Raw genomic sequence first — 114,877 nt, 5'->3', positions numbered from 1 at the left:
CCTCAGCCAAGGCCATCCTCGTTCACCAGATCTATCGTGTAGTGATCACTACGGTAATGTAGTGATCGATACGGTAGAGTGTTACGAAAGCCACGTCAACCCCCTGAACGCGAGGAGCGTCACCATGCCAACCGAGAAGCCGCAACGCGCGAACACCCGGCGGCACAGACTCGATGGCGCGGCGTCACGCGCGCGAATCGTCGACGCTGCCGCGGAGATCGCGGCCGTACGCGGTTACGAGGGCACCGGTATCGCCGCGGTCAGCGCGAAATGCGGGCTGCCGGCGAGTTCGATCTACTGGCATTTCAAAGACAAGGACGACCTGATCGCCGCAGTTATCGAGCGGAGCTACGACGAATGGCTTCGAAGCTGGCAGTTGCCCGACGAGGGTTCGCCACTGGACCGACTGGTGGCCATGGTGACGCAGATCGCCAAGGCACTTTCGGATTCGCCGGACTTTCTGCGACTGGGGCTCATGCTGTCACTGGAGCGACGTCCGGTCGAACCGCGAGCGCGGTCGATGTTCCTGGAGGTACGCGCCAATGCGGTTGACAGCGTCTCCCGCGCCATCGTCGATCTCGTACCCGGGCTCACCGCGGACCAAATCCGTCGACTGTCGACCTATGCGGTAGCCGGCGCCGACGGACTGTTCATCGCCAAGGAAATCGATGGCGACGCTCTCGATTTGGTGGCGATGTTCGAACAGCACGCGCTGGCACTGTACGGGCTCGCAGAGCGCATGGCCAGTGAGAACTCGCAGTAATGGCATTGAGCGACAACATGATCAACACCGCCGCGGCGGTGTTGGAGACCGCACAGAGAAGCCGGGTCCCGGCTCCGCCACTCACCGAGTCCTATCCCGGATTCACCCAGGGCGACGCCTACGCGGTTCAGCAGGTCAACCTGGACCGCAGGCTGGCGCAAGGACGCGTCGTCGTTGGCCACAAGGTCGGGTTGACCTCGGCGGCAATGCAACAGCTCCTCGGGGTCGATCAGCCTGATTTCGGCTACATCCTCGATGACATGGTCGTGCCCGACAACGCTGTCGTCGCGGCCGACCAGTTCTGTGCTCCCCGGGTGGAACCCGAGGTGGCATTTCTGCTCCGGGCTCCACTGCGCGGTCCCCATGTCACTGTCGAAGAGGTGTATGAGGCCACAGAGTCGGTGGCCTCAGCACTGGAAATCGTCGACAGCCGCATCGCGGACTGGCGGATCACCCTGCCTGATACCGTCGCCGACAACGCCAGCTGCGGCGCGGTGGTTCTAGGCACTTGGGTGCCCTACCATCACCACCTCCATCTACCCGGGCTCGGCGCATCACTGCTGATCAACGGAGTTGAAACCGATACCGGCATGGGGACGGCGGTGATGGGTGACCCCGCTGCGGCGGTGGCCTGGCTCGCCAACGCACTGGCCGCGTTCTCGGTAGCCATCGAGCCCGGACAGTTCGTGATGTCTGGCTCGTTCACCTCCGCGCGCTTCATCCACGCAGGCGACACCGTTACCACCGATATCACCGGGCTCGGTGCGGTCTCACTCAGGTTCAGCTGAAGGATTGACATGACAACACAACATCAGTGGCCGGTCGCCGTCATCGGCTCGGGCAACATCGGCACCGATCTCATGATCAAGATCATGCGCAGTGACGGGCCGTTGACCATGGCTGCGATGGTCGGCATCGACCCGGAATCAGACGGATTGGCCCGAGCACGACGCCTCGGCGTAGCCACCTCATCCGGTGGGATCGACGGCCTTCTCACGATGCCTGAGTTCGACGGAGTTCGAATCGTCTTCGACGCGACATCGGCGAACGCTCACCGCGTCAACTGGAACATGCTGCAGAACACCGGAGTACGGGTGCTCGACCTCACCCCGGCAGCGCTGGGTCCCTACTGTGTGCCGGCGGTCAACCTTGACGAGCATGTCGACGAATACAACCTGAACATGGTCACCTGCGGCGGGCAGGCCACCGTGCCCATCGTCTCCGCCGTGGGACAGGCCGGGACCGTCTCCTACGCCGAGATCGTATCCGCGATCTCGGCGAGATCAGCGGGCCCCGGAACCCGGGCGAACATCGATGAGTTCACCGAAACAACCTCTGCAGCACTGGAAGTGGTGGGCGGCGCCCGGCGCGGCAAAGCCGTGATGGTGGTCAACCCGGCCGATCCGCCGATCTTGATGCGTAACACTGTCTACTGCCTTGTCGATGGCGACGCAGACCACGCCGCCATCGAGGAGGCGGTAGAGGACATGATCGCCAAGGTCGGCACCTATGTTCCCGGGTATCGACTCAAACAGCGCGTGCAGTTCGAGACGTTCGGCAGCCACAACGCGCTCTATATACCAGAAACCGGCAGTTTCACAGGTACCCGGGTAACGGTGATGCTGGAAGTCGCGGGTGCAGCACATTACCTGCCTGCCTACGCGGGCAACCTCGACATCATGACGTCAGCAGCCAAGTCCACCGCCGAACGGATCGCCGCCATAGACAACGAGATCTCGGGAGACACACCATGATTTATGACCTCTACATCAGTGACGTCACGCTACGCGACGGGATGCACGCCATCCGGCACCAGTACAGCATCAGCCAGGCGGTCACCATCGCGAAAGCACTCGACGCCGCCGGCGTGGACTCCATCGAAGTCGCCCACGGTGACGGGTTGGGCGGATCGAGTTGCATCTACGGATTCGGCGCCCACACCGACATTGAGTGGATCGAGGCAGTGGCCACTGCCGTGCACCGCGCCAAGATCGCCACACTGCTACTTCCCGGTATCGGAAGCGTGCGGAGATTGAAAGATGCCCACCGCGCCGGCGCAAGCGTCGTCCGCGTCGCCACACACTGCACGGAAGCCGACATCGCTGCCCAACACATCGCGGCAGCGCGTGATTTGGATATGGATACGGTCGGCTTTCTGATGATGAGCCATATGACCACACCGCATGCACTCGCCGAGCAAGCCAAGCTCATGGAGGGCTACGGCGCGACCTGCGTCTACATCGTGGACTCAGGTGGCGCCATGACTATGCGTGACATCGCCGAACGTGTCGATGCACTGGCCCAGACCCTGCAGCCCACCACCACAATCGGCATCCACGCCCATCACAACCTCTCGCTGGGCGTCGCGAACTCCGTCGTCGCAGTCGAGCACGGCGCTCGCCGCGTCGACGCCTCGCTGACCGGCATGGGCGCCGGAGCCGGCAACGCACCGCTGGAAGCCTTCGTCGCCACCGCGAACCGGATGGGCTGGCAACATGGTTGTGACCTGCACGCGATGCAGGACGCCGCCGACGATCTCGTCCGTCCGCTGCAAGACCGACCGGTGCGGGTAGACCGCGAAACGCTGAGTCTGGGCTATGCCGGCGTGTACTCCAGCTTCCTTCGCCATGCCGAGGCCGCCGCAGCTCGCTACGGTCTCGACGCTCGTACCCTCATCGAGGAGGCTGGCCGCCGCGGCATGGTGGGCGGCCAAGAGGACATGCTCGTCGACATCGCCCTTGATTTGACCGCACCACGGCACCACCCCGCCCCGCTATGAGGCAAGAACGCTATCCGCGACAACGCACACAAGTCATATCGATGCCCAAAGCCCTGATCCACCGATGCACTGCCTTTTGATCGGTGCAGCCCCGACCAGACCTGATCTCGGCGACCATCCGCACCACCCGCGGTCCCGCCCAACCCCGGGCCGACCGGCGAACGCGCCCAATGGTGGTGGTACCCACCCTTCGAACCACCACCACCGTCCGGCGAAGTCGGCCCCTAGGTGCCGAATCCGTTGAGGATCACCCCGTTACACGTCGCGGCGGTCTGCCGCAATGCGACGGCGGCCTGATAAGCATCCGAGTAGTACCAGTCGGTGGCCGCCTGCACGGATTCGAATTCCAGCAGCACCGTCTGCGTGGTCTCCCAGGTGCCCTCGATGACGGTCGGCTTCCGGTCGACCGCCAGAATGGTGGCACCGGCCATCGCCGGACCGGCCGCCTTCGCGTACTCCCCCATGCCCGCCGGGTCGGTGATCGTCTCGGTCAGCAGGACGTAACCTTTTGCCACGCTTCTAGTCTCCTTCTGTGATGCTGATTGCTTGTTCGGGACACCATTCGACGGCATCCCTGACACCGGAGACATAGTCGTCGGGCACCTCATCGAGAAGCACTTCTGCGTAGCCACCGTCGGCCAGGGTGAACACCTCAGGGCACGCCGTCAGGCACATCCCGTGACCGCGGCACCGGTCCTCGTCGACCGAGACTCTCACGTGTCGAACTCCAGGTGCAGATCGACCAGCCCGCGCAGGATGAACGTCGGGATGTACCTGTACCGGCGGCTGTCGGCAGAACCGTGCTTGTCCTCGGCGATCCGGATATCGGTGGTGCGGTCCAGCAGTCGCTCCAGGGCCACTTTGGTTTCCGCGCGGGCCAGCGGTGCACCCGGGCAGCTGTGGATGCCTCGCCCGAAGGCCAGATGCTGGCGAGCGTTCTTGCGGGCCGGGTCGAAGGTGTCGGGATCGGAGAACCGGCGTGGGTCGCGGTTGGCGGCGCCGTTGAGCACCATGACGGTGGTACCCGAACCGAGCTCGGTCTCGCCGACAGTCACGGGGCAGCGCGACAACCGGAAGTCACCCTTGACCGGGCTCTCGATCCGCAACGCCTCCTCGATGAAATTCGGTATGAGGCTGCGATCTTCGCGTAACGCGGCCTGGACCGCGGGCTGCTCGGCGATGACTTTCAGGGCCGTGCCCAGCAGGCGGACGGTCGTTTCCTGGCCTGCGGAGAAGACATTCGTCGCCACCCGGGCGACATCACCGACGTCGGGGATGGAGCCGTCCGGGAAGGTCGCGGTCGCCATCCCGGTCATCACGTCGTCACGTGGGTTCTCGCGCCGCTCCGAGACGTAGGACGCGAACAGGTCATAGAGGAATTCCAGCGGGCTGTGCGCCAGGGCTTCGTCGCCGGTACCCCCGACCCCGCCGCCCGCGTTGTGGCTGATGCCATCGATGAAGCTGTCCCGATCTTCTTCCGGGATACCCAGCAGATCGGCGATCACCAGCAAGGTGAACGGGCTCGCGAAGCCCTTGATGAACTCACCCCGGCCGCCATCGAGGAAGGTGTCGAGCACCTCGTCGGCGAGCTTCCACATCGCGTCCTCGTTCTCCTTGAGGCGCTTGGGGGTGATCAAACGCATGAGCAGCGCACGGTGATCGGTGTGGGTCGGTGGGTCCAGCGTCGGCAGCTGATCGCTGAACGGAAGCTCGTTGCGGTGCTTCTCGATGAGGGCGTTGACCTCATCCTTGGTCAGGCCTTCCAACGGCACCGGAAACCCCGGGAACGGACCGGTGACCGACGTGACCGAGGAGAACGTGTCGGCGTCGTTGTAGACCTGGACGGCCTCGTCCCAGCCGGTCACCATGGTCACGCCGTGTGGGCCGTTCCGGTGAACCGGGCAGCCACTGCGCAGCGCCTCGAAATACGGGTAGGGATCCTCGACCAGCTGCGGGTCCCGGAAGAAATCCAACTCGGTCAGGCCGTCCGCCATCTGTGCTCCGTTTCGGCAATCTCATTCGACGAGAATGTAATTCTCATCTTTGCGTATCAGGTTTCCACAGTGGCCGAACTCCGTCAACGGGCGCGTACCGTTCTCGTCGGACCGACGCCGAAAGTTGACCCTGGTCAAATATGACCGCCGGAGTTATCGTGCTGATATGCCGGGTTCCCGCGCGGTGTCCGCGCCTGACCGTGGTCAGCGTCGCGCCTCCCTGGCACAGGCCAGGTCCAAGGAGACCAAACGTGCGCTGGTACAGGCGGCGATGGCCCTGTGGCGCACCAGCGGGTACGCGACCACCACCGTGGCCGATATCTGCAGGGCCGCCGGCGTCTCCAAGGCGCTGTTCTACTTCTACTTCCCGCGCAAGGAGGACGTGCTGTTCGAGGTGGGCGTGATGTCCACCCGGTCGGCTCAGCGCGTCGTCGCTGACATGCTCGTCGGTGACTACGACATGCCCGCGGTCATCGCCGCGGCGCTGTCGGATCTGGAGCGGTCCATGGCCCGCAATCCACGCGAGTTGATCATCGAGACGATTCTCGAGGGCTACCGCCACGAACACCGGATCATGGCGGATACCGCCGGCGGACTCGGCCGCGACACCCCCGACCTCGACAGCGGGATGTTCACCGCGCTGTTCGACCGTGCCGTCGCCGACGGAAAACTGCCCACCCACACCGATGTCACACACCTGGCCTATCTGGCCATGACGCTGGTCAGTGAGGGCGCCCGACATTGGGCCGCCGGCGCGTTCGGAAACCGTCCCTTCGCCGACGTGGTCGGCGCAGACATCGTCACCCTCATCGCCGGATATCAAAGGAGCTAGCCATGGCATGGGATTTCGACACCGATCCGCAGTTCCAGGAACTACTGGACTGGGCCGATGACTTCGTGCGGGACGAGGTCGAACCACTCGATCTGATCTGGCCGCATCTGCAGTTCACCCCGCTCGACGACACCCGCCGCGCCGTGGTGGATCCCCTCAAGGAACGGGTACGCCAGAAGGGGCTGTGGGCCACCCATCTCGGACCGGATTTGGGTGGGCAGGGATACGGACAGCTGAAACTCGCTCTGCTGAACGAGATCCTGGGCCGCTCGCAATGGGCGCCGGTCATCTTCGGCTGCCAGGCACCCGATACGGGCAACGCCGAGATCATCGCGCACTACGGCACCCCCGAACAGAAGGAACGCTATCTGCGTCCGCTGCTCGACGGGGAGGTCTTCTCCTGTTACTCGATGACCGAGCCCCAGGGCGGGGCCGACCCCACCCAGTTCAAGACCGCCGCGGTGCGCGATGGGGATGATTGGGTCATCAATGGGTACAAGTTCTTCTCCTCGAACGCCTCCACCTCGTCCTTCCTCATCGTCATGGTGGTGACCAATCCGGATGTCAGCCCCTACCAGGGCATGTCGATGTTCCTGGTGCCCACCGACACCCCCGGGGTGACCATCGAACGCAACTGTGGGCTGTACGGCGAGTCCGACGGTCAGGGCTCCCACGCACTCATCCACTATGACAATGTGCGGGTGCCGGATTCGGCGCTGCTCGGTGGTGAGGGCCAGGCCTTCGTCATCGCCCAGACGCGACTGGGCGGCGGGCGGATCCACCACGCCATGCGCACCATCGGCCTGTCGCAGAAGGCACTCGACATGATGTGCGAGCGGGCGCTCAGCCGCCAGACCGCGGGCAGCCTACTGGCCGACAAGCAGGCCATCCAGGCCTATATCGCCGATTCCTACGCCCAACTCACCCAGTTCCGGCTCCTGGTGCTCTACACCGCGTGGGAGATCGACAAATACAACGACTACAAGAAGGTGCGCAAGGACATCGCCGCGGTCAAGGTGGTGATGCCGACGGTGCTGCACGACATCGCCTGGCGGGCCATGCAGGTGCACGGCGCACTCGGCGTCACCAACGAGATGCCCTTCCTCGGCATGGTCACCGGGGCCGCGGTGATGGGGTTGGCCGACGGACCCACCGAGGTGCACAAGACCACGGTGGCCAAGCAGGTGCTGCGGGGCTATTCGGCGAGCGACGATCTGTGGCCCTCCGAGTGGATTCCGCGCAAACGCGAAGCCGCGCAGGCCAAGTACGCGCAGTTCCTGGAACTGGAGGTCGGCAACCTGTGACGCTGGACATCACCCGGCTGTCGACTTGGCTGGACGAGGCCGACATCCCCGGCAAGGGTGAGCCGACCGATATCCAGTTCCTTTCCGGCGGTACGCAGAACGTCATCTACCGCATCACCCGAGGAGAGCACGAGTGCGTCCTGCGGATGCCTCCGCCGGGCGCACCGGCCGACCGCGACAACGGCATTCTCCGGGAGTGGCGCATCATCGAGGCGCTCGACGGCACCGACGTCCCGCACACCAAAGCGGTCGGGGTCTGTTCGGACCCGAAGGTTCTGGGCCGGCCCTTCTACCTCATGGGGTTCGTCGACGGGTGGTCGCCGATGGACTCGCGGCACTGGCCTGAGCCGTTCAACTCCGATCACTCGCTGCGGCCGGCGCTGGCCTATCAACTGGCCGAGGGAATCGCGCTGCTGTCCCAGGTGGACTGGCAGGCCCGGGGATTGAGCGATCTGGGCCGCCCCGACGGCTATCACGACCGTCAGGTCGCGCGCTGGACCGGCTTCTATGACCGGATCAAAGCCCGTGAGCTGGACGGCCTCGCGGTCGCGACGGAGTGGTTGCGCACGCATCGCCCACTGGATTTCATCCCCGGCCTGATGCATGGCGACTACCAGTTCGCCAACGTGATGTACCGGCACGGCGCGCCGGCCACACTCGCTGCGATCGTGGACTGGGAGATGGGCACCGTCGGCGATCCGAAACTCGATCTGGCATGGATGGTGCAGGGCTGGCCGGTTGACACCGGCGCGCCCGAGGCCGCCGAGTCGGGATATGTCGACATGCAGGGCATGCCCTCACAAGATCAGGTGGTCGCGCACTACGCCGAGGTGTCCGGACGCCAGGTCGACGATGTGGACTACTACCTGGTGCTGGCGAAGTGGAAGCTTGCGATCGTGCTGGAGCAGGGATTTCAACGCGCCGGCGATGACGAGAAGCTGCTGGCGTTCGGGCCGGTGGTCGCCGATCTGATGCGCTCGGCGGCCGAACTCGCCGAGGCCAGCGACTACCGGTGAGAGCGGCCGTCTGCCCGTTCTACGGACCACCCGAGGTGGTGCAGGTCCGTGCCGTCCCGGCCCCCGTCCTGACCCCTGGTCAGGTGCGTGTCGATATCCGGGCGTCGGCGGTGAACTTCCCTGACGTGTTGCTGGTCGCCGGCGAGTACCAGATCAAGGTCCCGCCCCCGTTCGTCCCCGGCAGCGAGTGCGCCGGCGTCGTCAGTGAAATATCTTCCGGGGTGCCGGGTTTCGCGGTCGGCGACCGGGTGACGGCCACCGGTATGTTCGGCATGTTCGCCGAGCAGGTGTGCCTGTCGAGCGCCGCGCTCGCCCACCTCCCCGACACGATCGATGATCACACGGCGGCCGCATCCGGGGTCGCGTATCGCACCGCCCATCACGCGTTGCGCTCGGCGGCACGGATACAGGCCGACGACGAGGTGATCGTGCTGGGCGCCGGCGGTGGCGTCGGGTTGGCGGCCGTGCAACTGGCCACAGCGCTGGGCGCCCGGGTGACCGCGGTCGCTTCCTCGGCGGAGAAGCTCTCCACCGCAAGGCAATACGGTGCGCACGCGGTGGTCAACCACCGCGCCGGCGAGCTGCGAGCCGCTCTGCGGGACGCGGTGCCCGATGGCGCCCACGCCGTGCTGGACCCGGTGGGTGGCCACCTGTCCGAGCCCGCGCTGCGCGCGCTGCGCCGCGGCGGCCGGTTCGTCACCGTCGGCTACGCATCCGGCACCATCCCGCACATCCCGCTGAACCTGGTGCTGGTGAAAGGTGTTGTGCTGCGGGGCTTCCAGTTCCAGGACGTACCACCCGAGGAGTTCGCCCGCAACGAGGCGGAACTGGCCACGTTGCTGGCCACCGGCGCGGTGCAGCCCCACGTCGGCGCGGTCTATCCGCTCGAGGAAGCGGCCGCGGCGCTGCGGCATGTCGCCGACGGGCGGGCGGTCGGGAAGGTGATCGTGCAGGTCGCCGGGACGCCTACTTCTCCATGGTGAACTGGACGACGTCCATCTGGCGATTGCGGAACAGATCGGCGCATCCCGTCAGGTACTTCATGTAACGGTCGTAGACCTCCACGGACTGGATGGCGATCGCCTCGTCTCGATGCGCCTGCAGGTTCTGCGCCCAGATGTCGAGGGTCTTGGCGTAATGCGGTTGCAGCGACTGCTCACGGGTGACCCGAAAGCCGGCGGCATCGGCGTGCTGCTCGACCTTCTCGATCGACGGCAGCCGCCCGCCCGGGAAGATCTCGGTGAGGATGAACTTGGCGAACCGGGCCATCGCCCAGGTCAACGGAATGCCCAGTTCCTTCGCACGGTCGGGATGGAGCGCGGTGATGGTGTGCAGCATCATCACGCCGTCGGAGGGCAGCAGGTGGTAGGCCTTCGCGAAGAAATCGGTGTACCGGTCGAAGCCGAAGTGCTCGAAAGCCCCGATGGATACGATCCGGTCCACCGGCTCGTCGAACTGCTCCCACCCCTGCAGCAGCACCCGCCGGCTGCGGGGCGTGTCGAGTTCGTCGAAGCCGGCGTGGACATGGGCGGCCTGGTTCTTGGACAGCGTCAGCCCGACGACGTTGACGTCGTACATCTGGAGCGCGCGGCGCAGCACCGCGCCCCAGCCGCAGCCCACATCGAGCAGTGTCATACCCGGTTGCAGTCCGAGCTTGCCCAGCGACAGGTCGACCTTTGCCAGTTGAGCCTCGGCGAGCGTCATATCGTCGCGCTCGAAGTAGGCGCAGCTGTAGATCTGCGAAGGGTCCAGGAAAAGCCGGAAGAAGTCGTCGGACAGGTCATAGTGCGCCTGGACGTCTTCGAAGTGCGGTCTCATCGATTCAGTCATGGCCTGCGGCCTTTCGCTACGCGTGCGGCGCGGTTGAGCCATTCGACTTGAGATCGATCGTCACACCGTTGTGGCCATCAAAGTTGGGACCGACACACGGACGCCGTATACGTCCTCGGCGCCGCACTGCTGCCGATCCTCATGGTAGGCGACGGCGGTGATACGCGAGCTGCGGCGAGAGACGAATCCGCGGCCGGCCAATCGGCGCCTCATCACGCGCTGCACTGAGCCCCCGCTCCGCTTGACGGCCCACGGTCAGTAACCCACACTTACAGGCATTTGCAGTCAATAATCCACACAAGGTGGGCGCGCATGCTTCCGGTTGTCCGGCACGACGCCATCGTCGACGCGGTCAATACCGCCTCGACGATCAGTACCGACGAACTCGTCCGCATGCTCGGCGTCTCCGCCGAGACCGTGCGCCGCGACCTGGCCCTGCTCGAGGAACGCGGGGCGCTGCGGCGGGTGCACGGCGGGGCCGCCACCGTAGCCCGTGGCGAGGAACCGTCGTTCACCGAACGCGCCGGCATCCACCACCGGGCCAAGGCCGATATGGCCAGGGTCGCGGCCGGGCTGCTGGAGTCCGGGCAGACCGTCGTCATCGACCTCGGCACCACCGCCGTCGAAGTCGCCCGCGCGATCCCGCACGGCTGGCGCGGCACCGTGGCCACCCCGTCGCTGCTGGTGGCCGTCGAGCTGGCGGGTCGTCCCGGGATCACCGTCCTGGTGTGTGGCGGCCGCGTTCGCGGGGGCGATCTGGCGTGCTCGAATGCACACGCCAAGGCGATGTTCGCCGAGCTGTACGCCGATATCGCCTTCATCGGGTCCGGCGGGGTCGACGCGGCCGCGGGTCTGACCGACTATCACCTCGACGAGGTCGACGTTCGGCGCACCATCATCGCCAACAGCGCCCGCTCGTTCATCCTGGCCGACTCGTCGAAGCTCGGCCAGATCGCACCGCATCGCGTCTGCGGGCTGGATGCGGTCAGCGGGCTGATCACCGATCAGCACAACCCGGCTCTCACCGAAGCCATCCACGAAGCGGGAGGTGCCGTGCTGTCAGCGTGACAGCCTCCGGAAATGGGTGCGGGCGGCGTTGCAGCGCCGCCCGCGGGACCGAACATTCAAAACCAGTCAGAAAGCACGATCCATGACACATGATTCCACATCGTCGGGCGGCCAAGAGCCGTCCGGCGTCGCCCGCTTCGGCTACCGCGAGTCCTTCGAGCGCACCACCGGCCGGTTCGCTTCCTTCGCCGTGGCCTTCGCCTTCGTCTCCATCGCCACCGGCATCTTCACCACATACGGAAGTGTCCTGAATTCCTCAGGGCCACTGGGTATCTGGACCTGGCCCATCGTGGTGGTCGGCCAGCTCGCCGTCGCACTGCTCATCGGTGCACTGGCCGCCCGCATCCCGGTCACCGGATACGCCTACCAATGGGTGTCCCGGCTGGCCAATCCCGTGCTCGGCTGGATCACCGGCTGGATCTCGTTCACCTTCCTGGCCATCGTCGTCATCGCCGTCGATTACACCGTCGCCGCCACCGTGCTGCCGGCCCTGTTCGGGTTCCAGGGCACACCCGCCACCGCATTTCTCATCACGGCGACCGTGCTCGTGCTGCAGGCTGTGCTGGTGGGTCTGTCGACGACATGGACCGAACGGGTCAACAACTTCGCGGTGACCGCCGAACTCGTCGGAATGGTCGCGCTGGTCGCGCTGCTGCTCATCGTCGGCGTCATCGCGCACAAGCTCGACGTCGGCAACCTGTTCTCCACCGGCGAGGTGTCCCCCGAGCAGTACTGGAGCTTCGGCACCGCGACCTCGGCCGGCCCGTGGATGCTCGGGTTCCTGTTGGGCGCCTTCACCATCGTCGGCTTCGAATCCGCCGCGAACCTTGCCGAAGAGACGAAGCGGCCGGAGGTGGTGGTCCCCCGCGCCATGTGGCAGGCCGTGCTGGCGTCGGGCGTGCTCGGTTTCCTGTTCCTGCTCGTGGTGACGGCCGCGGTCGGCAACCCGGGCGAACTCGCCCAATCCGGGACACCGATCGCCGACGTCATCCAGGACATCCTCGGGTCCTTCGTGGGCACCGCCCTGCTGGTGCTGGTGGCCATCGCGATCTTCGCCTGCGGTCTGGTGATCCTGATGACCGGCGTTCGACTGGTCTGGGCCATGTCGCGGGACGAGCGGTTCCCCGGCTGGCAGGTGCTGGGCACCGTGTCACCCCGGTTCAAGACACCGCTGAACGCCACGGTGTTCATGACCGTCGTCGCGGCGGCGATCCTCGGCCTGTTCTCGACCAGTACCGACGCCCTGTTCAAACTCTTCTCCGCCGCCACGCTGCTGCCGGCGATCATCTACACGATCACGGTGGCGCTGTACATCGCCAAACGTCGGCAGTTACCCACCAGTGCCGGGTTCAGCCTGGGCCGCTTCGAACTGCCGATCATCATCGTCGCGGTGGTGTGGCTGCTGTTCGAGCTCTCGCTGTTCCGGGACGCCTCCTTCCGCGATCCCTGGCTGTATGTCCTGGTGATGGTCGCAGTCGGCGCCGTCTACCTGGCGTTCCTGCTGATCACCCGCGGCACGCGCGGATTGCGCATGCCCGAGATGCGGTCCATCGACGCAGAACTCGACGGGGTGGCCACGCCGTGACGGTGCTCGCCATCGATCAGGGCACCTCGGGAACCAAGGCCATCGTGGTGGACCCCGCCGACGGGGTGTGCGGGGTCGCGGAAATCCCGGTGCATCCGCGGTATCTCGACGGCGGCGGGGTGGAACAGGATCCGGCCGAGCTGCTGGCGTCGGTGCTGACCGCCGGCCGGGCGGCCGTCGCCGATGCCGGCCGGCCGATCGACGCGGTGTCCCTGGCCAATCAGGGCGAGACCGTACTGGCCTGGGATCCTGACACCGGGCGCCCGCTGACGCCGGCGATCGTGTGGCAGGACCGGCGTGCCGAGGCACTGTGCGCCGGCCTGTCCGAGCACCGCGAAACACTGGCCGCGCGTACGGGTCTGGTGCTCGACCCGTACTTCTCCGCGCCCAAGATGGCGTGGCTGCGCCGCACCATGGAGGCCGCCGGGGTGGTGACCACCTCGGACACCTGGCTGCTGCACCAACTGACCGGCGAATTCGTCACCGATGCCACCACCGCCAGCCGGTCGCTGCTCACCGACCTGGGTGGCGACGGCTGGAGCCCCGACCTCCTGGAGATCTTCGGGCTGTCCGGGGAGGCGATGCCACGGATCGCCGGCAACGACGAGATCATCGGTATGACTTCGACTTTCGGGGCCGAGATGCCGGTCGGCGGTATCGTCGTCGACCAACAGGCGGCCCTGCTGGCCGAAGAGTGCCTGGAGGCCGGCACCGCCAAGTGCACGTTCGGCACCGGTGCGTTCCTGCTCGCCAACACCGGAACCGTCCCGGTGTTCTCCAGTACCGGGCTGACGTCCTCGGTGGCCTGGCGGGTGGCCGGACAGGACACCTTCTGCGTGGACGGGCAGGTCTACACCGCGGCCTCCGCGGTGCGGTGGCTGGCCTCGCTGGGGATCATCTCCGGTGCCGCCGATCTGGATCCGGTGGCCGCCGCCGACAACGGCGGTGTGCTCTGTGTGCCCGCGCTGGCGGGGCTGGCCGCACCGTGGTGGCAATCGAGCGCCACCGCAACGTTTTCCGGGATGACACTGGCCACCGAACGTGGCCATCTGGTGCTGGCGCTGCTCCAGGGCATCGCCGCGCAGATCGGGGAACTGGTGTCGGCCATCGGACCGCAGACCACGCTGACCCGCCTGCGCGCCGACGGCGGACTGACCCAATCGACGGTGCTCATGCAGGCATGCGCCGACATCCTGCAGGTACCCGTCGACGTCTACCCGTCCCCGCACGCCACCGCACTGGGCGCCGCTGCGCTGGCCGAACTGAGCCTGCACCCCGACCGCGGTGTGCGCGGCGTGATCCCCCGGTGGTCGGCGTCGGCGACCTTCGAGCCCGCCTGGGGCCCCGACCGCGCCACCGAATTCCGTTCGAGGTGGCGAACACTGGCCGCCACCACCTATTCGCATCACGAGGAACCCTGAGTGAACACCACCTATGACATCGTCGTCATCGGCGCCGGTATCGTCGGCGCCGCGATCGCCCGGGAGTTGTCCGGACACCAGCTCGCGGTGGCGCTGCTCGACGCCCGCGATGACGTCGGCGACGGCACCAGCAAGGCCAACACCGCCATCCTGCACACCGGTTTCGACGCCAAGCCCGGCACTCTCGAATCGGCCATGGTCAGCCGCGGCTACACCCTGCTGTCCGAATACGCCCGCCACACCGGCATACCCGTCGAGCACACCGGCGCGATCCTGGTGGCGTGGGACGACGAACAGCTCGACGCGTTACCCGGCCTGCGCGACAAGGCCGAGGCCAACGGGTACCGCCATTGCGAGATCATCGGCGCGGCCGAGGTCTACCAGCAGATCCCGCACCTCGGTGACGGCGCGCTGGGCGGCCTGACGGTGCCCGACGAGTCCATCATCTGCACGTGGACCGTGAACCTCGCCCTGGCGACCGATGCGGTCAACAGGGGCACCACCCTGCTGCGCGGATATCGGGTCGAAACCGTGGACATCGGAACCGAATTCACCACACTGCACACCAGTGCGGGCCCGGTCACGACCCGCTGGGTGGTCAACGCCGCCGGGCTGGGCGCGGACGTGATCGACGCCCGGTTCGGCTTCGACCGGTTCACCGTGACACCGCGGCGCGGTGAACTGATCGTGTACGACAAACTGGCCCGCGCCCTGGTGGACAAGATCGTGCTGCCCGTCCCCACCGCACGCGGTAAGGGTGTGCTGGTCAGCCCGACCATCTACGGCAACGTCATGCTCGGACCGACCTCGGAGGATCTGCAGGACCGCACCGCGACGGCCACCTCGGAGGCCGGCTTCGAGTTCCTGCTCGACAAGGGCCGCAGGCTCATGCCGGAACTGCTCGACGAAGAGGTGACCGCCACCTACTCCGGCCTACGCGCCGCCATCGACCACGGCGATTACCTGATCGCCGCCGATGCCCCCAAGCGCTACCTACTGCTGGGCGGTATCAGATCGACGGGTCTGACCGCCGGGATGGCGATCGCCGAGTACACCCTCGGCGAGTTGCGTTCGGCGGGGCTCGAACTCGTCCCCGGCGGCGAGCTGCCCGATCCACCGCGAATGCCGAACCTGGGTGAGGCGTTCACCCGTCCCTATCAGGATGCCGAGCGGATCGCCGCCGACCCCGCGTACGGCAAGATCGTCTGCTTCTGCGAGCGGGTCACCGCGGGCGAACTGCGCGACGCGTGCCGGTCGACCATCCCCCCGGCCGACCTCGACGGGTTGCGCCGGCGCACCCGCGTCATGAACGGACGCTGTCAGGGCTTCTTCTGCGGAGCAGAGGTGCAGGCCGTGGTCGACACCCTGTCCCCGGTGCCCGTCACCGTCCAGCCCGAGAGGATCCGCCAGTGACCAGCCCCCAGACCGCCGACGTCGTCATCGTCGGCGCCGGACCGGCCGGCCTGACCGCGGCCGCCGAACTCGCCCCCGGTCTCGATGTCGTTGTGCTCGAACGGGAATCGGCGGCCGGCGGTATCCCCCGGCACAGTGACCACCCGGGCTACGGGGTCCGGGACCTCACACGCTTCCTCAGCGGACCGGAGTATGCCCGCCGACTGGTCCGGCGGGCGACCGGCGCCGGGGCCGTCCTCCGCACCGACACCATGGTGACCGGATGGGCGGGCGAACGCTCCCTGGACGTGACGTCACCACAGGGCCGCTACCGCCTCGACGCCCGCGCCGTCATCCTCGCCACCGGCGCCAGGGAACGCCCGAGGCCGGCCCGGATGATCCCCGGCGACCGCCCGTCCGGCATCTACACCACCGGGCTGCTGCAGAACGTCGTGCATCTCAAGCACCGCGGCGTCGGCCGGCGCGCCGTCGTGGTCGGCGCCGAACTGGTCAGCTACTCGGCGGTCCTCACACTCACACACGCCGGCTGCGACACCGCGCTGATGACCACCACCCACCCGTCCCCGGAGTCCTACGCGGTGTTCAACATCGCCGGCCGGTCGCCGTTCCTGGGGCTGGACATCGCGACGCGCACCAGGGTGTCACGGATCATCGGCAAGCCCGCATTGGAAGCGGTCGAGGTCGAGAACCTCGATACCGGCCACCGTCGGATCATCGAGTGCGACACCTTGGTGCTCACCGGGGACTGGATTCCCGATCACGAGCTGGCCCGCGCCGCGGGACTGGACATGGACCCGAACACCCTTGGGCCGCTGACGGATACCGCGTTGCGTACCAGCCGTCCGGGCGTCTTCGCCGTCGGCAACCTGCTGCACCCGGTGGACACCGCCGATATCGCCGCACTCGACGGCAGGCACGTCGGCGAACCGGTGCGGGCCTTCCTTCGGGGCGCCACCGCGGCCGAGGACGGGCTGCGGCTGCGGGCCGAAGCGCCGCTGCGGTGGATCACGCCGGGCATCGTGCGCGCCGGCGATACCGCCCCGGCACGGCGAAGGCTGTTGTTGTGGACCGACGAACTGATCCGTATCCCCAGAGTGACGGTCAGACAGGACGGTCGAGTGATCGCCCGCAAGACACTGCCGTGGCCCGCGTCGCCGGGCCGGGTGTTCCGGGTGCCGTCCGATGTGCTCGACGGCGCCGACCCGCGGGGCGGACCGGTGACCGTGTCGGTACGTGGCTGAGGGCGGTCAGCTGGCGGGAACCAGATCGGCGGCCACGGCGGGACAGGACATCACCCCGCAGCGGAAGACCTCGACCCGCTCGACCGGCGCGGTCTCACCGAGGGCGGCCAACGCCTGCGCCTTGAACGCGCGGGCGGCGGCGCTGAGCTCGTGCAGCATCGAGTCGACGGTGCTGTCCAGCTCCCGCGGCCAGCGCTGGCCCCACAGGGTCACCTCGGTGTGGCCCTGTTCGAGGGCACCCAGCACGCCTTCACGCACGCGCGCATCCGTCACGAACAGATCGGCGGCCACCGCCACCGTCTGTGGGTGCGGACGCTCCTCCCACTCCCGCATGGCGGTATCCAGATCACCCGTCTCGACCCCGAGGATGCGCAGCGGGCGCAGGTCGTCATCCCCGGAGATCAGCACGGTGACATCCCAGCCGGCCATCACCCGGTCCACCAGCCAACCTCCCGCGGACCGCACCACGTCGGCCACACTGGGCGCCACCACATCGAGTCGGTACCTCATCGCGAACTCCTGCTCGGTTCCCGGACCCCGAAGTCGCGGGCCAGCGCTTCGGCGTATCCCTTGAACACCTCGGCTAGGGGAATTGAAGGATCGAGTAGCCATGCGGTCTCCATTCCGTTGACGAAGGCGAGAATCTCCACGGCCTTGATGGCCGCGTCGAGGTCTGAGCGGTAGCGGCCTTCGCGCTGACCACGGCGGATACCGTCGGCGACGATATTGACCGCGGCCTGCTGACGCGCCACCAGGCGGTCGTGCAGCGGAGCGTCGGGCTGGATGTTCTCCACCAGCAGCACGGTGAAGGTTCCCACCAGCGCGGGAGCCCGGTCGAAGCGCTCTGCGACGCGGGTGATCTGCGCGAGCAGATCCCCGGTGCGGTCGGCGTGGGTGTCATCGTCGAAGTCCCGGGCGTCGAGTACGGCGTGCAGCAGCGCTTCCTTGGACGCGAAGTGGTGCAACAGTCCGGCCGCACTGACGCCGGCCTCCCGCGCGATCTGCGCCAGCGACGTGTTGCGCCAGCCGTTGCGCGCCAGCAGGGTCTCCGCGGCGGCGAGAATGCGCTGCTTGCGGTCCTCACCTTTGGCGAGCAGCGACTCGTACGGCCGCGATCTCTGGGCCGGCCCCGCTGCCGCGGACGTCACTGTCACCGCTCTCCCTCACACTCGCAAACCAACCAACTGAACACACAGTAGGTTGGTTGAGGGGCTGTGACAAGGGTCTCACGTGACAAATTTCTCGACGGCTGTCACGCCGGGTTCCGCGACCCAGCGCTACGGCGTGGACGCCCGGCCGCCCTCCGCCCGGTGACCTACAGGCCCAGGTCCTTGGCGATGATCACCTTCATCACCTCGCTGGTCCCCGCGTAGATCCGGGCCACCCGGGCATCGGTGTAGAGCCGCGCGATCGGATACTCCATCATGTAGCCGTATCCCCCGAACAACTGCAGGCACCGGTCGATCACCCGGGCCTGCATCTCGGTGCAGAACAACTTCACCCGCGCCGCATCCGGCGCCGACAGCTCCCCGTCCACATGCAACGCGACGGCACGGTCCAGCATCGCCTGTGCGGCCTCGACCTCGGTCGAGCAGGCGGCAAGTTCGAACTTGGTGTTCTGAAAGGATGCCACGGGCGTGCCGAATGCCTTGCGGTCCTTGGTGTAGTCGATGGCCGCCGCGATCGCCGACCGGGCCTGGGCCACCGAACCGACCGCCACCGTCAGCCGCTCCTGGGGCAGGTTGTGGCCCAGGTAGCCGAACGCCTCGTCCACCTCGCCGAGCACATTGGCCGCGGGTACCCGCACATCGACGAAGGACAACTCGGCGGTGTCCTGCACCTTGCAGCCCATCTTCTCCAGTTCCCGGCCGCGGGTGAAACCGGGCATCCCGTCCTCCACCACGAACAGCGTCAGCCCCCGGCGCCGGTTGTCCGGATCGGTGGACGTGCGGGCCACCACGATGACGAGGTCGGCCTGCATACCGCCGGTGATGAAGGTCTTGGCGCCGTTGAGGATCCAGTCGTCACCGTCACGCACGGCGGTCGAGCGCATGCCGGCCAGATCGGACCCGGTGCCGGGCTCGGTCATGGCGACCGCGGTGAGCAGGGTGCCGTCGGCCAGCCCGGGGAACCAGCGCTTGCGCTGTTCCTCGTTGGCGTAGTGCAGGAAGTACGGCAGGATCACCTCGAGCTGGGTGCGTACCGTGGACAGGGTGACCAGCGCGCGGGCGGCTTCTTCCTGCAGCACCACGTTGTAGCGGTAGTCGGGCACCCCACCGCCGCCGTACTCCTCGTCGATGGCCATGCCCAGCATGCCCAGGGCGCCCATCTTCTCGAACACCTCGCGGGGCATCCGGCCGCCCTTCTCCCACTCGGGATAAGCCGGGACGACTTCCTTTTCGACGAAGTCGCGGGCCAGCTCGCGGAACGCCTCGTGGTCCTCGGTGAACAGATTGCGTTGCACGTGTTGCCCTTTCGACTAGAAGACGTACTCGACCAGTGTGGCGTTGGCGGTGCCGCCGCCTTCGCACATGGTCTGCAGCCCGTAGCGAATTCCGTTGTCGCGCATGTGATGGATCATCCGGGTCATCAGCACCGCGCCGGAGGCGCCGAGCGGATGTCCCAGGGCGATCGCCCCGCCCAGCGGGTTCAGCTTGGCCTCGTCCACGCCGGTCTCGGCCAGCCAGGCCAGCGGCACCGGCGCGAACGCCTCGTTCACTTCGAACACCCCGACCTCGTCGATCCCGACGCCGGCCTTGTGCAACACCTTCTCGGTGGCCGGGATGGGCCCGGTCAGCATCAGCACCGGGTCGGCACCGATCACCGCGCCGGCACGGTAGTACACCAACGGGGTGAGTCCCAGCTGCAGCGCCTGGTCGGCGGTCATCACCAGCAGCGCAGCCGCACCGTCGGAGATCTGAGACGAGTTGCCGGCGTGGATGATGCCGTCTTCGGTGAACGCGGGCTTGAGTCCGGCGAGCTTCTCGACCGTCGTGCCGCGACGGATGCCTTCGTCATCGGTGATCACGCCACCGTCGACGAAGACCGGCACGATCTGGTCCAGGAAGGCCCGGGCGTCCTGCGCGGCGGCGGCCCGCTCGTGGGACTGCGCCGAATACTCATCGCAGCGGGTACGCGACAGGTCCCATTTCTGGCAGATCAGTTCCGCCGAGATGCCCTGGTTGAACGAGAAACCGTCATAGCGGGCAAGCGCTTTCGGGCCGTAGGGCTGGCCGGTCTGGCGGGCCGCGCCCAGCGGCACCCGGCTCATCACCTCGACACCACCGGCGACCACGATGTCCTGCTGGCCCGACATCACCGCCTGCACCGCGAAATCCAAGGCCTGTTGGCTGGATCCGCAGGCCCGGTTGACCGTCGTGCCGGGGATGTGCTCGGGCCAGCCGGCGGCGAGCACCGCGTACCGGCCGATATTGCTGGATTGGTCGCCCACCTGCGACACGCAGCCCCACACCACATCGTCGATGAGGGCGGGCTCCACCCCGGTGCGTTCGACGAGTTCCTTGAGCACCACCGCGGACAGATCAGCGGCGTGCTGGTCGGACAGGCCGCCGTTGCGCTTTCCGACCGGGGTGCGTACGGCCCCGACGATGACGGTTTCACGCATGGGTTACTCCTTGGAGGTCTCGACGGCGGACGGTACCGCCCAGGTTCCGGTGAACGACGGGTCACGTTTGGCGGCGAACGCCGCGTACGCCTCCGCCGCGTCGATGGTGGCGAAATTGCCCGGCTGGGCGCGCGCCTCGTTGGCCAGCGCCTGGGCGAAACTCGCACTGGCGCCGTCGTTGAGCAGCGCCTTGCTCTGCGCCAGCGCGAACGGCGGTCCCCCGGCGAGTCGGTCGGCCAGTTCGCCGACGAATCCGTCGATCTCTTCGGCCGCCCGCACCCAGGTCACCAGGCCGAGTCGCAGTGCTTCGTCCGCCGATATCATGTCGGCCAGCATCACCAGTCGCTTGGCCTGTTGCAGCCCAACGAGTTTCGGCAGCAGCCAGGATCCCCCCAGATCGACCGACAGGCCGCGCTTGGAGAAGATCTGGCAGAACTTCGATTCCGGGGTGGCGACCACGAGATCGCAGCCCAGCGCCAGGTTCCAGCCGGCCCCGACGGCGACGCCGGTGACCTTGGCGATGGTCGGCACCGACAGGTGGTGCAGCGCCAGCGCGACATCGGTGAGCCGCTGCAGTTTGCGTCGCGGGTGGATGACCTCTCCGGTCCCGATATCGGCTCCCGAGCAGAAGGCTCCCCCGGCGCCGGTGAGGACCAGCGCCCGCACCGCGTCATCGGTGTCGGCGACGCGCAACGCCTCGGCCAGCGCGCCCCACAGCTCCGGGTCGAGGGCGTTCTTGCGTTCCGGCCGGTTCAGGGTCAACGTCCGCACACCGTCGCGGTCCTCGGCCAGCAGCACGCTCACCGGTACTCCGGACCGATCGCGCCGTCCGAGCGCAAGGCGGCGACGTCGTCGGCAGCGAAACCCAGCTCACCCAGCACCGCGTCGGTGTGCTGGCCCAGGCCCGGCACCGCACCCATCCCCATCTCGAAGCCACTGATCACCGGTGGCGGCAGGAGTGCGGAGATCGTCCCGTTCGGGGTACCGACCTCACGCCAGCGGTCCCGTGCCTTCAGGTGCGGGTGCGCGATGACCTCGCTGGGCAGGTTGTAGCGGGAGTTGCCGATCCCGGCCCGGTCCGCGGTCTCCTGAATATCCGCCAGATCGTGCTGGGCGCACCAGGATTCGATGGCGGCGTTGAGTTCGTCGCGGTGCGCGCAGCGGTCGGAGTTGGTGGCGAATCGCGCGTCATCGGCCAGGTCGGGGCGTTCGATGATCTCGCGGGCCAGCCGCTGCCACTCCCGGTCGTTGGTGGTGCCCAACACCACCGTCTGCCCGTCCCGCGTCGGGAACGAGCCGTACGGGGCGACCGCCGGTGAGCTCATGCCGAGCGGAATCTGGTCGATTCCGGAGTGCTGGGTGTAGGTCAACTGGTAGCCCATGATGTCGGTCATCGTGTCGAACAAGCTCACCGCCACCGAGGGCGCCGCCCCCGTGTCGCCCTGTCGCGCCCGCCCGAGCAGCAGCGCCATGATGGACAGCGCCGAATACAGGCCCGTGGTGATATCGGCGACCGCCGCCCCCGGTTTGGCCGGCATCCCGGCCTGACCGGTGGACGCGCACGATCCCGACTCCGCCTGCACCAACAGATCGTAGGCACGCTTCTCCGACAGCGGCCCGCCCGGACCGTAACCGTCGATCTCCAGTGAAATGACCTGTGGGTGGCGCTCTTTCAGATCCTCAGGGGCCAGCCCGAGCCGGGCCGTGGCGCCGGGGGCCAGATTGGACACGAACGCGTCGGCTCGGGAGAGCAGCCGGTGCAGCACCTCCATCCCCGCCGGGGACTTGAGGTTCAGCGTGACCGATTCCTTGCCCCGGTTCGCCCACACGAAATGCGCGGCCTGCCCCAGCACCACGTCGTCGTAGTCGCGGGCGAAGTCACCGCCCTCGGGGTTTTCGATCTTGATCACCCGGGCGCCGAAGTCGGCCAGGACCCGGGTGCACATCGGCGCGGACACCGCCTGCTCCATGGCAACGACGGTGATGCCGGACAGCGGCGCGGTACTGGTCACGACTTCACATAACCATGCCGCCGTCGACCGGCAGCACCTGGCCGGTGATGTACGACGCGGCATCGGAGGCCAGGAAGACGAAGGCACCCGCGACCTCTTCGGCCTCGGCCCAGCGTTTCAGCGGGATGCGGTTCATCATGTTGGCCGCGAACTTCTCGTTGGTGCGGATCGTCTCGGTCATCGGGGTGGCCGCCAGCGGGGCCAGGGCGTTGACCATGATGTTCTTGGTCGCGAGCTCCCGGGCCAGCGATTTGGTCATGCCGATGATGCCGGCCTTGGCCGCCGAGTAGTTGACCTGCCCCAGCGTGCCGGTGATGCCCGCCGAGGACGTCACGTTGATGACGCGGCCGGTCCCGTCGGTGGGGATGTGCGGCAACGCGGCCTGGGTCACGTGGAATGTCCCCATCACGTGGATGTCGAAGGTCAGCCGGAACGTCTCGTCGGTCAGCTTGGGAAACATCGCCGGAGCGGTGACCCCGGCGTTGTTGACCACGATGTGCAGGCTGCCCGCGCCGAGGCCGGCCGCCTGCGCGGCGGCGGCCACCGCGGCGTCCCGGTCGCTCACATCCAGCGGGGCGCTGTCGGCTTTACCGCCCGCGGTGTTGATCCGCTCGGCGACCGCGGCGGCGGCGTCACCGCTGATATCGGTGACCAGCACCGCAGCACCCGCGGCGGCCAGCGCCTCGGAAACGCCGGCGCCGATCCCCGCCCCCGCGCCGGTGACCAGCGCCGAGCGGCCGGTCAGGTCGAAGTATGTCCTCATGTGGCGTGCAGTCCTCTCTGTATCACCGCGAGATTGCGCTTACCGCGCGAAAGTGCGAGTGCACCCCGCAGCACGTGCAATCTCGCGGTCGCGGGCGTCAGTAGCTCTTGGGCAGACCCAGGACGTTGGCAGCCAGGAAGTTCAGGATCATCTCCTGGCTCACCGGGGCGATCTTCATCAGGCGCGACTCCCGGAAGAACCGCGAGATGTGGTACTCCTCCGAGTAACCCATCCCGCCGTGGGTCTGCAAAGCGCGGTCCGCTGCCGAGAACCCGGCATCCGCGCACAGATACTTGGCCATATTGGCCTCGCGGCCACAGGGTTTGCCGTTGTCGTAGAGCCAGGTCGCCTTGCGCAGGATCAGCTCGGCCGCATCGAGCCGGGCCAGCGAGTCGGCCAGCGGGAACTGGATGCCCTGGTTCATGCCGATGGGCCTGTCGAACACCACGCGCTCGTTGGCATATTTCACCGCGCGGTCCAGCGCCACCCGGCCGATACCGAGTGCCTCGGCGGCGATCAGCATCCGCTCGGGGTTGAGGCCGTGCAGGATGTAGGAGAAACCCTTGCCCTCGTCGCCGATCCGGTCGCAGACCGGGACCCGCAGATCGTCGATGAACACCTCGTTGGAGCTGACGGCATTGCGACCCATCTTCCTGATCGGGCGGATGTCGACGTGGTCGCGGTCGATGTCGGTGAGGAACAGGGTCAGGCCCTCGGTCGGCTTACCCCCGCGCTTCTGCACGTCGTCGCGGCTCTCCGTGCGGGTCAGCAGCAGGATCTTCTCGGATTCCAGCGCCTTGGAGATCCACACCTTGCGACCGTTGACCACATAGTGGTCACCATCGCGTTTGGCGAACGTGGTGATGCGTGACGTGTCCAGCCCCGCACCGGGTTCGGTGACTCCGAAGCACACGTGCAGGTCCCCGTCGACGATCCGCGGCAACGTGGCCTTCTTCATCTCCTCGGAGCCGAACACCACCACCGGCTGCATCCCGAAGATCGACATGTGGATGGAGCTCGCGGCGTTCATCGCGCCGCCGGAGCGGGCCACCTCCTCGGCCAGGATGGTCGCCTCGGTGATGCCGAGACCGTGCCCGCCGTATTCTTCGGGAATCGTCATACCCAGCCACCCGCCGGCGGCAATGGCGTCGTAGAACTCGGTGGGGAACTCGTGCGCCTGGTCCTTCTCCATCCAGTAGTGGTCGTCGAATCTGGACGCCAGTTCCGCCACGGACTTGCGAATCAGCTGTTGATCCTCGGTCAGCTCGAAGTTCATTCCCGCAGACATGGTTCCCTCCTCAGTCCGCGCACACGACGGCACGGTGCAGGTGTCCCCTGCACCGCCCGTCGAAGCTGCGCTCTGGCTAGTCTTTGACGCCGGTGACCGCACGTGCGTTGGCGGTGAAATCTGCGATATCCGAGCCGGTGCGCTTGTCGTGGTGACTGAGCGCCTGGATCGACACATCGTGTCCTTCGGCCAGTTTGCGCAACGCGCCGACGGTGGCGTGCTCGCGTGGGATGTGCTGGAACGGCTCGAAGTGGTACAGCCGCATGGCGTTCTCGTGGGTGATCTTGTTGATCTCGTCGTCGGGAACGTCGTAGGTGTCGAACACCGCGCCGAGCTCCTCGGGCGCACCGGGCCACATGGAGTCCGAGTGCGGGTAGTCCATCTCCCAGCAGATGTTGTCCACCCCGATCGCGTGGCGGTTCTTCACCCCGACCGGATCGGAGATGAAACACGTCATGAAGTGCTCGCGGAACACCTCCGAGGGCAGCTTGCCGCCGAAGTCCTGGTGTGTCCACGTCGAATGCATCTCATAGGTGCGGTCCACCCGGTCCAGAAAGTACGGGATCCATCCGGTGCCGCCCTCACTCAGCGCGATCTTCAGATCCGGATAGGCCTTGATCGGCGCCGACCACAACAGATCCGCGGCCGCCTGCACGATGTTCATCGGTTGCAGGGTGATCATCACGTCCATCGGCGCGTCCGGGGCGGTGATGGCCAGCCGGCCCGAGGACCCGATGTGCACGTTCATCACCGTGTCGGTGTCGACCAGGGCATCCCACAGCGGCTTCCAGTACTCCAGGTCGTGAAAGCTCGGATACCCCAGCGCAGAGGGGTTCTCGGTGAAGGTCAGCGAGTGCACACCTTTCTTCGAGACGCGACGGATCTCCTGAGCGCAGAGCACCGGATCCCAGATCGCGGGGATGGCCATCGGAATGAAGCGACCCGGATGGGAGCCGCACCACTCGTCGATATGCCAGTCGTTGTAGGCCTGCACCAACGCCAGCGAGAAGTCGGCGTCCTCGGTGGCGAAAAGCCGCGCGGCGAAACCGGGAAACGACGGGAAGTTCATCGTGGCCAGCACTCCACCGGCATTCATGTCCTTGACCCGCTCGGCCGCGTCGTAGCAGCCTTTGCGGATCTCGTCGAGACCCTGGGGCTCCAGGCCGTACTCCTCTTTGGGCCGCCCGGCCACGGCGTTGAGCGCGACGTTCGGAATGACGGTGTCGCGGAACTGCCAGGTATCCGACCCGTCCGGGTTGTGCACCAGCCGCGGCGCCTCGTCCACGTACCTGGCCGGCAGGTGGTTCTTGAACATGTCGGGCGGCTCGATGATGTGGTCGTCGACGCTGATCAAAATCATGTCGTCGTGATGCATAGATGTCCCTTTCGACGTTCCGCCCCGATCGTCGGGCTCAATTCTCACTGAATGCAAACTAACTTCTCACAACACGAGAATCAACGTCCGCGACGATGTTTCGCACCGCTGACCGTGCTTTTTCCGCCAGCACCGCCATTCCGCGCGGGTATGACCGCTGACGTTGGCGTTGACCTTACGGCCAAAGAGTGGAAATCTGTTAGTCAGATATGAGAATATGATTCTCGTAGCGGAGAAGACACGGCCGAAGCCACCAGGGAGGCGGCCCGGCACTCGACACCGTCGCATCAACAGGAGAGGTAACACCGTGGCGTTTTTCCCCAAACCAGCCGCCGGGAGCTGGACCGAGAACTGGCCGGAACTCGGCACGGCGCCGGTCGACTACACCGATTCGGTCGACCCCGAGCACTGGAAGCTCGAACAGCAGGCCATCTTCCGTAAGACCTGGCTGCACATGGGCCGCGTGGAACTCGTCCCGAAGAAGGGCCGCTACGTCACCCGCGAACTCCCGTCGGTCGGGCCTGGCGTGTCGATCATCATCGTCAACGACGGCGACGAGATCCGCGCCTTCTACAACCTGTGCCGTCACCGCGGGAACAAGCTGGTCTGGAACGACTATCCCAATGAAGAGGTCTCCGGAAGCTGCCGGCAGTTCGTCTGCAAGTACCACGCCTGGCGCTACGACCTGAAAGGCGACCTGACCTTCGTCCAACAGGAGAGCGAGTTCTTCGACCTGGACAAGGCCGACTACCCGCTCAAGCCGGTGCGCTGCGAGGTGTGGGAAGGCTTCATCTTCGTCAACTTCGACGACGACGCCGAACCGTTGGTCGACTATCTCGGCGAATTCGGCGAGGGACTCAAGGGTTATCCGTTCCACGAGATGACCGAGCACTACAGCTACCGCTCCGAGATCAACGCCAACTGGAAGCTGTTCATCGACGCGTTCACCGAGTTCTACCACGCGCCGATCCTGCACATGAAGCAGGCGGAGAAGGAGGAGGCCGAGAAGCTGGCCCAGTTCGGCTTCGAGGCGCTGGCCTACGACATCAAGGGCGATCACTCGATGGTGTCGTCGTGGGGCGGGATGTCACCGCCGAAGGACCTCAACATGGTCAAGCCCATCGAGCGGATCCTGCACAGCGGCCTGTTCGGGCCGTGGGACCGCCCCGACATCGCGGGCATCCTGCCCGACGAGCTGCCACCGGCCATCAATCCAGGACGCCACAAGACTTGGGGCACCGACTCTTTCGAGTTCTTCCCGAACTGGACCCTGCTGTTCTGGGCACCGGGGTGGTACCTGACCTACAACTACTGGCCGACCGGGGTGGACACGCACATCTTCGAGGCCGACCTGTATTTCGTGCCGCCGAAGAACCTGCGCGAACGGCTCTCCCAGGAGCTGGCCGCGGTGACGTTCAAGGAGTACGCGTTCCAGGACGCCAACACCCTGGAGGCCACCCAGACGCAGATCGGCACCCGCGCCGTCACCGAATTTCCGCTGTGCGATCAGGAGATTCTGCTTCGCCACCTGCACATGACAGCACACCAGTACGTTGACAGGTACAAGGCATCACTGGCCGATGACGCCGGGAGTACGACCACCAACGGCAAGCATGCCAAGGCGAGCGAAGCGACGGGAAACACCACCGCGACGACCGAGAAGGAATCAGCGAATGTCTAAGCTGCCCGAGGAATTCGCCGACCTGGAGCGGTTCTCCGACTGGTGCCTGCCCACGGAGGAGGAGCGTTACGCCAAACGCCTGAGCTCGTCGATGGAGCAGATGCAGGAACTCTACGACGCCGGCATGAAACGGCTTGAGGACATCATGGTCTACGTCGACGCGCGCTTTCCGCTGTCGAGCATGCCCGCCGACGCCAAGGCTCTCGTCCACCTCGGGCAGTCGATCGTCATGGTGAGCTTCCCGATCGAGGTGTGGAAGCAGCCGCGGGTGCTCGACAGCGGTGCGGCCTACATCCAGCTGATCGAGGAGCCGGTGGTCTAGTCGTGCTGACCCTCAAAGCCGCGGGTCTGGTCGACGTCGAAGCCGGGGCGATCATCCGCCCCGGCATCGTTCGGGTGTCCGGAGACCGGATTGTCGGCATCGGTGAAAGTGCAGAAGGTGAGAGCTCCGACGTCATCGACCTGGGCGACGCCTACCTGCTGCCAGGCCTGATGGACATGGAGGTCAACCTGCTCATGGGTGGTCGCGGGGAGAACCCCGGCCTGTCCCAGGTCCAGGACGACCCGCCGACCCGCGTGCTGCGCGCGGTGGGCAATGCCCGGCGCACGCTGCGCGCCGGGTTCACCACCGTGCGCAACCTGGGCCTGTTCGTCAAGACCGGCGGCTACCTCTTGGACGTCGCACTGGGCAAGGCCATCGACGCCGGTTGGGTGGACGGCCCGCGGATCGTGCCCGCCGGCCACGCCATCACCCCGACCGGCGGGCACCTGGACCCGACGATGTTCGCCGCGTTCATGCCCGGCGCCCTGGAACTCACGGTCGAAGAGGGCATCGCCAACGGCGTCGACGAGGTCCGCAAGGCGGTGCGCTATCAGATCAAACACGGCGCCCAGCTGATCAAGGTCTGCGTCTCCGGTGGCGTGATGTCTCTGACGGGTGAGGCTGGGGCACAGCACTATTCGGATGAGGAACTGCGTGCGATCGTCGACGAGGCCCACCGCCGCGGCCTGCGGGTGGCCGCCCACACGCACGGCGCCGAAGCGGTCAAACACGCCGTCGCATGCGGTATCGACTGCATCGAACACGGCTTCCTGATGGACGACGAAGCCATCCGGGCGCTCGTCGACAACGACCGGTTCTTGGTCACCACCCGGCGGCTGGCCCAGGCGATGGACGTCTCGCATGCACCGAAGGTGTTGCAGGACAAGGCGGCCGAGATGTTCCCGAAGGCCGAGACGTCACTCAAGGCGGCGTACGAGGCCGGGGTGAAGATCGCCGTCGGGACCGACGCCCCGGCCATCCCCCACGGTCGCAACGCCGATGAACTCGTCACCCTGGTGGAGTGGGGCATGCCCCCGGCCGCGGTGCTGCGGTCGGCCACCACCATCGCGGCCGAGCTGATCAATGCCACGGATCGAGGCCGGCTGGCCGAAGGGTTGCTGGCCGACATCATCGCCGTCCCGGGCAACCCCCTGGAGGACATCACCGTTACACAGAACGTTACATTTGTAATGAAGGGCGGTAAGGTCTACAAGAATGAGTACGCCGATGGCTCCTAGCCGAACTGACGACCTGGTCGAGATCCAGCAGCTGCTTGCCAAGTACGCGGTCACCATCACCCAGGGTGACATCGAGGGGCTGGTCAGCGTGTTCACCCCGGACGGCACCTACAGCGCCTTCGGCGAAACCTATGTCCTGGAACGCTTTCCGGTGCTGGTCGACGCCGCACCGAAGGGGTTGTTCATGACCGGTACCGCGTTGGTCGACCTGGTCGAGGGCGCGGACACCGCCAGCGGCACGCAGCCGCTGTGCTTCATCGAGCACTCGGCGCACGATATGCGGATCGGCTACTACCGCGACACCTACGTGCGCACCGAAGCGGGCTGGCGCCTGGCGACCCGGGCCATGACGTTCATCCGGCGCAGCGGCGCGCACGATCACGGCAAGCCGCACGCCATCGGACGGCCTACCGCATGAGCGAGCTCCACGACCCCGCCACATTCCGCGCGGCACTGCAGCAGTGGCTCGCCGAGAACGACCTGAACCCACCGGACGATCACTCCCTCGAAGGCCACATCCGCCAGTTCGCCCGCGTGCAGAAGGCGTTGTACGACGCGGGCTGGAGCCGCTACGGCTGGCCCGAACACGCGGGCGGGCTCGGCGGCCCGGCGATGCTGCGCGCCATCGTCGGCGAAGAGGTGGTGGGCCGGCGGCTGGCCGAGCCCGGGCCGTATTCGATGCTCGAGGTGCTGGCACCGACGATGATCGACTACGCCCCCGAGGCACTGGCGGCGGAGATGGTGCCCAAACTCCTGTCCGGCGAGGAACAGTGGTGCCAGGGCTTCTCGGAGCCGGGCTCCGGCAGCGACCTGGCCTCGCTGACCACCAGAGCCGACAAGAAGGGCGATGAGGATCGCTACGTCGTCAACGGGCAGAAGGTGTGGACCAGCTTCGCCCAGTACTCCCACCGCTGCATCCTGCTCACCCGCACCGGCGACGCGGACACTCCCGATCATCAAGCGATCACGGCGTTCTTCGTCGACCTCGACAGCCCCGGTGTCACCGTGCGCCCGCTGCAGACCATGCACGGCGTCGACGAGTTCTGCGAGGTGTACTTCGACAACGTCGAGGTCGACGCAGCCCGGATGCTCGGCAAGCCCGGCGACGGCTGGCAGCTGGCGATGGACCTGCTCCCCTACGAACGGTCGACCTGCTTCTGGCAGCGCATCGCCTACCTGTACTCCCGGTTCGACACCCTCATCGACGAGGTGAAGCGCGACGGGCAGACGGTGGACGCCGACATGGGCGAGGTATACCTGGCCCTGCACACCCTGCGCTGCCGGTCCCGCGCCACCCAGCACCGACTGGCCGACGGCCACAAGCTGGGCCCGGAGACCTCGATCGACAAGGTGCTGCTGGCCGCTGCCGAACAACGGCTCTACGACACCGCCCACGACCTGCTGTCCGGTGTCATCGAGCTCGATGACACCGAATGGCGCACCGAGTACCTGTATTCGCGCGCCGCGACGATCTACGGCGGCACCGCCGAAGTGCAGCGCAACATCATCGCCCGCCGCCTGCTGGACCTCGGGAAAGAGTGAACATGGCCACCGCGCTCGACGCCGAGTCGCTGACGCTTCTCGAAGACACCCTGCGCAAGACGATGCTGGCCACCTCCGGCCCCGCACTGGATGCAGCCCTCACCGACCTCGGCTGGGCCGAGATGCTGACCGACATCCCCGAACTGGCGGTGCCGCTGGTGTTCCGGCTGCTCGGCGAAACCGGTTCGCACGCTTCGGTTCTGGTCGACGTCGTGCTGCACGCCACCGGCAACACCATCGGTGACACCGTCGAACTGCCACTGCCCTACGCGGGTAACACGTGGGTCGTCTGGGACCGGATCTCGGCGGAAACCACCGAACCGACGCTCGGTGGTCTGCCGTTGCGCCGTGAGGAGGAGGGCTATCCGATCCGGGTGGCCGAGGCACGCATCGCCGTGGCCTGGTGGCTGGTCGGCTCGGCAAGGGCCATGTTGTCCCTGGCCCGTCGGCATGCGCTGGACCGGGTCCAGTTCGGTAAGCCGATTGCGTCGTTCCAGGCGGTGCGACACCGGCTGGCCGAGACGCTGGTGGCCGTCGAGGGTGCCGAGGCGACGCTGATCCTGCCCGGCGCGGCCAACCCGGATCTCACCGCGCTGCTGGCCAAGGCTGCCGCGGGCAAGGCGGCGCTGACGGCGGCCAGGCACTGTCAGCAGGTGCTCGGTGGAATCGGGTTCACCGAAGAACACGATCTGCACCGCCACGTCAAGCGCGCGCTGGTGCTCGACGGGTTGCTGGGCAGCTCGCGGGAGCTGACGAAGAAGGCCGGCGCGGGACTGCGCGCCCGTGGCTCGGCACCGCGGCTGGCCCAGCTCTGATTCGCATTCCCACGCGACGACCGTCGGTGGTCCGGAAAGCCGCTTTCCCCGTAGCCCTTCTGAAAATGCGGAAATGAGAATATTATTCTCGCCATGAGAAAGCTACAGTCTCCGACACGAGCGTTCGGAGGGGGTCGAGCACCGCGATGCCCAGGCGTTCTCCGGTACAGTCCACTCATGTTCTCCCGAATCGGCAAGCAGCTGAGCAGCCGGTGACCAGCGCAAACGAAGAACCCGCCTGGAAGCAGCGCGCGGTCGAACGCTCCATCAAGACGGCCAAGCTGCGTGCCGCTCAGCGCGTCCAGCGGTTCCTCGACGCCGCGCAGTCGATCATCATCGAGAAGGGCAGCACGGATTTCACCGTGCAAGAGGTCGTCGACCGCTCCCGCCAGTCGTTGCGCAGCTTCTACCTGCAGTTCGACGGTAAGCACGAGCTGCTGTTGGCACTGTTCGAGGATGCACTGAGCCGTTCCGCCGACCAGATCCGGGCCGCCACCTCGGGCCAGGCCGATCCGGTTGAGCGCCTCAAGGTCGCCATCGAGTTGCTGTTCGAGTCCTCGCGGCCCGACCCGGCCGCCAAGCGACCGCTGTTCACCGACTTCGCGCCCCGGCTGCTCGTCTCGCATCCCTCGGAAGTGAAGGTTGCGCACGCTCCCCTGCTGGCCCTGCTCACCGAACTGATGGAAGACGCGCACGCAGCAGGCAAGATTCGTCCGGGCCTCAACCCACGCCGGATGGCCGCGATGACCATGCAGACCGTGATGTTCGTCGCACAGTCCAGCGGCGGTGACGACACCACCAACAAGCCGATCTCGGCACAGGAAGTCTGGGATTTCGTCGCGCACGGTTTCGCCGTCGACGATTGAGAATTCGGTTCTTGCAGACCTAGACCTCTGCTCGCCCCGGGGCGGCGCCGACGCCGGACGCTGACCTGTCCCGACCGGCTCAGCCGACCCGCACCTCTTGCGTGCATTCGCTCCACGGTGGACCCCTGGTGCCCGAAACACCTCTGACGAGAGCGTGATTCTTCTAAGCAGAGAGGTTAGTTATTCATATCTGATTTTGCCATTGACATGGGCAGACGCGCGGTGACAGAGTGCTGAGCAAGTGCACAAGTGACTGACGCAGAATTGAGGACCAGATGGCAGGCCGGGTAGAGGGCAAGGTCGCATTCGTGACGGGCGCCGCGCGCGGGCAGGGCCGCAGCCACGCCGTGCGACTGGCCGAAGAAGGCGCCGACATCATCGCGATCGACATCGCCGGACCCATCCGGCCCGGCGTGGAAACGGCCATCCCCGCCTCCACCCCTGACGATCTCGCCGAGACCGCCAACCTCGTGAAGGGCCTCAACCGGCGCATCGTCACCGCCGAGGTCGACGTCCGCGACGCCGCCGCTGTCAAGGCCGCCGTCGACAGCGGGGTCGAGCAGTTGGGCCGCCTCGACATCGTGGTGGCCAACGCCGGTATCGGCAACGGCGGCGATCCCCTGCACGAGACCAGCGAACTCGACTGGGACGAGATGATCGACATCAACCTGTCCGGCGTGTGGAAGTCGGTGAAAGCCGCTGTGCCGCACATCATCGCGGGCGGGCGGGGCGGTTCCATCATCCTCACCAGTTCGGTGGGCGGATTGAAGGCATACCCGCACTGTGGCAACTACGTCTCGGCCAAGCACGGTGTCGTCGGGCTGATGCGCGGTTTCGCCGTCGAACTCGGCCATCACAACATCCGCGCCAACACCGTGCACCCCACCCACGTCAGCACCCAGATGCTGCACAACGAGGGCACCTTCAAGATGTTCCGGCCCGACCTGGAGAACCCGGGCGCCGAGGATATGGCGCCCATCTGCCAGATGTTCCACACGCTGCCGATCCCGTGGGTGGACGCCATCGACATCAGCAACGCCGTGCTGTTCCTGGCCTCCGACGAGGCCCGCTACATCACCGGTGTCACCCTGCCGGTCGACGCCGGTAGCTGCCTGAAGTAATCGATGTCCGACACTGTCCTCGTCACGGGGGCGTTCGGTCTCGTCGGGTCGGCCACGGTCCGGGCATTGGCCGCCGAGGGCCGCCGGGTGGTGGCCACCGATCTGGGCACCGACGCCAACCGGGCCAAGGCTCAAGCCCTTCCGCCCGGAGTGCAAGCGCGCTGGGCCGACCTGACCGTGCCCGCAGATGCGCAACGGCTGATCGCCGATACCGCCCCCGACGCGATCGTCCACCTCGCTGCGGTGATCGTTCCCCCGATCTACCGCAACCCCGCGCTGGCCCGCAAGGTCAACGTCGACGCCACCAAGACCTTGGTGGACGCCGCCGCGGCCGCGCCGAATCCGCCCCGGTTCGTGCAGGCCTCCAGCAACGCGGTCTACGGATCGCGTAACCCGCACCGCCATACCGAGCCCGTCAGCGCGGACACCCCGCCCCGCCCGACCGAGTTGTACGGCGGGCACAAGCTGGAATCCGAGGCATACGTCCGGGCCTCGGCACTGGACTGGGTGGTACTACGGCTGGGCGGGGTGATGAGCACCGACCTGTCGGCGATGCCGGTCGGCCTGGACGCACTGTACTTCGAGAGCGCGCTGCCGGTCGACAACAGGATCCACATGGTCGATGTGCGGGACGTGGCAACCGCTTTCGCCGCCGCGACCGTCGCCGACGCGGTCGGTGAGATCCTGCTGATCGCCGGCGACGACTCCCACCGGATGCTGCAGGGCGACGTCGGCTCGTCGCTGGCCGCGGCGCGCGGCCTGCCCGGAGTGCTGCCGCCGGGTCGCCCGGGCAATCCGGACAGTGATGACGACTGGTTCATCACCGACTGGATGGATACCACCCGTGCGCAGGAGGTGCTGAAATTCCAGCACCATTCCTGGCCGGCCATGCTCGAGGAGATCCGAACGGAGACCGGGTGGAAACGGCACCCGGCCCGGCTGATCGCCCCACTGGCGCGGGCCTTCGTCACACGCCAAGGCGCCTACCGCAATTCCCCGGGCGTCTATGCCGACCCGTGGCGAATGCTCAGTGCGCGACTCGGTGACACCAGACTGGATACATCGCTCGGATAGCTCAGCGGGCAGCTTTGCGCCGCCCGCTCTTACCCGGTTCGGTACCGATCACCCCGTCATCCACCAGGACCGCGATCTCCTCATCGGACAGGCCCAACCCGGTCAGCACCACATGGTTGTGCTCGCCGAGCAGCGGTGCAGGTTCGCGATGGAAGGCCGCGGGACCGTTGGCCAAGGTGACCGGCAGGGTGCTGTAGGGGGCGACGGGATTCACCGGATGCCCCACGTGTTCGAAGAATCTGCGGTGCCGCAATTGGGGCAGTTCGGTCTGGCGATGCGGCTGCATCACCTTGGCCACCGGAACCCCTGCGCCCCAGAGGTTTTCGACGATCACGTCACCGGTACGGGTGCGGCACCAGGCGGCCAGGTGGTCATCGACCACATCGTGGGCGGCGCGGCGTCCCTCGGCGCATGACAGCGCGGGATCGGCCGACCAGTCCGGCGAACCGAGTGCCGCCCGCAGCGCCTCCCACTGGGCGTCGGTCTGCACCGCGATGGCCACCCAACTGTCGTCGCGGCCGAACTCGTCCGATTCGGCACTCCGGTAGAGGTTCTGCGGCGCGGCGGTGGGGCCGCGGTTGCCGTCGCGCTGCAGCAGCGCCCCGTAGGCGGAGTATTCGATGACCTGCTCGGCCGCGATGTTCAGTGCGGCGTCGACCATCGCCGCCTCGACCAGTACGGCCTGCCCCGTGGTGCGTCGGTGCTCCAGCGCCAGCAGCACGGCGTTGAGGGCGTGCACCCCGGCGTTGGGATCACCCACCGAGTACGGCTCGAACGGGGGGCGGTCCGGGTAGCCGGTGAGCCAGCTCAAGCCGGACGCGTCCTCGATGATGTAGGCGAAGGCGGGATTGTCCCGCCACGGTCCCTGCAGCCCGAAGCCCGGCATGCGCACCATGACGATGTCCTCACGCAGTGCGCGCACGGCGTCGAAGTCCAGGCCCAGCTGGTCGATGACGCGTGGGGTGAAGTTCTCCACCACCACATCGCTGGCGGCGATCAAGCGGCGCAACACGTCCCGGCCGGCCTCGGTCTGGAAGTCCACCGTGACGCTCTTCTTATTCGTGTTGAGCGCACTGAAGATCGGGGATCGTTCCCACCACTGCTCCACGGTGGCGGGGATCCCGGCGATCAGCCGGGTCCCGTCGGGACGTGAGGTGGACTCCAGATGGACGATATCGGCCCCCAACATCCCCAGCGCATGGGTGCAGGACGGCCCGGCCCAGAAGGTCGTCATATCCAGCACCCGCAGACCGCTGAACGGCAGCCGGTCCCGGGTCGGCGCCGTGGTGGGCGCCGGACGTGGGCTCAAGGCGGCCTCCCGTACCTCGCGGCTGTGCTCACCGAGACCGGGTGCGGGCGCGGGTGCGCGCAGCGCGGCGCCGGTGAACCGGTACGGGTGCGCGGGCTGGACGAACCCGTCGGCAGGGTTGCGCACGAACGCGTCCCGTGCCACGAAATGGTCCATCGTGGTGACGTTCTCGCCGTTGCCGACGGGTGAGTTCGGGATCCGGAAGGCTGCTGCCAGGTCGCGCAGGTCATCCGCGGGTTGCCGGCGGATCCACTCGTACAGTTCTTCGGCGTGCAGGTTGGCCTGCTCGGTGATGGTCAGCTCCGTGGTCTCGTCGATCCACTCGTCGTGGCCCGACATCGCGCACAGGTCCCACCACTGCTGAGCGGTGCCGCATCCCAGTGCCACCAGACCGTCGGCCGCCTGGGCCACCCCGGGGACGGTGGGCCGGCGCTCGGTGCGCCAGGGCCGGCCGAGCATCTCGAAATAGGTGACGGGATAGTAGGTGAGGCCGAGGACCTGGGCCTCCAGCTTGGACAGGTCGATGAACTCGCCGTGGCCGTCGCGCAGCGCACGCGCCCGGAAGGCCAGTGTCATCGCGGCGGCGTAGGCCCCGGTCAGCCAGTCCCCCACCTGACCACCGATGGTCACCGGCGCCCGGTCCTGGGTGCCACGGCCGATCCCGATGGCCCCGCCGGACCAGGCTTGCAGGGTGAATTCGGTGGCCGGGCGCCCACTCCACGGCCCGTCCAGGCCGAACGCGGTGATGGCCGTGACGATCAGATGCGGGTACCGCCGGTGCAGGTCTTGCGGCGACACCGACTGGGCGACCGCCGATTCCGGTGACCACACCACGGCGTCGGCCGATGCGATCAGCCGCTCGAGCAAGTCCATGTCCTGCGCTTCCAGGACCACGCTGCGCTTGCCGCCCGCCAGAAAGGCGAACAGGGCGCCGCCCCGGGAGCCCGACGCCGACCAGGTGCGCAGCGGATCGCCCTGCGGGTCTTCCACTTTGACGACGTCGGCACCGCCGTCAGCCAGGATCTTGGTGGCATATGCCCCGGCGATCCCGCTGGACAGGTCGACGACGGTGTAGCCGGCCAGTGGTGCACTCATGACCTACTCCGGTTTCGCCCGGTTCTTCTTGGAGAGCCGGAAGTCGGGTGGGAACTTGCCGTCGTTGTCGTTGACCGCGGCCGACAGCCCGGAATCGATCGAGGAGGACATGTCCATATCGTCCTCGTTGTCGTTGGCCACACCGTTGCCCATCGACTCGAAGAAAGCGGACAACAGACTGCCCATGTACTCGCCTTGCTGCTGCTTGAAGATCTCGAAGAACATCTTCTGCTGAAAGACGGTGTCCACCGGCCTGTTCCGCGCGCACGCCAAGGCGTACTTGTCGGTCTCGGCTTCCAGTTGCTCGCGGGCCACCACCTTGTTCAGGAAATTGCAGTCATACATCTCCGCCGCGGTGAACGGCCGGCCGGTGAAGACCATCTCCTGGAACTTACGCAGCCCCATCATCTGTACCCACGTCCACATGCGCGGGCCCCAACCGTGATACCGGAACGACGGATGCCCGAACAGCGCATCGTCACTGGAGATCACCAGGTCGGCATCGGCACATTGGTAGAAGTGCCAGCCGTAACAGTATCCCTTGGCCTCGACGATGCTGATCTTCTTGAAATCCTGCAGTGCGCGGTTACCGGCCTGCGAGTTGGCGTACCACGAACTGATGGTGGCGCCGTTGCGGAAGGTGCCCTTCGGCGGGTAGGTCACGTCCCCGACACCGTCATCTTCCAATCGCAACTCCGCCAGCCGCGCTGCCGGATTGTCGTTGCCCTCCATGAATTCCGGGAGATCCGCACCGCTGCCCAGGTTGTCTCCGACGCCGCGGATGATCACCACTTTGACATCGTTGTCGGCGTTGGCCGCGCGCAGGACGTCGGCGTACCGCAACCTGGCCATCGAGGTGGGTGCGTTGAGGAACTCCGGCCGGTTGAACGTGATGGTGGCGATCTTCGTCTTCGGGTTCTTCTCGTAGAGGATGATCTCCTCCGGGGAAGGCCGCTCAGGCATGTGCAGCCTCTCCGTACGATGCCGCGGTGGTGAGCACGTGGGCGCCGTCGGCCGTGATCAGCACCGCGTCCCGGGTGAAGACCGCGCCGACGCCGTGTTTCCAGACGTAAGCGGTGATCGCGAGGACCATGCCCTCGGTGAGGATCTCGGCCTCGGCGGTGGCGCGCAGGTGCGGTGACACCACCGGCGGATCGAAGCCCAGCCCCAGCCCGTGTGCGACCGGCATGGCCGGTAACGGTTCGCCGGCGTGGCCGTAGGCGTCCAGCAGTGCACTCGCCGGCTTGCCCGGGCGGCAGGCGTCGACCAGCCTGTCCCACAGCTCATCCCGACGCCGGTACAACGAACGCACCGCCTCTGTCGGTGCACCGACGCAGACCGTCCGCGCGACCTCGCCGACATAGCCGTCGGCGAGCACACCCGCCGACAGTGCCACCAGATCGCCGTCGCGCACCCGGCCGTCGCCGACGGTCCGCCGCCACGGATGGTCTTTCGAGGTCACCCATGCGGCGTCCTGCGTAGCCGGTGTGCTCACCCCGCCGGCCGCCTCGGCCTTCAGGATCGCACCGGTGAGCACCTGTTCGGTGGTCCCCGGGGCCACCTCGGCGACACCCCGCGCCAGTCCCGCCTCGGCGACGGCCAGCGCGCGCCGCAGCGCGGTGATCTCCTCGCTCGTCTTCACCCGTCGCGCGGCCCGCATCGCCTGTTCACCGTCGACGAGCTCGGCCGCAGGGAAAGCCAGCGGCAGTAGTGTGGCGAACGTCGGTGTCAGGGCGTCGGTGCCGACCCGGCGCGCGGTAGCGGCACCCTTGATGCCCTGCAGCACGGAGATCAGCGTCATCGGATTCCACGCCAACCCGTAGAGATTCTCATGCGGGATCTCCTCGGGCATGCCCTCGTCCCACGTGCTGTTCAGGTGGATCTCACCGGTGGCCCGGACGAAGGTGCAGATCGGCCCGAACGGGCGGGTGCCCACCACCCACAGTTGCGGCGCGCCCGAGATGTACCGGACGTTGGCCTGCCTGCCGAGGACCAGCACGTCGAGGTCGTGCGCCGCCATCTGCGCCAGCGCACGTTCTCGACGGCTGAACCGCAGGGCCCGGTCGTCGGCCTCGATCTCAATTCCCACTGGGCACCTCATAGGGGTCGTACGGATATGCGGTCAGCGGCATCCAGCCGCCCTCGGTGACCACCACGATCTCCTCGCCGCGGTAGCCGCCGGTCCCGTCCTCCCACACCACCGGCTCGAACACGAGCAACATTCCCTCCGGGAAGACGAAGTTGTCATCCCAAGCCTGGCCGAGATCCGTGCCGATCATCGGCATTTCGGCCGCATTCGCGCCGATACCGTGGCCAAGGTAGAAGTGCGGCAGCCACGGCGGGGTGCCGCCGTTGGCCTCGATCGCCGCACGGCCGAGATCACCGCAGGTGGCACCGGCCCTCGTCACCGAGAGCACCGCGTCGACGATCCGGCTCCAGGTGTCGAACTGCCTCTGCTGAGCCGCCGTCGGATCCTGTCCGACGATCCAGGTGCGCCCGTGGTCGGAGCAGTAGCCGTGGTAGGAGATGGACACATCGGTCCACAGCACGTCGCCCTGCTGCAGTTCGCGTTCGGTGGTCAGCAGGGGCAACGCCAGATCACCGGTGGTGGTCCAGGTGCCTTCGGCCCGGGACGCGGGCATCACCTGCCAGATCGAGTCGAACATATTGGTCGTGGCGCCGAGTTCGAAAGTGCGGCGGACGAATTCGGCGGACAGGTCGATTTGGCGCACCCCGGGTACCAGCGACTTCTGGATCTCGGACACGGCCTGTTCGGTGATCTGGCAGGCCCGCTGCAGGCAGGCGATCTGGTCGATGGTCTTGACCAGTTTCGCCGCGCCGACCACCGGGGCGGCGTCCACCGGCGCGACGGGGAACAGCGCAGTGCCGGCCCGCCGCATCGCCCCGGTCAGCTCGTCGGTCGCGATCGTGGCGCCGGCGGGTACCAGAGCGGTCAGGATCTTCGCGAATTCGGCCACCCCCTCGTCGAATTCGAGGTAGACCGGCCCATGCAGATGGTCGGCGGGCAGCTCTGATTCCATGGCCGCCCCTTCGCGGAACGGCAGGAACAGGTGCGGGTACTCGTCGCCCGCCAGCACGACCGCCACGGGCCGCTCGACATGCGACAGCCCGGCGTCGGCCAGCGGCCACGCGATGCCGGTGGCGTACATGACGCTCCCGTTGCCCAGCAGGACCAGCGCATCCACCCCCTGATCGGCCATCGCGGCCTGCAGGCGCGCACTGACCTCCCTGCGCATCCGGGTGAAGTCGGGCTCCGCGGGGATGTCGAGCCACGAGTACCCGGTCCGGGCGATCTGGGTGACGCCGGACTGAGTGACAGTGCTCATGCGCGATCCGCTCCGCTGCTCGCTGACGTCGTCACACCAGCCCCAGGAACTTCTGGATGTTGGTGCTGACGATCTTGACGGCGTTCTCCGGACCTACCGCCTCCACCACCGTCGCCAGTGACTTCTCCGAGTAGCCGAAGGTGGATTCGTTGTGGGGGTAGTCGCTGGACCACATCACGTTGTCCACGCCGATCTCGTCGATCAACCGCAGTCCCAACGGATCCACCATGAACGATGCGCTCATGTGGTGGTCCCAGTAGTACCGCACCGGATGCTGCAGTTCGTGGTTGAACATGTGCCGGTAGGAGGCCAGCATGTGCTCGGCATCCTGCAGTGCGGTGGGCACCCAGGCGATACCGCCCTCGAACCACCCGAGTTTCAGCGACGGGTGACGGTCCAGGATGCCGGAGAACACGTACTTCGCGAACTGCTCGCGGAACGAGTCGACGTTGACCATCATGCCGACGACGACGCTGTTGTTCTGGCAGGGCGTCTTGGGTGGCGTCTCGCCGATGTGATGGCTGACCGGCAGACCGGCGGCCTCGATCTCGTCCCAGACGGCGTCCATCTCGGTGCTGCCGTAGTCGTAGATGTTGCCCTCGTCGTCCTTGCCGGGGTTGAGCGGCAACAGGAAGGTCTTGAGTCCCAGCGACTTGAGCTGTTCGAGGGTGGACCGTGTTCCGGCGGGGTCCCACCAGTTGATCAGACCGACACCGTAGAAGTGACCGTCGCTGGACTCCTGCAGTTCGGCCATCACCTCGTTGTAGATGCGGAACACCCGCTCCCGAATTCCCTTGTCCGGGTAGTGGAACAGGGCCAGCACGGCGTTGGGGAACGCCAGCTCCCGGTCGATACCGTCCTCGCGGAGCTCGCGGATACGTGCGGCGATGTTGTTGGTGGCGGCGCCCGCCAGATCGTCGTACTGCATGAGCACCCGGCCGAAGTCACCGCCGGTCCAGGCCTTACCCTTCATGCCCACCATGTAGGCGCCGTCCTCGTACCAGATGCGGGGTGCGGCACCCTTGAGGTCCTCGGGGAAGCGCTCGTAGAAGATGTCATCGGCCACCGAGATGTGGTTGTCGGCCGAGAAGATCTCGGTGCCGGCGGGCAGCCCGAGATTCCCGCCGGCATGGCCGCGCCGATTCTTCGGCGCCCCAAAGCCTTCGGGCGGATAGAGGGTGGTGCTCAGAGCAGACATCGGTGTGACTCCAATCGGGACTGTAGAGCAGATGTCACCAGGTGACGGGAAGTTCGTAGACGCCGTAGGCGAGTCGATCGTGTTTGAAGGGCACCTCGTCGAACGGGATGGCCAGACGCAGGGTGGGAATCCTGCGCAGCAGGGTGTGGAAGACGATCTGCAGTTCGGCGCGTGCCAGTTGCTGGCCGACGCACTGGTGCCGCCCGTACCCGAAGCCGAGTTGCTGCCCGGCGTCGCGGCTCAAGTCCAGCTTGTCGGGTTCGGGGTAGGCCTTGGCGTCCCAGTTGGCCGGCGCCAGGTCGATGATGATGCCCTCGCCGGCCCGGATGGTTTCACCGCCGATCTCGATATCCTCGATGGCGATGCGGCGCTGTCCGTTCTGGATGATCGACAGGTAGCGCATCAGCTCCTCGCACGCGTTGGCGATGACCTTGGGATCCTCGGCATTGCGCAGGAAGTCGGCCTGCTCCGGATTCTCCAGCAGCGCGAGGATGCCGATGCCGATCACATTGGCGGTGGTCTCGTGCCCGGCGATCAGCAGACCGGTACCCAGCTGGGCGGCCTCCTTCACGCTGATCTCGCCGGCGGTCACCCGTTCGGCCAGATCCGACACCGCGTCCTCGGCGGGATCGGCCTGCTTCTTCTCGATCAAGTTGATCAGGTACTGGTGCAGGCTCATCGCGCCCTTCTGCATGGCGTCCGCCGCGGCGTACCGGGCCAGGCCGGCGTTGGCGTGCTCCTGGAAGAACTCGTGGTCCTCGTAGGGAACTCCGAGCATCTCGCTGATCACGACCGTCGGTACCGGCAGCGCCAGTTTGTCGACGAGATCGGCGGGCTGCGGGCCGGCCAGGATCTCGTCGATGCACTCGTCGGTGATCTTCTGGATGATCGGCCGCAGGCCCTCGACGCGGCGGAACGTGAAGGGCTTGGAGAGCATCCTGCGGAACCGGGTGTGCTCCTCGGCATCGGCGGTGAACACCGAGCGCGGCCGCTTGTCGACGGTGGCGAGCATGTGCTCGTTCCAATGCGGAAAGCCCTCCCGCCGGTCGTCGACACTGACCCGGGCATCGGCGAACAAGGCGCGGGCCTCGTCGTGCCCGGTGATCAGCCAGGGCGTGGTGCCGTTCCAGATCTTCACCCGGGTGAGGCCCTTGGCATTGCCGAGCATCTGCGGCGGTGGCGCGAACGGGCACCGCAGGTCGCGCTCCATCGGGTAGTCCGGAATGTCGACTTCTGTCAGCGTCTCAGACATGTAGTGGTCTCGTTCCTCAGTCTTGAATAGCGATGGCCAGGGCTGGGCAGGCCGCTGCGGCGCGGCGGGCATTGTCGAACTGGTCTGGGCTCGGCTCGGGTTCGAGCAGTTCCACCACACCGTCTTCGTCGCGCTGGTCGAACAACTCCATCGCGTTGAGTACGCACTGCCCCGAGGACACGCACTTGTCTTGGTCGACAGCGATTTTCACGCCAGCCCCCCGATCTCGGTGACCGGCGCCCGCCACAGGCCCACGATCGCGTCGATCAGTCCGGCGCCGGCGGCACTCCAGGACCGTCCGCTCACCACCGCACCACCGGTGGCCAGCGCCCGCTCCCGGTCGGCACAGCTGTGCATCAACAGGTTGCGGGCCATGACGTTGCGTTCGAATCGCACCTCGGCGGGCAGCTCGGGCAGGCACTGGTTGATCCGGTCGATGACCTGCACCAGCGAGGAGGAGCTCAACGCGTCCTTGACCACGATGGTGTGGTACTCCGGGTCGGTCATGGCCTGGGCGGCGAACCGCGCATACCAGGTCGGGTTGCCGAGTTCGGCGAGATGATCGGTCAGCGGGCAGACCAGGCAGGCCACCCAGTCACGCAGATCGTCGGAGCCGGCCACCGCCTCGATCATCCGCTCCCGCAGCATCTCTATCGGCTGCCGGTGCTTCTGCTCGATGGCGCGCACCAGGTCCACTTTGGCGCCGAAGTGATATCCGACCGCGGCGTTATTACCTTGTCCCGCAGCCTCACTGACCTGCCGATTGGATACCGCGAACACACCGTGCTCGGCGTAGAGCCGTTCCGCGGCGACCAGGATCGCCTCCCGGGTGCCACTGGCACGCTCGGTGCGCAGTGATCTCGCTGCCGTCACCGTTACAGTCAACGCCTCTCCTGTAATTAAGTCAAGCGATTGATTTAAAGCCGCATCCCTCCCGCCCAAATGCACGTTTGGGCGGCGAAGTGCGAGAACATGCCGACCGAACGTCGATCTCGGCGTCAGGTCTTCTCCTTACGCACGATGACCTTGCCCGCGACCGTGCCGCCGTCGATCGGCAGTACCGTGCCGGTGACATAGCGCGACCTGTCGGTGGCGAAGTACAACGCGGCTTCGGCGACGTCGTCGACGGTGCCCTCGCGCTTGAGCGGCCGGTCCTGGCGCATCTGTTCACGGATCTTCTCCTCGAACTCCGCCACGCGCCCGCGATCCTCGGCCGAGGCCGATTTGGCCACAATGGCCGTCCGGATATTGCCCGGCGCGATCGCGTTCACCCGAATCTCGTAGTACGCCAACTCGATCGCGACCGATTTGGTGAACTGGATGACCGCGGCCTTGGAGGCCCGGTAGGTCTGCACTCCCCCGCCGGCCTGGATCCCGCCGATCGAGGTCAGGTTGATGATCGACCCACCACCGTGTTCGACCATATGGCGGGCGGCGTCGCGGGTACCGGCCATCACCGCCCGCAGGTTGATGCGCATCACGGTGTCGAAATCGGCGAGATCATCGTCGAGGAAGCGGCGGTGCATGGTGCCCGACACCCCGGCGTTGTTGACCATCACGTGAAGTCCGCCGAATCTCTGCACCGCGGTGTCCACCAGCGCGCCGATCTGCTCGATATCGGTGACGTCGGTGCGCAGGAATACCGCGTTCGGGCCGATCTCGGCCGCCAGCGCCGCACCGCCCCGTTCGTCGACATCGCCGAACACCACCTTGGCGCCTTCCGCGGCGAACCGCCGGACCAGACCCGCGCCGAGTCCACCCGCGCCACCGGTGATGACGGCGACCTTGCCGTCCAATTCGCTACTCATCCGACCTCTTTCAGGAAGTTCAGCACGACCCGGTTGAGCGCCTCGGGCTGCTCGATCTGCGGGCAGTGTCCGGCGCCGTCCACCACGGCCGAGCGGCCGTCGGGAATCTGGGCGGCGATCTCGGCGGCCCATCCGGGCCTCAGCAGCTTGTCGCGGGCGCCCTCGACCATCAACACGGGCACCGCGATGCGTGCGTAGGCACGCTGCGATGACGGTGTGGACGGCGCCTCCAGGCCCGGCCTGCGAAACCGGGCGGCCGCCAACGATTCCCACGCACCCGGGGCGATGCTGGATTCGTACCGCCGCCGCACGTACGCCTCGTCGGCGGGGTAGGACGGATCGAAGAACAACGCGGTCACGATGCGGCGCATCGCCTCCGGCGTCGCGTCATAGTCGTAGAGCGCGTCGGTGTGCGCGTTGCGCTGGATGTCACCGCCCCCGCAGATCGCCACCAGGCTGCGGACCGGGAGCACGGGATTCTCCGATGTGGTGTCCACGAGCAGGTTGATCGCACCCATCGAGTTCCCGACGAAGTGCGCCGAGCCGATCCCGAGCACCTCGCAGAACCGGGCGATGTGCCGGATCCGCAGGCCGCGGCCATCGGTGAAATCGATGACCTTGGCCGACTCGCCGAAGCCCAGCATGTCGGGCGCGAGCACCCGGTAATGCTCGGCCAGCGCGGCGATGTTCCGCTCCCAGCCGAGTTCGGCGCCGGCACCGAACTCACCGCCGTGCAGCAGCACGACAGGATCGCCGGACCCCGCTTCCAGGTAGCCGGTCGTCAGGCCGTCGACGGCAATGGTCTTGCGCACGACGTTCATTTGATCGCTATCGGGCTGACGGGCGCACCGACCGCGCCGACCACCTTCAGCGGGGGTGCGATCAGCTGGAATTCGTACACCCCGTCGGCGCGGCAATCGGCGGCCAGCCCGGTCAGATCCCAGTACTCGCCGAGCATCAAACCCATATCGCGCAGGCACAGCATGTGCATCGGCAGGAAGGTGCCCTCCACACCATTGGCCGGGTCCGGATCCTCGACCATCAGGTTGTCGGAGGCGACGGCCGCGACCTCGCGATCGTGCAGCCATGAGGCGCACGTCCAGTGCAGGCCGGCGCCGGCCTCGTGCCCGTCGCCGGCGGACAGGAATCGCGTCCACCATCCGGTGTGCACCACCACGATGTCGCCGCGTCCGATCTGCACACCCTGTTCGGCCGCGATATCGTCGAGTTCGGCCGGTGTGATCGGCCTGCCGGGTTCGCAGAACACCTCTTCACCGCGGTGGGCGACCACGTCGAGCAGCACACCGCGCGACACGATGCCCTTGCCGTCCACCTTCTCGATACCGCAGCGGTAGGCCCCGAAACTGGTCACCGAGTCCGCCGGGAAGCCGTTGTAGAGCTTGTCCTCGTAGTACACGTGCGATAGCGCGTCCCACTGGGTGGCGGCCTGCAGCGACATGGTGATCATATCGTCGTTGAAGCGGAAGATATTGTCGACGAAGAACGAACTGAGCTCCTGGGCAACGGATTTGCGTGCCCATTCCGGTGCGTATTTGACCAGCGTCTCGGCGTCACCACCGTCGACGGTCATGACGTGGATCGGGTTGAAGCGGAACTTGAAGGCCCCCTGCGGGCCGTTCGACCCGAAATCTCCGCCGAGGGAGATCACCTTGCCCTGCCTCACCAGCGACGCCGCCTCGGCAACCTTGTCGGCGGTGATCAGATTCAGCGTGCCGAGTTCGTCATCGTCCCCCCAGCGGCCCCAGTTGCGCACCTCATCGGCGACCCGGCGGAAATCCTTCATGGTGGACATTCAGAGGGTTCCTTCCCGGGCCTCATATGCCGTCTCCGACGGCAGGGTCGCTGCGATCCGGCCTGCGACGGTGCCGCCGTCCACCCAGATCACCTGTCCCGAAATGTAGCTTGCCGCTGGGCTGTTGAGGAAGGCCAGCACCGACGCCTGCTCGTCCGGACCGCACACGTGGCCCAGCAGCGTGGGGAACGAATCCAGATAGTCCGGTCCGTAAGCACCGCGCAACTGGTCCAGAATCGGCGTCTCGGTCACGCCGGGTCCGGTGCAGTTGATCCGGATGCCCCTCTCCCCCAAGGCAAGTGCCCGACTCATGCCGTACAGGATGATCGCCTCCTTGGACAGCCGGTAGCCACCGTCGGCCAGCGCCTGCGGATTGCGGCGGCACCACTCGATGCCGTCGGCCATCGAGGTGGTCGCCAACAGGCCCGCCGTCACCGCGGTGTTGGCCAGGTAGTCGGCGGCGGCCAGCGACGAGACGTTGGCGATCGCCGCCCCCGCCGGCAGCTGCGGAATCAGCCCTTCAGTGAAATGGCGCATCCCGAGGAAGTTGATGGTGACGACCAGCAGCGGTTTGCCGATACCCGAGGACACCCCGGCGACATTGAACAACGCGTCGACGGGACCGTCGATCGCCGCGACCGCGGCATCGATGGACGCGGCGTCGGCGAAGTCCACCTTGATGAACTGCGCCGGCTCGGTCTGCGGTGGGCGTAGATCGAGCCCGGTGACACGTGCGCCGAGATCGGCCAGTTGTGCGGCGAGATGCGCGCCGATACCCGATGCGCATCCCGTCACCACCACCCGGCGACCGTCATAACGCCAGCGTTCGTCGGTCATCTCTCCTTGCTTGCCTCGCGCTGTTCCTTCTCCAGCTGAGCGGCCTTCACGCGGCCCTCGTTGATCTCGGCCATGGCCTCGGGAATCTCACCGGCGGTGAACTTTCCACCGCGGCCGGTGGGCAGACCGCCGAAGGAGTAGGTCTCGTCGAACAGCGGAGCATCGGAGGGCTGCCGGCGCGCCTCGACCTTCTCGATGACCGGCGCCAGCCGCTTGGCCTTGGCGGCCACCGCCGACTGGTCACGCTCGATGAACTCGGGCAGGATCTCCTTGCCCATGATCTCGATGGATTCCATGGTGCCCTCGTGGCTGCGCGGGTTCATCAGCAGGATGATCTCGTCGACGCCGCTGGCCTCGTAGCCGCGCAGGAACTCCCGCACCGTGTCCGGCGAACCGATGGCGCCGCGGCCCGGACCGTAGGCCAGCGTCGGGTCTTCCTTGACCGCCTCCTGGTAGAGGTCCCACACACCGGTCCGTCCCGGGGTGTGCATACCGGTCAGGTAGTAGTGCATGATGCCGAAGGAGAAGAACCCGCCGCCGGTACCGAGTCGCTGGAGCGCCTCTTCATCGGTTCGGGCCACCATCATCGAGAGGTCACCGCCGATGGCCAGGATATTGGGATTGATGGCCGGGGTGACCGGCGCGCCCTGCTCTTCGAATTCCTGGTAGTAGCCGTCCACCCGGTCCTTGAGCGCTTCGGGCCCGGTATAGGCGAAACTCAGTGCGCCGATGGCCTTCTGGGCGGCCATCTGCACCGACGACGGGCGCGTGCACGCCACCCACACCGGTGGGTGCGGGCTCTGCAGCGGCTTCGGGATGACATTGCGGGCCGGCATCTCGACGTGCTCGCCCTTGAATCCGGTGAACGGCGCCTCGGTCATACAGCGGATGGACACCTCCAGCGCTTCTTCCCACATGGTGCGCTTGTCGGCCGGGTCGATGTCGAATCCGCCCAGTTCGGCGACCGAGGAGCCCTCACCGGTGCCGAATTCCACCCGACCGTTGGACAGATGGTCCAAGGTGGCGACCCGCTCGGCGATACGGGCCGGGTGGTTGATGGGCGGGGGCAGGTGCATCACACCGAAGCCGAGTCGAATGTCCTTGGTGCGTTGGCTTGCTGCGGCCAGGAACATCTCGGGCGCGGTGGAGTGGCAGTACTCCTCCAGGAAGTGGTGCTCGGTGAGCCAGACGGTGGAGAAGCCGGCCTTGTCCGCGGCCTCCACCTCATCCAGGCCATGCTGGAACAGCTGGTGCTCGTCGTCCTCCGACCACGGCCGTGGCAGCGGGAATTCGTAGAACAGCGAGATTTTCATGCGGTTACCTCTCGATCGGAATTGTGGGAGATGTGTTCTGCTGCGACGTATCCGAACGTCATGGCCGGTCCGATGGTGGCGCCCGCACCGGCATAGCTGCGGCCCATCACCGCGGCCGACGCGTTGCCGGTGGCGTAGAGCCCGCCGATGACGGTCCCGTCCTCGCGCAGCACCCTGGCGTGCTCGTCGGTGAGCAATCCACCCGAGGTGCCCAGGTCACCGAGGATGATCTGAAACGCCAGATAAGGTGCCTTGCCCAGCGGGGCCAGGTTGGGGTTGGGCAGGGTCGGGTCGCCGTAGTAGTTGTCGTAGGCGCTGTCGCCGCGGTTGAAGTCGTCGTCGTGTCCCCTGAACGCGAGTTCGTTGAACCGGGTTGCGGTGCGCTGCAACTCCTCTGCCGGCACCCCGATCTTGGTCGCCAGCTCACCCATGGTGTCGGCGGCGACCACGATGCCGGAGTCCAGCCACGCCTGCGGGATCTTGCGGCCGGTCGGCACCGGAGCGAACGGGATCTTCGGGATAGGCAGGTGCCCGCCGACCACGTACCGGTGGAACGACGTGATATCGGTGATCAGCCAGCACGGGATGTGCGGCGCCGCCTTTCCCTCGTCGCCCTCGTCGCTTCGCTCGCCCAGCCACGCCCGCTGGCCCTCGATCATGGCGTGCGCGAAATCCATATACGGCGCGGCCTCGTTGATGAACCGCTTACCGGCCCCGTTGACCACGAACTGCGCCGGCATCATCCGCTCGTTGAGCATGAACTGCAGCCGCCCGTCGGGCCAGCACATGGCCGGGAACCACCACGCCTCGTCCAGCAGGTCGGTGGCCGCGCCGACCTTCTCGCCCGCACGGATCCCGTCGCCGGTGGCCGCGGGATTACCGAAACTCCAGTCCTCCTCCAACAACGGCAGATGCTGCCGGCGCCAGGCCATGTCGTGGTCGAACCCGCCGGAGGCGACCACCACACCGCGCCGGGCGGCGACACGCAACGACGTGCCGTCACGTTCCACCACCGCACCCACGACGTTCCCGTCCACGTCGGCGATGAGCTCGGTCATCGGCGCGGACAGCCACAGCGGGATGTTCTTCTCCTTGAGCGCCAGCCGCATCCGGGCCATCAGCGACTGCCCGATGGCGGCCATCCGGTCTCCGAACACCCGGGCCCGGAACATCCGCCAGATCAGCTTGAGCAGCACCGCCTTACCGCGCCAGTTCTGCCGGACCTGATAGAAGAGCCGAAGGTCCTTGGGGGCGAACCAGATCCCCTTGGGAGCAAGCGCCAGCGGAGCGAGCAGGTTCTGCTCCTCGTCGCCGAGTTTGCGCAGATCGATCTCCGGCACGTTGATGGTGCTGCCGAGCGCGGAACCACCGGGCAGTTCCGGGTAGTAATCCGCGTAACCCGGCTTCCACACGAACTCGAACCAGTCGCTGGACTTCTCCAGAAACTCCATCATCTCCGGGCCGGTGTCGACGTAGGTGCGCAACCGGTCGTCACTGACCAGCCCTCCGGTGATGGTCTTGAGATACTCGAACACCCCGTCGGGGTCCGGCGAATAGCCGGCCTTGCGTTGGGATGGGGCACCCGGCACCCAGATACCGCCGCCGGAAAGGGCCGACGAGCCACCGAATCTCGGCGACTTCTCCACGAGGAGGGTGTCCAGCCCGGACGCGTCGGCGCGCAGGGCCGCGGTCATGCCGCCGGCACCGGAACCGATGACGAGGACATCGACGGTGTGATCAAAGGGTTCTGTCATCCTGCACGAACCGCCGTCCGGATCGCGAAGCCCGCGATCAACTCGGGAGCAGCACGGTAATAGCGCTGCTGCGTGTGGTAGTCACCTTGACTGGCCAGGGCGGCGAAAGCCGCCACCCAGGTGCGGATCTCATGTGCCGAATTGCCGGCCTCGCGCGCAATCCAGTCGTTGCTCCAGCCGTCCACCTCGGCCAGCCGGTTGGTGTCGATCAGATCGAGCAGTGCGTGATCCCAGTCCGGGTTCAGCGGCTGCAACGGACTCTCCCCGTGCGCGAAGTCGTGTGCGGCCGCGATCACCGCCTGCTGCCGCGCTGCCCGTCCTTCCGGGGACATCGGCGCCCCGCCCACGATGCGCGCCAGCGCTGCCGGCGGAGCCGTGGCCAGCGTGGGCACCGGCGGATCGTGGGACAGCCCACCGGAACCGACCACCAGCACGCGCGTGCCCAGCGATCCCAGGTACTCACCGATCGCCGACCCGAGAGCGCGGGTGCGCTTCAGCGGACCCAACGGGGTGGCCACCGAGTTGATGAACACGGGGATGACGGGAGGCGACGCCGCGCCCAGATTATCCGAGCCGAACAGGACTTCCAGCGGCTGCGTCGTCCCGTGATCCACGTCCATGGCCGCCGACAGCGACACGTCGACACCGGCGTCCCACACCGCGGTGGCCATCTCGTTGGCCAGCTCGGCGGGTACGTCGAGCGGCCCGGCGTAGGTGCCGTAATCGCCGACTCCGGTGGCGGCACTGCCGATGCAGAACGGCGGCATCAACCGATAGAAGAACCCGTTGTAGTGGTCCGGGGAGAAGATCACGACGAGCTCGGGATCGAAGTCCGCGACGAAGGCACGCGTCCGCGCGAGCTGGGCGTCGATGTCCTCAAGCAGTTCCGCCGACGGTCCCGGCAGATTCAGCAGCGGGCTGTGCGACATACAGCACAGGGCGACTTGCGACATGGGATTCACCTCCCTCGGTCAGGTGCAGGACGTCGAACAACTTGACGCTCAGCTCGTTTGACAATTGGGCGATACCTGCGGCGGCGATGCACCGGTCCGGGCGCAGGAAGAGCACCGATGCGGTGTGGGCATCGAAGAACTTCTTCAACGCGCCCGTGCGGTCCCCGACGATGGTGATATCGGGGTCGTCGTGACCTGCCCACTGCAGCTGGGTGCCGGGCCGGGCTTCGACGAACGTCGCGCCCAGTGCTTTCCACCGTGCGAATATCTCGTCGTCCAGCAGCTCGCGGAGATTGTTGTTCCACGCCAGGACCGCGAATCCGTTTCCCAACACCTCATCGAGGAGCAGGTGCTGAGCAGTGCGCGTGTCCACGTGCGGCTGGATGAACAGGGTGCCCACCGGAGAGGTCGAAGTGGCGGGGCTGTCATGTACCACCGCACCCGTGTCGTACCTCGGCATCGGCTTGAACCGCATCTCCAGCACGTAACGCTTCAGCGTCGGCACCACCGATGCCGCGCGGATGAGCTTGTCCCGCAGCATCGCCACGTGCCGGTTCGTCGGCGAGATGACTCTGCCGACCAGAGTGGAGAGGTCGATCATCGCGCGGGCATGCTTGCGCCGTTCGGTGTCATAGCTTTCCAGCAGGGCGTCCCCGGCGTGTCCGTTGACGACGGCGGCCAGCTTCCAGCCCAGGTTGGCCGCGTCCCGGATACCGCTGTTGTATCCCTGCCCCTGCCACACCGGCATCAGGTGCGCGGCATCGCCGCCGAGCAGCATCCGGCCCTTGCGGAACGAACCCGCGATCCGGGAGTGATGGGTGTAGACGCGGTGCCGGATGATGTCGACCCGGTCGGGGTGCGGAACGAACGGTGCCAGCATCCGGGCGATGAATTCCGGCCGCTCCACCTGCTCGTCGGTCTCATCGGCGTGGATCATGAACTCGAAGCGCCGGATACCGTGCGCGATCGAGATGGAGGCGTACGGCCGGGCCGGATCGGCACCGACCTCGCTGTTGGGATGCCCGAGTGGGTCATTGGCCAGATCGACCACCAGCCAGCGGGTTTCGGAGGTGGTGCCGTCGAAGCTGACATCCATCATGCGCCGGGTGGCACTGCGTCCGCCGTCGCAGCCGACAAGATAGCGTGCCCGCACCGTCGACGGTGTGCCGTCGTGGAGCAACTCGACGCTCACCCCGTCGCCGTCCTGGGCGGCGCTCTCCATCTTGGTGCTCCACAAGACCCGGACGGTCTCGAACCGGGCCAGCCCCTTGAGCAGCTCCGCGTCGACGAGCGGCTGGACGAAACCGTTGCGCTTGGGCCAGCCGAACCGCGCGTCGGGCGGTGCCATCTCGGCCAGCAGGCCACGGTGGCCGTCGTAGAACCGCAGGATCTGGTTGGGCACGGTGTGCGGCAGGATCTGTTCGACCAGACCGATCGACTGGAACGTGCGCAGCGACTCGTCATCGAGCCCCACGCCACGCGGATAGTCGATGAGGGTGTCGCGGTCCTCCACCACCAGCGTTCGCACACCTTGCAGGCCAAGGATGTTCGCCAGCGTCAGGCCGACGGGGCCGGCTCCGACGATGAGGACGTCGACCTCCGTCATGCCCGCCCCAGTAAGAAGTCCAGGTGCAGGCGGTTGAACGTCTTGGGGTCCTCGTACTGCGGCCAGTGCCCACAACCGGACATCACCTCGAAGCGCGCACCCGGGATCATCTCCGAGATGCGTCTGCCCTCACTGACGTCGGCGGTCGGGTCATCGCTGGTCCACAACACCAACGTGGGCGCGGTGATGGCCCCGTACTCGGCCGGGCCGAGCAGGTTGCGGGCCCGGATCTGCGGATCCTGCAAGGCCATGATGTCGCTCATGGCGGCCACGAAACCTGCTTGCTGGTAGACCTTCTGGCGGCTGGCGACGATATCGTCATAGCCCTTGGACTTGTCGGCCATCAGCCATGTGATGCGCGCCTGCACGGTATCCCAGTCCGGGTTCTCGGCGGCGGCCATGGACAGCGTGATGATGCGCTTCATCACCTCGGGATCGGCCTGTGACCCGCCGGCGGTGTTGAGGACCAGTCGCTCGATCCGATCGGGGTGGTCGGACGCGGCGCGGGCGGCAACCCAGCCGCCGAGGGACTCACCGGACAGATACACCTTCTGTGCCCCGATCGCGTCGAAGACCGTGAGCAGATGATCGACATAGTGCGCGACCTCCAAAGGGTGCCCCGGCTTGTCGGTGTAGCCGTGACCGAGCATGTCGATGGACCAGGTGGAGAAGTGCTCGGCGTGCGCTTCGAGATTGCGTACATAGGCCTCGGCGTGACCGCCGGACCCGTGTAGGAAGACCAGGGCCGGCTTGGCCTCACCCCCCGCGTCCCCAGTGTGCAGGTACCGGGTGCGCACTCCGCCGGCGTCCAGATACCCCTGTGTGAAGGCCACGCCCTGTAGGTCGCTCCAGACGCTTTCGTGCACCGGAGTCACAGCCATGCCGCCCCTTCCTGCGGAAATATCATTCTCGTTTTACGTGAATCATCTGTGCTAATATCGGACATCAATGTGCACTATGTATAGAGCATCACTCTCACGATGACGTCTGTCAAGGGACGCGACGGCAGCCCCCGCGCGGACGGCAGCGCGTCGACCGCTGCCGGATCGCAGACTCTGGCCAGGGGCCTTTCCGCCTTACAGGCGGTGGCCAGCGCACCCTCGGGTGTCACCGCGGCCGAGGTCGCCGATTTCGTCGGCGTGCACCGCACCATCGCCTACCGACTGCTCAGCACGCTCGCGCAAGCGCGCTTCATCACCAAGGGCGAAGACGGTAAGTACCGGCCGGCCGCGACCCTGGCCGTGCTCGGCGCCGCCTTCGACAACAACGTGCGCCAACTCAGCGTGCCGACCCTGCGCCTGCTGGCCGACGACCTGGGCACCACCGTCTCGCTGCTGGTGGCCGAGGGCGATCAGCAGGTCGCCATCGCCGTGATCGTGCCGACACTGGTGTTCTACCAACTGTCCTTCCATGAGGGCAGCCGCTACCCACTCGACCGCGGCTCGGCCGGAATCGCCCTGCTGTCGAGCATGCCGCCGCGCCCCGGTGAGCGAGATCTGGTCAGCCAGGCCCGCGAACAGGGCTTCGTCATCACCCATGGTGAGATCGAGCCCGATACCTATGGTTTGGCGGTCCCGGTCCGACGGCGACCGCCCTCGCCTCCCGCCTGCATCAACCTCATCTCCCATCGGGAGGACGTGGTGCTGCGCGGCCGCGATGCCGTGATCCGTGCCGCCAGACAACTCTCCGAAATCCTCGGCTGAAAGGACAGGCAATCGTGTCGGATTGGGATCAGGAAGTCGACGTCGTCGTCCTGGGTACCGGTGGCGCCGGACTCTCGGCCGCGCTCACCGCCGCCGTGAACGGGGCGTCGGTGGCTGTGTACGAGAAGGCGCCGACGGTCGGCGGCACCACCGCGGTATCCGGCGGCATCGTCTGGATACCCGCACACGACCGACTGGCCGGCGCGGACCTCAACGTCGAGGATGCCCTCAAATACCTTGAGGCCCAGTCCCTGGGCCTGATGGATCGTTCGCTGGTCGAGACGTTCGTGCGCACCGGTCCGGTGATGCTGGACTTCCTTGAGGCACACAGCGAGTTACGGTTCGAAGTCGCCGAGGGCTTCCCCGACTACAAACCCGAGTTGCCCGGCGGACGGCCCGGCGGCGGACGGTCACTCAACGCCACACCGTTCGACCGGTCCCGGATCGGCGACTGGGGTGACCGCATCACGGCGTTCCCGGTGGACTTCAGCAATGTCGGGATCGATGCCGAGACCCGGGCACGCATCCATGCCGCCGCCGACGACCTGGACGGTGACTACTGCGTGGCCGGCTCCGCGCTGATCGCCGGCCTGCTCAAAGGGCTGTTGGACCGCGGCGTGACCCCGGTGACCGAGGCGCGGGCGGTGGAACTGATCGCCGACTCAGGTGACGGGGAGGAGAGCGGCCGCATCACCGGCGTGCGAATCACCTTCGACGGCACCGAGATCCGGGTCGGTGCCCGCCGCGGGGTCATCCTGGCCACCGGCGGGTTCGAATGGGATCCGCAACTGGTGGAGGCCTATCTGCGCGGGCCGATGCGCGGGGCGGTGTCCCCGCCGAACAACACCGGTGACGGGTTGCGGATGGCGATGGCCCGCGGCGCCGATCTGGCGAACATGGGTGAGGCCTGGTGGGTGCCGATCGTGCAGATCCCCGGTGACACCCTCGGCGGCAGGCCGCGCAGTCGCAGCGTCCGACTGGAACGCACCCGGCCGCGCAGCATCATCGTCAACCGCGCGGGCAAACGCTTCCTGAACGAGGCGGGCGAATACAACTCCATGGCCGGGCCCTTCCACCATCTGGACCCGCGCGCCGGCTACCTCAACGACCCGGCCTGGATCGTCTTCGACGACCAGCACCTCAAGCGCTACGGCTTCCTGGGCACCGAACCCGGCAGCGAGGCGCCCGACTGGTTCAACAAATCGGCCGGCCTGGAAGAACTCGCCGAGAAGACCGGGATCTGCGCTGACGGACTCGCCCACACCATCTCGGCGTGGAACGCGAGCGTCGAACACGAGCAGGATCCCGAATTCAACCGCGGCGCAAGCGCATACGACGGCTATTGGGGCGACAACTCCGCTCCGACACCGGCACTGCAGACGCTCGGACCGCTGGACACCGCGCCGTTCTACGCGGTCCCCGTGGCCGTCGGCGCGATGGGCACCAAGGGTGGACCACGCACCGACCGGGACGGCCGGGTACTCCACGTCAACGGCAGGGTGATCGAGGGCTTGTTCGCGGCGGGCAACGCGATGGCCGGGGTGACCGGTAAGGCCTACGGCGGCGCCGGTGGCACGCTGGGGCCGGCCATGGTGTTCGGCTACCGCAGCGGATACGCCGCCGCCACCGGCGAATCCGCCCCCACCTAGACGCGATTTGTGCACGTTTACCGGCGGCGACCGCCGGTAAACGTGCACAAGTCACGGAAAAACTAGGGCTGGTCTTTGACGGCGGCACTCGGCGGACCGGACGTGCGCCAGTCCTCCAGCCCGTCCTCGACCAGTCCGACCGGGAACTTGTTCTCGTGCACCTGGGCCCAGTGGCTGTGGTTCAGCTCGTGCAGGGTGAAACACGCGTTGAGCGAGTTATAGAAACCCTGGTTGTCCTGCGTCTGGTTGACCGACTCCTTGATCAGCAGCGCGGCCATGGTCGGCACCTTGGCGATCCGCCGAGCGAACTCCACCGTCTTGTCCGCGAGTTCCTCGGCGGGGAAGATCTTGGAGACCATGCCCAGCGCATGGGCCTCCTCGACCGAGAGCGTGTCGCCGGTGAGCATCAGCTCCTTGGTCTTGCGGGCACCGAATTCCCATGGGTGCGCGAAGTATTCGACGCCACACATGCCCAGTCGGGTGCCGACGACGTCGGTGAACCGGGTGTTGTCGGCGGCCACGATCAGATCGCAGGACCACATCAGCATCAGCGCCGCGGCGTAGACGTCACCGTGCACCGAGGCCACCGTGATCTTGCGCAGATTGCGCCAGCGCCGGGTGTTCTCGAAGTAGTGGTGCCACTCCTGCAGCATCAGGCTCTCGGCACCTTGACGGGTGCCGCCGTTCACCGTGAAGCTGGGATGCTGGTCCGGACCCGGGGTGTACTCGGCGCGCTGCACCTTCGACCCGACGTCATGGCCGGCGGAGAACATCGGGCCGTTGCCCCCGAGGATCACCACGCGCACGGTGTCATCGGCTTCGGCCCGCAGGAACGCCTCGTGCAACTCGACCAGCATGCCGCGGTTCTGCGCATTGCGCGCTTCGGGCCGGTTCAGCATGATCCGGGCGACGGTGCCCTCGTCGAGGGTTTCGTATGTCACGAAGCGATATTCGGGAGTTTCTGCGTCTTCCAAAGCCATGAATCGGACTCTATTCCTTCGAGAATGCCGTTACCACGGCGGGCACGCTAGAGCGAAAGGATGGTGGCCGACGCGGTGCCGGGCGCGCCGTACACCTGGGCCAGTCCGACGCGCGGGCTACCGGGAACCTGACGCTCCCCCGCCTCACCGCGCAACTGGCGCACCAACTCGTGCATCTGCCGCAGACCCGAGGCGCCGATGGGCTCGCCGTTGGCGATCAGGCCGCCGTCGGTGTTGACCGGAATGGATCCGCTGATCTCCGTGGCCCCTTCGAGCAGCAGCTTCTCCTGCTCACCGTCGGCACACAGACCCGTCTCGGCCATGTGGATGATCTCGGCCCCGGCATCGGTGTCCTGCAGCTGGGCGATGTCGACGTCCTCAGGACCGATTCCGGCCGCCTCGTAGGCGGCCTTGGCCGCGAACACCGTCGGCGACGGATCCTGCTCCAACGGAGCCGAGGTGCCGTGCACCTCGTAGGCGCCGTAGGTGCGGGTGCGGATCTCACTGGCCCGCACGTACACCGGCGTGTCGGTGTAGCGGTGCGCGATATCGGCACGGCACATGATGACCGCGGCGGCACCCTCATCCGGCGCGCAGAACATGTACTGGCGCAGCGGGTAATTGAGCACCGGCGAGGCCATGATCTCTTCCACCGAGATCTCCTTGCGCCGGAACGCATTCGGATTCAGCACACCGTTACGGAAGTTCTTGTTGGCCACCCGCGCCAGCGTCTCCTCGGAGATGCCGTGGGTGTGGATGTAGTGGTTGGCCTTGATGCCGAAGAACTTCGTGGTGACGAACTGACCGTTGTGGGCGTACCACTGCGGCAACGCGAGCTTGGCCGGGTCGTCGGTGAAGGCGCCGCGCGGATGCTTGTCCAGCCCGACGGCGATGCCGATGTCGTACTTGCCCAGCCGGATGGTGTCGGCGGTCTGCTGGATGGCGCTGGCCGAGGTGGCGCAGGCGTTGAACACGTTGGTGAACGTGATGCCGGTGAGCCCGACAAGACGGGTGACCGCGTCCGGATTGGACACCTCGTAGCTGCCGCCGAAACCGAACTGGATGTCCTTCCATTCCAACGTGGCGTCGGTCAGCGCGCCCTGGATCGCCTCGGCCCCCATCTCCATCGCGGTCTTGTCGAACCTGCCGAAGGGGTGGATACCGACACCGATGATGGCGACGTCATTGCTCATGCGGGGACCCCTGCCTGGACCGGCTTGAACCAGAAGGTGATGAGCTCGTCTCCCTCGGCGTCGGTGGCGAACGGCTGCATGGTCAGTTCGACCTCCATGCCGAATTTCAGCTTGGCAGGGTCGTTCTCGGTCAGTCTTCCCTCGACGCGGATGACATCACCGAGTTGCACCAGGCCGACCCCGAACGGGACGAAATCCTTGCCGGTCGGCCCCGCGTAGGGCGCGCCGGGCGGGAAACCCTGGGTGGTCCAGGCGACCACCGTGCCGCGACGCGGCAGCAGCACATCCGACATCTCGGCCTTACTGCACTTGGGGCAGCGCTGCTGGCGCGGGAAGGTCGTCGCCGCACAGGCGCCGCACCGACTACCGATCAGTTGTGGGTTCTCCTCCGGCCAGGTGGAGATCTCGGGGGCAAGCGCCTTCGGCATCGGACTCCTCGGGACGAAAGAATACGTTAGCGATTTAGTACAGTATCACTTCCGAAAGATGGAAACTATATTCTCATTCGGGCGTGACCTGGACACCGTCCAGCAGCCGGGCGGTCGCGGTGTAGACATCGAGGTCGCCACCGGCGACAGCGGCGGACAGCTCCGCCAGGCCCGGGTGGGTACGCAGCGCGCTCTGCGCGAGCGAGAGGATCTGCAGTCGGGCCCGCGCTGCCCGCCGCCGCGGATCGTCGGTCCGGTGGTGGGCATCGATCGCGCCGACCAGGTCGTCGATACCGGTGTTCTCCGCGGCGATGATCTTCAATACCGGCATCCCGGTTTCGATGTGCAGATCGCGCACGGTCTGGTCGGCACCCTCGCGGTCGGCCTTGTTGACCACGATGATGTCGGCGACTTCGAGCAGGCCGGCCTTGGCGGCCTGGACCGCGTCCCCCGCACCGGGATTCAGGATGGCCACGGTGGGGTCGGCGACCGCCGCGATCTCCACCTCGGATTGCCCGACGCCGACCGTCTCCAGCACGACGATGTCGTAGGACAGCGCGGCCAGCAACCGGATCGCTGCGGGCACCGCGGCCGACAGGCCGCCGAGATGCCCCCGGGTGGCGACCGACCGGATGAGCACACCCGGGTCGTTGATATGCGCGGCCATCCTGATCCGGTCACCCAACAGCGCTCCCCCGCTGTAGGGCGAGGACGGATCCACGGCCAGTACGGCGACCCGCAGGCCGCGGGCCCGATAGGCAGCCACCAGCACCGCGACGGTGGTCGACTTACCCGCGCCGGGCGGGCCGGTGATGCCAACGGTCCGAACCGGGCGCGACTGCAGCACCGCGAGCACGTCGTCTCGACGGTCGCTTTCCACCAGGCTCAGCAGCCGGCCGGTGGCGCGCTGCGATCCGGCCCGGGCCGCGGTCAGCAGCTCGTGAATATCCATCGAGACAGAACCTTAGGGCGCCACCTCGAGGGCCGGGGCCGAACCGATGCCACCGCCGGGGAGCAAAAAGGGTTCGCAGACAATCACTTCGGCGATCTGCCGCGCACGGATGACAGAGGCGATGACGGAGTCAAGCATGGGAATCTCGTTTCATTCCGGTATGAGAATGCTATTCTCTCAAGTCGAGAGTGACAGTTGCAAGAAGGAGGCCCCATGCAGATCGCCGGTAGCTCCGCGCTCGTCGTCGGCGGCGCGGGAGGCCTGGGCGAGGCGACCGTACGCCGCCTGCACGCCGCCGGCGCCAAGGTCGTCGTCGCCGACATGGCCGATGAAAAGGGCACCGCGCTGGAGAAGGAGCTCGGTGTCCGCTACATCCAGACCGACGCCACCTCCGAGGACTCCGTCAACGCCGCGATCGCCGAAGCCGAAGCGCTTGCCCCGCTGCGCATCTCGGTCGACACACACGGCGGTCCGGCCGCCGGTGGCCGGTTGATCGGCAAGGACGGCTCGCCGCTGAGCCTGGACGGCTTCGAGACGACGATCACGTTCTATCTGACCGCCGTGTTCAATGTGCTGCGCCTGACCGCCGCCGCCATCGCCCGGACCGAACCACTGGACGAGGGCGCGCGCGGTGTCATCGTCAACACCGCGTCGATCGCCGGGTACGAGGGTCAGATCGGCCAGCTGCCGTACGCGGCCGCCAAGGGCGGCGTGCTCGGCATGACGCTGGTGGCCGCCCGCGATCTGTCGCCACTGGGCATCCGCGTCGTCACCATCGCCCCCGGCACGATCAACACCCCGGCCTACGGCCAGAACGCCGACCAGCTGGAAAAGTACTGGGCCCCGCAGATTCCCTTCCCCAAACGGATGGGCCGCTCGACCGAGTACGCGCAGCTGGCGCAGAGCATCATCGAGAACGACTACCTCAACGGCGAGATCATTCGCCTCGACGGGGCACTGCGGTTCCCGCCCAGGTGAGCCTGAGCCTGCAGGGGAAGACCGCGTTCGTCGCGGGTGCCAGTCGCGGCATCGGCGCCACCATCGCCCACGCGCTGGCGGCGGCGGGCGCGTCGGTGGCGGTGGCCGCCCGATCCGAGGAACGGGGCAAGTTGCCCGGCACCATCGGCTCGGTGACGGCCTCGATCATCGGCCGCGGCGGCCGAGCCCTGCCGGTGGCCTGCGACGTCACCTCCGAAGAGTCGGTGAACGACGCTGTCGCGGCGACGGTTTCGGAGTTCGGCGGTATCGACATCCTGGTCGCCAACGCCGGCGTGCTGTGGCTGGGGCCCGTCGAGTCCACGCCGCTCAAGCGCTGGCAGCTGTGCCTGGACGTCAATCTGACCGGAGTGTTCCTGGTGACCAAGGCGGTGATCCCGCATATCCGCGCCCGCGGGGGCGGATCGTTGACGGCCATCACCACCACCGGGGTCGGGATGTCCGGCGCGAACGCCTACTGGGTTTCCAAAGCCGCCGCCGAACGCCTCTACCTCGGGCTGGCCGAGGACCTGAAAGCCGACAACATCGCCGTCAACTGTCTGAGCCCGTCCCGGGTGGTCCGCACCGAGGGATGGCAGGCCGGCGGCATGGGCGTCGAGATCCCTGCGGAGATGGTGGAACCACCCGAGGCGATGGGCGCGGCGGCGGTCGTGCTGGCCGGTCAGGATGCCGGCGGTATCACCGGCACCGTGCAACGCTCCGAAGAGTTGATCAGGAGCTGACCGCACGACGCGCGTACCGATCACGCAGCACACGGCGCAGCACCTTTCCCGAAGGCAGCCGCGGGATCTCGTCCACGAACACCACCCTGCGCGGTTTCTTGTAGGACGCCAGCCGCGCCCCGACCCAGTCGATGAGACCGGATTCCGGCACCGCCCGCCCCGTCACCGCCGCGACGATCGCCTCGCCGTCGGCCGGATCGGGAATCCCGAACACCGCGCAGTCGGTGACAGCGGGGTGGGCGTGCAGCACCGCCTCCACCTCCGCGGGCGCGACCTGGAACCCGCGCACCTTGATCATCTCCTTGAGCCGGTCGGTGATGTGCAGCCAGCCGTCCTCGTCGAGATGGCCGATATCGCCGGTGCGATACCAGCCGTCGGCGAACACCGAGCCGGTCTCGGCCTCGGGCAGATAGCCGGCCATCGCCGAATCCGAGCGCACCTCGATCTCACCGGCCGCCGAGATCCGCACCGCCACCCCGGACACCGGTTTGCCGACGGTGTCCAGCCGGGCCGCACCGATCGGGCAGCAGGCGATCACCGGGAGCTCGCTGGCGCCGTAGGCCGAGACCCCATTGCACGCCTACCCGTTCGGTGACGGCATCGGCGACGGTCTTGGTGACCGGAGTAGCGCACCACATGATGTAGCGCAGCGAGGACAGGTCATAGGACTCCAGATCAGGGTGAGCGGCGATCGCCAGCGCGATGGGCGCGACGGCCATCTCGATGGTGATCCGGTCTGACTCGATGTGCGCGAGCATGGTGGCGATATCGAAGCGCCGGTGCAACCGCAGCCAGCCGCCGGTGTCGAGCACCGTGGCGATGTTGAGCAGACCGAGGATGTGCGACGGCGGCGTCATGATCTGCATCCGGTCGGCGGCAGTGAGCCCCAGCGCATCCCGCCAGTGCCGGATCGCGGTGGCGAAACCGCGATGCGTGTGACGGACCGCCTTCGGCATGCCGGTGGTCCCGGAACTGAACACGAACAACGCGTCGGACTCCGGCGCGGCCGGCTCCCACATATCCCCCGTCGCTTCGCTCACACCGGGCACCACATCCCCCGTCGCTTCGCTCGGATCGTCGAAGTGCACCGTCGGCAGCAATTCGGCCAGCAGAGGCTGGTCTCCCACACCCAACACCGGTGTGGTCAGGGCCAGCGCGTGCGCGACCTCGGCGTGCTTCCAGGACGGGCTGATCAGGACGACCGCCGCGCCGATCCGCCAGATGGCCCGTAAGGCGATGACGAACTCGGGGCGGTTGGACGACATCAGGGCCACCCGGTCGCCGGTAAGTACACCACGCCGGACCAGGCTGGCGGCCATCCCGCCGGCGAGCGCGTCCAGCTCGGCCGCGGTGTACTGGCGGTCGTCGAATGCGAGCACGGCACGGTCCCTCCCCGTCGCTGCGCTCACCCCAGGAACCATCACCGGCTATCTTATCCAGAACGGAGAATGATATTCTCCGTTTGCCAGAATCAAACCCCCAGGAGAGTGTCATGACGGCAGAACCCGTGCCCGCCGACGAGGTGACGATCCTGCTGGACCGCGCCAGAACGACGGTATCGGCCGTACCCGGGGAGACGCTGCTGGACACCGCCCGCCGAGCCGGACTGACCCCGCCGTTCGCCTGCGAGGCCGGCAACTGCGGCACCTGCATCGCCAAGCTCACCGAGGGCAGCGTGGTCATGCGGGTCAACGACGCGCTCGACGACGACGAGGTGGACGAGGGTTATGTGCTGACCTGCCAGGCCGTCCCGAACCCCGGCAATATCGTCGTCGACTACGAGGGCTGAGGCTCGAACCCCGGCGCCGGCCGGTACACGGGCCGGTAACCCTCGACCTTGATCGGGCTGCCCACCAACCGCATATCCCCCGACGCCACCACCATCTCCGGTGTCTCGGCCAGTGCCTGCGGCAGGGTACGCACCGCGGCGGCCGGGATCCTGAGCGGCTTCAGCCGGGCCTCCCAGTTCGCGGCCGAATCGGTGGCCAACGCCGCCGAGACGGCCGCCAGGACCTGATCTCGCGCCGCGGCCCGCTCGGCCATCGTGACGAAGCCGTCGATCCCGGCCTCACCGGCGAACGACTTCCAGAACCCGTCATGGGTGATGAACAGTGCCAGATATCCCTTGGCCGTCGGGAAGAGCTGGGCTGGAACGTAATACGAGTGCGCACCGAAGGGCTGCCGGCGCGGCTCGACGCCGTCGTTCAGATAGGCCGACGCGCGGTAGTTCAGCTGCGACAACATGACATCGCGCAGCGACACATCCACCTGACCACCGCGGCCCGAGACGATCTGGGCCAGCAGCCCGAGGGCCGCCGTCAGGCCGGTGGAGTTATCGGCCGCCGAATAACCGGGCAATGTCGGTGGCGCATCCGGGTCACCCGTCATCGCGGCCACCCCGGTGGCCGCTTGGATGACGTAATCGAAGGCCGGGTCGTCCCCGCCGTGCAGCCCGTAGCCGGTGAGGGCGACGCACACGATCCCCTCGTTGTGCCGGCGCAAGGAATCGTAGGTCAGGCCCAGCTTCTTGATGGCCGACGGTTTCATATTCACCAGCAGCGCATGCGAATCGGCCACCAGTTCAGCGAGTTTCGCCTGCCCGTCGCCCGAACGCAGGTCCAGGCAGATGCTGCGCTTGTTGCGGTTCAGGCTGGCGAAGTAGCTGTCGCCGACCTGCCGGGAGATCTCCCCGCCGGGCGGCTCGACCTTGATCACCTCGGCGCCGAGATCGGCCAGCAGCATGGTCGCATAGGGGCCGGCCAGCATCACGCCGACCTCGATGATGCGGATGCCCGACAGCGGCCCTGCCAAACTCACGGGAGCTGCTTGGCGAGCTCGGCGATCACCTCACGGGTCCGGTACTTCGAAGCGATCAGTTCATCGCGGTTGTCGCCGATCGGCAACAGCCGCACCGACAGATCCGTCACACCCGCGTCGGCGAATTGCTTGAACCGCTTCAGAATCGACGCTTCGTCCCCCGCAGCACAAAGGTCACCGACCGTGCGGGCATCGCCACGGTCCAGCAGCTTCTGATAGTTCGGCGACGTCTCGGCCTCGGCAAGGATGCGGTTGGCGCGGTCCTTGGCCTCCTCGATCTCGGAGTTCGCGCACAAGGTGACCGGGATACCCGCGACGATGCGGGGCGCAGGCTTACCGGCCTCCGCGGCCGCCTTGTTGATCTTGGGGGCGATGTGCTCACCGATGGCCTTCTCGTCGGCCATCCACAGCGAGGTGCCATCGGCGTGCTCGCCGGCGATCTGCAACATCACCGGGCCCAGCGCGGCCACCAGCACCGGCATCGGGGTCGCGGCGCCGAGCACCGTCGGGTTGTGCACGGTGAAGCTGTCGTTCTCGACGTCGATCATTCTGACCCCGGTCGCTTCGCTCCCGCCCGCCGGCACGGCCGAAGGCCCACCGATCGCCGCATTGAGCACCTGCAGATAGTCACGGGTATAGGCGGCGGGTTTGTCATAGGGCAAGCCGAGCATGTCGCGGATGATCCAGTGATGCGACGGCCCCACCCCGAGCGCGAGCCGGCCGTTGGAGATGGCATGTACCGACAATGCCTGGCGGGCAAGAGCAATGGGATGCTGCGCCTGCAGCGGTACCACCGCGGTCCCGAGTTCGATCCGGGTGCTGTGCGAGGCCATCAGCGCCACCATGGTGAGCAGGTCGAAATCGTCGGGTACCTGCGGCATCCACGCGGTGGCCAGACCCGCCGAGTCCGCCCATTCGATATCGGAGATCAGCTTGGCGACCTTGCGCGCCATGTCACCGCGCTCGGCCCCGATCATCACGCCCAGTCTCATCGCCCCGCCTTCTCGGTCAACGCGCGCACCTCGGTGACCAAGGTGTCCAGGCCGGTCCCGGTCGGGAACACCGCGGCCGCCCCGGCATCGAGCAGCTTCTGCACATCACCCTGCGGGATGGTGCCACCGACGACGACGGCGATATCCCCGGCGTCGGCGGCACGCAATGCATCCACGGTCCGCGCGGTCAACGCCACGTGCGCCCCGGACAGGATCGAAAGGCCCACCAGTGCAACATCTTCCTGAAGCGCGATGGAGACGATGTCCTCGATGCGCTGCCGGATGCCGGTGTAGATGACCTCGAACCCGGCATCGCGCAGCGTACGCGCGACGATCTTGGCCCCACGGTCGTGGCCGTCCAGACCGGGCTTGGCCACCAGTACGCGGGCCGGGTGGGCTTGGGCGGGCGCGGATTCTGACATTCAGAACACCACCGGCTGGACGAACTCGCCCCACACGGCCTTGAGCGCCGACACCATCTCCCCGACGGTGCAATACGCGTTGGCACAGTCGATCAGCTTGTGCATCAGGTTGTCGTCTCCTTCCGCGGCAATGGACAGCGCAGCCAGGGCTTCTTTGACGGCGAGGTCACTGCGCTCGGCCTTCACCCGGGCCAGACGCTTGAGCTGCAGATCCCGGCCCTCGGCATCCAGTTCGTAGGTCGCCAGATCGGGTGCCGGCTCGTCGACGACGAACTTGTTGACCCCGACGACCGGCCGCTCACCCGACTCGGTCTGGTGGTGGATCTTGAACGCCTCATCGGCGATGAGACCCTGCAGGTAGCCGTCCTCGATGCAGCGCACCATGCCGCCGTGCGCGTCCAGGTCAGCCATGATCTCGATGATCTTGGCCTCGGTGGCATCGGTGAGCGCTTCGACGAAGTACGAACCCCCCAGGGGGTCAGCGACCTTGGTGACACCGGTTTCGTAGGCCAGGATCTGCTGGGTCCGCAGGGCCAGCGTCGCGGACTCCTCGCTGGGCAACGCGAACGGTTCGTCCCAGGCGGCGGTGAACATCGACTGCACACCGCCGAGCACCGAGGCCAGCGCCTCATACGCCACCCGCACCAGGTTGTTCTGGGCCTGCGGGGCGTACAGCGACGCACCGCCGGACACGCAGCCGAACCGGAACATCGCCGCCTTGTCGGTGGTGGCGCCATAGCGTTCCCGCACGATGGTGGCCCACCGGCGTCGTCCCGCACGGTATTTGGCGATCTCCTCGAAGAAGTCACCGTGGGTGTAGAAGAAGAACGAGATCTGCGGGGCGAACTTGTCGATGCTCATCCGGCCGCGTTCGATCACCGTGTCGCAGTAGGTGACGCCATCGGCGAGGGTGAACGCCATCTCCTGCACGGCGTTGGCACCGGCGTCCCGGAAATGTGCACCGGCCGCCGAGATGGCGTTGAACCGCGGGACCTCGGCGGCGCAGAACTCGATGGTGTCGGCGATGAGGCGCAGTGACGGTGTCGGTGGCCAGATCCAGGTGCCGCGCGACGCATATTCCTTGAGGATGTCGTTCTGGATGGTGCCGGTCAGCTTCTCCCGCGGCACGCCCTTCTTCTCCGCGGCCGCGACGTAGAAGGCCAGCAGGATGGCGGCGGTGCCGTTGATGGTGAAGCTGGTGCTGATCGCCTCCAGCGGGATGCCGTCGAACAGGATCTCGGCATCGGCCAGCGTGTCGACGGCGACGCCGACCCGGCCGACCTCTTCGCCGTATTCGGGATCATCGGAGTCGTAGCCGCACTGGGTGGGCAGGTCCAGGGCCACCGACAGGCCCGTCCCGCCTTGATCGAGGAGGTAGCGGTACCGCTTGTTCGACTCCTCTGCGGTCCCGAAGCCCGAATACTGGCGAAACGTCCACGTCTTTCCGCGGTAACCGGAGGCGAAGTTGCCACGTGTGAAGGGATACACGCCTGGCGCGGGCGGCTCACTGGCACGGTCGTCCGGTCCGTAGACGGTCGCCAGTGGGATGCCCGATGGGGTCTCTACCCGAGGGGTGACTTGCTCGCTCATCAGTGGATAACGTACTTGCAAAAAATGAGAATGCCAATACCGCACGCGGGAAACATGCACGGTGCAGCGCTATCGAGCCATACCGCCGAATGCCGCGCACCGCCGGACCCGACCCCGATCAACCGTCGTCCCTGCACGTGGGCGATTATGAGACTTGCTGAAAATGAGAATGCCAATACCATCTAGAGGTACGAAGCCAGGGAGGCACATGTCCAGCGCGCAACGTCCACTCGCCGATCGAACACTGGTGGTATCCGGCGGTAGCCGCGGCATCGGCCTGGCCATCGCCCTGGGCGCGGCGGCGCAGGGCGCCAATATCGTCTTGCTCGCCAAGGCCGCCGAGCCCCACCCCAAACTGCCCGGCACCGTCTACACCGCGGTGACCGACGTCGAGGCGGTCGGAGCCAAAGGTGTCGCCGTGGTCGGTGACGTGCGCAGCGAAGAAGATGTGCAGCGCGCGATCGACACCGCGGTGCAGACCTTCGGCGGCGTCGACATCGTCATCAACAACGCCAGCGCGATCGCCACCGAACCCACCGAGTCGCTGTCGGCCAAGAAGTACGACCTGATGATGGATATCAACGTCCGCGGCACCTTCCTGCTGACGAAGGCAGCGCTGCCGCATCTCAAGAAGTCCCCCAACGCGCATGTGGTCACCTTGGCGCCGCCGCTGAACCTCGACCCGTACTGGCTGGGCGCGCACCCCGTCTATACCGTGTCCAAATACGGGATGACGCTGCTCTCGTTGGGCTGGGCGCAGGAGCACAAGCATTCCGGTATCGGGTTCAGTTGCCTGTGGCCGCAGACCTACATCGCGACATCGGCGGTGACCAACCTTGCCGACGGCGACACCCTGGCCTCGTCCTCCCGCAGCCCGCAGATCATGGCCGACGCCGCCGTGCAGATCCTCACCGCACCCGCCAAGGAAGCCAACGGCCAGACCTATATCGACGCCCATCTGCTGGCGGCCGCGGGCATCACCGATCTCTCCGGCTACGGCGGTGGGGATGACCCCATCTGGGATATCTTCGTGGACAAGCCATGAGTATTTCGCTGCTGTTGGAGATGGCCCTGGATGCGGCCCAGTCCGGTAACCCGGGTCGCACCGCTGTGGTGTCCGGCGATCTGCGCCTGACCGTGGACGAATTGAGCACGCTTGCCGACGGGGGCGCCGGCGTGATCGCCGCCTCGGGCGCCGGCCATGTCGCCTACGTCGGGACCGGCGGAGCGCTGCTGCCGCTGCTGCTGTTCTCCGCCGCGCGCGCCGACGTCGCCTTCACCCCGCTCAACTACCGGCTGTCCGCCGACGGGCTGCGCGCCCTGATCGACCGGCTGCCCAACCCGTTGGTGATCGTCGACGACGAGTACCGCGCGGCGGTCGGCGACGGCTACCGGGTGCTCGGCTCCGAGGAGTTCGTCGCCCAGGCCCGCGACCAGGAGCCCGACGAGGACGGCCGCGCGTTCGCCGATCCCGATGCGGTGGCGGTGGTGCTGTTCACCTCTGGTACCACCTCGCAGCCGAAAGCCGTTGAGCTGAGCCATAACAACCTCACCAGCTATATCACCGGCACCGTCGAGTTCGACTCCGCGCAGCCGGACGACGCCGCGCTGATCTGTGTGCCGCCGTACCACATCGCCGGCGTGAGCGCGGCGCTGTCGAACCTGTACGCCGGCCGCAAGATGGTGTACCTGCCGCACTTCGACGCCCGCGAATGGGTGCGCTTGGTGCAGACCGAAGGCGTCACCTCGGCGACCGTGGTGCCGACCATGCTGGATCGCATCGTCACGGTGCTGGAGGGGCAGAACGCTGGACTTCCCACGTTGCGCACGCTGGCCTACGGCGGATCGAAGGTCGCATTGCCGTTGGTACGCAAAGCACTTGGACTGTTGCCTGCGGTCGGCTTCGTCAACGCCTACGGCCTGACCGAGACCAGTTCCACCATCGCGGTGCTCACCCCGGACGATCACCGCATCGCACTCGGGTCGGCCGATGGCGCGCTGGCCAAGCGGCTCGGCTCGGTGGGCCGGCCCGTGCCCAGTATCGAGGTGCAGATCCGTGGCGAGGACGGCACCGTGCTCGGCGCAGGCGAGACGGGTGAGTTGTTCGTCCGGGGTGAGCAGGTCTCGGGCCGCTACACCGGGATCGGCTCCGTGCTCGACGCCGACGGCTGGTTCCCCACCAAGGACGTGGCCACCCTCGATGAGGACGGCTACCTCTACATCGGCGGGCGCTCCGATGACACGATCATCCGCGGCGGGGAGAACATCGCCCCCGCCGAGATCGAGGATGTCCTCGTCGAACACCCACATGTGCGGGACTGTGCCGTCGTCGGCGCCGAGGACCCCGAGTGGGGGCAGATCATCGTGGCCGTCGTGGTACCGGCCGCCGAGACCAGCCCCGACCCCGAGGACCTGCGATCGTTCGTCCGTGGTCAGCTGCGTGGGTCCCGGACCCCCGACCGCGTGGTCTTCCGCGACGAACTACCCACCAACGCGACCGGCAAAGTGCTGCGCCGCGAGCTCGTCAGCGAGCTGAACGCATCAAAGGAGCCCGCATGATCAAGAACGGCACCCGCCTGCAAAGCCAGGTCTGCGACACCCAGGTGATCGTGGTGCGCAGCAGCGACAGCCTCGATGACCTGCGCGCGGGCGGTGCGCTGCTGGTACCCGTCGGCGGCGCGGTGGACGATTCGCTGACCCTGGACGCGTCGCTGTCCGACGGCAACCTGATGGGCAAACGCTATGTCGACGACACCGGCGCGGAGGTGCTGGTGACCAAGGCCGGAGCCGGCACGCTGAGCATCGGCACCACCCCGCTGAGCATCAAGGAAGCCAAACCGCTGCCCGCCAGCGATTGATCGGTCAGCTGATTGCTGTGGAACCGCACAGTTGAGCTGCGAGTGCGTGCGGTGATTTTTCCCAACGGCTAGCATCCTGGATGCAGTAGCCACCGGACGACGGCGCGGAGTGCAAGTCAGTAACGTCCGCGACGAAAGGGCAGCAGCGTGTCAGGGCAGGCGCCCGACCCCACCGGAGCCAAGATCCTCGACGCCGCGGCGCGCGTGCTGACGGATTTCGGATTCAAACGCGCAACCGTGGAACTGGTGGCGAAATACGCGGGCGTGTCACATATGACCGTTTATCGGCTCTTCCGGATTTAGAGTGCGTCGATCTGGTGGGCGAGGTTGCCGCAATGCAGCAGTGAGCGGATTCGGTAGTGGGTGAGGTTGCGGAATCCGAGGGCGTTGCGGCGTAGGGCTTCCAGGCGGCCGTTGATGGCTTCGGTGGGGCCGTTGGAGGCGTGGTGGTCGAAGTAGGCCAGTACGTCGGAGCGGCGGCGCCACAGGGTGCGCCCGAGTTGGGCCAATTCCTCCAACTGTTCGGGAACGCCGCTGCGCAGCGTGGTGATGGTCGTGGTCATCATGGCCTTGCCGCGACGTCGGTCGGGGTGGGCGTAGGCGGCGATCATCTTCTGGTAGAAGCCCCAGCAGACCTCGACGCTGAGGTGGTTCTCGTCGGCGAAAACGGTTTCCAGCCGGGTCTTTTGGCGTGTGCTGAGCAGCGGGTAGCGGGTGCGCAGCGTGCGGCGCACCCCGTAGAGCGGATCCCCGGTGCGGCCGCGATGCCCCTGGGTCTGCTGTTGAATGCGCTGGCGGCACAAATCCAACTTCAGACCCGCCAGCGCGACGACGTGGAACGGGTCCATCACCGAGGTGGCCTCGGGAACCTGCTCGGCCGCGGCGGTCTTGTAACCGCCGAACCCGTCCATGGCAACGACCTCGATGCGATCCCGAAACGCTGGGCTTTGGGCGAGCAGCCAGGTCTTGAGCGCGGCAGCCGAACGCCCAGGGACCAGGTCGAGTAGCCGCGCCCGGCCGGTGCCCTCGAGCACCGCGGTGAGGTCCACGATGACCGTGACGTAACCGTCCTCACCGGCCCGACGGACATGGGACCAGCGGTGCTCGTCCACGCCAATCACCCGGACCCCGTCGAGCCGGCCGATGTCGGCAGCCACGATCATCCCTGTGGCGTTGACGGCGATGGTGTTCACGGTGTCCCATGACAGACCCAATTCCCGCGCGACGGCGGCAACGGTGGCCCGGTCGATCATCAGCCGGCGGCAGATGTAGCGGGCACAGCGCCGGGTGGTCGACCACCCGCGGCGCGCGAGGCGATCGGTGTTGTGGGCGAACACTTCCCGCTCGCAGTCGGCGGCCACGCACCGATAGCGCGGTACCCGAACGTGCAGTCGTAGCGGATGCCCGACCACGGGCACATCGGTGACCCGGCGGATCACGGTGTCGCGGTAGACGCCGTCGACACCACACCCAGGGCACTGCCGTCGGCCGTCGTCGAGCAGATTGCAGAACACCACCGTGGCCTCGGCGTCGACGGCGGCATCGGTGATCGTCACCCCGAGTTCGACCGTGCGCACGATCGTGTCGGCGACAACAGCAGCAGGCAACGACGTAGAGTCAGGCACAGGGCTCCCCGGTGGCAGATCTGCAATGGTGTGAGAACCTGCATCCTCTGCCTGCCGGGGCCCGTTTCAGCTCACCGACACGACCTGCAATCGCGGCTAACCGCCACGCTCACCTGCACTCCATTTCCGGAAGACCCCGTTTATCGCCGGTGGTCGAGCAAGAATGAATTGTTGCGAACCGCGGCACTCCGTGAATTGTCGAATATCTTGGACAACGCCTTTTCCGGGGCGGGTGCATCCGAGTCTTTTCGTGAGCAGGTTCTCGACGCCTTCGCCGACACCGTGTGGTCGGTGTATCACCACCCGCTGATGCGCAGGGAATTGGACACCGACCGCGACGCGCTCCTTCCGTTGATGTCGCCCGGTTCCGGGGCCGTCATGGAGTCCGTCCTGCCGCAGATCTCCGAGCGCCTGCAACGGCTCGCCGCGGAGTCGGACATCGTCGTCAACGATCCGGACGCGCTCGCCGACGTCTTCGTGCGCCTGGCGCACTCGTTGCTGCTGTTGGAGCGCACCGACCGCCCACTCAGCACCAGATCCGATATCGCCGATTACGCCCAGCGCGCGCTCGGCCCACTGGCCGCGTCAGTGGCGGTATCCCCCGTCACCGACCTCCATGCGGTGGCCGACGAGCCCGCGGCGGTTCCCGGTGATGCCGGTAGCAAACCGTTACGCACCCGCCCACGGCTCCATCTGGCGGCGGCCAGCCTGCTCGTCACCGGATTGCTCGGTGGGGCGCTGCTCGCGTATCCGGTGGAGCGTGAGTTCACGCCGACGGATTCGACGTCGGTGAGTTCGTCGACTCCCGCTCCACCGCCGTCGCCGCTGCATCCGCCGCCTGCACCCCCTGCGCCGCCGTCCACATCCACCGCGGCGAACACCCCTGTCACCGTGCCGCCCGAGCCCGTCGACATATCGACACCGTCGCGATCCGCCACGGCGCCGAGTACGCCGACTGTGACGAGCCCGGCGACAAAGAACGACCCGCGTACGGGTGACAACACCACCAAGCCCAGCCCGCCACGACGGCCGCCCACTCCTCCGGCACTACCCCCGAAGCCACCGACCATGCCGATGCGCCCGCCGCCACCCGGCCCCGGTACGCTGCCCCCGCCCCCGGCGGGCACCCCGCCACGCATCGGTCCCGGAGCCGGCGGACCGGGCGGTCTCGGCCCGCACTAGCCGTCTCATACCGACGCCGGCGTGCGGATCAATCCGTTGCTGAGCGCCGGCTGTGCCGTGCGTGAGCGTCACCTTGGCGAAGGCCCGGCCCACTTCCCGGCGCCGACCCGCCACCTAAGCGAAGGCCGCGGTGCGCCACCTCCCCGACACCCTCGGCGCACGCGTGCGGCGCCGAATCTGACGTCCCCCGGCGCCCGGTGCGTTCCCTGTGCATCTTCACAGCGGGAAATCCACAAAAGAGCAGATCAGAGAGTTATTGTTACGGTGTGTCGGGATACCTAACATGCTCTCTTCCTCCCCTGATCGGCGCGACTCACCCTCCTGAATGGCGCCGTGTCCCCTCGGCGCCACCTCGGGGCTCACGCGGTCGCGGCGCACGGCTGGCCGGGTATCCGGGCACCGACCTGCCACTGCCCCTGGACGCGGGACGGCCTCGTGACCTCGCTTGCTGAATCACCCGACTGGCGCATCGGCGTTGCCGAGTCGAATGGGCCGGACCCGCACGACAGCAATGCACCGGTACGTGCCCTGATCGTCGACGGCGAGCCGCTCATCCGCGAGCTGATGTCCATCGCGTTGCGGCACGAAGGATGGAAGGTGGCCACGGCGGGCGACGGCGCAACGGCCCTCCGGTCCGCCCGGCAGACAGCCCCGGACATCGTGGTGCTCGACGTCGAGCTGCCGGATATGGACGGGCTCGAGGTGATGCGTGCGCTGCGGGAACAGACCCGCGGACTGCCGGTGCTGTTTCTCAGCGCCCGGGCCAGCGTCGAGGATCGGATCGCGGGACTGGAGCACGGCTGCGATGACTACGTCAGCAAGCCCTTCAGCCTGCAAGAGGTGGTGCTGCGACTCCGCGCGCTCAGCAACCGATCGGCGGCCGGTCCCGAAGTCGGGGGCCGGCTCCGGATCGGCGATCTCGTCCTGGACGAACGCTCCCTGAGGTTGCGCGCGCCGGCCGGACGGTGGCCCTGTCATTCACCGAATTCCGTTTGTTGCGGTACCTCATGCGAAATTCTGGTCGCGTCGTCTCCAAGACCGATATTCTGCAGGAAGTCTGGGGCTCGCAATTCGCCAGAAGCACCAATCTCGTCGAATTGTTCATTTCCTATCTACGCAAAAAGGTCGACGCCGGGCACCCCCGATGATTCACACCCTGCGTGGCGCCGGCTACATCCTCAAGCAGCCCGCTCGGATCGACTCCCACAGCTAGCGCTCGACCACGGGTAGGGCCCCTCCCCCGAACGGTGCACCGAAAACGAAGACTGACATCACGTGATGTCATAAGTTGACGCCATCGATGGCACCGTCAAGGGGGACGTCAATGGCGCATGCTCGCCGCAACAGCCGTGGATCCGGCCGATACGGCTTCGCCGTCCTGGCGGTGGGGATGGCCCTGTCGGCGGGCACCGGCCACGGCGTCGCGTGGGCCGAGACCGGGCAGCAGGACTCCCCGGACACGTCATCCAGCCCCGCCACACCCGCGAAGGCCGACTCCAGCACCGAAGCACCCGAGGCCGAGCCGAATCCTGCCGCCCCGCAGAAAGCCGCGGTCCCCGACAGCACGCGCGTCAGTAAGCCGAAGTTCGGCTCCCACAGCCGCAGTTCGCGCACACATGATTCCGCTACGACGGCAGACGCCACTTCAGACGCGATGGCCAAGCGTGCCGCGTCGCACCCGGAACCGCCGGCCACCGACAACTCCGTCACGCCACAGTCCGCCACCGCCACGAAGCCGGACACCGGCGTCACCGCCGTCGTCGTGACCGCCCCGACCGCGAAGACCACGAAGATCGCCAAGACCGCGGTGGCCGGCCGGCTCGCCGCCGTCACCACCGTCGGCAGCGCCGACAGCGTCACCACGACGACACCGAGTCCCCCGAAGCCGCTCTCCCCGATCGCGAAGATCGCCGCGCTGCCCGGCAAGATCATCAACGCGGTACTGCAGCTGCTGGACTTCACTGTCGCGGCGGGCGGTCCGCACAGTCCGTTCAACTTCAGACCGATCGATGAGGCACTGTTCGGGGTCTTCCGCAGGATCGAGGATGTCCTGGGCCTGAGCAAGGCACCTGTCGTGCAGCAGTATCCGCCGGCCGAGATCTACAGCGGCCCCATCTCCACGAAGACGCCGACCGTGGCGCAGTTCCTCAATGCGGCGACCGCCGAGTACGTCCTCGGCGGCACTCCGGGCGGGTTGAAGCCGTTCCCGGTCAACGGCGTTCAGATGGCCTCCACCAACATCCTGTCCGGGATGCGCTCGCAGGTCTGGGTCACTCCGGACAACCAGCTCATCATCGCCTATCAGGGCACGACTGGCGGTACGAACCTGTTGGCCAATCCGCTGATGGCCGTCTCCCAACTCGTCGCCGACCTGCAGGTGATCTTCACCAACACCACGCCGCAAGCCTTTTGGGACGCACTGCATTTCCAGCGGCGCGTGCAGACCCAGGCCGCACTGCAGGGCTACAGCAGCGACGACATCTTCGTCACCGGGCACTCGCTGGGCGGCTGGGAGGCCGAGTTCGTCGCGCAGCAGGACCAGCTGGGCGGAATCGGCTTCGAGAGTCCCGGTTTGAACACCAAAAAGGCCGGCAACGGGCGTAATTCGGGGTTCGTCAACGTCGAGACCTACGGCGACCCGGCCGCGTACATGGCCACCGACCTGCCTGGGTTGCAACCCTTCATGCCGAAGTACGTGCCGGGCGGGGGCAGCAAGCCGCACTACGGTTCGATCGTGATGATCGGCGACCCCAAGGCCGACTACCCGCTGATTAACTCCTCGGCCCTGTTCGGAAAGAGTGTTCTCGGCAGCCTCCTCTTCGCCGGGGATTTCCTGGTCAACTTCCTCGGACATCACCTGCCCGGCCAGCAGGCCTACAACCTCGACGTCGACCCCGATCCGGGCGTGGTGCCCTGGCTGGGTTACCGTTCCGGCCCGGTCGACGAAAACTATGGGGAGCTGACGATTCCGCAGCTTCAGATCGCCGCGTCGGGCGCGGGAAAGCTGTTCGCGGCCTAGATGACTCCCGCCGCTAGGCTCCGACGATGACGACCGTCAACAAGGCACGTTCGCTCGGTGTGGTCACCTTCGCGTACGTCATCGCCATCGCGGTGGCGGCCGCGTGGCTGGTGTGGGGTCCGCGCGCCGGACAGCTCTGGCTGGATACCCTGATCGCCGACGTGCTGGGCACCATCGTGATCTTCGTCTTCAGCCGGATCTACCGGAACTCCAGCTTCTATGACGCGTACTGGAGCGTGATTCCCCCGCTGCTGCTGTTCTACTGGTGGTATCGCACCGGGCCGGACGTGAATGCGTTGCGGTGCTGGCTGATCGCCGTCGTCGTGGTGGTGTGGGCAATCCGGTTGACCGCCAACTGGGTGTACGCGTTCCCGGGTCTGCACCACGAAGATTGGCGCTACCCGAAGTTCAAGCAGCGCGCCGGACGCTGGGAGGTCGTCGCCGATCTGGTGGCCATCCATCTGATCCCGACTCTCCAAGTCTTCCTGGGCATGGTGCCGGCATACGTGGCGGTGACCCGACCCGGTCCGGGACTGGTGTGGCTGAGCTGGATCGCATTCGTGTTGGGCCTGGCCGCCGTTGCCCTGGAACTGGTCGCCGACGTGCAGATGCACCGCTTTGTGGCCACTCGGCAGGCCGGTGCGTCGATGGATCGCGGTCTGTGGAGTTGGTCGCGGCATCCGAACTACTTCGGCGAGTTCAGTTTCTGGGTGGCGTTGGCGCTGTTCGGCATTGCGGCAGCGCCGGCGGACTGGTGGTGGCTGATTCTGGGCGCGGTCGCGATCCTGGCGATGTTCCTCGGCGCCAGCATCCCGCTGATGGAGGAGCGCAGCCTGCAGCGCCGCCCCTCCTATCAGGACGTCGTGGACCGGGTGTCGCGGTTCGTGCCGCGTCCCCCGCGGCAATCCAACGGCTGAAGAGGCTCAGCGGGTGGTGTAGCCGCCGTTGGCGAGGATAGTCTGACCGGTGATCCACCAGCCTTCGCCGACGAGGAAGCGCACCAGCGGCACGATGTCGACGGGGTCGGTGAGCCCGGTCCTGGTGAACGCCGACAGATCGGCGGCGTGCTGGTTGTACTCGGCGGACTCGGCGGTCTCCTGCCCGTAGAAGAACGGCGTCTCCATCGGGCCCGGGGCGATGGCGTTCACCGAGATGCCGCGCGACCCGAATTCCTTGGCCGCCGCACGGGTGAAATGTTCCACCGGCGCCTTGGACCCGGCGTAGATGGAGTACAGCCCGGTGTACGCCGACAGCAGAGAGGTGACGAGCGTGACGAGCTTGCCGCGTTCGGTGAGGCTCTCACCCGCCTGCTGGATGAAGAAGAACGCCGCCTTGGCGTTGATGGCGAAGATCCTGTCGAAGTCGGCCTCGGTGATCTCCGGTATCGGCTTCTTGGTCACCATGCCGGTGGTGTTGATCGCGATATCGATCGAGCCCATGGCCTCGCCGGCACGGGCGAACAAGGTCCGCACCGCATCGGCTGTGGTCAGGTCCGCCTGAACCAGGTACCCCTCGACCCCGGCTCCGGTGATATCTGCCAGCGTCTTCTCGGCGTCGGCGCGGGTCGCATCGCTGTTGTAGTGCACCGTGACGGCGCGGGCGCCCTGCGCCGCGAGATCACGGGCCACCAGCCCACCCAGATTCTTGGCTCCCCCACCGATCAGGACGTTCTTACCTTGGATCGAGTTGACGGTCATGCGGTCCTTCCCCCGGGCGCGGTCCATCGGTCGGCCGCGAACGGTCGCCGACGGTAGCGTGACCAGATCGGGGGTGCATTCGAAAAGCGAGGCACTTGCCAAAAAGTTCGGGGGTTGTCGATGCAGGTTTGGGACGGTCGCCGGCCTCTCTCGGACCGCACCATCACCGCCGCGCACCAGTTCAGCCTGCAGGGGCTGGACTACCGCTTCGTGGCCGAGGCGGTCGAGGCGCCCACGGATTGGTGCTTTCGGGAACCGCACCACACCTTCGTGATCCACCGGCGCGGCACGCTCAAGACGATGGAGATCGAGTTCGAGCGCGGACCATCGGGACCGTGTCTACCGCGCATCGGTGACGTCTGGGTGATTCCCGCCGAGCACCGTTACGCCGCCCTCGCGCAGGGCGCCACGGTCGGGTTCTGCGAGATCACCGCACCCACCTCGTTGTTCGGCACGCGTGGGCTGACACCGCGGGTCGGCTACCGCGACATCTTCCTGCACCGGCTGGTCGATCGGCTGGCCGGCCAGCTGACCCAGGCGGGGCCGATAGCCGCGTTGTTCCGGCAATCGCTGGCCGACACCACCCGCCTGCACATCGCCGAGCACTACGGCGAGCGACCGGCTCGAGCACCGCAGCGTGCCGGCCGGACTCTCGATCAACGCACCCAGACCGCCATCGTGGACTATCTGAATTCCGAGCTGGACCATCGGATCGACCTCGACGCGCTCGCCGGTATCGCCCAGATGTCCGTCAGCCGATTTCTCACCGCATTCGCCGCGGCCTTCGCGACCACGCCGCACCAACTGTTGATCGACCTGCGCATCCAGCGCGCGAAGGCGCTGCTGGCCACCACCGGTGTCACGATCACCGAGATCGGCACGCAGGTCGGTTTCGCCACCCCGAGCCATTTCGCCACGTGCTTCAAACAGCGCGTGGGCGTCAGTCCGACCGCCTACCGGGACAGCGTCTGAGCGTTGGGCCCGGGCAGATCGAGGAGTTCCTCGTGGAACCCGCCGTACCTGCGGTCGGGTTCGACGAGATGCACCTCCAGAATCCAGTGACACTGGTTGCCGGAGCGGTCTTTTCGGCGCATCGGATGGGTGGAGCCGGGGGCGACGTACGACTCGATCTTGTCGCCGGGGATGTTCTCATGCGGAAACTGTCCGACCAGGTGACCCGCGATGACACCACCGAAATGCCAGCCGGCCGCTTCACTGAGCTCCACCACATGGTCGAACAGGTCCGCCCCGGTGATCTCCGGGTGCCGGTCGAAGAAGTCCCGTCCCGCGTTCCAGATCCGCGGGAGGTCATCGCGCAGCGCCAGCTTGCGCGGGTCGTCCCCGAGCACGAAGGTGCGGCCGAAATCGGCTTCCCATTCCTCGAAGATCGGTCCGAGGTCGACGAACACGATGTCGTCGTCGGCGATGGTGAGGTTGGGTGGATTGCCGCGCGCGGTCTCCAGCGTGTTCTCCCCCGCCCGGACGATGCGCTTGTGCCAGTGCCTGGTGACACCGAGTAGCTCGGCGGCCAGATCGCGGATCTCGTCGGACAGCTCTCGTTCGGTGATACCGGCCCGTACCATCCGGCGGGCGCTGATCGCGTCGAACAGTTCGGCCGCCTTGTCCTGGGCCTCGAGCAATCGGGTCGCGCGGGTACGTTCGTCCACGGCCTCAGCGTAGTGACCCGGCGACGCGGCTATCCCCACTGATAGGGCAGGAACTTGCCGTCGAAGGTGACGACGACGCGGTCGCCGCCCGGGTCCGCCCGCCGTTCGAAGGACACCGCGAATTGATCGCGCTCATGATGCCGTCGCCGAACTCCTCATGGATCAACTCTTTGAGCGCCCCGCCGTACACATCGACGGCTTCGTGCAACCGATAGATGGTGGGATCGCTGGAGAGCCCCGGCTCGGGAATGCGGTAGGGCTGCCGCTGTAGCGCCGCCTGCACCTCGGGGCCCAACCCGAGCTTCGCGCAGATGGTCGTCGCGTCCTCGGCGGAAACCGGGTGCTTACCCAGCAGCGCGGCGACCGTCCAGACCAGCGGGCGGTTGATCGCGGCGGCCAATTCGGCCCAGGTGACGCCCTGCGCTGTCCGCGCATCGTTGAGCAGGCGGCCGGATTCGGATTTGTCCAAGGACGGTGGGGGCATCAGGTACCTTCCGTTGTTCGATGTTGTTCGGGTACATCATCGATTCTGTGCCGTCGCGGTCTGCGCCGCACATGAAGTCTCAGCGGGCGCCGTCGACGACCGGTTCCGCGCGGCCGTGCGGGCCACCAAAATAGGACCGGCACAAGATATCCCGCACATCACCGTCGAGTTGATCCACAAGTACCTGACGGATCTGAAGAAGCTGGGTGTGCTCTAAGTGGAGCGGACTCCGAGGGTGCGCTGGATGTCCGGCTTCATCTGCTGCAGTTGCTGGCCCCAGTACTCCCAGGAATGCAAACCCTTCGGCGGCAGATTGAAGGTGGCGTTCTTGCCGCCCGCGGCCAGATAGGCCTGCTGGAAGCTCTGGTTGCTCTGCAGCGTGAGGCCTTCCAAGATCCCGGCCCCGGGATTCGTCTGGGCCGCCGCGGGCGCCAGGTCGCCCGGTGCGCCGTTGCCGCAGTAGATCCAGATCCGGGTGCCGTTGGCGACCAGCTCGGGGATGTGCAGCGAGGGGTCGTTGCGCGTCCAGGCCGGGTCGATCGGTGGTCCCCACATGTCGGTGACCCGAAAGCCGCCGGCATCGCTCATGGCGACCCCGACCAGGGTGGGCCACCAGCCCTGGGACAGATTCAGGAAACCGGACAGCGATCCGGCGAAGGCGAACCGGTCCGGGTGGTAGATGGCGTAGGTGAGGGCGGGGGCGCCACCCATCGAGAGCCCCACGACCGCGTTGCCGGTCGGGTCGACACCCTTGTTGGCCGACAGCCACGCGGGCAGCTCCTCGGTGAGGAACGTCTCCCATTTGTAGGTCTGGGTGCCGCCGTTTCCGACGGCCGGTTGGTACCAGTCGGTGTAGAAGCTCGATTGGCCGCCCACCGGCATCACCACCGAAAGCCCGGACTGGTAGTACCACTCGAACGCCGGGGTGTTGATATCCCACCCGTTGTAGTCGTCCTGTGCCCGCAGGCCGTCCAGGAGGTACACCGCGTGCGGACCGCCGGGCTGGAACTGGACCCGGATATCGCGGCCCATCGCGGCTGACGGTACGAGCAGGTACTCCACCGGAAGACCCGGGCGGGAGTGTGCGACCGCGGCACCGGCGCCGGCGAAGGTGGAGACCAGGCCGGGAAGAAGGGTCACGGCAAGAATGGTTGCTACCCAGCGCGTCAGTCGAGTCATGACCATCCGTACGTCGTTCACCGATCCGTTTCAGAAAAAGCCGATACCCCTTTGTCTAGCGGAGCCAAACCGCGGAAGAACACCAGAGTGCCGCATCTCACAATGCGTGCCGCATCGTGACGTAGGGGCACCGCAGCGGCGGACCCACTGGTGGACAACAGGTTCCGCTGCCCACGCGGCGCCGGCGGTGACGACCGCGGCGGGCTTCCCAGTCGGGCATCCCACCGCGGCCGTCCCCGGGCCTCAGACCAGTGGACGCTCGGCCGTCACCGTCGCGAATCCGCCTGTCTTCCATGCCTTCATGAACTCGTCGATGGGAACGGCCAGCCCCTGTCCGTGCGGCGGTGCGCTGTCGTTCAGGTAGACCACGCCCTTGGTCAGGTTGACACTGAGCACCACGACCGCGTGATTGAGTTGAGGATTGGCATCCTCGGGGTACCACGTCTGGTCCTGACCGAAGTACTGGCGGGTGTAGGCGTTGTACACCACCGCGTTGTTGACGCCGACGATCACACCTTGCTGTTGGTTGAGCGCCGCGATGAGGTTCGCCTTCGCCAGTTCGTCTTCACCCTTGAGGTAGGTCGTGTAGTCGGCGTTCAACCCGTTCATGTTCAACAGGCCGACAACGTCTTCCAGCGCGGTGCCACCCTTGCCGTCGACGTACATGACCCCTTGCTTGACACCGCTGGCGGTCGATTCGGCCATGTCGATGATCCGCTGGCCGAGGGCCGCCATATCGGCAGGGTCGGGATTGGTGAACTGACCGATGACCGCCGCGGTGGCCATCAAGGCGCAGGTACCGTAATTGCCCTGGTAGACCCAATACGGGAGGTTGGCACTGTAGTTTCCGTACTCGAGGTCGCCGGGCGACGGCGCGGCGATCGCATGCGAATCGGCGACACCGAAGGTGCGCGCCACATCGAAGCCGAGGGTCGACAGGCTGTCCTGGGCGCCGTCGATCTGGTGCACGACCGCTTGGGCGAGCGCAGTCGCGGCGTGTTGCAGGGCCTGGCCGATCCTGTCCGGCGCAGGCAGCGACCACGCCAGCCTGGTCGTACTGGGTGCGGGCGGCGGGGTCAGCGGCGCGCTCGCCAGCTGCGTCGTCACCAGTTGGTAGCGCTGCTTACCCCAGGCATCCATGAAGTCGTCGACGCTCATCGTCAGACCTTGACCGTCGGACCTGGTGGGGTCGTTGAGGGTGACGGTGCCGTTGACATTGTCCACGCCGATCACGGTGGCCGTCTTCAAGCCGGTGCCCTGGTAGCCGGTGACCGGACCGGTGATGGTCACGATCATGGCCTTGCTCGCATCCTGCAGACCGTTGGTGAGGTCGTTGAAAGCCTTGTCGCCCTGGTAGATCCCGTAGCTACGGGAGATGATGCGGACGCCCTTGTCCTGCAACACCTCATAGCTGTCTGATGGGATGACGAACTGTGTGGAACCGGGCCCGAGGTAGATCTTGTGGTTGGTGTAGAAGAGGCTGTCGACGGTCTGGGCACGGTCGATGAAATCCTGGAGGTCGGGCGTGGTGCCGGTCAATTGCCCGTACGCCATCGCCACGGTCGCCAGCGCCGACGAGAAATAGTCCTGCGCGCGTACGAAATACTGCGTGTTCAACGCGGGGTTGCCGTATGGCAGCGCTTTCGTGATGACGTTTCGGGTGATGCCCAACACATTGCCCAGGTCGTCGCGCAGGGTCTCCAGGTTGCGCCGGACTCCGTAGATCTGATTCGTCACGGTCAGATAGACGTTGCGCCCGAAGTCCTGCAGTCCCTTCAGGAGCTTGTTCGGGGTGGGCAGGGCAATCGGCGACCGCGCCGTCGCGGCCGTCGAAACCGTCGGGTTGGCGGTCACCGCGGCGACCGCCGCCGTCGTGGCGGACGCCGAGGCGGTGGGTGTGCCCGCTGCGGTCGAACGCGTCTGGGCTACGGCCGCGGACGCGCTGTTCACCCCGGCGCCGGTGTCGGCGGCAGAGTTGGTCTTGAGCGTGGTGACCGGCTTGGTCGATGCGGCCTTGGAACCTTTTTTGTGCCCCTTCGTCGCTGCCGACGAGGTGGTCGTCGCGGGGGCTACTTCAGCGGACTCGGATTCAGAGACGGCCGACTCGGGACCTGCGGCGGATTCGGATACCCCCGAGGTGGTCGACGAGGGGCTGTCGGTCGAAGATGTGGACGGTTTCGTCGAGGCCGGTTTCGGGCGAGGTTTGGTCGACGTGGCGGACTTCGTGACGTTGACCGCACCCCTGTTCTTCTTCGGTGCGCCCGTCGAGGTGGTGCCATTCGCGGGGGCCGACGAGCTTGAGGCGGAATCGCCGGCGCCGGCACTGCTCGACGATCCGTCACTCGTGCCGGTATCGGCCGCCGCGACGCCGGCGCCACCGACCACGGCGGCGCCCACACCCAGAGTCATGGCCCCGACCCCCAACCACTTCCGCGCGTGGTGCGCTCGCCGATGATCGACTCCGTCCGATCGCTGGCACCCGTTCTCTTGGCCCATCCCCACTCGCCTCCCCTTAATTGACGCCCGTGCAAAAAATGACGTTTCGGATGCTAGCGGGTGGCCGGCGAACGGGCCGGGCAAATCGGCGACATGCCAACGATGTTGTCTCAGAAGGTGATTGAAGTCGACAGCGACAGGGGCGCGCACATCGCCGCGTCATTCTTCGCTGAGAATGCAGTACGTGGTGATGTTTCGGGATCGACGGACGCGCACGGCCCGAGACACCGGCGACGGCACGTCCAGCTACGCACAGCATCCCGATGAGTGGGTGCGCAGATCCCCTGCGGTGACCCGACACACGGACGACGACCAGCCTCCGGACTCCGGGACCGAGTTACCGACGGGTATCGGTCAGGTGGTCACCAGCTCCGATACTCGAACGGAATTCGCCACAACACGAGCCCCATGCGATTCTGCACGTGTACTCCGAAAGCCGACGGAACCATCCCCTCGGCGTCGGTGACAGGTCGCCCGGCCGGGTCGGCACTCACCCCCGAGATGCCGAGCGACACCGAGACGCCCGGCATCTCTCGCAACCGGGTGCCAGCTTGTCCAGTCGGTCCACGCCCATCCGGCTGTCGGTTTCCGTCTGCGCGCTTTGCGCCGCGGCAGCCGGGGCACACAATGGGTGCCACCATTCGCACCCACGAGGGAGAACCATTGTGCCGATTCCTGTTGCCCGGGCGTGGGAGATGGTCACCGCCGCCCATGACGAGGCGCGCCGCCGTGCGGTCCGCGTCTCCGTCGCAGTCGTCGACGCGGGCGGCAACCTGGTGGCGTTCGGACGGATGGACGGCGCGGAGATCGCCGGCCCCACGCTGGCGGTCGACAAGGCGTACACCGCCGTGGCGAACAGCACCGCGACCAGCGAACTGGCGGTGCTGGCAGCGCCCGGCGGCGAGCTCTTCGGCCTGCAGGCCAACGGGAACGGCCGGTTCGTGATCTTCGGTGGCGGCATTCCCGTCACCGACGGCCAGACGATCCTGGGCGGGATCGGGGTGAGCGGGGCCAGCATGGCGGACGACGTGGCGTGCGCCGAGGCAGGTGTGGCCGCGTTCGGCGGGTGAGGTTCGAATTCAGGGTCACGTGAGTAGGCGTGGCCACGACCCCGGCGCGCGGTGCCGTCTGTCCCGCTCACTGGACCTCAGGGCGGCCGGCGATGTCACCGGCTGCCAGAGTGTCGAGTGGTTGACCCCAGGGTGACCGTGGCACCGGGCCAGCGCGGAGAGGGTGACATGAAGCTACTGCTGCTGGGTCTCGCGGTCGTGTGTGGGTCGGTGGTGGGTGCGCCTCGCGCCGTTGGCGATACGCCGCATGGCAACTTCGAGTTACGCATCCACGGCCGCTACGACTTTCATACCTGGATCTGGGCACTATCGGGTTGCGATGGCGACTGTCTCCATGTCCAGGCGATTCCACAACCCAACGCGAAGGCCTTCCCTTATTCAGGTGATGCGCATCTGGTCGACGGCCGCTACACCCTTGTCGTCGATGTTCCGGACGGGTTGCGTTGCGGCAACGTCTATTACGGTCCGGTGGTACCCACCCGCGACGTCTATTCATGGGATGCGGTCACCCGCAGCGGAACACTGTCTTCGTCGTTCGCCGCCGGGTGTGACGGCGCACCGGGCGCAACGTTGACCTACCCGTTCGACCTCGCCCTGATGTGACGGCGGCTCAGACTCCACCTCGTGGTGGTGTGGCGCGCTGGTGCGCTTCGGTTTCCCGGCGGGAATCGCTGCCCGAGCCGCGCGTGCTTGGTCACTTGTGGCCGTTCGTCTGTGCGGCCATGGCTTTGGCATCCATTCCGCCGAGCGATCCGGTTCCCGTCTCGGCGTTGTGGGCGTGGGCGAAGTGGTGCAGGCCGAAGACGCTCTCCATGCCATTTCGCAGACCCATCTGGTCCTCGCACACGTTGACCGCCCTTTTTGTCAGCGCCAGACCAAAGGCAGGCATCTTCGCGATACGCCCGGCGAGATCCAGCGTTGTCGCCTCGAGCGCGTAACGGGCTACCACACGGTTGACCATGCCCACCTCGTAGGCGCGCTGAGCGGTGAAACGGTCTGCGGTGAACAGGATCTCTTTGGCGAACCGTGGGCCGAGCACCCAGGGATGGGCGAAATACTCGACGCCGGGGATACCCATCCGCACCACCGGGTCGGCGAAGAAGGCGTCTTCGGCGGCGACCACCAGGTCGCACACCCAGGTCAGCATCACGCCGCCGGCAATGCACGCGCCCTGCACCATTGCGATCATCGGCTTCGGTAACTCGCGCCAGCGGCGGCACATGCCGAGATAGACCTCCATCTCGCGGGCGTACCGCTGGTCACCACCGTGCTTGTCGACGTGGTCCCACCACAGCGCCGCCTTGTTGTCGTAGGACACGTGGTGGTCGCGGTCGGGGGTTCCGATGTCGTGCCCGGCGCTGAAGTGTTCGCCGCTCCCGGCGAGAACGATGACACTGATGGCAGCATCCTCGACGGCGCGTTGAAACGCAGCGTCCAGTGCGTAGGTCATGACGGAGTTCTGCGCGTTGCGGTAGCGGGGTCGGTTCATCGTCACCATGGCGACACGCCCTTTGACCTCATAGGTCACGACGTCGCCCTCGGATGTCGTCATATCAGCCCTTCGTCGCGCCCTCGTGCCCGTACCGGGAACCAAGGATGCGCAGGATCACTGCCCCGCCTCGAGCCGATTTCCGCTCACCGGGAGTCGGCCGGATCACAGACCCAGCTGTCACACCGGGTCGAATGACGAGATACGCCAGTTACCGTCGACTTTGGTGAGTCCGACCTTGACGCTGCTCGCGGTCTGCACCGGCGCCGGGTTGTCCCGACTGGTGGTGTTCTGGTTCAAGAACACCAGCACCTCGGCGGTGTCGGGATGCGCCGCGATGGTGGCGGCACGAACCACCGTTGCGCTGGCATGGACGTCCTTCTGCCTGGCGGCAGGTACCAGGATCTCGTCGGCGAACTTGCTGTAGTAGGTCAGGAAATCTCCGGCCAGATGGGTCCGCGCGTCGGCAATATCGCGGTCCAAACTGTCAGGCGCATAGGACAGCAATGCCACAGATCCCTGCTTCGCCGCGTCGACCGCTTGGGAGGCTGCGGCAGCGGTGTCACGGTCGTCCCGATGTGGGCCGAGATATGTCGTCGCTGCGGCACCGATGGAGCCGAGCAGAAAGCACACCACTGCCAGTGGGCGCCATCGTGCTGCCACCCCACGCACCAGTAGCCGAATCCTGTTGGTGGGCTGCACTTCTGGGCCGGTTCCTGCCGCAACGGGGAGCGCCGTATCGGTGGCAATACTCACGGGATGAACTCCACCTTCGCCAGTTTGATCTGTTGGCCTTCGTCAACCATGTCGACGCTGAGGCGCCAGTTTCTCGGTTGTTGGTTCGCTCCGGCAGAGTTACTGACGGTGGTGGCGGCGGTGACAAGAACTGTCGCGGAGTTCTCGGTCATCGAATCCACGGCCGCCACCTGCGCGGTGGCCTTCGTCACCGCCCTGGACGCCTCCGCCGTTTTGATGAAATCTTCTGCCTCGGCTTGGAAATCATCGCGGAACTGTCCGGTCGAATTGTCGATGATCTGGCGGACGTTGTCTTTGGCCTTGGCGCTGTCGATCGAGAGCAAGGTGATGACTGCTTGGGATGCGGCCGCGGTGAACTCGTCGCGGCGGTGTTCCTCCCGCTGGGCCACGCGGTGGCCCCACAGTAGGTAGCCGCCGGCCGCGAGCAACGCAACGCCCGTGAGGATCGCGGCGAGGGCCAACACCGTCGCCGATTTCGGCCGCCGCCGACGCTGGGCCGGCTGGACCGGCCGGCTGCGGGTCGCCGACTGCGCGGCGCGGCTGAGCAGCCGCATGAGGTGCCTCCAGGTACGAGTAGACCGTGTGTCCGATGTCGTCGACACCGCCGAGAATCCGAGGTGTGTGACTGCTGCCACACGTTAGCGCCGGCCCGTGCGGGGCTTCGGCCCGTTGTCCCGCCCAGCGGTCATCACCGGGCGTTCGCTCCGAAGGGGGTTACCAGTGTCGCAGTGAGCACAACGCGCCGCGAGCGCCTTGTGCACGAGCGACTTCCACGCCGTCGACGGACATCTGGCAGCGCAGAGTCTGCCCGGCCGGCGATGGCTGACCAGCCGTGGTGACGGTGACCATCGCCCATTGCGCGGGATCGGCCAACATGGCTTCGTGCACCCACGGTGTGTCCGGCCCGAGGCGGACATCGTCTCTGGGACTGAACTCATAGGGATTGTGGCTGTAGTCAGCCCACGTGGATGGGTCGACGTCGCGGTAGTAGATGCCGGCCGCCACGGGCTGGTCGGCGGTCACCGTGTAGACGACCCGATGCTGGGGCGGGTCATTGTCGGCCGACGCCGAACTGGCCACGCTCGCAGTGATCGCCACGCCCACGACCGCGCACTCAGCCACGCGGGCAGACCACTTGAACACGGCCGCACGGTTCATCTCAGGTGTCGCCACGAAGCCACCGGCTCGCGCCGTCGCTCGCCATACAGGTCAAGAAGAGCCCGTCCGGTGCCTGCGCAACGGTGTTCAGAGCGCCTTCGCACGACGAGTTCTCCTCCCGAATGCCCTTCAACGGCGGTGACCGGAAATAGCGGGGCTCATACCGACGCGGAGATCCGCAGAACACCAACCGCCCCCACGAGGTGGTGCCGAACACGTAGTGGGCCGTGTCGCCGCAGGGCGCCCCGAGTACGACGCCGCCGGTGATACCCGGTACGCAAGAGGGATCATTGCACTCGTCGGGGGCGGCGTTGGCTCCAGCCGGGATGACGAGTCCAGCAATGAAGAACGCTACCGCAGCTGCCGCCGATGACCGCATGGTCGACACCATGCCACCCCTTACACCGGCCGCCACCGCGTTGCCCGCTAGATGGGAGATGGACGGTCAGCGAGCGCCGGACGAGAGAGGGTGGAACGCGCCGCGGCACATCCACGCGGCGGGTCATGCGTATGAAGGAGCGGACCATGTGGCCGTCACGGACCTCAGTCGTTGCGAGCGTGCTGTCTGCCGCGGCGCTGAGCTGCCTACACCAGAACGTCGCCCAGGCTGCCCCGCAGTGGGGCCTCAATGGCACCTACGTCGCCACCTCCAATGGGGAGTGGGCGAAGACCAACGATATCTATCACGACGAGGCCAGCATCCGCAGCACCTGGTCGATCGCCACGACGTGCAGTTATCCCGGAGAGTGCACCGGCACCATCGACAGTGATTTTGGTTGGAGCGCAACGATTTATCAGAAGAGCGGTGTCTGGTACGTCAAGAAGATGGTGGAGAAGTGGCAGCCATGTCCCGACGGCAGCGCCGGACCGGGCCTTCAGGTGTTTCGTTTCTACGCGGCCACCGAGGACGGCAGTGGGATGGACCCGGCGTCGACCACTTTGCTGGGCGAGGACTCGACGACCGGCGTCAGCGGCTCGTGCGGTAGCAGCAAGGTCTTGTTCATCACCATGCCGTTCAAGTTGGTCAAGACCGGCTGAACGGACGCCCTCCGCGCGACGACGTCAGCTCGGAAACAGGTCCTTCCAGCTGCGTTCGCCGGTGTGCGGAACGAGGTCTGCCTGCCGGTACACCGCTCCGTCGGGTGTGGCGTACCGGCCGGTGCGTGGGTCATAGGTGGCGATCGCCACTGCCGGTCCCCCAGATCCGTTGGAGCTGAATCCACTTGGGGCTGCCGGTGTTACGCCGGGTGCTGGTGGCGCGTCCGGCGTGGCCGGGCCGGCGCTGGGCGGCGCCTGCGCAGGTGCCGGTGTTGCGGCCACCGGCGGAGGTGGGGTGCCCTCCAGCGGTCCGTAGATCATCGAGTCGCGATCGACGCGGGAATCCGGCCCGACGCCCTGCGCGAGCAGATTCGGGTCGATCGGGTAGGGCCCCAGGGCGTGCTGGCGCATGGCCAGGGGTTCATAGGGTTTGTCACTGTTGCAGATCTCCACAGTGGGCGCGCGTTTACCCGGATTACCCATGCACGGGTAGTTGCGGGCGCCGCGCACCCCTATGGGCGAATCTTGTGGGAGTTTGCAGTACAGGCCATCTGGAGTGTCGATGTCGCTGGTGTCTTCCGGCGACCGCCACGATGACGGAGGCAGGAAGCCCACGGTGCATGCGGGCGGGTCCCCGATGTTGAGGGTGAAGTCGCCCAACGACATTCCGGTCGGGTTGTTCTTCGGGGCACCGTAGGCCCGAGTGGAGGCGACCACGGGAGGTAACAGCACAAGTAGCTGCTCCAGGGAGGGATGATAGGTGACCGCGACTTGACCGATGCTGACCAGGTTGGCCAAGAGCAGCGGTAGCGTCGGCTTGACTTGGTTGAACAACCGAGATGCCTCGTCAGCCGCGCCGGGCCCGTCTTTGAGCAATATGCGAACTTGTGGGTCGTCATTGACCAGCGTCTCGCTGATGCCGGCGATGCTATGGGCCCAGGTGCGGATGGCCTCGACCGATTCTGCCTGCCCGCTCAGTAAGGGTCCGCTGTCGTCGATGAGTGTGTGGGTCTGATCGGCGGCGGCGTTGGCGTCCGCGATCAGCCGCGACGAGGAGTCCAGCAAGGACCCGATGTCAGAGCCGGAACCGTTGAAGCCCTTGAATGTTTCGTCGAGCAGTGGCCGAATCTTTTCTTTGGGGATACTGCCGATCAGAGCACTGACCTGATCGAGCATCGGTCCGACTGCTTGTGGGATCGACGCCTGAGGCGCCGGGATGACCGACCCGTCGCGCAGATAGGGGCCCGATTCGTGGCGTGGCTGCAGATCGACGTACTGCTCGCCGACTGCCGACACGCTCAGTACGGCAGCGTGCAGGTCAGCAGGGATCTGCGGTGCGGTCTGCAGCGACAGGGTGGCCTCTGCGCCATCGCGGGTGGGCCGCACCTCGGTGACCTTGCCGATCTGGACGCCTCGGTAGGTGACGTTGGAGAACTGGTAAAGTCCTCCGGTGGCCGGCAATTGAAGCGTCACTGTCATGCGCCCGACGCCCAGCAAGGTGGGAGCTTGCAGATACACCACGATCATCACCGCCATCCCGATGATCGAGGCGACGCTGAAGATGACCAGCTGGGTGCGGATCAGTCGGGTCAGCACTAGTTGCCCCCTTCGATTGGCGGCGAAGGCATTGGCGCCGGGATGGATGGCTGATCCGGCAGCGGTGTCGGCCCCGGCGCTGTGGCACCGGCCGGCATCGGGTCCTGGTCTGCTGGTGGGTCGACCAACGGAGGCATCGTCGCCACGGCGGTCGGCGCCGGTGTCAGCGGCATGTTGAGTGGATCCTTGGTGTAGTTCGCGTACCAGGGATCGCCCGGCGCGGGCACCAGCGGAGCGCCCTCTTGCCCCCACCGCGTACCGAGGAACAGGCCTCGCTTGAGCCGCGGAATCGTGAAGTCGAAAGTGATGAACTCATTGAGGTAATCACCGCGGATCCCCCGGTCGATGAAGTTCTGCGGGTACGGGTAGGCCGGTACGTATGCGAGATCGGCGGCCAGATTGGGACCGACGTCGGCCAGGGCTCGTACGGTTGGCTCAAGATTACGAAGGTTGGTCACCAGATCGTCCTGGGTGGCCTTGATCAGCTTGGTGGCCGTGTCGCTGAACTGACCGAACTTCTGCAGCGCGGTGGTGATGCGTGGCCGCTCGTTGACCAGTACGTCAAGCGCCGGCGGAATGCGTTGCAACGCTTGGCTGATGACATCGCTCTGTCCGGCCAGCGTGCCCGAAAGCCGGTTCAGCGCATCGATGGAGGCGTTGATGTCCTCGCGCTGATCGGCGAAGATGCCCACGACGTTGTCCAGTCGGGTGAGCAGGTCGCGGATCTTGTCTTGACGGCCGTCCAAGGCGGCGTTGAATTCGCTGACCAGTTCCCCGATCTTGCCCAAGCCGCCGCCGTTGACCAGTACCGACAGCGACGACAGGGTTTGTTCGGTCGACGGGTAGGTGGAGGTGTGGTTCAGACCCAGGGTGGCCCCTGGGGATAGCCGTCCGGTCGGCGGCTGCCCCGACGGCGGATCCAAGGCGATATGCATGGAACCCAGCAGGCTGGTCTGCCCCACGGTCGCCACCGCGTTGGCGGGGATCACGACGCCGGGCGTGACGGAGATCTCGACGTCGGCGTGCCAGTCGCGCACGGTCATGCGGGACACACTGCCGACACTGACATCACTGACCATGACCGGTGAGTTCGCCTCCAGGGTGCCGACATTGGCCAGCTCGAGGTGATAGACGGTCGCGTCCGGTCCGCGACCGACGGTGCCCGGCAGCGGCAGCGAATTGAGACCGTTGAAGGTGCAACCGGTCAGTGCCAGCGTCGAGAAGCAGCCGATCGCGATGAGACGGACCAGTGATCGGCCGGTGTTCATGGCGTGCCTCCTGTCCCCTGCGACGTGGCCGGCACACCGCCTTCGGCGGGTAGCAGCATGTTGCGCAAGGTGCGCGGTGACTGCTGCGGGGTTTCGTGCGGCGCGGCCACCCCGGCCGGGACCGGAGCACCGGGGAACAGCGCGGGCGACGGATTGGCCGGTAGACCGTCGGGCGCGTACGCCCCCGGTGCCCCCGGAGGCCCGTTCCACCCGGCAGGGGGCGGTACGTCGCCGGCCCCGGTGTAGGCCGACACGGCCGGGGGCGGTGACACCGGCTGGGGCCGGCCGCCGGAGCCGCCGGGTGCCAGATTGGGGTCGGTATACACCAGGTTCTCGGGGCTGGGTGCCTTACGCAGATAGGCGTTGAACGGCATGGGCAGGTAGTTGAAATTGATCAACGACAGCGCGGGACCGAGATACTGGGCGCACAATTTCGAGGTTTCGGCTGCCGTGGCGTTCTTGACCGCAGCGATCGCCGAACAGACGACGGAGACCGGGTCGGCGAAGTTGGACAGGGCGAATGCGCCCGCGGCAGTTCCGCTGTCGGGGTTGTAGATGTTGTATCCGTTCGCGATCGCATTGGGCGCAACATGCAGCACGTTCTCGAGTTTGAGCTTGTTGTCGACGAGATTCTGGGTGACGTTGTTGAGGCGTTGCAATTGTTCGGCGGTGACATCGCGACTGCCGGCGATGAATCGCCGGACGTCGCCGACTGCCGAGGCGAGATTCGTCAATGCCGCATCCAGGTCGGAGCGACTGCCGTCAACGACGCTGGTGACACTGGCCAGACGATGCTGGAATTGCACGATCTGGGTGTTGCTGTCGCGCAACGCGGTGACGAAGATCTGCAAGTTCTTGATGATGTCGACGATGTTGCCGCTGCCTTGGGCCAGGATGCGGCCCACCCCCGAAAGTTGACTGATCGCTTGGTGCAATTTGTCGCCGTTGCCGTCCATGGCGGCCGCAGCGCTGTCGATGAATCGACTCAAGGAGGTGGCCGAAGAGCCCCCGATCGGGCCCAGATCGGTGGCTAACCGCATCAGCTGGTCTTTGACCTGATCCCACTCGACGGGCACGGCAGTGCGATCGATCCCGATCTGCGCGCCGTCGGCCAGGACGGGTCCGCGATCCTCATAGGCCGGCGTCAGCTGGACATAGCGGGCGGCGACGAGGTTCTGCGCCATGATGATCGCCTTGGCGTCGGCGGGGACGGCCACACCACGGTCGATGGCCATGGTGAGTCTGGCCTGTCCGCCGGCGGGTTCGATATCGGTGATGGTGCCGACTTTGACGCCGGCCACGCGGACCTCGTCACCGGGATAGATCGCCGTGGCCGAGGTGAAGTCGGCCGTGATGGTGGTCGGGCCGAAGACACTGTTCCGCACGACGAGTGCCGCACCGGCCAAGCCCAACACCACCAACACGATCAGCGTGGTGCGGGTGATTCGTGCCTTGTGTCGCGCGATCATCGGCTGCCTCCGGGAATGCCGTTGTGCGGCCATGGGAATTCGGCCCGCGGTCCGGCGTTGTCCGGGGGTTGGCCCGCGTTTGTGCCGCGCCGGAATCCGAACGCGTAATCCAGGAAGGGCTGCAGAGTCTCCGATGGCAGCAGGTTACCGACATAGGAGTTGTAGTAGAACCCGTTGTTCACCGACTCACCTTGGGTGACTAGGTATTTGGCCAATCCCGCCAGCGCGGCGGCGATGTTGTCACGGTTCTTCTCCAGCATCGCGGTCACCGAATTCAGCTGCTGCAGCGTGGGAGCGAGTTCTTGCTCGTTGTCATGGACCAAGCCGGACAATTGCTGCGACAGTGCCGAGGTGTTGGCGAGCAGGTTGACGATGGCGTAACGGCGTTGGTCGAGCACCTGAGTCAGCGTGTTGGCATCGAGCAGCAGCGTGTTGACCTGTTGACTGCGCTGGGACAGGATGCCGGTGACATCGGCAGCGCCCTTGAGCAGCTTGGCCAGAGATTCGTTGCGGCCGTTGATTGTCTGCGACAGGCGGGTCAAACCGTCGAAGGTCGGACCCAGCTGCGGCGCCATCCTGTCGATGGTGTCCGAGAGGGTGTCCATTGAGTGGGTGAGCGCGCCGGTGTCGGTGGCGGCGGTGTTGCTGGTGAAGTCGCTGACAGCATCGGTCAGCGAATACGGCGACGAGGTATGCGTCAGCGGGATGGTGTCCGAGGCGTGCATGCTGTCCGCACCCGCAGGCTGCAATGCGAGCATGCGCGCGCCGAGCACCGTCCCGGTGCGGATATGCGCCGTGGTGTCGGTGCCCAGGCGCACCGTGCTGTCCAGCGTGAAGGTCACCAGCGCCTTGCCGTGGCTGAGGCTGACGTCGGTGACCGCGCCCTTGGTCACCCCTGACACCTTGACATCGTTGCCTGCGGTGAGCCCGCCGGCTTCGGCAAACAGTGCCTGGTATTTGATCGAGGTGGCCCACGACAACAAGGCCTGTGGCTGCAGTCCGACGGCGACGATCAGCACGATCAGCACGATGCCGATGAGCCCGCTGCGAACGAGTTGGGATCCGCGGTATTTCAACATCAGGGCTCCCCGCAACGGCCGGTGGTCTGCATGATCCAGGGGAAGTAGGCGGTCCGCCCTTGGAGATCGGTGACGCGGACGTTCATCCCGCACAAGTACTGATTGATGAAGCTGCCGTAGGAGCCCAGACGTACCAATTTGCGATAGTTCGCGGGCGCTTTCTGCAGCGACAGGTCGAGCCGGGCCTTGCCGTCGTCGCTAGCCAACAGCGGCGCCAGTCGCGTGAGCTGGTCCACGGTGCCCGACAACGGTGGGCGCGCCTGAGTCATCAGGTCGGCCAATGACGCGGTACCGGCGTCCAGAGCGGTGATGGCTTCACCGATGGGATCGCGTTGCTCGGCCAGACCGGTGATCAACTGTTGCAGGCGCTGCACTACGCCGGAGAACTGGTCACCGTCTTTCGCCACCGTGGCCATCACGGTGTGCAGGTTGTCGATCAGCTGTTGCACCGCCTGGCCGTTGTCGGCAAGGGTCTGGGTGAACGACGAGGTATGTGAGAGCAGCGATTCCACGGTGCCGCCCTGGCCCTGAAGGATCTGGATGAGCGAGTTGGTCAAGGCGTTGACGTTCTGGGCGTTGAGTCCCTGAATGACAGGTTTGAGCCCTCCCAGCAGCAGATCGAGATCGAGGGCCGGCTCGGTGCGCTCGCGGGGAATCTGCGAGCCCGGCGGTTGGGTCCGGGTCGACCCGGGGCTGTCGAGCAACTCGAGATAGCGGTTACCCACCAGATCCAGATAGCGCACGGCGACCTTGGTCGCGGTGGTCAGCACGACGTTGCGATCGGCGTCGAAACTCACCAGCACGGTGTTGTCGGGCTGGAGAGCCACGTCATCGACGGTTCCGATGCGGACTCCGGCAACGCGCACGGAGTCGCCGGCCCTGAGGCTGGAGGCATCGGTGAACACCGCCGTGTAGCCGTTGGTCGAGCCGGTGCGGAACTGGCCCATGATCACGAACAGTGCGCCGGTCAGCAGTGCCATCGTCACGCCGAACACACCGAACTTGATCGCGGTGCCGTAGCGGCCGGTCATCCGGGTTGTCCGATCTGGGCGGTGTTGCGGGGCGGACCGTCCAGGGGCCCGAACAACGCTTGTTTGAGTGCATCGGAGTTCAACAGGATCCCTTGATTCCCGTATTGAGCCGGGTTCGCATCGATATCGGTGACCACGAACGGAGGGCGCTGTCCGAAACCGACATTGGGCAAATCCATGCACTGCGGGCCACCGGTTGCCGCCACCTTCGGCAGGTTCTTCGGATAGCGGTAGCGTTCGGTCCCCAAGAGGAACGAATCGAGCAGCATGACCCCCGGCAACGGCTGGGGTGCGCCGAGAGCCAGAGGTTCGACGCCCTTGAGCGCACAGGTCAACGCCGGGTTGTACTGGTTCGTCAAGGTGGTGGTGGGTACCAGCAGGTGCATCACGTTGGTCAGCGATTCGCTGTTGGTGGCCACCACGTCATTGCCGATATCGGCCAGTCCGATCGCGCTGATCAGCAGGGCATCGAGATCGTCCCGGCGGTCCACGATCGTGTCGCTGAGCTGCGTGGCGTTGCGCAGGGTGCTCGTCAGATCGGGTGCCGCATCGGCGTACGCGCCGAGCACGCTTGGCATGACGGCGATCTCGTGGCTCAGTGTGGGCAGGCTTGGATCGATCTTGACCAACAGGGCGCCAAGGTCGGCCATGGTCTGTCCGAGCTTGTCCCCGCGCCCGTCGAAGGCTTGCGCCAGCGCCCCGAGTGTTTCGTTGAGCTTTTCGGGCTGAATCTGGGCCAGCACCGTCACCAATTGTTCGAACACCGTGTTGATCTCCACGGTTACGTGCCGGGCGTCGAGGACTTGACCCGCATACATCGTGTCCCGCGAGGGCGTCTTCGGCGGAACCAGGTCGACGAACTTCGCGCCGAACACCGTGCTGGACGCGATCTGAGCAAACGTATTGGCCGGAATGAGGGACAGATCGGCGGGATTCATCGCCAGCCGGATCGCGGCCTGCCCGTCGGGTAGCGAGTCGATCGAAACGACCTTGCCGACCTGGGCTCCGTGCAGCTTGACCTTGGCCTCGGGATTGAGGACCAGGCCGGCCCGGGGCGAGATCACCGTGACCGACACCGTCGTGGCGGCCCCGCCTCGGAACAACACGACAGCACCGGCGATGACCGCAGTGACCACCGCCACGGCGACAGAGCCTGTCAAGAGTCGAACAGTGCCACGCGACATCACATGCCCTGCTAACCGGAGAGGTTGAAGTTGCCGTTGGAACCGTAGACAGCCAACGAGGTGAGCAGCGTGATGGAGACGACGACGATCAAGGAGGTGCGCACCGCATTGCCCACTGCCACACCGACACCCGCCGGACCACCGGTGGCAAAGAACCCGTAGTAGGTGTGGATGAGCAGGATCGCCAAGGCCATCAGGATCGCCTGCAGGAAAGACCACAACAGATCGATCGGATTGAGGAAGGTGTTGAAGTAGTGGTCGTAGAGGCCGCCGGACTGCCCGAGCAGCACCACCGTGGTGAACTGGCTGGCGACGAAGGACAGGATGACCGCGATCGAATACAGCGGCGTGATGGCGATCATGCCGGCGACGATGCGCGTGCTCACCAGGTACTCGACCCCACGGATGCCCATCGACTCCAGGGCGTCGATCTCCTCGTTGATCCGCATGGCGCCCAGCTGCGCCGTGACACCGGCGCCGAACGTGGCGGCCAGCCCGATACCCGCCACGATGGGGGCGGAGATCCGAACGTTGATGAACGCCGCGAGGAACCCGGTGAGCGCCTCGATGCCGATATTTCCCAGCGAGCTGTAACCCTGGATCGCCAGGACGCCGCCGGTCGCCAGGGTCAGGAAGCCGACGATGACCACGGTGCCGCCGATCATTGCCAAAGTGCCTGCACCCATGCTGATCTCAGCGATCAACCGGATCACTTCGTGGCGGTAGTGCGCGGCGGCGTAGGGCACGGCCGCCAGCGCCCTGCCATAGAAGAGCACATGGTCACCGATGCCACCCACCACCGCCACAGGTCGCCGTGCCGTCCGGAACACACGTGAGTAGGTCGCTTGAAGAGTCACCGTTGATCCTGTCATCGCGTGGTCATTTGGATACCGATGGCGGTGACCACCACGTTGACCACGAACAGCGCCATGAAGGCATAGACCACCGTCTCGTTGACCGCGTTGCCGACGGCCTTGGCGCCACCACCGCTGATGGTCAGCCCACGGTAGCAGGCGATCAGACCGGCGATCAGACCGAACAGGCCGGCCTTCACACAGGAGATGATGACCTCGGGCACCCCGGTGAGCAGCGTGATACCGGCCGCGAACGCACCCGGATTGACGTCCTGGACGAAAACCGAGAAGAAATAGCCGCCGAGGATACCGATGATCACCACCAGACTGTTGAGCAACAGCGCCACCAAACCCGAGGCCAGCATCCGTGGCGTCACCAGACGCTGCACCGGGTTGATACCCAGCACCTCCATCGCGTCGATCTCCTCCCGGATGGTGCGCGACCCCAGATCCGCACACATCGCGGTAGCCCCCGCACCGGCCACGATCAACACCGTGACCATCGGACCCACCTGAGTCACCGCCCCGAAAGCCGCACCCGCACCGGACAAATCCGCCGCACCGAGCTCGCGCAACAAGATGTTGAGCGTGAAGCTCACCAGCACAGTGAACGGAATCGCCACCAACAACGTCGGCCCCAGCGCCACCCGCGCGACAAACCACGATTGATCGAGAAGCTCGCGCCACTGAAACGGTCCACGTACCACGTACTTGACGGCGTCCACGGACATGGCGAACATCCCGCCCACCGCCTGTAGCGGTGCTGCGAGCTGTCGTTGCGCCACCAGTCGCTCCGTTCCCGACGTTCGATCCACGGATCTTGTGACCCGGGACACTCTCGACGGGGAACCTTCGCACCTGACGACACCATCACGCATGTCTTGTCCCGCCCATCGGGATGCCGAAGTGGCGACCGTCGCCGGCGCGGGCTCTCACCGGTCAGCGGAACATCCCCTTGCCCTTACCCAACGAGGTGGTGAAGCTGGCCTGGACAGGGCAGGGCTAACGAGGGAGGGTGCGTGTCCGATTCAGTTGCGGTGGCCGACCAGGCCGAATTGGCCGCGGATCTGCGCGAAATCGACACCGCTGCAGGAACTCTGCGCCATTACGATGTCGGCGACGGACCGCCGGTTCTGTTTCTTCACGGATCCGGGCCCGGAGTGACCGGCTGGCGCAACTTCCGCGGCGTTCTGCCGGCATTCGCTCGATACCATCGCTGCCTCGTGCTCGAGTTCCCGGGGTTCGGAGTCTCCGATGATTGGGGTGGTCACCCGATGGTCACCGCCCAGGGCGCCGTCGTCCCCTTTCTCGACGCGCTCGGTATCGATCGCATCGACATCATCGGTAACTCGATCTCATCGACATCGCCCTGGAAATCAAACGCGAGCAGGAAGCCCAGCCGGCCGAGGCCTGACGCCAACGGCCGCGGGCTCACCGGCGAAATCTCACGACGCGGATCGCCGGCGTGCGAATACTGCTTTCCGCCAGAGATAACGCGGCAGCCCGGTCGTGGGCACGCGCCGCGGCCAGGCATCGGCACGGTAGTACGCATCCGTGCCGCCATCCACGACGATCACACTGCCGCAGATGAAGTCGGCGGCATCGGACAGCATGAACGCCATCCAGGCGCCTTAGCCTCGATCCACCGACTGACCTGGTGTAATTCGAGTGTCGGAATGAGGAAAGTGCCCTCTGAGCTGGGATGATTGGTGTTCTCTAGGCATCAGTCGGTCCAGTTCAGAAAGGCACTTCCGGTGCAAGTTTCGCATAAGTTCGTCGCGGAGTCCGCGGTGTTCGACGAGGACAATCTCGTGTCGTGCGCCGGGCTGGTCCCGCTGATGTCGTTGGCCCAGCAGACCGGGCTCTCGCGCCTACTGGCAGACAAGATCCACATCGCGACGCCCCGGATCAAGTCCGGGTCGGCGAACCCGGCACCGAAACTGGCCACGCTGATCGCAGGCATGTGCGGCGGTGCGGACTGCATCGACGACATCGACGTGATCCGCTTAGGCGGCATGAAGACGCTCTTCGGTGGCGTGTATGCACCCTCGACGGTGGGAACGTTGTTGCGGGAGTTCACGTTCGGTCACGCCCGCCAACTCTAATCGGTGCTCCGCGAGCATCTGGTCGCCTTGTGCGGGCGCGTCGACCTGCTCCCCGGCGCCGATGAGCAGGTGTTCATCGACATCGATTCGCTGCTGCGTCCGGTCTACGGGCACGCCAAACAAGGCGCCTCTTACGGGCACACCAAGATCGCCGGCAAGCAGATCCTGCGCAAGGGACTCTCGCCGCTGGCCACCACCATCAGCACACCAGGCGCCGCACCGGTGATCGCCGGGATGAGGCTGCGCGCCGGCAAGACCAACTCAGGCAAGGGCGCCGGGCGGATGGTCGCCCAGGCGATCGGCACCGCCCGCGCCGCCGCATCCAACGGACAGATTCTGGTCCGCGGAGATTCGGCCTACGGCAACCGCAAGGTGGTGCGGGCGTGTCGACGGGCAGGCGCCCAGTTCTCCCTGGTTATGATCCGCAACGCCGCGGTCGACCGCGCGATCACCGCCATCGCCGACGATGCGCGGACGCCGGTGTCCTATCCCGGGGCGGTCTGTGACCCCGATACCGGGGGCTGGATCTCCGATGCCGAGGTGGCCGAAATCGGCTACACCGCTTTCGCTTCCACTCCCGATCGAATCACTGCCCGACTGATCGTGCGCCGCGTCAAGGACGCCCGCTTCCCCGACGCACTGTTCCCGATCTGGCGGTATCACCCGTTCTTCACCAACACCGACCTACCCGTCGAGGCGGCCGACATCACCCACCGCCAGCACGCGATCATTGAAACCGTGTTCGCCGACCTCATCGACGGACCGTTGGCCCACATTCCGTCGGGCCGCTTCGGGGCCAACTCGGCCGGGATACTCTGCGCGGCGGATCGCTCACAATCTGCTGCGCGCGGCCGGCGTGCTCGCCGGAGACCGGCACACCCGAGCCCGAGGATCGACATTGCGCCGCCAGATCATCAACGTTCCAGCCCGACTCGCCCGCCCGCAACACCGACCGGTCCTGCACCTGCCCACCCACTGGCCCTGGTCCAAATCTTGGCTTGCACTGTGGCACAACACCATCGGATACAGCCCGCCGCTGACCACACCAGTTTGACCCCCCGCCGAAAGGCCCGACCGGAACACATAGGAAAAGCTGGACAGACCAGCAACTACCTCACGCCTCCACCCCGGCCACGCCGATCAACGAAACTCGACACCAGCCACCCAGGTCAGTCGGTCGATCGAGGCTAAGTCTATTGGTGAGCCGTAATGCCCTACCGGCACCGGGAAGGCCCGGACCGCCTTGGCTTCCCGAGGGTCATCCAGTTGTTGGCGCAGCAGCGGAGTGTCCAATGCGCCGGGAGCAATCGCGTTGAGGCGGATTCCCGCTCCTGCCCAGTGCGCCTGCACCGCGGTGCGCCGCACCCAACGCATCAACGCCATCTTGGAGGTGCCGTACGCGATCGACGGGGCAACCGGGCCGAACCAGCGCATCGTGCGGGTGGCACGTTCCAGGTCGTTGCGCAACAGCGCGCGTACCGCACGCTGAGGAATCATGGGCACGGTGGTCGTGGAGTTGCTGCCCACCACGACAACTTTGGCGTTGCCGGCCGTTTCAAGGGCAGGACGCCAGGCGTTCAGGAGGTCCGTGACGCCGAAATAGTTGACAGACAGAATCGTGGGCACATGGGCGAACCCGGGCCGCGGTCCGAGCCCAGCGGCGAGCACCGCGCCGTCGAGGTGCCCTTCAACGCGGTCCAGTACCGCCTGGGCTGCGTGCCGGCGACCCTCGGGGACGGACAGATCGGCGACGATGTCGGCCTCACGAATATCGATGCCGATGACCTGATGTCCCTCGGCGCGCTACCGGGCGGCCACCGCGCTCCCCATGCCGGAAGCCGCTCCGCTCACCGCATAGACCCCCATGAGTGCACTCCTTTCTTATTCGCTTGTCACCTGCGTGGACGACGCGCGACTCCACGACCGTCAGGGTGCAGCAGGTGAATTCATCAGGCTCTGGATTGCGTCGTGCGCAGCCGAGACCACCCTGGCGCGGTCGGGACCACTATTGTGTTCCGCCCGCTCGGCGTTGCCGCCGGCGACGAAGACCGGACCGTCGGCGAGGTGCGCCAGTGCTTCCCTGGCCACGTCGGCGGGCTCGCTGACCAGCATCCCCGGCGCATCGAAATTCAGACCGACACGTTGCATCGCAGGGGTGCGCGTCAACCCGAGCACCACCTCGATCACCTCCACACCGAAATCCCGCAGTTCGACCCACAGGCTTTCGGCGAAGATTCTGCTGAACGCCTTGGCACCGGCGTATGCGGCGTGATGTGCCGCACCGAAATAGCCAGACACCGAACCAATGATCATGATGCCCCCTCGTCGGCGGGCCACCATGGGAATGGCGAAGTGCTGGACCAGTTCCATCATGCGGGTGACGTTCAGGTCGACGACCTTACGATGCTCGGCGAGATCGCCGTCGAGGAAGGTCTGGCTGCACGTATTTGCCCCGGCGTTGTAGATCAGCAACCCTACCTCCAGGTCGGCGGTTGCCGCGGCGATCCGAGCCCCGGCGGTGGGCCCCAGCAAGTCCATGGGCAGAGTGCGGACCTCGGCACCAAGGCTTCGGCAACGGCGTGCGGTTTCCTCGAGTGGATCGTTCTTGCGGGCAATCAGCACCACATTGATCCCGCTTTCCGCGAGCTGCTGGGCGAATTCTGCTCCTACGCCCTCAGACCCGCCTGCGATCACCGCCCAGGGGCCGTAAGCAGCCAGATCGGACATCGCTCCTCCTATGGGGTGGTACTCGGCGCCTTGATCAGATCGAATCCCTTGTACCCGGCCCCGGCCACCTCGTTGCAGATGTCGAGGTAGACCCCGAATCCGCCCAGAAAAGAGCATGAACATTCGGGGCTTGCCCGGCACGTTGGCGCCCAGGTACCAGGAGTTGGCCTTTGCGAAGAGGGTGGCCTCGGCGCGTTGGGCACACTCGGCGATCCAGTTGTCCACGGCATCCGCGGTCGGTTCCAGAGCGGCGTACCCGTGGTTGTCGAGGTAGCCGATGGCGTCGGCGATCCAGTTCACGTGCGCCTCGGCGTGCAGCACCATATTGGCCAGCACCGCGGGCGCTCCGGGACCCGACACCAGGAACAGGTTGGGGAATCCGTCGGTGCCCAGTCCGAGGTAGGTGCGCGGTCCGTCAGCCCAGTCGTCGGCCAGTTTCTCCCCGCCGCGCCCCACGATATCGATTTTGGCCAGTGTGCCCGTCATCGCGTCGAAGCCCGTCGCCAGGACCAGGGCGTCGATGTCATAGTGCGCATCGACGGTGTTGATGCCCGTGTCGTCGATCGACTCGATCGGCGTGTTTCGCACACTCACCAGGGTGACATTGTCCCGGTTGAATGTCTGAAAATAGTTGGTGTCGGTGCAGATCCGCTTCGCGCCGATCGGATGGTCAGTGGGTATCAGCATTTCGGCGAGCTGTGGATCCCCGATGACAGCTCGGATCTTGTCTTCGTAGAACTTGCGAGCTTCGTCATTGGCTTCCAGGGTGATCATCTGGTCGCTGAACGTCTTGGAGAACAGCACACCACCGATTTCCCAACGCGTTTCGAAAGCTTCGCGACGCTCCTCCGGATTGGCTTGCAGGGTCAGCTTCGGGTGGGCGATGTGTGGTGACCCCCCACCGCTGTGCCAGGACATCCGGCGGCGCTCGGAGTAATTGGCCTTGATGTCCGCGACCTCCTCCGCAGTCAGCGGGCGGTTACCGGCGGGCACGCTGTAGTTCGGACTGCGCTGGAACACGTAGAGATGTTCGGCTTGCTCGGCGATGATCGGAATCGACTGGATCCCCGAGGATCCGGTACCGATCACGGCCACGCGCCTACCAGTGAAGTCGACGTTCTCGTGTGGCCAGTGCGCGGTGTGATAAGTCTGTCCGCCGAATGTGTCCAGCCCTGGAATATCGGGGGTCATCGCGGCCGACAAGGGGCCGGTGGCCATGACGACAAAAGCTCACCACATGCCGATTCGGCACTCAAGGTGACGGTCAAGCGGACCGTCGGCGGTTACGGATCGAATTGGTTGTGCGACAACATCACTGTCGGCGACACCATCGAGGTGTTACCGCCGTCAGGGGTGTTCACTCCCGCAGACCTCGACGCCGATTTTCTCTTGTGGGCAGCCGGAAGCGGAATCACACCGATCATGTCGATCGTGAAATCGGTGTTGTCGGCAGGCACCGGACGGGTCGTGCTGTGCTACGCCAATCGCGACGAGAGGTCGGTGATCTTCGCCGAGGAGTTGCGCGATCTGGCGGCTGGGTACGCCGGCCGACTGACGGTGTTGCACTGGTTGGAGTCGATCCGGGGCCTACCGACGCCCGCCCAGATGAGCGGATTCACCCGCACCGTGTTCCCAGGGTCGGCAGGTTTCGATTCGTTCATCTGCGGCCCCGCACCGTTCATGGCCGTCATCAAGGACGCTCTGACCGAGGCGGGGGTGCCGCCGGCGCGGGTGCATCTGGAGGTATTCCGGTCACTGTCGGGTGATCCGTTCGACGATGACAATCTTTCAGTGACAACAGATTTCGACGACGGCGATGCTGCCGCCGTGCGCGTCGACCTGGATGGGACCAGCCACCAGCTGCGCTGGCCACGGCGCGCGACGCTGGTCGACGTTCTCGTCGCCGCCGGCGTCGACGTGCCGTACTCCTGTAAGGAAGGTCAGTGCGGATCATGTGCCGCGAGGCTGGTACACGGTGAAGTGGACATGGCCAGCTGCGAGATTCTCGAGCCCGAGGATCTCACAGACGGCCTTATCCTGGGATGTCAGGCCCGCCCGGTCTCCGATGACCTCCATATCGAGTTCTGACGCGTTGGGGCACTCAGATTTTCCACTGACCAGGAATCGCCGCCACCGCGGCGGACACCGTCCTCCACCATCGGTGACAGTCTTCGACGATAGGACCAGATGATGACTGAGCGGGTAATAGACCGAGTGCGCGAGATCGCCGAACAACTGCGCAACCAGGGCGCCGAAGCCGAGAAGATCGGCAAACTCACCGACCAAACAGTCAAGCTCATGAAGTCGGCGGGCAACATCCGCCTGCTGCAGCCCAAGGCGCACGGCGGCCTGGAGGTCCACCCGCGCGAGTTCGCCGAGACCGTGATGGCCACCGCGGCACTGGACCCGGCCGCCGGCTGGATCAACGGCGTGGTGGGCGTGCACCCTTACCAGCTGGCCTATGCAGATCCACGAGTCGCCACGGAGATCTGGGCCGACGACATCGACACGTGGGTCGCTTCGCCATACGCACCGCAGGGTGTGGCCCGACCCGTCGAGGGCGGCTATATCTTCAACGGCCGCTGGCAGTTCAGTTCGGGCACCGACCACTGCGACTGGATCTTCCTGGGAGGGATGATCGGCGACGCCGACGGCAAACCCGCTGATGCCGCCGCAGATGCTGCACATGATCCTGCCGCGCAGCGACTACGAGATCGTGGACGATTCGTGGAACGTCGTCGGGTTGCGCGGCACGGGATCCAAGGACGTGATCGTCAAGGACGCGTTCGTGCCGTCCTACCGGACGATGGACGCGATGAAGGTCATGGACGGCACCGCACAGCGGGAGGCCGGGATGACCGAGACGCTTTACCTGATGCCGTGGTCGACGATGTTCCCGCTCGGCATCAGCTCTGCGACCATCGGCATCGCCGAAGGTGCGCTGGCGGCCGCGCTGGATTACCAACGCGAACGGGTGAATTCGAGCGGTGACGCCATTAAGGACGACCCCTATGTCATGTATGCGATCGGCGAGGCCGCCGCGGACATCAACGCCGCCCGCCAGGAGCTGCTGGCCAACGCGGATCGCATCTTCGACATGGTCGACTCCGGCAAAGAGGTGTCATTCGAGGACCGTGCCGCAGGCAGACGCACCCAGGTGCGCGCGGTCTGGCGCGAGGTGTCGGCGGTGGACGAGATCTTCGCGCGTTGTGGCGGTAACGCGGCCCGGATGGACAAGCCCTTGCAACGGTATTGGCGGGATGTGCACGTCGGCCAGGCGCATGCCATTCATGTGCCGACCACGGTGTATCACGCCTCGGCGCTGAGCTCGTTGGGTGTGGATCCGCAGGGCCCGCTGCGGGCAATGATCTGAGAGGACAGCACACATGGGACTGATCAAGAGCCTCGGCTATGTCACCGTCGCGACGGCCGATATCGAGCGTTGGCGACACTTCGCCTTCGACGTGCTCGGATTCGCACAGGGCACGGGGCCGGACGAGTCCGCGCTGTATCTGCGGATGGACGAACGCGCCGCCCGCATCATCGTCGTACCCGCGGACGTCGACAAGATCATGACCGTCGGCTGGGAGGTGCGCGACCACACAGACCTGGAGCGGGTCAAAGCCGCACTCGATGCCGCGGGTGTGCCGTTCAAACAGCTCTCGCTCGACGAAGCCGACACGCGGCGCGTGGAGGAAGTCATCGCTTTCGAAGACCCCGCCGGCACCTCGCTGGAGGTGTTCCATGGTGCCGTACTGGACCACTCCCCCGTCATCACACCGCACGGCGCCAGGTTCGTCACCAATGAGCAGGGCCTGGGCCACATCGTATTGCCTGCGCTGGATGTCAACGGTTTGTTCGAGTTCTACACCGATGTACTGGGTTTCGTGTCGCGCGGAGCCTTCCGGGTTCCGGTGCCGCCGCAGTTCGGCCCGGTGCGGGTGCGGTTCATGGGTGTCAACCAGCGTCACCACAGCCTGGCGATCTGCCCAGCACAGACGCTGCGTGATCCTGGGCTGATCCATCTGATGGTCGAAGTCGATTCGCTCGATGCCGTCGGGCAGGCCCTTGATCGGGTCAATGCCGAGGGTTTCCAGCTCTCTTCGACATTGGGCCGACATACCAACGACAAGATGGTGTCGTTCTATGTGCGTACCCCCGGAGATTGGGATATCGAATTCGGGACAGCGGGCATGCGGGTCGGCGAAACGTATTACACCGCTGAGGAGATCACGGCCGACAGCTATTGGGGCCACCAGTGGGTGTCCGACCTGCCGGCGGCGATGCGGCCACGACCAACGGCGACGTCCACCCGGTCCCCGCCTCGGCCATCTCCCGCTGGGATCACGAGGCAGATGTCGTCATCGCGGGCTACGGCGTGTCCGGTGCGGCGGCGGCGGTGGAGGCCGCCCGCAGTGGCGCCGACGTCCTGGTTCTCGAACGCAGCGGATCGTGGGGCGGAGCCGCGGCGATGGCCGGCGGCTTCATCTACCTCGGCGGTGGTACACCGATCCAGAAGGCCTGCGGCTTCGAAGACTCACCCGACAACATGGCCACCTTCCTGAACGCGGCCATGGGCCCGGGCGCCGATGCACCACGCATCGAGGATTACTGCGCCGGCAGCATCGCGCACTTCGAATGGCTGGTGGGTTGCGGCGTCCCCTTCAAGGCCGAGTTCTTCGGTGAACCCGGCTGGGAGCCGATGGGCGATGAGGGATTGATGTACAGCGGTGGGGAGAACGCGTACCCGTTCAACACCATCGCCAACCCGGCACCGCGGGGCCACGTACCGCAGATGCAGAACAAGAAGCAGGGCGAGTCCAGTGCCGGCCTGATGCTGATGAAGGGTCTGGTCGACAGCGCCACTGCGGCAGGGGCGCGGGCGCTCTACGACATCCGAGTACAGCGCCTGATCATCGAGTCGGACGGCCGGGTGGCCGGTATCCGCTCCCGCCGCTACGGCGAGACGATCGACATCCGCGCGCGCCGCGGTGTCGTGCTGGCCGCGGGCAGCTTCGCTTACAACGACGCGATGGTGGCGCAGTACGCCCCCCGCATCGCCGGCCGGCCGCCTCGATCGAACAGCATGACGGGCAGGCCATTCGGATGGCCCAGGCCCTCGGCGCCGACCTCGCCCACATGGACGCCACCGAGGTGGCACTGTTCATCGACCCACAACAACTGGTGCGCGGCATCCTGGTCAACGAACGGGGTCAACGCTACGTCGCCGAGGACACCTACCCAGACCGGGCCGGTCAGCTCACGCTCTATCACCAGAACAACACCGCGTATCTGATCATCGACGAGACCGCTCAGCAGGAGGCGATGGCGTCCTTGTCGCCGCAGTTGATGATGCGACCGCCGACGTGGGTGTGCGAAACCGTCGCCGAGCTCGAAGACGAGATCGGACTACCGACCGGATTCCTGCAGTCCACCATCGCCGACTACAACCACGGCGCCGCCCAGCGGCATGATCCGCTGCTGCACAAGAAGAAGCGCTGGTTGCGACCCATCGGCTCGCCGGTGGGGGCCATCGACCTGCGTGAGTCCACCGGCGGATTCACCCTCGGCGGCCTGCACACCACCCTGGACGCCGAGGTACTCCACGTCAGCGGCGTACCGATTCCGGGGCTCTTCGCCGCCGGGCGGTGCACCGCCGGGCTGGCCGCATGGGGCTACGCCAGCGGCGTGTCCCTGGGCGACGGCAGCTTCTACGGTCGACGCGCCGGACGCGCCGCCACCTCCGCATAATCTGCTCGCCGCGACCCGCCCGGAACCATCCGGGCGGGTCTCAGTGCTGCCTGCGACCTGCGCCTATCTCCAATCATATGACAGCGCACACACCGGTGTGCTACAAACAGTCATATTTCTAATAGTCATATGCCGCGTGGCATGTGCGGTCCAATATGGTGAGGCCCTCATTACAATGACAGTCGAGAAGGCGGGCGAGACGCCCAGCGCGGTCATCGACCGGATATCGCTGGTCCTGGATGCCTTCGAAGGACCGGGACGGCTGACCTTGGCCCAGATCGTGCGCCGCACCGGTCTGCCGCGCTCATCGGCCCACCGCATGCTCGAACGCCTTGTGGCGCTGCGGTGGTTGCGCCGGGAGGGCCGCGACTACGAACTGGGTATGCGATTGGTCGAGTTGGGATCGTTGGCGCTGCACCAGGATCGCATTCACCGTGCAGCCATTCCACTACTTCGCGATCTGCACCGCGCCACCGGACTCGTGGTACATCTAGCCGTCCTGGACGGGTCCGACGTGGTGTACCTGGAGAAGACCGGCGACCAGATGGTCGCGGCGATTCCGACGCGAGTCGGCGGGCGTCAGCCGGCGCATTGCACCGCCGTCGGTAAAGCGATTCTCGCCGACAACAATGCCACCGTTGTCGATCTCTCGGCCCGTAAAACCCGGTTCTCGCTCACAACCGCCGCGCAACTCACCGCGGAACTGGCCAAGGTCCGCGCTCACGGCGTGGCCTTCGAACGCGAGGAGTCGTTACCCGGGTTCGGTTGTGTGGCAGCACCGATCGGTCCGGCAGGCCGGGCCGTAGCCGCTGTGTCGGTGTGCGGACCGATAAGCAGAATGAGTTTCGACCAGCGCCTGGCCGCGCCCGTGCGGATGACGGCGATGGGCGTCTGGCGCAACGCCGAAGACGGTAGCGGGCGGGTGGCCCCCACCCTGCAATCGTTGCGACCGCTGCGCAGTGGTCCCGGATCACGTCCCATGGGCGCACCGGAATCGGCAACGCTGCAGCCGGCGTGCCCCTCGACCCGCAGATCGCCGGGCTGATCGAGAGTCTGGATTCCGGCTTCCCGTCCGTGCATACGATGACGGGCGCTCAAGTCCGCGCAGCCATCCGCGCCAGATTTGTTCCCAATCCGGACCCCGAGCCGGTCGCGGTCGTCGAGGACCACCGCATCCCCGTCGACGGCGGCGACATCGACGTCCGCGTATACCGTCCGGCCGGGTCGACGCCGTTGCCGGTGCTCGTCTTCGCCCACGGCGGCGGATTCGTGTTCTGCGATCTCGACAGCCACGACGGGTTATGCCGCAATCTGGCCAATCTCATTCCCGCAGTGGTCGTTTCAGTGGCCTACCGGCTGGCGCCGGAGCATCGTTGGCCCACCGCGGCCGAGGACCTCTATGCGGCCACCTGCTGGGTGGTCGAACACGCCGACGACTTCGGCGTCGACCCTCTCGGTTGGCGGTCGGCGGCGACAGCGCCGGCGGCAATCTGGCAGCCGTCACCGCCATGATGACGCGTGACCGCAACGGTCCCGCGTTGGCGGCGCAGCTGTTGTTGTACCCGGTGATCACCGCGGATTTCGACAGTGAGTCCTACCAGTTGTTCGGTCGCGGTTTCTACAATCCACGTCCGGCATTGCAGTGGTACTGGGACCAGTACGTGCCGGCGATCGAGGATCGGCAGCATCCCTACGCCTCACCGCTACACGGCGCGCACGATGGGTTTCCGCCGACGGTCATCGTCCTCGCGGGGCACGATCCGCTGCGAGACGAGGGTGTTGCCTACGCCGACGCGCTGCAGGCCGCTGGCGTGCCGACCACCCGATGCACGTTCGAGGGCGGCATCCACGGATTCATGACGATGCCGACGCTCGACATCGCCCATCGCGCTCGCCGGCAGGCCGGCCGGGCGCTAGGTGACCTGTTCGTCGGTAGTGCTACGGGCATACCGGCATGCCCGTAGCGCTGCACGGGGTCGAGCACGCAGTGGGTGCGGCCGAACACCGTGACCATGCATTTGTTGTTGTGGGTGCAGCGGCTTCGGGAACCGGGTTCGGCGATCATGGTCTTCACCCGGTCCGGTTCACGCAGCAGCGCCCGTCCCATGGCGACGAAATCGAATCCTTCGGCCAGACCGGTTTCCACATGCTCGCGATCGGTGATGCCGCCCAACAGAATCAGTTTGGTGTTCTTCATCAAGGGGACGAATTGCCGTGCGGCCGCGAGCATGTAGAGGTCCCGGTAGGGGTAGACACCCATCGCCTGTCTGCCGAAAAGCCGGACGGCGGGACGAAGGGCCGGCGGCATGACCGTCGAGAACTCCTTGACGGGCACATCGCCCCGGAACAGGTACATCGGTTTGTACACCGATGACCCCTGGGTCAGCTCGAGGGCGTCGAGGGTGGCATCGTCGTCGAGAAGCTGCGCGGTCCGCAGCGCTTCGTCGATCCAGATACCGCCGGGCATGCCGTCGTCCATGTCGAGCTTGATCTAATCACTGAAGGAGACCACCATGCTGACTGACGACCGGCGCCGCGAACTGTCCGATGTCCTACGGCCGGTTGCACCGCCGCGCGAGATCACCGATATCTACACCGCCGACCAGCGCGAACGACTGCTCGACGTGGTGCGCACCCAGGGACCGTGGAAGCTCATCATCGCCCAGCACTTCGCTTCCGCCGATGAACTGATGGCCACCATGAGCGGTGCCTTCCCCGAGGGCTTCACGCCGTCGTTGGACCTGTGCCTCACTCCCACCTTCCGCGGGTACCTCGCCAATTACGGTGCGGTGCTCTACCCGGAACTGCATGACTGCTTCTACAACGCGCAGTTCCTGGAACATGCGAAGAGCTACTGGAACGCCGAGTACGCCAAGCCCGAACTGATGCTGTTCAACATCAATGGCCCGTGCGCCAACCGTGACCCCGGCCACCTGGACTCCCCCAGCTTTCGCGGCGTGCGCCACGAGAACGCACCCACCTGGTTGTGCAGCGTCATGGGCAAGTCGGGCTTGTTCACCGACTACCTGATCAAGATGGCCCAGGTCATCACCTGGTTCTTGCTGGACGAGACCTCAGGGTTCACCTACTGGCCCGAGGGCCCCCTGAAGGCGGCTGCACGTGTCTTGCCGCCGATCAACAATCGCGTCGTCGTCGTGCAGAACGAGATGATGATGCACCGCGGAGAAGCCAATGGCCCACTGGATCAACAGGTTCCGGCAGGACTGGCGTTCGACACGGTGTTCGCCGGGGATCCGACCGACCGTGACTCGTGGCTGCTCAAGAACGGGGAGGACGTCATCGCGCGCCATCACACCGACGAGCTGCGCTTCCTGGTGCACTGGTCCGCGGAGGTCTTCGCCGACTACGACGAGTTGAAGAAGAACATGGACGGTTCGGACGACCTCAGTATCGATCGTGCCATCGACATGATGGTCGATGATCTCAAGGCCAAGGGCATCAAGCTGGACATCCCGAGCCAGCCGCTGCACGACCCGCAGTTCATCGCCGCACTCAATGCCGGCTACGACCTCGGTGGCCCCACCAACTACCCAGCTGAGGCGCCCCTCAGCGCGTTCCAATTCGCTTGAGCAAAAGGACAACCCAGTGATCGATAGATTCACCGACCGCCGCGTCATCATCACCGGAGCGGGATCCGGTATCGGCGCCGCCACCGTGGCCCGCCTGCTGGACGAAGGTGCCACGGTGGCGGCCTTCGACATCTCCGCAGCGGGGCTGAAGGCCACCGCAGCGGCCGCCGACGAGGCGGGCACCGCCAAGCGACTCACCACCGGCGTATTGGACATCTCGCGCGAAGACGATGTCATCGCGAAAGTCGATGCGGCCGTGGCCGATCTCGGCGGACTGGATGTGCTGGTCAATGTGGCTGGGATGCAGACGTGTTCACACACCCACGAGACCACACTGGAGGATTGGAACCGCACGCTCGCCGTCAATCTGACCGGCACCTTCCTGATGACGCGGCAGGCGCTGCCGGCACTGCTGCAGTCCGGACGCGGCGTGGTCATCAACTTCACCTCCACGTCCGCCACCTATGCCCACCCCTACATGGCCGCCTACGCGGCCAGCTCATCCTGGGCCGCCGCTACGCCGCCGGTGGTCAGGCCTTGGCCGCCGGGCTGTTCGCCGGTGCCATCCGCGCCGGCATACCGATCTGGCTCAATTCTGCTCTGTCTGAGTTGGTCTCCGACGGCACCCGGGTCACCGGTGCCATCGTCGACCACGACGGCAAGAAGATCTCGATCACGGCCCGACGCGGCGTGGTCCTGGCTGCCGGTGGCTTCGATCACCAGATGGACATGCGATGGAAGTTCCAGTCCGAGTCTCTCGGCTCCAATCTGAGCCTGGGCGCCGAATCCAACACCGGTGATGCCATTCGGATCGGCCAGGATATCGGGGCCGATATCGCGTTGATGGACCAATCCTGGTGGTTTCCCGCGGTGGCGCCCTTGCCGGGCAGTGCGCCCGCGGTGATGCTGGCCGAACGGTCCCTGCCCGGATCCTTCATCGTCGACGAGCACGGAAAGCGATTCGTCAACGAATCAACCGATTACATGAGCTTCGGCCAACGCCTCCTGGAACTGGAGGCTGCGGGCACACCGGTGGAGACGATGTGGATCGTCTTCGATCAGCAATACCGCAACAGTTATGTCTTTGCCGCCGAGCGCTTTCCCCGTATGCCGATACCGCGGCGTTGGTACGACGCCGGCATCGCGGTCCGAGCGCAAGATGTGCACGAACTGGCGACCAAGATGGGCGTACCGGTCGACGAGTTCGGCGCGACCGTCACCAGATTCAACGAGAACTCCTTCGCCGGTGAGGACCCTGACTTCGGCCGCGGCCGCAGTGCCTATGACCGCTATTACGGCGACCCCACGATCACTCCGAATCCGAATCTGCGCCCGCTGGTCAAGGGTCCGTTCTACGCGGTCAAGTTGGTGCTCAGCGATCTCGGGACCTGCGGCGGCCTCCGCGCTGATGAGCGCGCCCGCGTGCAGCGCGAAGACGACACCGTCATCGACGGCCTGTACGCGATCGGCAACACCGCTGCAAATGCCTTTGGCAAGATCTACCCGGGGGCCGGCGCGACCATCGCGCAGGGATTGGTCTACGGCTACGTTGCCGCACTCGATGCCGCCAGAAGTTGAGCGGCACAGGGATTCAGCGTGGGGCCATGACGCTCACTCGATGTCTTCGGCTTCGACCTTCTTCTCGATTTCGTACCAGTACTTGGGATCCGGCCAGGGAATCTTGGCGTCCTGGCCGATTTTCGGGAAGTTCGCCTCGGTCTCGTCGAGATCCTTGATCAACTTCAGCGTCAGTTCCCGCTCTGACGTGTAGCAGCGGTCCGCCCAATGTAGGGCGATCTTCGCGTATGCCCAGGACGGATCGGCACCCGCCCAGCGGGCATCCTTGGCGGCATCGCGCTGCATCTGATCGACGTAGGCAATGTGCTCTTGGAGCATTTCTTTGAGCGCTGCCGGGTCACTGAGATGACCCAGCGTCACTCGGAGAATCGCCGGGTGCTTGAGCGACGGCGGCTCGACCGGAGTGTCCCTCGCCCAACGCGTGACGGCCTCGAGACCCTCAGGTGTGATCAAGTACAGCCGGCGAGTCCGGGGCCCGGTGTCCTCTACCCGTGAGGTCAGCAGGCCCAACTTCTCCAGCTTCTTCAACTCCGTATAGATCTGGCTGAACGCCGGGCTTACGTAGTAGTAACGCATACTCCAGTGAATCCATTTGCGGATGTCGTAGCCCGACACTTCCGCCTCATAGGACAACAACCCGAGCAGCGCCCAGCCGGTGGCGGACATGGCGGATTTGCCTCCCGACTCGGGCTTTTCCATCCGCCCAGGTTAACAACACGGCTCACCTGGCCCGCACCGATGAACCGCTGGCCGGGAAACAGCATTGCGCAGGGCCACCAAAATCTCGAACCTGGGTCACAGGACGACAGGAGGAGCACACCGATGGGACGTAACGATGCCGCGGCGACGAAGGCAAGCAGCTCCCGACCCAGACCCCAAGACATGCGCGCGGTACTCGGCCACTTCTGTACCGGAATCGCCGTCATCACGGGTCACGACGGGCAACGGCCACTCGGCTTCACCTGTCAATCACTGACCTCCGTATCGCTGGACCCGCCCTATGTGTCGTTCTGTCCCGCGCTGTCCTCAACCAGCTGGCCGTTGATTCGCGCCACCGGGCGCCTGTGCATCAACATCCTCGCTGACGATCAGGAGGCGATCTGCGCCCAATTCGCCCTTGCGGGCGAAGACAAGTTCGCCGCGGTCGAATGGCACCCCGCCTCCAACGGATCCCCGCAGATCGCGGGTGCCTTGGCCACCATCGAGGCCGACCTCGAATTCGAACATGGC

At 66.3% G+C, this 114,877-nt stretch carries 104 protein-coding genes and 14 pseudogenes (2 of these 118 only partly in view); 53 read left to right on the top strand and 65 right to left on the bottom strand.

From position 1 onward, the window contains the following. A protein-coding gene (gene mhpA, locus FHU31_RS18910) for a bifunctional 3-(3-hydroxy-phenyl)propionate/3-hydroxycinnamic acid hydroxylase MhpA (protein ID WP_167161443.1) crosses the window boundary here: on the bottom strand, nt 1-16 show its 5' portion. The gene continues 1,589 nt to the left of window position 1, outside the view; the window shows 16 of its 1,605 coding nt (coding positions 1-16); it begins with the start codon at nt 14-16; the stop codon falls past the left edge of the window. A 108-nt stretch (nt 17-124) separates the two neighbouring features. On the opposite strand from mhpA, the gene FHU31_RS18905 reads away from it, so the two are divergent. From FHU31_RS18905 to dmpG, 4 genes are all read left to right on the top strand, one after another. Beyond that, entirely contained in the window at nt 125-763 is a 639-nt protein-coding gene (locus tag FHU31_RS18905; RefSeq protein ID WP_090353056.1) for a TetR/AcrR family transcriptional regulator, read from the top strand. After that, nucleotides 763-1,551: a 2-keto-4-pentenoate hydratase gene (locus tag FHU31_RS18900; protein ID WP_167161441.1), complete on the top strand. Its 789-nt coding sequence runs from the start codon at nt 763-765 to the stop codon at nt 1,549-1,551. The genes FHU31_RS18905 and FHU31_RS18900 overlap by 1 nt, the downstream gene beginning before the upstream one ends. Before the next feature lie 75 nt (nt 1,552-1,626). Continuing rightward, complete coding sequence (locus FHU31_RS18895) at nt 1,627-2,517, top strand: acetaldehyde dehydrogenase (acetylating) (protein ID WP_263988232.1); 891 nt, start codon at nt 1,627-1,629, stop codon at nt 2,515-2,517. Continuing rightward, on the top strand, nt 2,514-3,542 hold the full coding sequence (gene dmpG, locus FHU31_RS18890; RefSeq protein ID WP_167161437.1) for a 4-hydroxy-2-oxovalerate aldolase: 1,029 nt from the start codon (nt 2,514-2,516) through the stop codon (nt 3,540-3,542). Before FHU31_RS18895 ends, dmpG begins: the two co-directional genes overlap by 4 nt. Before the next feature lie 224 nt (nt 3,543-3,766). On the opposite strand, the gene FHU31_RS18885 is transcribed toward dmpG, so the two are convergent. The 3 genes from FHU31_RS18885 to FHU31_RS18875 are packed head-to-tail and all read right to left on the bottom strand — an operon-like array spanning nt 3,767 to nt 5,536. Next, nucleotides 3,767-4,057: a DUF1330 domain-containing protein gene (locus FHU31_RS18885; protein ID WP_167161435.1), complete on the bottom strand. Its 291-nt coding sequence runs from the start codon at nt 4,055-4,057 to the stop codon at nt 3,767-3,769. Between the two features lie 4 nt (nt 4,058-4,061). Further along, a complete protein-coding gene (locus FHU31_RS18880) occupies nt 4,062-4,259 on the bottom strand; it encodes a ferredoxin (protein ID WP_090353048.1) in 198 nt (65 codons plus the stop codon). Then, nucleotides 4,256-5,536, bottom strand: coding sequence for a cytochrome P450 (locus FHU31_RS18875; RefSeq protein WP_167161433.1), 1,281 nt, complete (start codon nt 5,534-5,536; stop codon nt 4,256-4,258). Before FHU31_RS18875 ends, FHU31_RS18880 begins: the two co-directional genes overlap by 4 nt. Nucleotides 5,537-5,702: 166 nt before the next feature. Between FHU31_RS18875 and FHU31_RS18870 the strand changes: the two genes are divergently transcribed. The 4 genes from FHU31_RS18870 to FHU31_RS18855 are packed head-to-tail and all read left to right on the top strand — an operon-like array spanning nt 5,703 to nt 9,671. Beyond that, nucleotides 5,703-6,368 (top strand): TetR/AcrR family transcriptional regulator, encoded by a 666-nt coding sequence (locus FHU31_RS18870; RefSeq protein WP_167161431.1) that lies wholly within the window; start codon nt 5,703-5,705, stop codon nt 6,366-6,368. Nucleotides 6,369-6,370: 2 nt separating this feature from the next. Beyond that, the gene (locus FHU31_RS18865; RefSeq protein ID WP_167161429.1) at nt 6,371-7,672 is read left to right on the top strand and encodes an acyl-CoA dehydrogenase family protein; all 1,302 of its coding nucleotides are present in this window, start codon (nt 6,371-6,373) and stop codon (nt 7,670-7,672) included. Next, a complete protein-coding gene (locus FHU31_RS18860; RefSeq protein ID WP_167161427.1) occupies nt 7,669-8,688 on the top strand; it encodes a phosphotransferase family protein in 1,020 nt (339 codons plus the stop codon). The genes FHU31_RS18865 and FHU31_RS18860 overlap by 4 nt, the downstream gene beginning before the upstream one ends. After that, the gene (locus FHU31_RS18855) at nt 8,685-9,671 is read left to right on the top strand and encodes an NADPH:quinone oxidoreductase family protein (protein ID WP_167161425.1); all 987 of its coding nucleotides are present in this window, start codon (nt 8,685-8,687) and stop codon (nt 9,669-9,671) included. Before FHU31_RS18860 ends, FHU31_RS18855 begins: the two co-directional genes overlap by 4 nt. Here the strand turns inward: FHU31_RS18855 and FHU31_RS18850 are convergent. Continuing rightward, complete coding sequence (locus FHU31_RS18850) at nt 9,655-10,518, bottom strand: cyclopropane mycolic acid synthase family methyltransferase (protein WP_167161423.1); 864 nt, start codon at nt 10,516-10,518, stop codon at nt 9,655-9,657. The two genes, FHU31_RS18855 and FHU31_RS18850, sit on opposite strands and share 17 nt — an antisense overlap. A 312-nt stretch (nt 10,519-10,830) precedes the next feature. Between FHU31_RS18850 and FHU31_RS18845 the strand changes: the two genes are divergently transcribed. The 5 genes from FHU31_RS18845 to FHU31_RS18825 all read left to right on the top strand — a co-directional run bounded on the left by FHU31_RS18845 (nt 10,831) and on the right by FHU31_RS18825 (nt 17,246). Continuing rightward, the gene (locus tag FHU31_RS18845; RefSeq protein ID WP_167161421.1) at nt 10,831-11,586 is read left to right on the top strand and encodes a DeoR/GlpR family DNA-binding transcription regulator; all 756 of its coding nucleotides are present in this window, start codon (nt 10,831-10,833) and stop codon (nt 11,584-11,586) included. Between the two features lie 82 nt (nt 11,587-11,668). Continuing rightward, a complete protein-coding gene (locus tag FHU31_RS18840; RefSeq protein ID WP_167161419.1) occupies nt 11,669-13,171 on the top strand; it encodes an amino acid permease in 1,503 nt (500 codons plus the stop codon). Further along, entirely contained in the window at nt 13,168-14,592 is a 1,425-nt protein-coding gene (locus FHU31_RS18835; protein WP_167161417.1) for an FGGY family carbohydrate kinase, read from the top strand. Before FHU31_RS18840 ends, FHU31_RS18835 begins: the two co-directional genes overlap by 4 nt. Then, nucleotides 14,593-16,005 carry an NAD(P)/FAD-dependent oxidoreductase gene (locus FHU31_RS18830; protein ID WP_167161415.1) on the top strand — a complete coding sequence of 471 codons (1,413 nt, stop codon included), beginning with the start codon at nt 14,593-14,595 and terminating at the stop codon, nt 16,003-16,005. Then, nucleotides 16,002-17,246 carry an NAD(P)/FAD-dependent oxidoreductase gene (locus FHU31_RS18825; RefSeq protein WP_167161413.1) on the top strand — a complete coding sequence of 415 codons (1,245 nt, stop codon included), beginning with the start codon at nt 16,002-16,004 and terminating at the stop codon, nt 17,244-17,246. The genes FHU31_RS18830 and FHU31_RS18825 overlap by 4 nt, the downstream gene beginning before the upstream one ends. Nucleotides 17,247-17,252: 6 nt before the next feature. On the opposite strand, the gene FHU31_RS18820 is transcribed toward FHU31_RS18825, so the two are convergent. From FHU31_RS18820 to FHU31_RS18780, 9 genes are all read right to left on the bottom strand, one after another. Then, on the bottom strand, nt 17,253-17,756 hold the full coding sequence (locus FHU31_RS18820; RefSeq protein WP_167161411.1) for a hypothetical protein: 504 nt from the start codon (nt 17,754-17,756) through the stop codon (nt 17,253-17,255). Next, entirely contained in the window at nt 17,753-18,394 is a 642-nt protein-coding gene (locus FHU31_RS18815; RefSeq protein WP_167162845.1) for a TetR/AcrR family transcriptional regulator, read from the bottom strand. Before FHU31_RS18815 ends, FHU31_RS18820 begins: the two co-directional genes overlap by 4 nt. A gap of 167 nt (nt 18,395-18,561) precedes the next feature. Beyond that, nucleotides 18,562-19,710 carry an acyl-CoA dehydrogenase family protein gene (locus FHU31_RS18810; protein WP_167161409.1) on the bottom strand — a complete coding sequence of 383 codons (1,149 nt, stop codon included), beginning with the start codon at nt 19,708-19,710 and terminating at the stop codon, nt 18,562-18,564. Nucleotides 19,711-19,725: 15 nt separating this feature from the next. Then, a complete protein-coding gene (locus tag FHU31_RS18805; RefSeq protein ID WP_167161407.1) occupies nt 19,726-20,871 on the bottom strand; it encodes a thiolase family protein in 1,146 nt (381 codons plus the stop codon). Nucleotides 20,872-20,874: 3 nt separating this feature from the next. Further along, the gene (locus tag FHU31_RS18800; RefSeq protein ID WP_167162842.1) at nt 20,875-21,669 is read right to left on the bottom strand and encodes an enoyl-CoA hydratase/isomerase family protein; all 795 of its coding nucleotides are present in this window, start codon (nt 21,667-21,669) and stop codon (nt 20,875-20,877) included. Between the two features lie 2 nt (nt 21,670-21,671). Then, nucleotides 21,672-22,883 carry a CaiB/BaiF CoA transferase family protein gene (locus FHU31_RS18795; RefSeq protein WP_263988212.1) on the bottom strand — a complete coding sequence of 404 codons (1,212 nt, stop codon included), beginning with the start codon at nt 22,881-22,883 and terminating at the stop codon, nt 21,672-21,674. A gap of 4 nt (nt 22,884-22,887) precedes the next feature. Beyond that, nucleotides 22,888-23,646 carry an SDR family NAD(P)-dependent oxidoreductase gene (locus FHU31_RS18790; protein ID WP_167161403.1) on the bottom strand — a complete coding sequence of 253 codons (759 nt, stop codon included), beginning with the start codon at nt 23,644-23,646 and terminating at the stop codon, nt 22,888-22,890. 97 nt (nt 23,647-23,743) lie between these two features. Next, complete coding sequence (locus FHU31_RS18785) at nt 23,744-24,934, bottom strand: acyl-CoA dehydrogenase family protein (protein ID WP_167161402.1); 1,191 nt, start codon at nt 24,932-24,934, stop codon at nt 23,744-23,746. 76 nt (nt 24,935-25,010) lie between these two features. Further along, complete coding sequence (locus FHU31_RS18780) at nt 25,011-26,309, bottom strand: amidohydrolase family protein (RefSeq protein WP_167161400.1); 1,299 nt, start codon at nt 26,307-26,309, stop codon at nt 25,011-25,013. A gap of 307 nt (nt 26,310-26,616) precedes the next feature. Between FHU31_RS18780 and FHU31_RS18775 the strand changes: the two genes are divergently transcribed. From FHU31_RS18775 to FHU31_RS18735, 9 genes are all read left to right on the top strand, one after another. Continuing rightward, entirely contained in the window at nt 26,617-27,990 is a 1,374-nt protein-coding gene (locus FHU31_RS18775) for an aromatic ring-hydroxylating oxygenase subunit alpha (protein ID WP_167161398.1), read from the top strand. Continuing rightward, the gene (locus tag FHU31_RS18770; protein ID WP_167161396.1) at nt 27,983-28,312 is read left to right on the top strand and encodes a hypothetical protein; all 330 of its coding nucleotides are present in this window, start codon (nt 27,983-27,985) and stop codon (nt 28,310-28,312) included. The genes FHU31_RS18775 and FHU31_RS18770 overlap by 8 nt, the downstream gene beginning before the upstream one ends. 2 nt (nt 28,313-28,314) lie before the next feature. After that, entirely contained in the window at nt 28,315-29,550 is a 1,236-nt protein-coding gene (locus FHU31_RS18765) for a metal-dependent hydrolase family protein (RefSeq protein ID WP_167161394.1), read from the top strand. Next, nucleotides 29,528-29,968 carry a nuclear transport factor 2 family protein gene (locus FHU31_RS18760; protein WP_167161392.1) on the top strand — a complete coding sequence of 147 codons (441 nt, stop codon included), beginning with the start codon at nt 29,528-29,530 and terminating at the stop codon, nt 29,966-29,968. Before FHU31_RS18765 ends, FHU31_RS18760 begins: the two co-directional genes overlap by 23 nt. Next, nucleotides 29,965-31,092 (top strand): acyl-CoA dehydrogenase family protein, encoded by a 1,128-nt coding sequence (locus FHU31_RS18755; RefSeq protein ID WP_167161390.1) that lies wholly within the window; start codon nt 29,965-29,967, stop codon nt 31,090-31,092. Before FHU31_RS18760 ends, FHU31_RS18755 begins: the two co-directional genes overlap by 4 nt. Nucleotides 31,093-31,094: 2 nt before the next feature. Next, nucleotides 31,095-31,907 carry an acyl-CoA dehydrogenase family protein gene (locus FHU31_RS18750; protein WP_167161387.1) on the top strand — a complete coding sequence of 271 codons (813 nt, stop codon included), beginning with the start codon at nt 31,095-31,097 and terminating at the stop codon, nt 31,905-31,907. 146 nt (nt 31,908-32,053) lie between these two features. Next, nucleotides 32,054-32,773, top strand: a complete 720-nt coding sequence (locus FHU31_RS18745; RefSeq protein ID WP_167161386.1) for a TetR/AcrR family transcriptional regulator — start codon at nt 32,054-32,056, stop codon at nt 32,771-32,773. A 275-nt stretch (nt 32,774-33,048) separates the two neighbouring features. Continuing rightward, nucleotides 33,049-33,894 (top strand): mycofactocin-coupled SDR family oxidoreductase, encoded by an 846-nt coding sequence (locus FHU31_RS18740; protein WP_090353008.1) that lies wholly within the window; start codon nt 33,049-33,051, stop codon nt 33,892-33,894. Between the two features lie 3 nt (nt 33,895-33,897). Next, the gene (locus tag FHU31_RS18735; RefSeq protein ID WP_167161384.1) at nt 33,898-34,968 is read left to right on the top strand and encodes an NAD-dependent epimerase/dehydratase family protein; all 1,071 of its coding nucleotides are present in this window, start codon (nt 33,898-33,900) and stop codon (nt 34,966-34,968) included. Nucleotide 34,969: 1 nt separating this feature from the next. Here FHU31_RS18735 and FHU31_RS18730 read toward each other — a convergent pair whose 3' ends face one another. The 17 genes from FHU31_RS18730 to FHU31_RS18650 all read right to left on the bottom strand — a co-directional run bounded on the left by FHU31_RS18730 (nt 34,970) and on the right by FHU31_RS18650 (nt 54,134). Further along, complete coding sequence (locus FHU31_RS18730) at nt 34,970-37,372, bottom strand: CaiB/BaiF CoA transferase family protein (protein ID WP_167161382.1); 2,403 nt, start codon at nt 37,370-37,372, stop codon at nt 34,970-34,972. A 3-nt stretch (nt 37,373-37,375) separates the two neighbouring features. After that, the gene (locus tag FHU31_RS18725; RefSeq protein WP_167161380.1) at nt 37,376-38,335 is read right to left on the bottom strand and encodes an enoyl-CoA hydratase/isomerase family protein; all 960 of its coding nucleotides are present in this window, start codon (nt 38,333-38,335) and stop codon (nt 37,376-37,378) included. Further along, the gene (locus tag FHU31_RS18720; RefSeq protein ID WP_167161378.1) at nt 38,328-39,461 is read right to left on the bottom strand and encodes a M24 family metallopeptidase; all 1,134 of its coding nucleotides are present in this window, start codon (nt 39,459-39,461) and stop codon (nt 38,328-38,330) included. The genes FHU31_RS18725 and FHU31_RS18720 overlap by 8 nt, the downstream gene beginning before the upstream one ends. Continuing rightward, nucleotides 39,451-40,719: a M24 family metallopeptidase gene (locus FHU31_RS18715; RefSeq protein ID WP_167161376.1), complete on the bottom strand. Its 1,269-nt coding sequence runs from the start codon at nt 40,717-40,719 to the stop codon at nt 39,451-39,453. The genes FHU31_RS18720 and FHU31_RS18715 overlap by 11 nt, the downstream gene beginning before the upstream one ends. Before the next feature lie 31 nt (nt 40,720-40,750). Further along, nucleotides 40,751-41,917, bottom strand: a complete 1,167-nt coding sequence (locus FHU31_RS18710) for an amidohydrolase family protein (RefSeq protein ID WP_167161374.1) — start codon at nt 41,915-41,917, stop codon at nt 40,751-40,753. Between the two features lie 34 nt (nt 41,918-41,951). Then, nucleotides 41,952-43,169 (bottom strand): cytochrome P450, encoded by a 1,218-nt coding sequence (locus FHU31_RS18705; protein WP_167161372.1) that lies wholly within the window; start codon nt 43,167-43,169, stop codon nt 41,952-41,954. 16 nt (nt 43,170-43,185) lie between these two features. Next, nucleotides 43,186-43,380 (bottom strand): ferredoxin, encoded by a 195-nt coding sequence (locus FHU31_RS18700; protein WP_167161370.1) that lies wholly within the window; start codon nt 43,378-43,380, stop codon nt 43,186-43,188. Continuing rightward, entirely contained in the window at nt 43,377-44,042 is a 666-nt protein-coding gene (locus FHU31_RS18695; RefSeq protein WP_263988214.1) for a TetR/AcrR family transcriptional regulator, read from the bottom strand. The genes FHU31_RS18700 and FHU31_RS18695 overlap by 4 nt, the downstream gene beginning before the upstream one ends. A gap of 125 nt (nt 44,043-44,167) precedes the next feature. Next, nucleotides 44,168-44,977: an SDR family NAD(P)-dependent oxidoreductase gene (locus FHU31_RS18690; protein WP_167161366.1), complete on the bottom strand. Its 810-nt coding sequence runs from the start codon at nt 44,975-44,977 to the stop codon at nt 44,168-44,170. Then, a complete protein-coding gene (locus FHU31_RS18685) occupies nt 44,974-45,798 on the bottom strand; it encodes an alpha/beta fold hydrolase (protein ID WP_167161364.1) in 825 nt (274 codons plus the stop codon). The genes FHU31_RS18690 and FHU31_RS18685 overlap by 4 nt, the downstream gene beginning before the upstream one ends. Beyond that, nucleotides 45,795-46,790, bottom strand: coding sequence for a cyclase family protein (locus FHU31_RS18680; protein ID WP_167161362.1), 996 nt, complete (start codon nt 46,788-46,790; stop codon nt 45,795-45,797). The genes FHU31_RS18685 and FHU31_RS18680 overlap by 4 nt, the downstream gene beginning before the upstream one ends. Continuing rightward, entirely contained in the window at nt 46,791-47,627 is an 837-nt protein-coding gene (locus FHU31_RS18675) for a coniferyl-alcohol dehydrogenase (RefSeq protein ID WP_167161360.1), read from the bottom strand. It lies immediately after the preceding gene. Then, entirely contained in the window at nt 47,624-48,940 is a 1,317-nt protein-coding gene (locus FHU31_RS18670; protein WP_167161357.1) for an LLM class flavin-dependent oxidoreductase, read from the bottom strand. Before FHU31_RS18670 ends, FHU31_RS18675 begins: the two co-directional genes overlap by 4 nt. Then, nucleotides 48,937-50,694 (bottom strand): FAD-binding protein, encoded by a 1,758-nt coding sequence (locus FHU31_RS18665; protein ID WP_167161355.1) that lies wholly within the window; start codon nt 50,692-50,694, stop codon nt 48,937-48,939. Before FHU31_RS18665 ends, FHU31_RS18670 begins: the two co-directional genes overlap by 4 nt. Next, nucleotides 50,691-51,647 (bottom strand): 3-carboxyethylcatechol 2,3-dioxygenase, encoded by a 957-nt coding sequence (locus tag FHU31_RS18660; protein WP_167161353.1) that lies wholly within the window; start codon nt 51,645-51,647, stop codon nt 50,691-50,693. The genes FHU31_RS18665 and FHU31_RS18660 overlap by 4 nt, the downstream gene beginning before the upstream one ends. Beyond that, on the bottom strand, nt 51,571-53,253 hold the full coding sequence (locus tag FHU31_RS18655; RefSeq protein WP_167161352.1) for a bifunctional 3-(3-hydroxy-phenyl)propionate/3-hydroxycinnamic acid hydroxylase: 1,683 nt from the start codon (nt 53,251-53,253) through the stop codon (nt 51,571-51,573). The genes FHU31_RS18660 and FHU31_RS18655 overlap by 77 nt, the downstream gene beginning before the upstream one ends. Continuing rightward, nucleotides 53,250-54,134, bottom strand: a complete 885-nt coding sequence (locus tag FHU31_RS18650; protein ID WP_167161350.1) for an alpha/beta fold hydrolase — start codon at nt 54,132-54,134, stop codon at nt 53,250-53,252. The genes FHU31_RS18655 and FHU31_RS18650 overlap by 4 nt, the downstream gene beginning before the upstream one ends. A gap of 99 nt (nt 54,135-54,233) precedes the next feature. Here FHU31_RS18650 and FHU31_RS18645 point away from each other — a divergent pair, with 99 nt between their 5' ends. Beyond that, nucleotides 54,234-54,956, top strand: a complete 723-nt coding sequence (locus FHU31_RS18645; RefSeq protein WP_167161348.1) for an IclR family transcriptional regulator — start codon at nt 54,234-54,236, stop codon at nt 54,954-54,956. Between the two features lie 14 nt (nt 54,957-54,970). Then, nucleotides 54,971-56,605, top strand: a complete 1,635-nt coding sequence (locus tag FHU31_RS18640; RefSeq protein WP_167161346.1) for an FAD-dependent oxidoreductase — start codon at nt 54,971-54,973, stop codon at nt 56,603-56,605. A 62-nt stretch (nt 56,606-56,667) separates the two neighbouring features. On the opposite strand, the gene FHU31_RS18635 is transcribed toward FHU31_RS18640, so the two are convergent. The 5 genes from FHU31_RS18635 to FHU31_RS31880 form a co-directional block, all read right to left on the bottom strand. Beyond that, complete coding sequence (locus tag FHU31_RS18635) at nt 56,668-57,585, bottom strand: enoyl-CoA hydratase (protein ID WP_167161344.1); 918 nt, start codon at nt 57,583-57,585, stop codon at nt 56,668-56,670. Between the two features lie 47 nt (nt 57,586-57,632). Beyond that, nucleotides 57,633-58,778 (bottom strand): thiolase family protein, encoded by a 1,146-nt coding sequence (locus tag FHU31_RS18630; protein WP_167161342.1) that lies wholly within the window; start codon nt 58,776-58,778, stop codon nt 57,633-57,635. After that, complete coding sequence (locus tag FHU31_RS18625) at nt 58,775-59,206, bottom strand: Zn-ribbon domain-containing OB-fold protein (RefSeq protein WP_167161340.1); 432 nt, start codon at nt 59,204-59,206, stop codon at nt 58,775-58,777. The genes FHU31_RS18630 and FHU31_RS18625 overlap by 4 nt, the downstream gene beginning before the upstream one ends. A gap of 73 nt (nt 59,207-59,279) precedes the next feature. Further along, a complete protein-coding gene (locus FHU31_RS18620) occupies nt 59,280-60,158 on the bottom strand; it encodes an ArgK/MeaB family GTPase (protein WP_167161338.1) in 879 nt (292 codons plus the stop codon). Nucleotides 60,159-60,170: 12 nt separating this feature from the next. Next, on the bottom strand, nt 60,171-60,296 hold the full coding sequence (locus FHU31_RS31880) for a hypothetical protein (protein ID WP_263988215.1): 126 nt from the start codon (nt 60,294-60,296) through the stop codon (nt 60,171-60,173). Between the two features lie 75 nt (nt 60,297-60,371). Here FHU31_RS31880 and FHU31_RS18615 point away from each other — a divergent pair, with 75 nt between their 5' ends. Continuing rightward, nucleotides 60,372-61,136: an SDR family NAD(P)-dependent oxidoreductase gene (locus FHU31_RS18615; RefSeq protein WP_167161337.1), complete on the top strand. Its 765-nt coding sequence runs from the start codon at nt 60,372-60,374 to the stop codon at nt 61,134-61,136. Nucleotides 61,137-61,138: 2 nt separating this feature from the next. Next, nucleotides 61,139-61,876, top strand: a complete 738-nt coding sequence (locus tag FHU31_RS18610; RefSeq protein WP_167162840.1) for an SDR family NAD(P)-dependent oxidoreductase — start codon at nt 61,139-61,141, stop codon at nt 61,874-61,876. Here the strand turns inward: FHU31_RS18610 and FHU31_RS18605 are convergent. Beyond that, nucleotides 61,866-63,297 (bottom strand): annotated as a pseudogene (locus FHU31_RS18605) (class I adenylate-forming enzyme family protein). The gene FHU31_RS18610 and the pseudogene FHU31_RS18605 overlap by 11 nt on opposite strands. 71 nt (nt 63,298-63,368) lie before the next feature. On the opposite strand from FHU31_RS18605, the gene FHU31_RS18600 reads away from it, so the two are divergent. Beyond that, nucleotides 63,369-63,665, top strand: coding sequence for a 2Fe-2S iron-sulfur cluster-binding protein (locus FHU31_RS18600; RefSeq protein ID WP_167161335.1), 297 nt, complete (start codon nt 63,369-63,371; stop codon nt 63,663-63,665). Here FHU31_RS18600 and FHU31_RS18595 read toward each other — a convergent pair. The 4 genes from FHU31_RS18595 to FHU31_RS18580 are packed head-to-tail and all read right to left on the bottom strand — an operon-like array spanning nt 63,653 to nt 67,697. Continuing rightward, the gene (locus FHU31_RS18595; protein WP_167162838.1) at nt 63,653-64,687 is read right to left on the bottom strand and encodes a CaiB/BaiF CoA transferase family protein; all 1,035 of its coding nucleotides are present in this window, start codon (nt 64,685-64,687) and stop codon (nt 63,653-63,655) included. The genes FHU31_RS18600 and FHU31_RS18595 overlap by 13 nt on opposite strands. A 2-nt stretch (nt 64,688-64,689) precedes the next feature. Further along, the gene (locus FHU31_RS18590) at nt 64,690-65,685 is read right to left on the bottom strand and encodes an LLM class F420-dependent oxidoreductase (protein WP_167161333.1); all 996 of its coding nucleotides are present in this window, start codon (nt 65,683-65,685) and stop codon (nt 64,690-64,692) included. Beyond that, on the bottom strand, nt 65,682-66,107 hold the full coding sequence (locus FHU31_RS18585; RefSeq protein ID WP_167161332.1) for a cobalamin B12-binding domain-containing protein: 426 nt from the start codon (nt 66,105-66,107) through the stop codon (nt 65,682-65,684). Before FHU31_RS18585 ends, FHU31_RS18590 begins: the two co-directional genes overlap by 4 nt. Beyond that, nucleotides 66,108-67,697, bottom strand: coding sequence for a methylmalonyl-CoA mutase family protein (locus FHU31_RS18580; protein ID WP_167161330.1), 1,590 nt, complete (start codon nt 67,695-67,697; stop codon nt 66,108-66,110). Between the two features lie 208 nt (nt 67,698-67,905). On the opposite strand from FHU31_RS18580, the gene FHU31_RS18575 reads away from it, so the two are divergent. From FHU31_RS18575 to FHU31_RS31245, 4 genes and pseudogenes are all read left to right on the top strand, one after another. After that, a complete protein-coding gene (locus FHU31_RS18575; RefSeq protein ID WP_167161328.1) occupies nt 67,906-68,742 on the top strand; it encodes an SDR family oxidoreductase in 837 nt (278 codons plus the stop codon). Then, nucleotides 68,739-70,256, top strand: a complete 1,518-nt coding sequence (locus FHU31_RS18570; RefSeq protein WP_167161326.1) for a class I adenylate-forming enzyme family protein — start codon at nt 68,739-68,741, stop codon at nt 70,254-70,256. Before FHU31_RS18575 ends, FHU31_RS18570 begins: the two co-directional genes overlap by 4 nt. Further along, nucleotides 70,253-70,555, top strand: coding sequence for a hypothetical protein (locus tag FHU31_RS18565; RefSeq protein ID WP_167161324.1), 303 nt, complete (start codon nt 70,253-70,255; stop codon nt 70,553-70,555). Before FHU31_RS18570 ends, FHU31_RS18565 begins: the two co-directional genes overlap by 4 nt. Nucleotides 70,556-70,702: 147 nt before the next feature. Then, a pseudogene (locus FHU31_RS31245) lies at nt 70,703-70,843 on the top strand (TetR/AcrR family transcriptional regulator); the annotation flags it as partial. 11 nt (nt 70,844-70,854) lie between these two features. Here the strand turns inward: FHU31_RS31245 and FHU31_RS18555 are convergent. Then, complete coding sequence (locus FHU31_RS18555; RefSeq protein WP_041302566.1) at nt 70,855-72,162, bottom strand: ISL3 family transposase; 1,308 nt, start codon at nt 72,160-72,162, stop codon at nt 70,855-70,857. Between the two features lie 213 nt (nt 72,163-72,375). Here FHU31_RS18555 and FHU31_RS18550 point away from each other — a divergent pair, with 213 nt between their 5' ends. From FHU31_RS18550 to FHU31_RS18535, 4 genes and pseudogenes are all read left to right on the top strand, one after another. Then, the gene (locus FHU31_RS18550) at nt 72,376-73,362 is read left to right on the top strand and encodes a hypothetical protein (RefSeq protein ID WP_167161320.1); all 987 of its coding nucleotides are present in this window, start codon (nt 72,376-72,378) and stop codon (nt 73,360-73,362) included. 468 nt (nt 73,363-73,830) lie between these two features. Further along, a pseudogene (locus FHU31_RS18545) lies at nt 73,831-74,575 on the top strand (response regulator transcription factor). A gap of 111 nt (nt 74,576-74,686) precedes the next feature. Continuing rightward, entirely contained in the window at nt 74,687-76,381 is a 1,695-nt protein-coding gene (locus FHU31_RS18540) for a hypothetical protein (protein ID WP_167161318.1), read from the top strand. Between the two features lie 26 nt (nt 76,382-76,407). Further along, a complete protein-coding gene (locus tag FHU31_RS18535) occupies nt 76,408-77,298 on the top strand; it encodes a DUF1295 domain-containing protein (RefSeq protein WP_208411105.1) in 891 nt (296 codons plus the stop codon). Between the two features lie 6 nt (nt 77,299-77,304). Here the strand turns inward: FHU31_RS18535 and FHU31_RS18530 are convergent, their stop codons facing one another. Further along, on the bottom strand, nt 77,305-78,078 hold the full coding sequence (locus FHU31_RS18530; protein WP_167161316.1) for an SDR family oxidoreductase: 774 nt from the start codon (nt 78,076-78,078) through the stop codon (nt 77,305-77,307). A gap of 120 nt (nt 78,079-78,198) precedes the next feature. Between FHU31_RS18530 and FHU31_RS18525 the strand changes: the two genes are divergently transcribed. Next, a complete protein-coding gene (locus tag FHU31_RS18525) occupies nt 78,199-79,050 on the top strand; it encodes a helix-turn-helix transcriptional regulator (RefSeq protein WP_167161313.1) in 852 nt (283 codons plus the stop codon). On the opposite strand, the gene FHU31_RS18520 is transcribed toward FHU31_RS18525, so the two are convergent. Both FHU31_RS18520 and cynS read right to left on the bottom strand, forming a co-directional pair. Continuing rightward, nucleotides 79,032-79,745, bottom strand: coding sequence for a M24 family metallopeptidase (locus tag FHU31_RS18520; protein WP_167161311.1), 714 nt, complete (start codon nt 79,743-79,745; stop codon nt 79,032-79,034). The genes FHU31_RS18525 and FHU31_RS18520 overlap by 19 nt on opposite strands. Before the next feature lie 29 nt (nt 79,746-79,774). After that, nucleotides 79,775-80,229, bottom strand: a pseudogene (gene cynS / locus FHU31_RS18515) (cyanase). Between the two features lie 13 nt (nt 80,230-80,242). Here cynS and FHU31_RS18510 point away from each other — a divergent pair. Next, the gene (locus FHU31_RS18510; protein WP_167161308.1) at nt 80,243-80,446 is read left to right on the top strand and encodes a hypothetical protein; all 204 of its coding nucleotides are present in this window, start codon (nt 80,243-80,245) and stop codon (nt 80,444-80,446) included. Here FHU31_RS18510 and FHU31_RS18505 read toward each other — a convergent pair. Together FHU31_RS18505 and FHU31_RS18500 are read right to left on the bottom strand one after the other, a co-directional pair. After that, nucleotides 80,443-81,414 carry an esterase family protein gene (locus tag FHU31_RS18505; protein WP_167161307.1) on the bottom strand — a complete coding sequence of 324 codons (972 nt, stop codon included), beginning with the start codon at nt 81,412-81,414 and terminating at the stop codon, nt 80,443-80,445. The two genes, FHU31_RS18510 and FHU31_RS18505, sit on opposite strands and share 4 nt — an antisense overlap. A 237-nt stretch (nt 81,415-81,651) precedes the next feature. After that, nucleotides 81,652-83,262, bottom strand: a complete 1,611-nt coding sequence (locus FHU31_RS18500) for a cysteine peptidase family C39 domain-containing protein (RefSeq protein WP_167161305.1) — start codon at nt 83,260-83,262, stop codon at nt 81,652-81,654. Between FHU31_RS18500 and FHU31_RS18495 the strand changes: the two genes are divergently transcribed. From FHU31_RS18495 to FHU31_RS18485, 3 genes are all read left to right on the top strand, one after another. Then, the gene (locus FHU31_RS18495; RefSeq protein WP_167161303.1) at nt 83,201-83,863 is read left to right on the top strand and encodes a hypothetical protein; all 663 of its coding nucleotides are present in this window, start codon (nt 83,201-83,203) and stop codon (nt 83,861-83,863) included. The genes FHU31_RS18500 and FHU31_RS18495 overlap by 62 nt on opposite strands. Nucleotides 83,864-84,569: 706 nt before the next feature. Next, nucleotides 84,570-84,974, top strand: a complete 405-nt coding sequence (locus tag FHU31_RS18490; RefSeq protein WP_167161301.1) for a GlcG/HbpS family heme-binding protein — start codon at nt 84,570-84,572, stop codon at nt 84,972-84,974. A 168-nt stretch (nt 84,975-85,142) separates the two neighbouring features. Continuing rightward, on the top strand, nt 85,143-85,577 hold the full coding sequence (locus tag FHU31_RS18485; protein ID WP_167161298.1) for a hypothetical protein: 435 nt from the start codon (nt 85,143-85,145) through the stop codon (nt 85,575-85,577). Between the two features lie 91 nt (nt 85,578-85,668). On the opposite strand, the gene FHU31_RS18480 is transcribed toward FHU31_RS18485, so the two are convergent. The 5 genes from FHU31_RS18480 to FHU31_RS18460 all read right to left on the bottom strand — a co-directional run bounded on the left by FHU31_RS18480 (nt 85,669) and on the right by FHU31_RS18460 (nt 88,756). Continuing rightward, nucleotides 85,669-86,526, bottom strand: coding sequence for an enoyl-CoA hydratase (locus tag FHU31_RS18480; protein WP_167161296.1), 858 nt, complete (start codon nt 86,524-86,526; stop codon nt 85,669-85,671). Nucleotides 86,527-86,643: 117 nt separating this feature from the next. Continuing rightward, nucleotides 86,644-87,219, bottom strand: a complete 576-nt coding sequence (locus FHU31_RS18475) for a twin-arginine translocation pathway signal (protein ID WP_208411104.1) — start codon at nt 87,217-87,219, stop codon at nt 86,644-86,646. After that, nucleotides 87,216-87,773, bottom strand: coding sequence for an Rv1363c family protein (locus tag FHU31_RS18470; RefSeq protein WP_208411103.1), 558 nt, complete (start codon nt 87,771-87,773; stop codon nt 87,216-87,218). Before FHU31_RS18470 ends, FHU31_RS18475 begins: the two co-directional genes overlap by 4 nt. Before the next feature lie 160 nt (nt 87,774-87,933). Next, nucleotides 87,934-88,341, bottom strand: a complete 408-nt coding sequence (locus tag FHU31_RS18465; protein WP_263988223.1) for an Rv2576c family protein — start codon at nt 88,339-88,341, stop codon at nt 87,934-87,936. 37 nt (nt 88,342-88,378) lie between these two features. Next, a complete protein-coding gene (locus FHU31_RS18460; protein ID WP_167161294.1) occupies nt 88,379-88,756 on the bottom strand; it encodes a hypothetical protein in 378 nt (125 codons plus the stop codon). 131 nt (nt 88,757-88,887) lie between these two features. Here FHU31_RS18460 and FHU31_RS18455 point away from each other — a divergent pair, with 131 nt between their 5' ends. Further along, complete coding sequence (locus FHU31_RS18455; RefSeq protein WP_234901520.1) at nt 88,888-89,415, top strand: Rv2253/PknI dimerization domain-containing protein; 528 nt, start codon at nt 88,888-88,890, stop codon at nt 89,413-89,415. Nucleotides 89,416-89,439: 24 nt separating this feature from the next. Here the strand turns inward: FHU31_RS18455 and FHU31_RS18450 are convergent, their stop codons facing one another. From FHU31_RS18450 to FHU31_RS18415, 8 genes are read right to left on the bottom strand one after another with little or no spacing between them, the layout of a single operon-like run. Continuing rightward, entirely contained in the window at nt 89,440-91,011 is a 1,572-nt protein-coding gene (locus FHU31_RS18450; RefSeq protein ID WP_167161290.1) for an MCE family protein, read from the bottom strand. Continuing rightward, entirely contained in the window at nt 91,011-92,279 is a 1,269-nt protein-coding gene (locus FHU31_RS18445) for an MCE family protein (RefSeq protein ID WP_167161288.1), read from the bottom strand. The genes FHU31_RS18450 and FHU31_RS18445 overlap by 1 nt, the downstream gene beginning before the upstream one ends. Next, complete coding sequence (locus FHU31_RS18440) at nt 92,276-93,748, bottom strand: MCE family protein (RefSeq protein WP_167161286.1); 1,473 nt, start codon at nt 93,746-93,748, stop codon at nt 92,276-92,278. Before FHU31_RS18440 ends, FHU31_RS18445 begins: the two co-directional genes overlap by 4 nt. Then, on the bottom strand, nt 93,745-94,827 hold the full coding sequence (locus tag FHU31_RS18435; RefSeq protein WP_167161284.1) for an MCE family protein: 1,083 nt from the start codon (nt 94,825-94,827) through the stop codon (nt 93,745-93,747). The genes FHU31_RS18440 and FHU31_RS18435 overlap by 4 nt, the downstream gene beginning before the upstream one ends. After that, nucleotides 94,827-95,858 (bottom strand): MCE family protein, encoded by a 1,032-nt coding sequence (locus FHU31_RS18430; RefSeq protein WP_167161282.1) that lies wholly within the window; start codon nt 95,856-95,858, stop codon nt 94,827-94,829. Before FHU31_RS18430 ends, FHU31_RS18435 begins: the two co-directional genes overlap by 1 nt. Then, complete coding sequence (locus FHU31_RS18425; protein ID WP_167161280.1) at nt 95,855-97,042, bottom strand: MCE family protein; 1,188 nt, start codon at nt 97,040-97,042, stop codon at nt 95,855-95,857. The genes FHU31_RS18430 and FHU31_RS18425 overlap by 4 nt, the downstream gene beginning before the upstream one ends. Before the next feature lie 11 nt (nt 97,043-97,053). Then, nucleotides 97,054-97,914: an ABC transporter permease gene (locus tag FHU31_RS18420; protein ID WP_167161278.1), complete on the bottom strand. Its 861-nt coding sequence runs from the start codon at nt 97,912-97,914 to the stop codon at nt 97,054-97,056. Then, nucleotides 97,911-98,636, bottom strand: coding sequence for an MlaE family ABC transporter permease (locus tag FHU31_RS18415; protein ID WP_234901561.1), 726 nt, complete (start codon nt 98,634-98,636; stop codon nt 97,911-97,913). Before FHU31_RS18415 ends, FHU31_RS18420 begins: the two co-directional genes overlap by 4 nt. A gap of 297 nt (nt 98,637-98,933) precedes the next feature. On the opposite strand from FHU31_RS18415, the gene FHU31_RS31575 reads away from it, so the two are divergent. Then, nucleotides 98,934-99,602, top strand: coding sequence for an alpha/beta fold hydrolase (locus FHU31_RS31575; RefSeq protein WP_409371266.1), 669 nt, complete (start codon nt 98,934-98,936; stop codon nt 99,600-99,602). A gap of 48 nt (nt 99,603-99,650) precedes the next feature. Further along, a pseudogene (locus FHU31_RS18400) lies at nt 99,651-101,055 on the top strand (IS1380 family transposase). A gap of 86 nt (nt 101,056-101,141) precedes the next feature. Here the strand turns inward: FHU31_RS18400 and FHU31_RS32070 are convergent. The 3 genes and pseudogenes from FHU31_RS32070 to FHU31_RS18385 all read right to left on the bottom strand — a co-directional run. Beyond that, on the bottom strand, nt 101,142-101,627 hold the full coding sequence (locus FHU31_RS32070; protein WP_308206778.1) for an SDR family oxidoreductase: 486 nt from the start codon (nt 101,625-101,627) through the stop codon (nt 101,142-101,144). 300 nt (nt 101,628-101,927) lie between these two features. Further along, nucleotides 101,928-102,728, bottom strand: coding sequence for an SDR family NAD(P)-dependent oxidoreductase (locus tag FHU31_RS18390; RefSeq protein WP_167161274.1), 801 nt, complete (start codon nt 102,726-102,728; stop codon nt 101,928-101,930). An 8-nt stretch (nt 102,729-102,736) separates the two neighbouring features. Continuing rightward, a pseudogene (locus tag FHU31_RS18385) lies at nt 102,737-103,955 on the bottom strand (flavin-containing monooxygenase); the annotation flags it as partial. Between FHU31_RS18385 and FHU31_RS18380 the strand changes: the two are divergent. The 6 genes and pseudogenes from FHU31_RS18380 to FHU31_RS18355 form a co-directional block, all read left to right on the top strand. Beyond that, a pseudogene (locus FHU31_RS18380) lies at nt 103,956-104,816 on the top strand (2Fe-2S iron-sulfur cluster-binding protein); the annotation flags it as partial. Nucleotides 104,817-104,918: 102 nt separating this feature from the next. Beyond that, nucleotides 104,919-106,101: pseudogene (locus FHU31_RS18375) on the top strand (acyl-CoA dehydrogenase family protein). 13 nt (nt 106,102-106,114) lie between these two features. Beyond that, nucleotides 106,115-107,020 (top strand): annotated as a pseudogene (bphC, locus tag FHU31_RS18370) (biphenyl-2,3-diol 1,2-dioxygenase); the annotation flags it as partial. After that, nucleotides 106,987-108,479 (top strand): annotated as a pseudogene (locus FHU31_RS18365) (FAD-dependent oxidoreductase). The pseudogenes bphC and FHU31_RS18365, both read left to right, overlap by 34 nt. A gap of 175 nt (nt 108,480-108,654) precedes the next feature. Beyond that, nucleotides 108,655-109,524 (top strand): IclR family transcriptional regulator, encoded by an 870-nt coding sequence (locus tag FHU31_RS18360; protein WP_167161270.1) that lies wholly within the window; start codon nt 108,655-108,657, stop codon nt 109,522-109,524. After that, nucleotides 109,494-110,443, top strand: a pseudogene (locus FHU31_RS18355) (alpha/beta hydrolase). The gene FHU31_RS18360 and the pseudogene FHU31_RS18355 overlap by 31 nt, the downstream one beginning before the upstream one ends. On the opposite strand, the pseudogene FHU31_RS18350 reads toward FHU31_RS18355, so the two are convergent. After that, nucleotides 110,404-110,967 (bottom strand): annotated as a pseudogene (locus tag FHU31_RS18350) (NADH:flavin oxidoreductase); the annotation flags it as partial. The pseudogenes FHU31_RS18355 and FHU31_RS18350 sit on opposite strands and share 40 nt — an antisense overlap. A 25-nt stretch (nt 110,968-110,992) precedes the next feature. On the opposite strand from FHU31_RS18350, the gene FHU31_RS18345 reads away from it, so the two are divergent. From FHU31_RS18345 to FHU31_RS18335, 3 genes and pseudogenes are all read left to right on the top strand, one after another. Then, nucleotides 110,993-112,069 carry a hypothetical protein gene (locus FHU31_RS18345; protein WP_167161268.1) on the top strand — a complete coding sequence of 359 codons (1,077 nt, stop codon included), beginning with the start codon at nt 110,993-110,995 and terminating at the stop codon, nt 112,067-112,069. 19 nt (nt 112,070-112,088) lie between these two features. Beyond that, nucleotides 112,089-112,568: pseudogene (locus FHU31_RS18340) on the top strand (SDR family NAD(P)-dependent oxidoreductase); the annotation flags it as partial. Next, nucleotides 112,544-113,647, top strand: a pseudogene (locus FHU31_RS18335) (FAD-binding protein); the annotation flags it as partial. The pseudogenes FHU31_RS18340 and FHU31_RS18335, both read left to right, overlap by 25 nt. 33 nt (nt 113,648-113,680) lie before the next feature. Here FHU31_RS18335 and FHU31_RS18330 read toward each other — a convergent pair. Continuing rightward, nucleotides 113,681-114,346: a helix-turn-helix transcriptional regulator gene (locus FHU31_RS18330; protein WP_167161266.1), complete on the bottom strand. Its 666-nt coding sequence runs from the start codon at nt 114,344-114,346 to the stop codon at nt 113,681-113,683. Nucleotides 114,347-114,469: 123 nt separating this feature from the next. Here FHU31_RS18330 and FHU31_RS18325 point away from each other — a divergent pair, with 123 nt between their 5' ends. Further along, nucleotides 114,470-114,877 carry the 5' portion of a flavin reductase family protein gene (locus FHU31_RS18325; RefSeq protein ID WP_208411102.1) on the top strand. It continues 132 nt past the right edge of the window, so the window shows 408 of its 540 coding nt (coding positions 1-408); the start codon lies at nt 114,470-114,472; its stop codon lies off the right edge, out of view.

It is taken from the genome of Mycolicibacterium fluoranthenivorans (assembly GCF_011758805.1).
Lineage (GTDB): Bacteria > Actinomycetota > Actinomycetes > Mycobacteriales > Mycobacteriaceae > Mycobacterium > Mycobacterium fluoranthenivorans.
Note: the sequence above shows the minus strand (reverse complement) of the source record. Positions and strands in the feature narration are given on the sequence as shown.

Excerpts from the sequence above, each read along its gene's own strand:
- FHU31_RS18680 (WP_167161362.1), bottom strand. The coding sequence starts at position 46,790 with ATGTCCACCATGAAGGATTTCCGCCGGGTCGCCGATGAGGTGCGCAAC.
- FHU31_RS18435 (WP_167161284.1), bottom strand. The coding sequence starts at position 94,827 with ATGTTGAAATACCGCGGATCCCAACTCGTTCGCAGCGGGCTCATCGGC.
- FHU31_RS18755 (WP_167161390.1), top strand. The coding sequence starts at position 29,965 with ATGAGCGAGCTCCACGACCCCGCCACATTCCGCGCGGCACTGCAGCAG.
- FHU31_RS18455 (WP_234901520.1), top strand. The coding sequence starts at position 88,888 with ATGAAGGAGCGGACCATGTGGCCGTCACGGACCTCAGTCGTTGCGAGC.
- dmpG (WP_167161437.1), top strand. The coding sequence starts at position 2,514 with ATGATTTATGACCTCTACATCAGTGACGTCACGCTACGCGACGGGATG.
- FHU31_RS18750 (WP_167161387.1), top strand. The coding sequence starts at position 31,095 with ATGGCCACCGCGCTCGACGCCGAGTCGCTGACGCTTCTCGAAGACACC.
- FHU31_RS18710 (WP_167161374.1), bottom strand. The coding sequence starts at position 41,917 with ATGTCTGCTCTGAGCACCACCCTCTATCCGCCCGAAGGCTTTGGGGCG.
- FHU31_RS18330 (WP_167161266.1), bottom strand. The coding sequence starts at position 114,346 with ATGGAAAAGCCCGAGTCGGGAGGCAAATCCGCCATGTCCGCCACCGGC.
- FHU31_RS18615 (WP_167161337.1), top strand. The coding sequence starts at position 60,372 with ATGCAGATCGCCGGTAGCTCCGCGCTCGTCGTCGGCGGCGCGGGAGGC.
- FHU31_RS18905 (WP_090353056.1), top strand. The coding sequence starts at position 125 with ATGCCAACCGAGAAGCCGCAACGCGCGAACACCCGGCGGCACAGACTC.
- FHU31_RS18445 (WP_167161288.1), bottom strand. The coding sequence starts at position 92,279 with ATGAACACCGGCCGATCACTGGTCCGTCTCATCGCGATCGGCTGCTTC.
- FHU31_RS18525 (WP_167161313.1), top strand. The coding sequence starts at position 78,199 with ATGCAGGTTTGGGACGGTCGCCGGCCTCTCTCGGACCGCACCATCACC.
- FHU31_RS18360 (WP_167161270.1), top strand. The coding sequence starts at position 108,655 with ATGACAGTCGAGAAGGCGGGCGAGACGCCCAGCGCGGTCATCGACCGG.
- FHU31_RS18440 (WP_167161286.1), bottom strand. The coding sequence starts at position 93,748 with ATGATCGCGCGACACAAGGCACGAATCACCCGCACCACGCTGATCGTG.
- FHU31_RS18715 (WP_167161376.1), bottom strand. The coding sequence starts at position 40,719 with ATGAGCACTGTCACTCAGTCCGGCGTCACCCAGATCGCCCGGACCGGG.
- FHU31_RS18480 (WP_167161296.1), bottom strand. The coding sequence starts at position 86,526 with ATGACGACATCCGAGGGCGACGTCGTGACCTATGAGGTCAAAGGGCGT.
- FHU31_RS18820 (WP_167161411.1), bottom strand. The coding sequence starts at position 17,756 with ATGAGGTACCGACTCGATGTGGTGGCGCCCAGTGTGGCCGACGTGGTG.
- FHU31_RS18645 (WP_167161348.1), top strand. The coding sequence starts at position 54,234 with ATGACGTCTGTCAAGGGACGCGACGGCAGCCCCCGCGCGGACGGCAGC.
- FHU31_RS18900 (WP_167161441.1), top strand. The coding sequence starts at position 763 with ATGGCATTGAGCGACAACATGATCAACACCGCCGCGGCGGTGTTGGAG.
- FHU31_RS18865 (WP_167161429.1), top strand. The coding sequence starts at position 6,371 with ATGGCATGGGATTTCGACACCGATCCGCAGTTCCAGGAACTACTGGAC.
- FHU31_RS18425 (WP_167161280.1), bottom strand. The coding sequence starts at position 97,042 with ATGTCGCGTGGCACTGTTCGACTCTTGACAGGCTCTGTCGCCGTGGCG.
- FHU31_RS18770 (WP_167161396.1), top strand. The coding sequence starts at position 27,983 with ATGTCTAAGCTGCCCGAGGAATTCGCCGACCTGGAGCGGTTCTCCGAC.
- FHU31_RS18725 (WP_167161380.1), bottom strand. The coding sequence starts at position 38,335 with ATGCCTGAGCGGCCTTCCCCGGAGGAGATCATCCTCTACGAGAAGAAC.
- FHU31_RS18485 (WP_167161298.1), top strand. The coding sequence starts at position 85,143 with ATGAAGCTACTGCTGCTGGGTCTCGCGGTCGTGTGTGGGTCGGTGGTG.
- FHU31_RS18745 (WP_167161386.1), top strand. The coding sequence starts at position 32,054 with ATGCCCAGGCGTTCTCCGGTACAGTCCACTCATGTTCTCCCGAATCGG.
- FHU31_RS18630 (WP_167161342.1), bottom strand. The coding sequence starts at position 58,778 with ATGAGCAATGACGTCGCCATCATCGGTGTCGGTATCCACCCCTTCGGC.
- FHU31_RS18540 (WP_167161318.1), top strand. The coding sequence starts at position 74,687 with ATGGCGCATGCTCGCCGCAACAGCCGTGGATCCGGCCGATACGGCTTC.
- FHU31_RS18785 (WP_167161402.1), bottom strand. The coding sequence starts at position 24,934 with ATGTCTGCGGGAATGAACTTCGAGCTGACCGAGGATCAACAGCTGATT.
- FHU31_RS31880 (WP_263988215.1), bottom strand. The coding sequence starts at position 60,296 with ATGCTTGACTCCGTCATCGCCTCTGTCATCCGTGCGCGGCAGATCGCC.
- FHU31_RS18535 (WP_208411105.1), top strand. The coding sequence starts at position 76,408 with ATGACGACCGTCAACAAGGCACGTTCGCTCGGTGTGGTCACCTTCGCG.
- FHU31_RS18430 (WP_167161282.1), bottom strand. The coding sequence starts at position 95,858 with ATGACCGGCCGCTACGGCACCGCGATCAAGTTCGGTGTGTTCGGCGTG.
- FHU31_RS18470 (WP_208411103.1), bottom strand. The coding sequence starts at position 87,773 with ATGCGGCTGCTCAGCCGCGCCGCGCAGTCGGCGACCCGCAGCCGGCCG.
- FHU31_RS18690 (WP_167161366.1), bottom strand. The coding sequence starts at position 44,977 with ATGAGTAGCGAATTGGACGGCAAGGTCGCCGTCATCACCGGTGGCGCG.
- FHU31_RS18505 (WP_167161307.1), bottom strand. The coding sequence starts at position 81,414 with ATGGTCATGACTCGACTGACGCGCTGGGTAGCAACCATTCTTGCCGTG.
- FHU31_RS18840 (WP_167161419.1), top strand. The coding sequence starts at position 11,669 with ATGACACATGATTCCACATCGTCGGGCGGCCAAGAGCCGTCCGGCGTC.
- FHU31_RS18415 (WP_234901561.1), bottom strand. The coding sequence starts at position 98,636 with ATGTTCGCCATGTCCGTGGACGCCGTCAAGTACGTGGTACGTGGACCG.
- FHU31_RS18580 (WP_167161330.1), bottom strand. The coding sequence starts at position 67,697 with ATGAGCGAGCAAGTCACCCCTCGGGTAGAGACCCCATCGGGCATCCCA.
- FHU31_RS18420 (WP_167161278.1), bottom strand. The coding sequence starts at position 97,914 with ATGACAGGATCAACGGTGACTCTTCAAGCGACCTACTCACGTGTGTTC.
- FHU31_RS18565 (WP_167161324.1), top strand. The coding sequence starts at position 70,253 with ATGATCAAGAACGGCACCCGCCTGCAAAGCCAGGTCTGCGACACCCAG.
- FHU31_RS18875 (WP_167161433.1), bottom strand. The coding sequence starts at position 5,536 with ATGGCGGACGGCCTGACCGAGTTGGATTTCTTCCGGGACCCGCAGCTG.
- FHU31_RS18660 (WP_167161353.1), bottom strand. The coding sequence starts at position 51,647 with ATGTCGCAAGTCGCCCTGTGCTGTATGTCGCACAGCCCGCTGCTGAAT.
- FHU31_RS18805 (WP_167161407.1), bottom strand. The coding sequence starts at position 20,871 with ATGCGTGAAACCGTCATCGTCGGGGCCGTACGCACCCCGGTCGGAAAG.
- FHU31_RS18460 (WP_167161294.1), bottom strand. The coding sequence starts at position 88,756 with ATGCGGTCATCGGCGGCAGCTGCGGTAGCGTTCTTCATTGCTGGACTC.
- FHU31_RS18530 (WP_167161316.1), bottom strand. The coding sequence starts at position 78,078 with ATGACCGTCAACTCGATCCAAGGTAAGAACGTCCTGATCGGTGGGGGA.
- FHU31_RS18675 (WP_167161360.1), bottom strand. The coding sequence starts at position 47,627 with ATGACCGACGAACGCTGGCGTTATGACGGTCGCCGGGTGGTGGTGACG.
- FHU31_RS18620 (WP_167161338.1), bottom strand. The coding sequence starts at position 60,158 with ATGGATATTCACGAGCTGCTGACCGCGGCCCGGGCCGGATCGCAGCGC.
- FHU31_RS18590 (WP_167161333.1), bottom strand. The coding sequence starts at position 65,685 with ATGAGACTGGGCGTGATGATCGGGGCCGAGCGCGGTGACATGGCGCGC.
- FHU31_RS18575 (WP_167161328.1), top strand. The coding sequence starts at position 67,906 with ATGTCCAGCGCGCAACGTCCACTCGCCGATCGAACACTGGTGGTATCC.
- FHU31_RS18390 (WP_167161274.1), bottom strand. The coding sequence starts at position 102,728 with ATGTCCGATCTGGCTGCTTACGGCCCCTGGGCGGTGATCGCAGGCGGG.
- FHU31_RS18345 (WP_167161268.1), top strand. The coding sequence starts at position 110,993 with ATGCTGACTGACGACCGGCGCCGCGAACTGTCCGATGTCCTACGGCCG.
- FHU31_RS18635 (WP_167161344.1), bottom strand. The coding sequence starts at position 57,585 with ATGGCTTTGGAAGACGCAGAAACTCCCGAATATCGCTTCGTGACATAC.
- FHU31_RS18740 (WP_090353008.1), top strand. The coding sequence starts at position 33,049 with ATGGCAGGCCGGGTAGAGGGCAAGGTCGCATTCGTGACGGGCGCCGCG.
- FHU31_RS18845 (WP_167161421.1), top strand. The coding sequence starts at position 10,831 with ATGCTTCCGGTTGTCCGGCACGACGCCATCGTCGACGCGGTCAATACC.
- FHU31_RS18780 (WP_167161400.1), bottom strand. The coding sequence starts at position 26,309 with ATGCATCACGACGACATGATTTTGATCAGCGTCGACGACCACATCATC.
- FHU31_RS18870 (WP_167161431.1), top strand. The coding sequence starts at position 5,703 with ATGCCGGGTTCCCGCGCGGTGTCCGCGCCTGACCGTGGTCAGCGTCGC.
- FHU31_RS18665 (WP_167161355.1), bottom strand. The coding sequence starts at position 50,694 with ATGACAGAACCCTTTGATCACACCGTCGATGTCCTCGTCATCGGTTCC.
- FHU31_RS18650 (WP_167161350.1), bottom strand. The coding sequence starts at position 54,134 with ATGGCTGTGACTCCGGTGCACGAAAGCGTCTGGAGCGACCTACAGGGC.
- FHU31_RS18570 (WP_167161326.1), top strand. The coding sequence starts at position 68,739 with ATGAGTATTTCGCTGCTGTTGGAGATGGCCCTGGATGCGGCCCAGTCC.
- FHU31_RS18655 (WP_167161352.1), bottom strand. The coding sequence starts at position 53,253 with ATGACGGAGGTCGACGTCCTCATCGTCGGAGCCGGCCCCGTCGGCCTG.
- FHU31_RS18790 (WP_167161403.1), bottom strand. The coding sequence starts at position 23,646 with ATGAGGACATACTTCGACCTGACCGGCCGCTCGGCGCTGGTCACCGGC.
- FHU31_RS18850 (WP_167161423.1), bottom strand. The coding sequence starts at position 10,518 with ATGACTGAATCGATGAGACCGCACTTCGAAGACGTCCAGGCGCACTAT.
- FHU31_RS18730 (WP_167161382.1), bottom strand. The coding sequence starts at position 37,372 with ATGAGTGCACCACTGGCCGGCTACACCGTCGTCGACCTGTCCAGCGGG.
- FHU31_RS18585 (WP_167161332.1), bottom strand. The coding sequence starts at position 66,107 with ATGTCAGAATCCGCGCCCGCCCAAGCCCACCCGGCCCGCGTACTGGTG.
- FHU31_RS18625 (WP_167161340.1), bottom strand. The coding sequence starts at position 59,206 with ATGCCGAAGGCGCTTGCCCCCGAGATCTCCACCTGGCCGGAGGAGAAC.
- FHU31_RS18735 (WP_167161384.1), top strand. The coding sequence starts at position 33,898 with ATGTCCGACACTGTCCTCGTCACGGGGGCGTTCGGTCTCGTCGGGTCG.
- FHU31_RS18685 (WP_167161364.1), bottom strand. The coding sequence starts at position 45,798 with ATGAACGTCGTGCGCAAGACCATTGCCGTCGACGGCCTGACGACCGGC.
- FHU31_RS18705 (WP_167161372.1), bottom strand. The coding sequence starts at position 43,169 with ATGTCTGAGACGCTGACAGAAGTCGACATTCCGGACTACCCGATGGAG.
- FHU31_RS18760 (WP_167161392.1), top strand. The coding sequence starts at position 29,528 with ATGAGTACGCCGATGGCTCCTAGCCGAACTGACGACCTGGTCGAGATC.
- FHU31_RS18600 (WP_167161335.1), top strand. The coding sequence starts at position 63,369 with ATGACGGCAGAACCCGTGCCCGCCGACGAGGTGACGATCCTGCTGGAC.
- FHU31_RS18670 (WP_167161357.1), bottom strand. The coding sequence starts at position 48,940 with ATGAAAATCTCGCTGTTCTACGAATTCCCGCTGCCACGGCCGTGGTCG.